This is a genomic window from Kocuria gwangalliensis, from assembly GCF_039544365.1.
In the GTDB taxonomy this organism is placed as follows: domain Bacteria; phylum Actinomycetota; class Actinomycetes; order Actinomycetales; family Micrococcaceae; genus Kocuria; species Kocuria gwangalliensis.
The window spans coordinates 172,101-286,575 of sequence record NZ_BAABLN010000034.1; the positions used below are offsets into that span (position 1 = coordinate 172,101).

Annotated in this window: 100 protein-coding genes, 1 tRNA gene and 1 pseudogene (2 of these 102 only partly in view); 38 read left to right on the forward strand and 64 right to left on the reverse strand. The window is 65.6% G+C overall.

The annotated features are described in order from the left end of the window. On the reverse strand, positions 1 to 85 hold the 5' portion of the coding sequence (locus ABEA06_RS11945; protein ID WP_303383535.1) for a sugar porter family MFS transporter. Its footprint begins 1,343 nt before the window's first position; only the first 85 of its 1,428 coding nucleotides appear in the window; its start codon is at positions 83 to 85; its stop codon lies beyond the left edge, outside the window. 62 nt (positions 86 to 147) lie between these two features. After that, a complete protein-coding gene (locus tag ABEA06_RS11950; RefSeq protein ID WP_303383536.1) occupies positions 148 to 768 on the reverse strand; it encodes a nucleoside/nucleotide kinase family protein in 621 nt (206 codons plus the stop codon). Positions 769 to 1,006: 238 nt separating this feature from the next. On the opposite strand from ABEA06_RS11950, the gene ABEA06_RS11955 reads away from it, so the two are divergent. Next, entirely contained in the window at positions 1,007 to 1,735 is a 729-nt protein-coding gene (locus ABEA06_RS11955) for an SDR family oxidoreductase (RefSeq protein ID WP_345311615.1), read from the forward strand. A 38-nt stretch (positions 1,736 to 1,773) separates the two neighbouring features. Here ABEA06_RS11955 and smpB read toward each other — a convergent pair whose 3' ends face one another. Next, positions 1,774 to 2,265, reverse strand: a complete 492-nt coding sequence (gene smpB / locus ABEA06_RS11960; protein ID WP_345311616.1) for an SsrA-binding protein SmpB — start codon at positions 2,263 to 2,265, stop codon at positions 1,774 to 1,776. Between the two features lie 116 nt (positions 2,266 to 2,381). Further along, positions 2,382 to 3,500: a peptide chain release factor 2 gene (gene prfB, locus ABEA06_RS11965; protein ID WP_312396680.1), complete on the reverse strand. Its 1,119-nt coding sequence runs from the start codon at positions 3,498 to 3,500 to the stop codon at positions 2,382 to 2,384. A gap of 82 nt (positions 3,501 to 3,582) precedes the next feature. On the opposite strand from prfB, the gene ABEA06_RS11970 reads away from it, so the two are divergent. Continuing rightward, positions 3,583 to 4,755, forward strand: coding sequence for a glucose-1-phosphate adenylyltransferase family protein (locus ABEA06_RS11970; protein ID WP_345311617.1), 1,173 nt, complete (start codon positions 3,583 to 3,585; stop codon positions 4,753 to 4,755). 542 nt (positions 4,756 to 5,297) lie between these two features. Further along, positions 5,298 to 6,122, forward strand: coding sequence for a DUF4352 domain-containing protein (locus tag ABEA06_RS11975; RefSeq protein WP_345311618.1), 825 nt, complete (start codon positions 5,298 to 5,300; stop codon positions 6,120 to 6,122). A gap of 275 nt (positions 6,123 to 6,397) precedes the next feature. Here ABEA06_RS11975 and ABEA06_RS11980 read toward each other — a convergent pair whose 3' ends face one another. From ABEA06_RS11980 to ABEA06_RS12025, 10 genes are all read right to left on the reverse strand, one after another. After that, complete coding sequence (locus ABEA06_RS11980) at positions 6,398 to 6,607, reverse strand: hypothetical protein (protein WP_345311619.1); 210 nt, start codon at positions 6,605 to 6,607, stop codon at positions 6,398 to 6,400. A 20-nt stretch (positions 6,608 to 6,627) separates the two neighbouring features. Then, on the reverse strand, positions 6,628 to 7,143 hold the full coding sequence (locus ABEA06_RS11985) for a pilus assembly protein TadG-related protein (RefSeq protein ID WP_345311620.1): 516 nt from the start codon (positions 7,141 to 7,143) through the stop codon (positions 6,628 to 6,630). After that, positions 7,140 to 7,616 carry a hypothetical protein gene (locus ABEA06_RS11990; protein WP_345311621.1) on the reverse strand — a complete coding sequence of 159 codons (477 nt, stop codon included), beginning with the start codon at positions 7,614 to 7,616 and terminating at the stop codon, positions 7,140 to 7,142. The genes ABEA06_RS11985 and ABEA06_RS11990 overlap by 4 nt, the downstream gene beginning before the upstream one ends. After that, on the reverse strand, positions 7,597 to 7,998 hold the full coding sequence (locus ABEA06_RS11995; RefSeq protein WP_345311622.1) for a TadE family protein: 402 nt from the start codon (positions 7,996 to 7,998) through the stop codon (positions 7,597 to 7,599). Before ABEA06_RS11995 ends, ABEA06_RS11990 begins: the two co-directional genes overlap by 20 nt. Continuing rightward, positions 7,970 to 8,194 carry a hypothetical protein gene (locus tag ABEA06_RS12000; protein ID WP_345311623.1) on the reverse strand — a complete coding sequence of 75 codons (225 nt, stop codon included), beginning with the start codon at positions 8,192 to 8,194 and terminating at the stop codon, positions 7,970 to 7,972. The genes ABEA06_RS11995 and ABEA06_RS12000 overlap by 29 nt, the downstream gene beginning before the upstream one ends. A gap of 49 nt (positions 8,195 to 8,243) precedes the next feature. Further along, positions 8,244 to 9,191, reverse strand: coding sequence for a type II secretion system F family protein (locus ABEA06_RS12005; protein ID WP_303383430.1), 948 nt, complete (start codon positions 9,189 to 9,191; stop codon positions 8,244 to 8,246). After that, a complete protein-coding gene (locus tag ABEA06_RS12010) occupies positions 9,188 to 10,045 on the reverse strand; it encodes a type II secretion system F family protein (RefSeq protein ID WP_303383429.1) in 858 nt (285 codons plus the stop codon). The genes ABEA06_RS12005 and ABEA06_RS12010 overlap by 4 nt, the downstream gene beginning before the upstream one ends. Beyond that, positions 10,042 to 11,346 carry a CpaF family protein gene (locus ABEA06_RS12015; protein ID WP_345311624.1) on the reverse strand — a complete coding sequence of 435 codons (1,305 nt, stop codon included), beginning with the start codon at positions 11,344 to 11,346 and terminating at the stop codon, positions 10,042 to 10,044. The genes ABEA06_RS12010 and ABEA06_RS12015 overlap by 4 nt, the downstream gene beginning before the upstream one ends. Positions 11,347 to 11,747: 401 nt before the next feature. After that, complete coding sequence (locus tag ABEA06_RS12020; protein ID WP_345311625.1) at positions 11,748 to 12,194, reverse strand: DUF2304 domain-containing protein; 447 nt, start codon at positions 12,192 to 12,194, stop codon at positions 11,748 to 11,750. A gap of 16 nt (positions 12,195 to 12,210) precedes the next feature. Further along, positions 12,211 to 12,876, reverse strand: coding sequence for a glycosyltransferase family 2 protein (locus ABEA06_RS12025; protein ID WP_303383371.1), 666 nt, complete (start codon positions 12,874 to 12,876; stop codon positions 12,211 to 12,213). A gap of 227 nt (positions 12,877 to 13,103) precedes the next feature. Between ABEA06_RS12025 and ABEA06_RS12030 the strand changes: the two genes are divergently transcribed. Next, positions 13,104 to 15,155, forward strand: coding sequence for a DUF6541 family protein (locus ABEA06_RS12030; RefSeq protein ID WP_345311626.1), 2,052 nt, complete (start codon positions 13,104 to 13,106; stop codon positions 15,153 to 15,155). Positions 15,156 to 15,411: 256 nt separating this feature from the next. On the opposite strand, the pseudogene ABEA06_RS12035 reads toward ABEA06_RS12030, so the two are convergent. The 5 genes and pseudogenes from ABEA06_RS12035 to ABEA06_RS12055 all read right to left on the reverse strand — a co-directional run. Next, positions 15,412 to 16,104: pseudogene (locus ABEA06_RS12035) on the reverse strand (ABC transporter ATP-binding protein); the annotation flags it as partial. A 75-nt stretch (positions 16,105 to 16,179) separates the two neighbouring features. Then, the gene (locus ABEA06_RS12040; RefSeq protein WP_345311627.1) at positions 16,180 to 17,046 is read right to left on the reverse strand and encodes an ABC transporter permease; all 867 of its coding nucleotides are present in this window, start codon (positions 17,044 to 17,046) and stop codon (positions 16,180 to 16,182) included. 105 nt (positions 17,047 to 17,151) lie between these two features. After that, positions 17,152 to 19,185 carry a glycosyltransferase gene (locus ABEA06_RS12045; protein WP_345311628.1) on the reverse strand — a complete coding sequence of 678 codons (2,034 nt, stop codon included), beginning with the start codon at positions 19,183 to 19,185 and terminating at the stop codon, positions 17,152 to 17,154. Beyond that, positions 19,182 to 20,369: a UDP-galactopyranose mutase gene (gene glf, locus ABEA06_RS12050; protein ID WP_345311629.1), complete on the reverse strand. Its 1,188-nt coding sequence runs from the start codon at positions 20,367 to 20,369 to the stop codon at positions 19,182 to 19,184. The genes ABEA06_RS12045 and glf overlap by 4 nt, the downstream gene beginning before the upstream one ends. Positions 20,370 to 20,472: 103 nt before the next feature. Continuing rightward, positions 20,473 to 21,660 carry a glycosyltransferase family 4 protein gene (locus tag ABEA06_RS12055; protein WP_345311630.1) on the reverse strand — a complete coding sequence of 396 codons (1,188 nt, stop codon included), beginning with the start codon at positions 21,658 to 21,660 and terminating at the stop codon, positions 20,473 to 20,475. 194 nt (positions 21,661 to 21,854) lie between these two features. Here ABEA06_RS12055 and ABEA06_RS12060 point away from each other — a divergent pair, with 194 nt between their 5' ends. Further along, a complete protein-coding gene (locus ABEA06_RS12060) occupies positions 21,855 to 25,955 on the forward strand; it encodes an FtsK/SpoIIIE domain-containing protein (protein WP_345311631.1) in 4,101 nt (1,366 codons plus the stop codon). Here ABEA06_RS12060 and ABEA06_RS12065 read toward each other — a convergent pair. Further along, positions 25,940 to 26,359, reverse strand: coding sequence for a hypothetical protein (locus ABEA06_RS12065; RefSeq protein WP_312396044.1), 420 nt, complete (start codon positions 26,357 to 26,359; stop codon positions 25,940 to 25,942). The two genes, ABEA06_RS12060 and ABEA06_RS12065, sit on opposite strands and share 16 nt — an antisense overlap. Positions 26,360 to 26,656: 297 nt before the next feature. Between ABEA06_RS12065 and ABEA06_RS12070 the strand changes: the two genes are divergently transcribed. Next, positions 26,657 to 26,905, forward strand: coding sequence for a WhiB family transcriptional regulator (locus tag ABEA06_RS12070; protein WP_019309413.1), 249 nt, complete (start codon positions 26,657 to 26,659; stop codon positions 26,903 to 26,905). A gap of 144 nt (positions 26,906 to 27,049) precedes the next feature. On the opposite strand, the gene ABEA06_RS12075 is transcribed toward ABEA06_RS12070, so the two are convergent. Genes ABEA06_RS12075 through ABEA06_RS12085 form a run of 3 tightly spaced genes read right to left on the reverse strand, consistent with a single transcriptional unit; the run spans position 27,050 to position 30,676 of the window. Then, positions 27,050 to 28,615 (reverse strand): sensor histidine kinase, encoded by a 1,566-nt coding sequence (locus tag ABEA06_RS12075; protein ID WP_345311632.1) that lies wholly within the window; start codon positions 28,613 to 28,615, stop codon positions 27,050 to 27,052. A 28-nt stretch (positions 28,616 to 28,643) separates the two neighbouring features. Next, a complete protein-coding gene (locus ABEA06_RS12080) occupies positions 28,644 to 30,023 on the reverse strand; it encodes an AAA family ATPase (RefSeq protein WP_303381720.1) in 1,380 nt (459 codons plus the stop codon). Then, a complete protein-coding gene (locus ABEA06_RS12085; protein WP_345311633.1) occupies positions 30,020 to 30,676 on the reverse strand; it encodes an SAF domain-containing protein in 657 nt (218 codons plus the stop codon). The genes ABEA06_RS12080 and ABEA06_RS12085 overlap by 4 nt, the downstream gene beginning before the upstream one ends. Positions 30,677 to 30,904: 228 nt before the next feature. On the opposite strand from ABEA06_RS12085, the gene ABEA06_RS12090 reads away from it, so the two are divergent. Beyond that, positions 30,905 to 31,120: a helix-turn-helix domain-containing protein gene (locus ABEA06_RS12090; RefSeq protein WP_303381718.1), complete on the forward strand. Its 216-nt coding sequence runs from the start codon at positions 30,905 to 30,907 to the stop codon at positions 31,118 to 31,120. Between the two features lie 12 nt (positions 31,121 to 31,132). On the opposite strand, the gene ABEA06_RS12095 is transcribed toward ABEA06_RS12090, so the two are convergent. Then, positions 31,133 to 31,699, reverse strand: coding sequence for a hypothetical protein (locus tag ABEA06_RS12095; protein ID WP_345311634.1), 567 nt, complete (start codon positions 31,697 to 31,699; stop codon positions 31,133 to 31,135). Positions 31,700 to 31,896: 197 nt separating this feature from the next. Here ABEA06_RS12095 and ABEA06_RS12100 point away from each other — a divergent pair, with 197 nt between their 5' ends. Together ABEA06_RS12100 and ABEA06_RS12105 are read left to right on the forward strand one after the other, a co-directional pair. Then, positions 31,897 to 32,781, forward strand: coding sequence for a hypothetical protein (locus ABEA06_RS12100; protein WP_303381716.1), 885 nt, complete (start codon positions 31,897 to 31,899; stop codon positions 32,779 to 32,781). After that, on the forward strand, positions 32,778 to 33,227 hold the full coding sequence (locus tag ABEA06_RS12105; RefSeq protein WP_303381715.1) for an Rv3235 family protein: 450 nt from the start codon (positions 32,778 to 32,780) through the stop codon (positions 33,225 to 33,227). The genes ABEA06_RS12100 and ABEA06_RS12105 overlap by 4 nt, the downstream gene beginning before the upstream one ends. Positions 33,228 to 33,297: 70 nt before the next feature. Here ABEA06_RS12105 and secA read toward each other — a convergent pair whose 3' ends face one another. The 10 genes from secA to ABEA06_RS12155 form a co-directional block, all read right to left on the reverse strand. After that, positions 33,298 to 36,048: a preprotein translocase subunit SecA gene (gene secA, locus ABEA06_RS12110; RefSeq protein WP_345311635.1), complete on the reverse strand. Its 2,751-nt coding sequence runs from the start codon at positions 36,046 to 36,048 to the stop codon at positions 33,298 to 33,300. A gap of 159 nt (positions 36,049 to 36,207) precedes the next feature. Continuing rightward, positions 36,208 to 36,900, reverse strand: coding sequence for a ribosome hibernation-promoting factor, HPF/YfiA family (hpf, locus tag ABEA06_RS12115; RefSeq protein WP_303381713.1), 693 nt, complete (start codon positions 36,898 to 36,900; stop codon positions 36,208 to 36,210). Between the two features lie 82 nt (positions 36,901 to 36,982). Continuing rightward, positions 36,983 to 37,774: a ComF family protein gene (locus tag ABEA06_RS12120; RefSeq protein WP_345311636.1), complete on the reverse strand. Its 792-nt coding sequence runs from the start codon at positions 37,772 to 37,774 to the stop codon at positions 36,983 to 36,985. 179 nt (positions 37,775 to 37,953) lie between these two features. Next, positions 37,954 to 39,669, reverse strand: coding sequence for an LpqB family beta-propeller domain-containing protein (locus ABEA06_RS12125; protein WP_345311637.1), 1,716 nt, complete (start codon positions 39,667 to 39,669; stop codon positions 37,954 to 37,956). Next, on the reverse strand, positions 39,666 to 41,489 hold the full coding sequence (mtrB, locus tag ABEA06_RS12130) for an MtrAB system histidine kinase MtrB (protein ID WP_345311638.1): 1,824 nt from the start codon (positions 41,487 to 41,489) through the stop codon (positions 39,666 to 39,668). The genes ABEA06_RS12125 and mtrB overlap by 4 nt, the downstream gene beginning before the upstream one ends. Next, positions 41,486 to 42,172: an MtrAB system response regulator MtrA gene (gene mtrA / locus ABEA06_RS12135; RefSeq protein ID WP_303381709.1), complete on the reverse strand. Its 687-nt coding sequence runs from the start codon at positions 42,170 to 42,172 to the stop codon at positions 41,486 to 41,488. The genes mtrB and mtrA overlap by 4 nt, the downstream gene beginning before the upstream one ends. A gap of 88 nt (positions 42,173 to 42,260) precedes the next feature. Next, on the reverse strand, positions 42,261 to 43,310 hold the full coding sequence (locus tag ABEA06_RS12140; protein ID WP_345311639.1) for a hypothetical protein: 1,050 nt from the start codon (positions 43,308 to 43,310) through the stop codon (positions 42,261 to 42,263). Next, positions 43,307 to 43,702 (reverse strand): chorismate mutase, encoded by a 396-nt coding sequence (locus ABEA06_RS12145; protein ID WP_129699921.1) that lies wholly within the window; start codon positions 43,700 to 43,702, stop codon positions 43,307 to 43,309. The genes ABEA06_RS12140 and ABEA06_RS12145 overlap by 4 nt, the downstream gene beginning before the upstream one ends. A 9-nt stretch (positions 43,703 to 43,711) precedes the next feature. Further along, a complete protein-coding gene (gene mnmA, locus ABEA06_RS12150) occupies positions 43,712 to 44,869 on the reverse strand; it encodes a tRNA 2-thiouridine(34) synthase MnmA (RefSeq protein ID WP_345311640.1) in 1,158 nt (385 codons plus the stop codon). Positions 44,870 to 45,012: 143 nt separating this feature from the next. Continuing rightward, positions 45,013 to 46,242, reverse strand: a complete 1,230-nt coding sequence (locus ABEA06_RS12155) for a cysteine desulfurase family protein (protein WP_193554297.1) — start codon at positions 46,240 to 46,242, stop codon at positions 45,013 to 45,015. A 117-nt stretch (positions 46,243 to 46,359) separates the two neighbouring features. Between ABEA06_RS12155 and ABEA06_RS12160 the strand changes: the two genes are divergently transcribed. Next, complete coding sequence (locus ABEA06_RS12160) at positions 46,360 to 46,824, forward strand: tRNA (cytidine(34)-2'-O)-methyltransferase (RefSeq protein ID WP_129699927.1); 465 nt, start codon at positions 46,360 to 46,362, stop codon at positions 46,822 to 46,824. A 1-nt stretch (position 46,825) separates the two neighbouring features. On the opposite strand, the gene ABEA06_RS12165 is transcribed toward ABEA06_RS12160, so the two are convergent. Next, the gene (locus ABEA06_RS12165) at positions 46,826 to 48,250 is read right to left on the reverse strand and encodes a S1C family serine protease (protein WP_129699928.1); all 1,425 of its coding nucleotides are present in this window, start codon (positions 48,248 to 48,250) and stop codon (positions 46,826 to 46,828) included. A gap of 246 nt (positions 48,251 to 48,496) precedes the next feature. Here ABEA06_RS12165 and ABEA06_RS12170 point away from each other — a divergent pair, with 246 nt between their 5' ends. Both ABEA06_RS12170 and ABEA06_RS12175 read left to right on the forward strand, forming a co-directional pair. Continuing rightward, positions 48,497 to 50,515 carry a TPM domain-containing protein gene (locus ABEA06_RS12170; protein ID WP_345311641.1) on the forward strand — a complete coding sequence of 673 codons (2,019 nt, stop codon included), beginning with the start codon at positions 48,497 to 48,499 and terminating at the stop codon, positions 50,513 to 50,515. Positions 50,516 to 50,635: 120 nt separating this feature from the next. Then, positions 50,636 to 51,391 carry a PspA/IM30 family protein gene (locus ABEA06_RS12175; RefSeq protein ID WP_303381705.1) on the forward strand — a complete coding sequence of 252 codons (756 nt, stop codon included), beginning with the start codon at positions 50,636 to 50,638 and terminating at the stop codon, positions 51,389 to 51,391. A 133-nt stretch (positions 51,392 to 51,524) separates the two neighbouring features. Here ABEA06_RS12175 and ABEA06_RS12180 read toward each other — a convergent pair whose 3' ends face one another. From ABEA06_RS12180 to ABEA06_RS12200, 5 genes are all read right to left on the reverse strand, one after another. Continuing rightward, entirely contained in the window at positions 51,525 to 51,896 is a 372-nt protein-coding gene (locus ABEA06_RS12180; RefSeq protein ID WP_345311642.1) for a hypothetical protein, read from the reverse strand. A gap of 276 nt (positions 51,897 to 52,172) precedes the next feature. Continuing rightward, positions 52,173 to 52,246: transfer RNA gene (locus ABEA06_RS12185), tRNA-Met, on the reverse strand. 92 nt (positions 52,247 to 52,338) lie between these two features. Then, positions 52,339 to 53,097 carry an AI-2E family transporter gene (locus ABEA06_RS12190; protein ID WP_345311643.1) on the reverse strand — a complete coding sequence of 253 codons (759 nt, stop codon included), beginning with the start codon at positions 53,095 to 53,097 and terminating at the stop codon, positions 52,339 to 52,341. A 204-nt stretch (positions 53,098 to 53,301) separates the two neighbouring features. Next, complete coding sequence (locus ABEA06_RS12195; protein WP_345311644.1) at positions 53,302 to 56,295, reverse strand: UPF0182 family membrane protein; 2,994 nt, start codon at positions 56,293 to 56,295, stop codon at positions 53,302 to 53,304. Between the two features lie 109 nt (positions 56,296 to 56,404). Then, complete coding sequence (locus tag ABEA06_RS12200) at positions 56,405 to 57,490, reverse strand: YlbL family protein (protein WP_303381701.1); 1,086 nt, start codon at positions 57,488 to 57,490, stop codon at positions 56,405 to 56,407. Between the two features lie 280 nt (positions 57,491 to 57,770). Here ABEA06_RS12200 and ABEA06_RS12205 point away from each other — a divergent pair, with 280 nt between their 5' ends. Further along, complete coding sequence (locus ABEA06_RS12205) at positions 57,771 to 59,261, forward strand: zinc-dependent metalloprotease (protein ID WP_345311645.1); 1,491 nt, start codon at positions 57,771 to 57,773, stop codon at positions 59,259 to 59,261. Here the strand turns inward: ABEA06_RS12205 and ABEA06_RS12210 are convergent. After that, the gene (locus tag ABEA06_RS12210; RefSeq protein ID WP_345311646.1) at positions 59,258 to 59,863 is read right to left on the reverse strand and encodes a M48 metallopeptidase family protein; all 606 of its coding nucleotides are present in this window, start codon (positions 59,861 to 59,863) and stop codon (positions 59,258 to 59,260) included. The genes ABEA06_RS12205 and ABEA06_RS12210 overlap by 4 nt on opposite strands. Positions 59,864 to 60,073: 210 nt before the next feature. Between ABEA06_RS12210 and ABEA06_RS12215 the strand changes: the two genes are divergently transcribed. After that, entirely contained in the window at positions 60,074 to 60,862 is a 789-nt protein-coding gene (locus ABEA06_RS12215; RefSeq protein ID WP_345311647.1) for a hypothetical protein, read from the forward strand. 10 nt (positions 60,863 to 60,872) lie between these two features. Here ABEA06_RS12215 and ABEA06_RS12220 read toward each other — a convergent pair whose 3' ends face one another. Continuing rightward, on the reverse strand, positions 60,873 to 61,880 hold the full coding sequence (locus tag ABEA06_RS12220) for a LacI family DNA-binding transcriptional regulator (protein ID WP_303381697.1): 1,008 nt from the start codon (positions 61,878 to 61,880) through the stop codon (positions 60,873 to 60,875). Between the two features lie 210 nt (positions 61,881 to 62,090). Here ABEA06_RS12220 and ABEA06_RS12225 point away from each other — a divergent pair, with 210 nt between their 5' ends. Together ABEA06_RS12225 and ABEA06_RS12230 are read left to right on the forward strand one after the other, a co-directional pair. Further along, positions 62,091 to 63,569, forward strand: a complete 1,479-nt coding sequence (locus ABEA06_RS12225) for a flavin-containing monooxygenase (RefSeq protein ID WP_303381696.1) — start codon at positions 62,091 to 62,093, stop codon at positions 63,567 to 63,569. After that, complete coding sequence (locus ABEA06_RS12230) at positions 63,566 to 65,257, forward strand: SDR family NAD(P)-dependent oxidoreductase (RefSeq protein ID WP_345311648.1); 1,692 nt, start codon at positions 63,566 to 63,568, stop codon at positions 65,255 to 65,257. Before ABEA06_RS12225 ends, ABEA06_RS12230 begins: the two co-directional genes overlap by 4 nt. A 47-nt stretch (positions 65,258 to 65,304) precedes the next feature. Here the strand turns inward: ABEA06_RS12230 and ABEA06_RS12235 are convergent, their stop codons facing one another. Together ABEA06_RS12235 and nudC are read right to left on the reverse strand one after the other, a co-directional pair. Then, entirely contained in the window at positions 65,305 to 67,101 is a 1,797-nt protein-coding gene (locus tag ABEA06_RS12235; protein ID WP_345311649.1) for an ATP-dependent helicase, read from the reverse strand. A 4-nt stretch (positions 67,102 to 67,105) separates the two neighbouring features. After that, complete coding sequence (nudC, locus tag ABEA06_RS12240; protein WP_303382216.1) at positions 67,106 to 68,089, reverse strand: NAD(+) diphosphatase; 984 nt, start codon at positions 68,087 to 68,089, stop codon at positions 67,106 to 67,108. A gap of 94 nt (positions 68,090 to 68,183) precedes the next feature. Between nudC and ABEA06_RS12245 the strand changes: the two genes are divergently transcribed. Next, positions 68,184 to 69,284, forward strand: coding sequence for a macrolide 2'-phosphotransferase (locus ABEA06_RS12245; RefSeq protein ID WP_345311650.1), 1,101 nt, complete (start codon positions 68,184 to 68,186; stop codon positions 69,282 to 69,284). Between the two features lie 55 nt (positions 69,285 to 69,339). Here the strand turns inward: ABEA06_RS12245 and ABEA06_RS12250 are convergent, their stop codons facing one another. Beyond that, a complete protein-coding gene (locus ABEA06_RS12250; RefSeq protein WP_345311651.1) occupies positions 69,340 to 72,816 on the reverse strand; it encodes an ATP-dependent helicase in 3,477 nt (1,158 codons plus the stop codon). Further along, positions 72,813 to 76,208: a PD-(D/E)XK nuclease family protein gene (locus ABEA06_RS12255; protein ID WP_345311652.1), complete on the reverse strand. Its 3,396-nt coding sequence runs from the start codon at positions 76,206 to 76,208 to the stop codon at positions 72,813 to 72,815. The genes ABEA06_RS12250 and ABEA06_RS12255 overlap by 4 nt, the downstream gene beginning before the upstream one ends. A 70-nt stretch (positions 76,209 to 76,278) precedes the next feature. On the opposite strand from ABEA06_RS12255, the gene ABEA06_RS12260 reads away from it, so the two are divergent. Continuing rightward, entirely contained in the window at positions 76,279 to 77,100 is an 822-nt protein-coding gene (locus tag ABEA06_RS12260) for a 3'-5' exonuclease (protein ID WP_312395560.1), read from the forward strand. A 130-nt stretch (positions 77,101 to 77,230) separates the two neighbouring features. On the opposite strand, the gene hemL is transcribed toward ABEA06_RS12260, so the two are convergent. The 8 genes from hemL to hemE form a co-directional block, all read right to left on the reverse strand. After that, positions 77,231 to 78,550 carry a glutamate-1-semialdehyde 2,1-aminomutase gene (gene hemL / locus ABEA06_RS12265; RefSeq protein WP_345311653.1) on the reverse strand — a complete coding sequence of 440 codons (1,320 nt, stop codon included), beginning with the start codon at positions 78,548 to 78,550 and terminating at the stop codon, positions 77,231 to 77,233. 83 nt (positions 78,551 to 78,633) lie between these two features. After that, positions 78,634 to 79,641, reverse strand: a complete 1,008-nt coding sequence (hemB, locus tag ABEA06_RS12270; protein WP_303382210.1) for a porphobilinogen synthase — start codon at positions 79,639 to 79,641, stop codon at positions 78,634 to 78,636. Then, positions 79,638 to 80,504 (reverse strand): uroporphyrinogen-III synthase, encoded by an 867-nt coding sequence (locus ABEA06_RS12275; protein WP_345311654.1) that lies wholly within the window; start codon positions 80,502 to 80,504, stop codon positions 79,638 to 79,640. The genes hemB and ABEA06_RS12275 overlap by 4 nt, the downstream gene beginning before the upstream one ends. Beyond that, a complete protein-coding gene (gene hemC / locus ABEA06_RS12280) occupies positions 80,504 to 81,439 on the reverse strand; it encodes a hydroxymethylbilane synthase (RefSeq protein ID WP_303382208.1) in 936 nt (311 codons plus the stop codon). The genes ABEA06_RS12275 and hemC overlap by 1 nt, the downstream gene beginning before the upstream one ends. Beyond that, positions 81,436 to 82,650: a ferrochelatase gene (locus ABEA06_RS12285; protein ID WP_345311655.1), complete on the reverse strand. Its 1,215-nt coding sequence runs from the start codon at positions 82,648 to 82,650 to the stop codon at positions 81,436 to 81,438. Before ABEA06_RS12285 ends, hemC begins: the two co-directional genes overlap by 4 nt. A gap of 2 nt (positions 82,651 to 82,652) precedes the next feature. Next, a complete protein-coding gene (hemQ, locus tag ABEA06_RS12290; protein ID WP_345311656.1) occupies positions 82,653 to 83,378 on the reverse strand; it encodes a hydrogen peroxide-dependent heme synthase in 726 nt (241 codons plus the stop codon). 39 nt (positions 83,379 to 83,417) lie between these two features. Beyond that, positions 83,418 to 84,911 (reverse strand): protoporphyrinogen oxidase, encoded by a 1,494-nt coding sequence (gene hemG, locus ABEA06_RS12295; RefSeq protein ID WP_345311657.1) that lies wholly within the window; start codon positions 84,909 to 84,911, stop codon positions 83,418 to 83,420. After that, positions 84,908 to 86,059, reverse strand: a complete 1,152-nt coding sequence (hemE, locus tag ABEA06_RS12300; protein WP_303382204.1) for a uroporphyrinogen decarboxylase — start codon at positions 86,057 to 86,059, stop codon at positions 84,908 to 84,910. The genes hemG and hemE overlap by 4 nt, the downstream gene beginning before the upstream one ends. A 124-nt stretch (positions 86,060 to 86,183) precedes the next feature. On the opposite strand from hemE, the gene ABEA06_RS12305 reads away from it, so the two are divergent. The 5 genes from ABEA06_RS12305 to ABEA06_RS12325 all read left to right on the forward strand — a co-directional run bounded on the left by ABEA06_RS12305 (position 86,184) and on the right by ABEA06_RS12325 (position 91,411). Then, on the forward strand, positions 86,184 to 87,512 hold the full coding sequence (locus ABEA06_RS12305; RefSeq protein ID WP_345311658.1) for a glutamyl-tRNA reductase: 1,329 nt from the start codon (positions 86,184 to 86,186) through the stop codon (positions 87,510 to 87,512). A 37-nt stretch (positions 87,513 to 87,549) separates the two neighbouring features. Then, positions 87,550 to 88,206, forward strand: a complete 657-nt coding sequence (locus ABEA06_RS12310) for a TetR/AcrR family transcriptional regulator (protein WP_303382202.1) — start codon at positions 87,550 to 87,552, stop codon at positions 88,204 to 88,206. 85 nt (positions 88,207 to 88,291) lie between these two features. Then, positions 88,292 to 88,525 (forward strand): DUF3107 domain-containing protein, encoded by a 234-nt coding sequence (locus ABEA06_RS12315; RefSeq protein ID WP_303382201.1) that lies wholly within the window; start codon positions 88,292 to 88,294, stop codon positions 88,523 to 88,525. Between the two features lie 309 nt (positions 88,526 to 88,834). Beyond that, positions 88,835 to 90,535, forward strand: a complete 1,701-nt coding sequence (locus ABEA06_RS12320) for a DEAD/DEAH box helicase (RefSeq protein WP_396415716.1) — start codon at positions 88,835 to 88,837, stop codon at positions 90,533 to 90,535. Positions 90,536 to 90,541: 6 nt separating this feature from the next. Continuing rightward, positions 90,542 to 91,411 carry a DNA-methyltransferase gene (locus ABEA06_RS12325; protein WP_425559532.1) on the forward strand — a complete coding sequence of 290 codons (870 nt, stop codon included), beginning with the start codon at positions 90,542 to 90,544 and terminating at the stop codon, positions 91,409 to 91,411. Positions 91,412 to 91,503: 92 nt separating this feature from the next. On the opposite strand, the gene ABEA06_RS12330 is transcribed toward ABEA06_RS12325, so the two are convergent. After that, complete coding sequence (locus tag ABEA06_RS12330) at positions 91,504 to 92,355, reverse strand: PHP domain-containing protein (protein ID WP_312396768.1); 852 nt, start codon at positions 92,353 to 92,355, stop codon at positions 91,504 to 91,506. 97 nt (positions 92,356 to 92,452) lie between these two features. Between ABEA06_RS12330 and ABEA06_RS12335 the strand changes: the two genes are divergently transcribed. Continuing rightward, on the forward strand, positions 92,453 to 94,036 hold the full coding sequence (locus ABEA06_RS12335; protein ID WP_345311697.1) for an aminopeptidase P family protein: 1,584 nt from the start codon (positions 92,453 to 92,455) through the stop codon (positions 94,034 to 94,036). Between the two features lie 99 nt (positions 94,037 to 94,135). Here ABEA06_RS12335 and ABEA06_RS12340 read toward each other — a convergent pair whose 3' ends face one another. Next, positions 94,136 to 95,104, reverse strand: a complete 969-nt coding sequence (locus tag ABEA06_RS12340; RefSeq protein WP_345311659.1) for a YflT domain-containing protein — start codon at positions 95,102 to 95,104, stop codon at positions 94,136 to 94,138. A gap of 165 nt (positions 95,105 to 95,269) precedes the next feature. Here ABEA06_RS12340 and ABEA06_RS12345 point away from each other — a divergent pair, with 165 nt between their 5' ends. Genes ABEA06_RS12345 through ABEA06_RS12355 form a run of 3 tightly spaced genes read left to right on the forward strand, consistent with a single transcriptional unit; the run spans position 95,270 to position 98,401 of the window. Beyond that, on the forward strand, positions 95,270 to 96,568 hold the full coding sequence (locus tag ABEA06_RS12345) for a magnesium transporter MgtE N-terminal domain-containing protein (protein ID WP_303382740.1): 1,299 nt from the start codon (positions 95,270 to 95,272) through the stop codon (positions 96,566 to 96,568). Next, positions 96,561 to 97,211: a DUF1003 domain-containing protein gene (locus ABEA06_RS12350; RefSeq protein WP_303382739.1), complete on the forward strand. Its 651-nt coding sequence runs from the start codon at positions 96,561 to 96,563 to the stop codon at positions 97,209 to 97,211. Before ABEA06_RS12345 ends, ABEA06_RS12350 begins: the two co-directional genes overlap by 8 nt. Next, entirely contained in the window at positions 97,208 to 98,401 is a 1,194-nt protein-coding gene (locus ABEA06_RS12355) for an Mrp/NBP35 family ATP-binding protein (protein WP_345311660.1), read from the forward strand. The genes ABEA06_RS12350 and ABEA06_RS12355 overlap by 4 nt, the downstream gene beginning before the upstream one ends. An 88-nt stretch (positions 98,402 to 98,489) precedes the next feature. On the opposite strand, the gene ABEA06_RS12360 is transcribed toward ABEA06_RS12355, so the two are convergent. Together ABEA06_RS12360 and ABEA06_RS12365 are read right to left on the reverse strand one after the other, a co-directional pair. After that, on the reverse strand, positions 98,490 to 98,846 hold the full coding sequence (locus ABEA06_RS12360) for a twin-arginine translocase TatA/TatE family subunit (RefSeq protein WP_303382737.1): 357 nt from the start codon (positions 98,844 to 98,846) through the stop codon (positions 98,490 to 98,492). Between the two features lie 46 nt (positions 98,847 to 98,892). After that, positions 98,893 to 99,519 (reverse strand): hypothetical protein, encoded by a 627-nt coding sequence (locus ABEA06_RS12365; RefSeq protein ID WP_345311661.1) that lies wholly within the window; start codon positions 99,517 to 99,519, stop codon positions 98,893 to 98,895. A 288-nt stretch (positions 99,520 to 99,807) separates the two neighbouring features. Between ABEA06_RS12365 and ABEA06_RS12370 the strand changes: the two genes are divergently transcribed. Genes ABEA06_RS12370 through crcB (ABEA06_RS12380) form a run of 3 tightly spaced genes read left to right on the forward strand, consistent with a single transcriptional unit; the run spans position 99,808 to position 101,239 of the window. Then, the gene (locus ABEA06_RS12370) at positions 99,808 to 100,440 is read left to right on the forward strand and encodes an O-methyltransferase (protein ID WP_303382735.1); all 633 of its coding nucleotides are present in this window, start codon (positions 99,808 to 99,810) and stop codon (positions 100,438 to 100,440) included. Continuing rightward, positions 100,437 to 100,862 carry a fluoride efflux transporter CrcB gene (gene crcB / locus ABEA06_RS12375; RefSeq protein ID WP_345311662.1) on the forward strand — a complete coding sequence of 142 codons (426 nt, stop codon included), beginning with the start codon at positions 100,437 to 100,439 and terminating at the stop codon, positions 100,860 to 100,862. The genes ABEA06_RS12370 and crcB (ABEA06_RS12375) overlap by 4 nt, the downstream gene beginning before the upstream one ends. 2 nt (positions 100,863 to 100,864) lie before the next feature. Next, positions 100,865 to 101,239: a fluoride efflux transporter CrcB gene (gene crcB / locus ABEA06_RS12380; protein WP_345311663.1), complete on the forward strand. Its 375-nt coding sequence runs from the start codon at positions 100,865 to 100,867 to the stop codon at positions 101,237 to 101,239. 138 nt (positions 101,240 to 101,377) lie between these two features. On the opposite strand, the gene ABEA06_RS12385 is transcribed toward crcB (ABEA06_RS12380), so the two are convergent. From ABEA06_RS12385 to ABEA06_RS12395, 3 genes are all read right to left on the reverse strand, one after another. Beyond that, entirely contained in the window at positions 101,378 to 101,545 is a 168-nt protein-coding gene (locus ABEA06_RS12385) for a DUF3117 domain-containing protein (protein WP_303382732.1), read from the reverse strand. Positions 101,546 to 101,644: 99 nt separating this feature from the next. Next, a complete protein-coding gene (locus ABEA06_RS12390; protein ID WP_345311664.1) occupies positions 101,645 to 102,898 on the reverse strand; it encodes a hypothetical protein in 1,254 nt (417 codons plus the stop codon). Beyond that, complete coding sequence (locus tag ABEA06_RS12395) at positions 102,895 to 103,677, reverse strand: LOG family protein (RefSeq protein WP_345311665.1); 783 nt, start codon at positions 103,675 to 103,677, stop codon at positions 102,895 to 102,897. Before ABEA06_RS12395 ends, ABEA06_RS12390 begins: the two co-directional genes overlap by 4 nt. A gap of 130 nt (positions 103,678 to 103,807) precedes the next feature. Here ABEA06_RS12395 and ABEA06_RS12400 point away from each other — a divergent pair, with 130 nt between their 5' ends. From ABEA06_RS12400 to ABEA06_RS12415, 4 genes are all read left to right on the forward strand, one after another. Then, the gene (locus ABEA06_RS12400) at positions 103,808 to 104,617 is read left to right on the forward strand and encodes an amino acid ABC transporter ATP-binding protein (RefSeq protein WP_303382493.1); all 810 of its coding nucleotides are present in this window, start codon (positions 103,808 to 103,810) and stop codon (positions 104,615 to 104,617) included. A 74-nt stretch (positions 104,618 to 104,691) separates the two neighbouring features. Next, positions 104,692 to 105,522, forward strand: coding sequence for a glutamate ABC transporter substrate-binding protein (locus tag ABEA06_RS12405; protein ID WP_303382495.1), 831 nt, complete (start codon positions 104,692 to 104,694; stop codon positions 105,520 to 105,522). 66 nt (positions 105,523 to 105,588) lie between these two features. Next, positions 105,589 to 106,275 (forward strand): amino acid ABC transporter permease, encoded by a 687-nt coding sequence (locus tag ABEA06_RS12410; RefSeq protein WP_303382492.1) that lies wholly within the window; start codon positions 105,589 to 105,591, stop codon positions 106,273 to 106,275. Beyond that, positions 106,272 to 107,135, forward strand: coding sequence for an amino acid ABC transporter permease (locus tag ABEA06_RS12415; protein WP_345311666.1), 864 nt, complete (start codon positions 106,272 to 106,274; stop codon positions 107,133 to 107,135). Before ABEA06_RS12410 ends, ABEA06_RS12415 begins: the two co-directional genes overlap by 4 nt. Before the next feature lie 103 nt (positions 107,136 to 107,238). Here ABEA06_RS12415 and dapE read toward each other — a convergent pair whose 3' ends face one another. After that, positions 107,239 to 108,345 carry a succinyl-diaminopimelate desuccinylase gene (dapE, locus tag ABEA06_RS12420; RefSeq protein ID WP_345311667.1) on the reverse strand — a complete coding sequence of 369 codons (1,107 nt, stop codon included), beginning with the start codon at positions 108,343 to 108,345 and terminating at the stop codon, positions 107,239 to 107,241. 58 nt (positions 108,346 to 108,403) lie between these two features. On the opposite strand from dapE, the gene dapD reads away from it, so the two are divergent. The 4 genes from dapD to ABEA06_RS12440 all read left to right on the forward strand — a co-directional run bounded on the left by dapD (position 108,404) and on the right by ABEA06_RS12440 (position 112,066). Next, positions 108,404 to 109,375: a 2,3,4,5-tetrahydropyridine-2,6-dicarboxylate N-succinyltransferase gene (gene dapD / locus ABEA06_RS12425; protein WP_345311668.1), complete on the forward strand. Its 972-nt coding sequence runs from the start codon at positions 108,404 to 108,406 to the stop codon at positions 109,373 to 109,375. Positions 109,376 to 109,471: 96 nt separating this feature from the next. Next, positions 109,472 to 110,434, forward strand: coding sequence for a hypothetical protein (locus tag ABEA06_RS12430; RefSeq protein ID WP_345311669.1), 963 nt, complete (start codon positions 109,472 to 109,474; stop codon positions 110,432 to 110,434). 20 nt (positions 110,435 to 110,454) lie between these two features. Further along, a complete protein-coding gene (gene galE / locus ABEA06_RS12435) occupies positions 110,455 to 111,471 on the forward strand; it encodes a UDP-glucose 4-epimerase GalE (RefSeq protein ID WP_345311670.1) in 1,017 nt (338 codons plus the stop codon). 37 nt (positions 111,472 to 111,508) lie between these two features. Continuing rightward, positions 111,509 to 112,066, forward strand: coding sequence for a dihydrofolate reductase family protein (locus tag ABEA06_RS12440; protein WP_345311671.1), 558 nt, complete (start codon positions 111,509 to 111,511; stop codon positions 112,064 to 112,066). Positions 112,067 to 112,309: 243 nt separating this feature from the next. Here the strand turns inward: ABEA06_RS12440 and ABEA06_RS12445 are convergent, their stop codons facing one another. Both ABEA06_RS12445 and dapC read right to left on the reverse strand, forming a co-directional pair. After that, entirely contained in the window at positions 112,310 to 113,611 is a 1,302-nt protein-coding gene (locus tag ABEA06_RS12445; RefSeq protein WP_303382485.1) for a citrate synthase, read from the reverse strand. A gap of 176 nt (positions 113,612 to 113,787) precedes the next feature. Beyond that, positions 113,788 to 114,475, reverse strand: the 3' portion of a protein-coding gene (dapC, locus tag ABEA06_RS12450; RefSeq protein WP_345311672.1) for a succinyldiaminopimelate transaminase. The gene runs 458 nt beyond the window's last position; only the last 688 of its 1,146 coding nucleotides appear in the window; its start codon lies beyond the right edge, outside the window — the gene reads right to left on this strand; it ends in the stop codon at positions 113,788 to 113,790.

The window sequence follows — 114,475 nt, forward strand, 5'->3', positions numbered from 1 at the left end:
CCGCGCTACGCAGGACCAGACCATTGAGGCGGTTCTCAGCGGGCGCGGGGCTCGGTGTTGTCGGTGAATTCGTTCCTGAAGACATCAGTGTCCCCTGTCAGTAACGGTTTGGCAATGGGTTCTGGTGCACTCATCGGCCCGGGTGCTTCATGGTAGGACTCGGAACCGTCGATTGGCACGATCTCGGGTGCGCGACACGATTCGTGCATTAACGCCGTCCACTTCTCGGACCCATGTGCGCGAATGTTGCAGGGAATCTCCGTGGGATACGCGTCGGTCGATGAGCCGAGTTTCCCGCAGGTCATCGTCCACTTCCAGATACCAACACTCGTCCAGGAGCCTTCCGATGCGCTCCCAACCGTGGGAATCGTGCAAGAGGTAATTTCCCTCCGTGATGACGAGTGGAGCCTCCGGCGGAACGGGCACGGCGCTACCAATTGGTTCTTCCATGTCTCGATCGAATCGTGGTGCGTAGACCAACTGGTCCTGACCGAACCTGATGCGCTCCAGCAGCGAGGCGTAGCCGGCAACGTCGAAAGTATCCGGCGCACCCTTCCGCTCAGACCGGCCGAGCCTGCGCAATTCTTCTCCGGCGAGATGGAACCCGTCCATTTGCACCAGAGCCGCCCGGCTCCCCAACGCAGCCACGAGACCTTCACTGACCGTGGTCTTCCCTGCTCCCGGAGATCCGGTGACACCTAGGACACGCCGTCGCCCATCGGACACCAAGTCCGCGGCCAATTCGACCAGGCGGTCCAGATCAGCCATGCACCCACCATCATCCGAGAATCGCGATGATCCCCCGGGAACCGACGGACCTGGCATCATGTCTGTTCCTCCGAGGATGACTGGCTGACGTGATACGGAACACTAATGAGGGCCTGACGTGGATGTCAACGGACATGGAGGGGCATGACACCCGTGACATCGTGTGTTTCACTGACCACGTCATCATGTGCGGCCGGCCACAGCCGGAGTCGCGCTCGGGCTTGCGATGGGAGACACCATGGACGACTTCAAGGCGCGGACGATCCTCGTGACGGGGGCAAGTGGCGGGATTGGAGGGGCCACGGTGCGCATGCTCCGTGACAGGGGCGCCACAGTCCTGGCTGCCGGTCGCAACGTCGAAGCTCTTGAGCGGCTCTCCGGCGAGACCGGCGCAACCGCCCTCCCCTTCGAACTCACCGACGAGGACAGCGTCAAGGCAGCTCTCGAGGGCAAGGACCTCTACGGCGTGGTGAACTGCGGTGGGTGGGGTGGTGCCATCGAAACCCCGCAAGACGCGGATGTGGAGGTCTTCGACCAGGTCATGGCGATCAATGCACGGAGCACCCTGCTGGTCACCAAATACGCCTCCCGGGAAATGATTCGGGTGGGCAAAGGAGGCGCCATTGTCAACGTGTCCAGTCAGGCCAGCCTGGTGGGGCTCAAGGGACACATTGCCTACGGGTCTTCCAAGGCCGCCATGGACAACATCACTCGCGTGAGCTCGCTGGAGCTCGGTCAGTACGGGATCCGGGCCAACAGCGTGAACCCCACGGTGGTGATGACCCCCATGTCAGCGTGGTATTGGGGACGGCCAGATGTCGAGGGGCCCTACCTCGAACAGATGCCCCTGGGTCGCTGGGCCACCGTTGAGGACATCGCGGCACCCATCGTCTTTCTACTCAGCGATGAAGCCGCCATGATCAGCGGCGTGTCCCTGCCCATCGATGGCGGATACACGAACCGCTAGGAGAAGAACCGTCCGGCTGAGTCGGCCGGACGAGTCGTTCACACCCCCATGTTGCGGTAGCGCATGGCGCGCTGGGCCTCACGGTTGTCCTGCTTTTCGCGCAGGGTCTGGCGCTTGTCGTACTCTCGCTTACCGCGGGCCACGGCGATCTCCACCTTCACGCGCTTGTTGTCCACGAAATATAGGGACAACGGGATGATGGTGTAGCCGGCCTCGCGGGTCTTGCCCGCGATCTTGTCCAGCTCGGTGCGGTGCAGGAGTAGTTTGCGGCGCCGCCGTGCCGAGTGGTTGGTCCACGAGCCCTGCAGGTACTCCGGGATGTGCGCGTGTTCCAACCACAGTTCACCGCTGCGGTCGAACTGGCAGAACGCATCCACCAGGGACGCGCGCCCCATGCGCAGCGACTTCACCTCGGTGCCCATGAGCGCCAGGCCGGCCTCGTAGGTGTCGTAGATGTTGTAGTCGTGCCGGGCTTTCTTGTTGTTGGCCACGATCTGGCGGCCGTCGTCGTTCTTCTTCTTCTTGGCCATGGGCCGTTACTTCCTTCAGCGGGTCTCTCCCCCGGACGACGCCGCTGCACTCCCCGGGTGCCCGAGGGCACCTGCCGGGCGGGGCGGCGTCGTCGTCGTCGTGAGAAAAGAGCTCCTTAGTCTTCGTCGTGGTTGCGCGCGCCCGCGCGCCAACGGATGCCTTCGTCGATGAACTTGTCGATGCCACCGTCGAACACGTTGGAGGGATTGCCCTCTTCATAGTTGGTGCGCAGGTCCTTGACCATCTGGTACGGGTTGAGCACGTAGGAGCGCATTTGATCGCCCCAGGATGCCTTGACGTCCCCGGCCATTTCCTTCTTCTTGGCGTCCGCTTCTTCCTGGCGCTGCAACAGCAGTCGGGACTGCAGCACACGCAGCGCAGCGGCACGGTTCTGGATCTGCGACTTCTCGTTCTGCATGGACACCACGATGCCCGTGGGAATGTGGGTCATGCGCACCGCGGAGTCCGTGGTGTTCACGGACTGACCACCGGGGCCCGAGGAGCGGAACACATCCACCTTGAGCTCGGCCTCAGGAATTTCCACGGTGTCATCGGATTCAATCAGCGGAATCACCTCCACCGCGGCAAACGAGGTCTGGCGGCGACCCTGGTTGTCGAAGGGCGAAATGCGCACCAGGCGGTGCGTGCCGGCCTCGACCGAGAGCGTACCGAACGCGTACGGGGCCTTGACCTCGAACGTGGCGGACTTCAAGCCCGCCTCTTCCGCGTAGGAGGTGTCGAGCACCGTGGTGGGGTAACCGTGACGCTCCGCCCACCGCAGGTACATGCGCATGAGGATTTCCGCGAAGTCGGCGGCATCCACACCGCCGGCGCCGGAGCGGATGGTGACCACGGCCTCGCGCTCATCGTATTCGCCCGCCAGCAGGGTCTGGATCTCGAGTTGGCCCAGAGCCTTGCGGATGGATTCGAGCTCGTCCACCGTGCTGTCACGGGTGTCCTGGTCGTCTTCTTCCTCGGCCAACTCCACCATGACCTCCAGGTCATCGATGCGCTCGTTGAGCTTCTTGAGTCGGTCCATCTTGGACTGCTTGTGGGACAGCCGCGACGTGACCTTTTGCGCGCGGTCCTGGTCGTTCCAGAGATCCGGGGCCGTGGCCTCCTGCGAGAGCTCGGCGATTTCCCGTTCGAGCGCCGCAACGTCTGTGACGGCCTCCACGGACGCATAGGTGGAGCGCAGATCGCGAATTTCAGCTGCAAAATCAATAGAGGCCATGGGACACCACTTTACGGCATCCGTTCGGGTCCTTCAGTGCCGCTATTCTGGTGGTCAGCCACAATCGATCAGGAGGGTGACTATGGAGCGTCCCACGGTTCTCGCACTTATTCTTGCCGGCGGTAAAGGATCGCGGCTGGGGGCGCTCACCGATCACGTGGTCAAACCCGCCCTGCCCGTGGGCGGCACCTATCGATTGATCGACATCTCCCTGTCCAACCTGGCGCACTCTCATATTTCCGACGTGTGGATGGTGCAGCAGTACCTCCCCTACAGCCTGAACAAGTACCTCGCCAACGGCCGCCCATGGGATCTGGACCGCTCGCACGGCGGGCTGCAGATCCTGCCGCCGTACGAGGGCTCCCACGGTGAGGGCTTCGCCTCCGGCAATTCGGATTCGATCTATCGTCAGGCCGAGCTGATCCGTGAGGCAGATCCGGATCTGGTGCTCGTGCTCTCGGCCGACCATCTGTATACCGTCGATTTCCGCGACGTGATCAACACCCATCTGACCAAACGCGCGGATCTGACGATGGTCACCACCCACGTACACGAGGACACCTCCCGGTACAGCGTGGTCACCCCGGAAGAGTCCGGTGCGGTGACCTCGTTCGCGTATAAGCCCGAGGACCCGTCCAGCCAGATCGTTGCCGGTGAGATGTTTCTCTTCAATACCGACAAGTTGCTCGCCGCCCTGCACACTCTGCAGGACGAACTCGGTCAGCTCGCCGACTACGGCGAGGACCTGATCCCGTACTTCATGGACCACCACGCGGTGTTCGAACACCGCCACCTGGGCTACTGGATGGACCTGGGCACGATCCAGTCCTACTGGACCGCACAGATGCAGCTGATCGACGGCAACGGCGCCACCCTTGATGATCCGAACTGGCCCATTTGGACCGGCCAGGTTCCGCTCCTGCCCGGTTTCGTCAACGACGGCGCCGCGGTCACCAACTCCTACGTCGCTCCCGGCGCACGCGTGGCCGGCACGGTGGAGCACTCGGTGATCGGCCAGAACTGTGTGATCGAGGCCGGTGCGGTGGTCCGCAACAGCGTGCTGTTGGACAACGTGCACGTGGGCTCCACGGTGGAGCTGATCAACGTGGTGGCAGATTCCGGGGCGGAGATCACCGGTGGCACTCGGCGCGGGTCGTCCCAGGCGATCACACTGATCGACCGTGGGGGCACGGTCAGCCAGCGGGACGAGTTCGACCACTCGGCGGAGTTACCTCGGGACCCGGAGAACTACTGAGGTTCGACTATGAGGTTCCGGATTTAACGGACTGCAAACACGGCCACGATGACGGATCCAAGAATGAACGCCACCGCCACCAACAACCTGCCGCCAAGGCGACAAACACGAATACAAGACGCAGACAATCGAGCATATGTAAGTGACACATGGCGCCCTTGAGGAAGCGACATGAGTTTCTAATGAGCCCGCGAATTGCCCCAGGCCGATCCAAAAGACCAGCGATCTGCTCTAAGATTCTTCCAAGATGGCACTGATAGTAGCCAGGGCCTAAACAGCGAGGTTGTTAGTTAAAAAAAGGCAGCTTTGACGAAAGCTGCCCTTTGCGAGCCACCGCGCAGACCGTTCCATCTTCATCTGCATCAGGAAATAAAGTGCATTCCAGTCACCTGGATCGAGTCTGTGGGAGAGAATCCGACTACTACCCCCAGCGTTGTGAACGTGACAATCCCGAGTGCACTGGAGCATTCGGATGCGGTCCTTCCGAGGTCCGCCGCGATTTACACCGACTACTGACTCATCCTTGAAAAGGGCTCGATCCCATGTCACAAAATTTCTCAATTGGACCACCGTGGAAAGTTTTGGCCCAGGCAGGCGCGGCGCTGCTTTGTCTGTCATTGGCAACCGGGTGTAGCACTCCGGGCACCGGTGACTCTGGCCAATCGACAGATGGTCAAGCAACTTCTTCTAGCTCCCAGCCCTCAGCCGCAACGACACCGGAGGCTGATTCAGATGCCGAGATGCATCAAGTCGGCGACACGGTCACGATGGGCGATCTAGAACATACGGTGCATGCTGTTCGATACTCCGCGGGCGACGAAATAACGTCTCCCGAGTCCGGGACAGAATGGCTCGTATTAGACGTTGAAGTCACCAATAATTCGTCTAATTCTCAAGCCATCTCTTCACTCATGATGTGGGCCCTGAATGATCCAGAGAACCGTAGTGCCGACGTGGCCATGACGGGTGACGAGCGCGGCAATCTGGACGGAGAGCTTGGACCAGGTCGTTCTATGCGAGGTGAAATCGCCTACACGGTGAATCCAGATCATAAGCTGTGGGAGCTCATCTTCTCGCCCGAAGTCTTGGGATTGGGACAGGCGATCTATGAAATTCCCGCTCCCGCTGCAGCCCCAAAGACACCCGGTTCAGCCCAGCAAACCCCGGGTGTACCTTCCGTCTCTGGCGGGAGTGGAGGCGACAAATTCACCTACGATGAGGCCTACGCTGCGTGGGAAAACGGCATGCCGTACTTCGAAGCTTTCTGCGAGAACTACATCCCCACGACGGACGGTGGCGTATCTCAATGCGAGGGCATTCAGACAGGCACTGTTGACGCAGTGACAGGAGAGTATCTCGGCGGGTAATTTACTGCCACGTGGTGGAGGGGCGGAGTCGATTTGGATCATCTCCGTCCCTTCAGCCCTGACCGACGACTTCATGAGTCCAACATCGACTGGCTGATCCCGGTCGAGATTGAACTTGCTTGGGTCGGTCACCTGGAACGCTCGATTGTGACTGGTGTTAATTAGAGCAATCAGCTTCCCAAATCCGTCGCTGGCGTCCACCGACACCGTGCCTCCGGAGTCAGTATCCGAGGAGTGGCGAATGCTCAGTCGGTAGTTACCTAGTTGATGAGCCGTCACAGGGAAGATGAACCATTCGGCGTCGTGGAGGTACTGCGGACCGCACGGGCACCGCACTCGTTGCGCTGATTCGCATCGATGTACAGAGCGGGATCGTCAATGCCATCCTCGGCCTGAACACGAATAGATGAAGGTTTGGCGCCATGTTTCGTGTCATCACAACCCTTGCGCCAAGCATTCACGGCACGAACGATATCGGTCTGCAACGTGTCCCCTCCACTTCTTACTAGCGCCCCATCACAGCTCGAGCGTCACCGGTGGCAGTGATCGGGACGCCCGCAGGGATGATGAAGTTCACCACCGGAGGGTGGACCACGGCCTCCAGAGTGACTTGGGCCGTGAGCCCGTCGGGGGTTCCCGTGGGTGCGCCGAGCGACAGCTGCTCGACCTCGTCGAAGGCCCCCACGGTTCCCAGGTAGCTCGATGCCGCGCCCGCCACGCCGTCGTGCGTCAGGATCGGCGACGGCGCCGCGCCCTCCGATCGATCCAGGTCGGTGAACGTGTCCGCCGCGGCGCTGGACGCCCGATCGGCCAGGGACTGAAGTTTGCGCTCCCCTATGTAAACGCTCGTGATGGCCATGACGGTGATCGTGAGCAGCAGCGTGACCAGGGTGAAACCCAACAGGACAATGGTGGTTTGCCCGTCGTCTCGTTCTCCAGGGTCCCCGTGAAACCGGCCCCAGAGCCCCGCCACGATGCCTGTGCCGCGCGACGAACGTTCGATTCCGCGCAGAGTCCTCACGAGTATCTCCCGGACACGACCGTGACGTCCGAAGTGAGGGTGGCCACGTTGGCCGTCACGAAGCCGGGAACAGCCGGGAGGCTCACGTTGAGCTGGGCATGAACCGTCGCGACGGCACCGGGTGAGGTGCACGAGCCGTCCGAGCAACTCACCTCGAGGGCGAGGTCCTGCGCATCGAAACCGTGATCCAGCGCAGCCACCGCCGCGATGTCATGGATGGCAGCCTGATTGAAGCTACCCGCTTCCATGACCGAAATGGCCTGACCGGCCTGCTCCGACGCGGCCACCACGGCGAACGAGCCGGCTTGAACCCGGGACACCGTCACGACCAGGTAGATCACCGGAATGAGCAGCAACAAACCCAACGCGACGAATTCGACGATGGCACTGCCCCGATCCGCATGGTCAGGGTCACCAACCGGTGACGCCGCCTTCCGCCCCAGTGCAGCGCGTCTAGTCCATGACCACTGCATGACCGCTCACATTCGATGCTTCCGGGGGCCCGAACATTGCCACGACGGGCAGCGGCGCGACCACGGTCACCTCCACGGCTGGCAATGATCCCACCTGAGTTCGCGAGATGCTGACGTTGTGGGCGTAGCTCTCACCCACCGAATTAGCGATGATGCCGCGAGCGCGAGCCACGCCGTCGTCGTCGGTGCGGTCCGCCAGACTGGCGTACCGCGCGCCGGCCGCGGCGGCGTCGATCAGGGTGTTGCGCACGTGTAAAGCAAAACCCAACTGCAGGATCCCCGCGAAAATAATCACCGCGAGCGCCAGGACCATGACGTATTCGGCAACGGCGCTACCCGCGTCCTTGAGGTCTTCAGAAACCGGAGACTCGGTTGATCGCATCCTGGAACAAGCCTTCGAGTGCGGGGCGGGCGATGAGCAGCAATCCGGCGACGAGTACTGCCGACATCAGTGTGAGCATGACCCAGCCGGGCACGTCTCCCCGATCGCGGTCATCGTCCGTCAATCGCGAGCGCAGTGCATTGATCGAGGTCAGCACGGCGAGCATCGGTGCGGTAAAGAATAGGTATCTTTTCATGTCAATCTCCTTCGATATTCACTAACTCTTTTTCAGTGCGGCGAAATTCTCAGAACCCCATGTCCAGCACGGCCAGGCCGGGGAAAACGGCAAAGACAACGCTGAGTGGGAGGACGAAAAATACAACCGGAATCAACATGGCAATTTCTTTCTTGCCCGCGATTTCCATCAGGACTCGCTTGTCGTGATCACGGACGTCCTGCGCCTGAGCGCGCAGCACCTCGGCCAGTGGAGTTCCTCGTTCGATGGCCACGATGATTCCGTCCACGAACCGGCCTAGGGGGATCACATCCGTCCGCGAGGAAAAATCCTGGAGGGCCGTCACCAGTCCGGAACCGGCGCGGGTCTGGGCCAGCACCTGCCGAAATTCGTCGACGAGCTCGCCTTCCGCAACGCGGCACACTCGTTCCAGGGCGCCGACGGCGCTTTCTCCCGCGCCGACGGACAAGGCCATGAGCTCGGCCACCGCGGGAAACTCAGCGAGCATGAGCTTTTCTCGCTTGGCAATGCGTTGTTTTAGGAGGAGATCCCTGAACCACACTCCGCAAAATGCGCCCAGGACCGCTCCGACCATGACGATCGCGACACTGACGTTTCCTTGCAGAATAAGGCCAATGCTGAACACGCTGCCGAGCAGAACGCCGAGCACCGCGAAGACAACTTGTTCGGCGCGATAGTCGACCACCGGTTTGTCGAGACCAGCGCGGATGAGTCGACGTTCCAGGACGGAAGCACTGCCGGCGAAGGGCACAATCTTGTCCGTGGCCCAGGCCAGTGCCTGTTGAAGTAGGGGCCCAATGGGATCGTTGCCGCCGGATCTACTGGCTCTCACTTGCCCACGTCGGTTCAGTGCCGAACTGACGTGCACCATACGTAGCTGCGGAGCAATCCGATCGGCGAAACTGGGTGCTCCCACGGCTCGAGCCGCGCTGAGCATCAACCACATTCCTCCGGCCAGTACCAGGGCAATGAGAATTCCCGTGGTCCACGTGTTCATCGCAGGACCCTCCGCTCGGTGGGCAGCGCTCCGAGCCGCAACATCAACCGGTACGCGGCTACGGAGATCGCCAGCCCACCCAGCAATACGAACGCCCCGGTGGCGGTGTTGTAGGCCTCAATGGCCGCGGGCTGGGTGGACATCAACGCCAGGACGAGCCACGGTGCCGCAACGGAGAGGCGGGCCGCGTTCACCGTCCAGGACTGCCGTGCTTCCAACTCACTGCGAGTCCGCTCGTTCTCACGCAGGAACGACGACAACGTGCCGAGGAGTTTGCCCAGATCCGTGCCACCCACCTCTCGGGTCACCCGGAGGGCCTCCACGATATTGTCCGCGACCGGGTCCGCCAACCGATTCTTGAGCAGAGTCAGCGACCCGTGTAACTGACCACTGGCCCGATAATCCGCGGCGAACTGACCGAAGGCCGGACGCAGAATTTCGGGGCCGCGGTACTGCAACTGCATGAGCGCTTCCGGCAATCCCATGCCGGCACGAATGGCGGAACGCAAATGGTCAACTACATCGGGCCACACCTCACGTAATACCGCCGAGCGCTTGCCACCACGCCGTTTGACGAACCACCACGGAATGTAGCCGGCCACCAACAGCGCACACAGACCAAAAGACGGCGCGGCTGTCAATGCAGTCACGGACAAGCCCGTGACCAGGGCACACGTGATGCATGCCGCGATCAACGCCGAGGGCGCAACGTGGGGCAGATCCGCACGCAGCAACAGTGTCTTCACGCGACCGGTCCGCGAGTGCCGAGTCCTCTTGTGGGTCGGCTGGTTCCAGAAGGACCACCACACAAGAAAGACTCCGGTCCCCATGAGGATGCCAACCAGTGCGCTCATGGGGTTTTCGCCCGAGACTTTTTCGGTTGCGCCTGATCCGATGCCCCGGTCTTGGCGGCGGGCGCCACGTCGAGAAGTGCCGAGGGCCGGTACCCGGACCTCAGGAACTTGTCCGGGGAGGGCACTTCGGCAGCGACCGGAACCAGTTCGCCGTCGATGTGGCGGAACAGCGGGTACGTCTCGATGATGCCGTTCTCCACGCGATTACCCACGGCCAGGATCTCACTCACAAATCGATGCCCGTTGTTGTTGCGATGGCAATGAACCACCATGTCGAAGCAGGAAGCCACCGTGGGAACCACGAATGCCGTACTGATGTTTTCCCCGGCCAACAGCGGCAGGGTGCAGATCTTGGTGACCGCATCGCGCGCGGAGTTGGCGTGCAGGGAACACATCCCTGGTAACCCGGAGTTCAGCGCTATCAACATGTCGAGGCTCTCGGCCTCACGGACCTCACCGACGATCAGGCGGTCCGGGCGCATTCGCAGCGCCTCTTTCACGAGCCGCCTCAGCGGGATCTCGCCGGCACCCTCCAGATTGGCCTGCCGACACTGCATGGCGACGACGTCGCGCAACGCCACCTTGAGCTCGAAGATCTCTTCCACCGTGACCACCCGCTCCCGCGGGCCGATCGACGCACACAGACAATTGAGCAGGGTGGTCTTGCCCGCCTGAGTGGCCCCGGACACCAGAATGTTGAGCCCGCTGGCAACCGAGGCCTCCAGGAACTTTGCGGCGGACGTACTCAGAGAACCCAACGCCACCAGATCCTGTACACGGCGGGCGCGCGCCACGAACTTCCGAATGTTCACGGCCCAGTGTTTACGGGTGACGTCCGGAATCACGACATGGAGCCGCGAACCATCCGGAAGGGCGGCGTCGACAAAGGGTGAACTGAGATCCAGCCTGCGCCCGGATGATTTCAGCATCCGCTCCACCAGGGTGCGCACGTGTGCCTCGCTCAACACCAAGCTGGTGAGCTCGGATTCTCCCGCGCGGGCCACGTAGATTTCGGCGGGCCCGTTGATCCAGATTTCTTCGATGTCCGGGTCATCGAGGTAGGGCTGAAGCGGCCCATAACCCGCCACCAGGTCCAGGACACTTTTGCGCACGGAGGCAAGGTCAGCAACGCGCGGCAGTCCGGCGCGGGCGGAGCGCAGGTCATAATCGTCGACGGCCGCATCGACGATTCGGCGCGTGGATTCGACCTCGTGCAGCGGGTCCAGCCCGCTCCTGCGGATCTGCTCCCTCACCTCCGCTTCGATCAGCCCAATAGCGTCTTCGGCTACCACTGTGGCCATAATTCCCCCTGGGGTTCCCCCGAACCCAACTGAGTGGCTAGTTCGTAATTGAACCTAGGGGAAAACTCCGCGGGCTGTTATTCCGCGCCAATCAAGTTGTTGATAACTAACCCATTACGGGTTTGACCAGGCTTTCGGCCGTGTCATGTACTGACCAAAAATGTAAACGCATACAGCCATGTTTTATCAGTGGTTCGCCAAGCGCTCCGTCCAAAGCCTGAGGGGAGGCAAATGCATCCCCGAATTCTGAGGTGAGGAAGCTGCAGAAAAACTGCTTCAGAACTGCCGTTGCCTCCCACCAGACTGCGCGACCGCCGATCAGGCCGGCTTCCATGCTGCCCGCCCCACGGGGTGACTGCCTGACGACCGCGCAGGGAAAAGAGCCGGCCCGGAACCCAGGCTCAGACGGCCGTGGAACCGGTGCGAGCGGCGTCGGCGGGGGGCGGGCCCAACGGTGAAGTGTGCTTGAAGGCGCGCACCGAGCGGCGGTCGGAATGATTGCTGGTCGGTTGCCAGGGCTTCTCGGCCTCGGAAATGGCGATGTGGCGGGCCAGGCGGGTGGTGTTGGTTTCCTGGATGCGGCGCTGATGGGCGCTGGTGAACTGGGTGATCATGAACAACACGATCAACCCGTAGAGCACCAGGTCGGTACCGCGACCAATCCCCAGGAAGCGCGCCAGGTGAGTGACCAGGTCCGGCACAAAGATGGAGAGCGCTGCGAACACGAAGAACGCGAGACCCACCAGCCGGCGGATGGCCTGATGCTTGGCGTTGACTCCCCCGCGCACCAGCGTGAGCGCACCGTAGGCCACGCCGAGGACCAGAACTAACTGAACAATGATCGTCACTGTGAATAGCTCCCGATTACTTCACGAACAGTTCGGTCAGAATGTTCACGCCGTTTAGCAGGGACTGGCCCTTGCCCTTGGAGTAGTCCGTGTAAATGATCTCCACGGGATGCTCCACCCAGTGCGGCTTGATGACCGCGAACTGGTTCACGATCTCCGAGGCGTGCGCCATCCGGTTCTGCTTCAGGTCGATCTGTGACAGCGTCTCGCGGTTGATTGCACGCAACCCGTTGTGGGCATCCGAGAGGTCCATGCCGCTCGTGAACTTGGACACGAACGCCGCGGTGCGCAGCACCAGTCGCTTCAGTGTGGAGACCTGCGTGCGGTTGTCCAGGAAGCGGGATCCGAGCACCACGTCCGCCTCGCCGGAGCGGATGCGACCCACCATGTCGTAGGCGTCCACCACGCGGTGCTGACCGTCCGAGTCGAAGGTCACCACGCAGTCCATGTCCGGATCCTGCAGCGCGTATTCGAAACCGGTCTGCAGCGCGGCGCCCTGCCCCAGGTTAATGGGGTGACTGACGACCACGGCCCCGGCCTCGCGGCAAATGCGGGCGGAATCATCGGAGGAACCGTCGTCAATGCAGACCACGTGGGGAAAAGTCTTCCGGAGGTTCTCCAGGACTTCACCCACCACTTGGCCTTCGTTGAACACAGGCATCACGATCCACGCACGACTCACGCGAAGTATTCTCCCACAAGCAACCGACCGAACCCTGTAGACCGTTGTGTGCCGATTAGCACGTATGTGCCGCGTACCGCGCTTGGTCGGAGGTGATCGGCAGTACCGGCCATGCCACCGGCCAAATCCTGGCTTTGACGTTGCTCAACTATAGTTGTCCCGAATCTTCCCCCAACCTTCGAGGACCGAACCGTGCCCCAGGCCAATTCCCGAATCGCAGGACCCACGTGCTGACGGAGTGGTGGCAGTACCTGCCCGCGTTCCTTGTCGTTCTGGCATTCCTATGGTTACCGGGGATGGCCCTGCAGTGGGCCTTCGGTCAGCGCACCGGGCGGATAATCTTGGCGGCTCCGGCGTTCAGCGTAGCCGTAGTGGGGCTCACCGGTGTGCTCCTGGATCTGGTGAGCATCCGTTACAACTCCCTGACCCAGACCATAGCTGCCGTGGTTTTGACGGTCTTGGCGTGGTTGGTGGGCCGTCTCGTTCCCCGCGGTGGGTACCGCGCCGGATCGAGCGCTGTGGGTGCTTTCGAGGATCTTGAGCACCATTTTCTGGACCGATACCGCTGGTTGTTCCCCGTGGGTGCCGCCTTGGGATTGGCAATCGGCGCGGTTCTGATGGTGCGCCGCTTGATCCTGGTGATCGGTCATCCCGACGCTCTCGCGCAGCGTTATGACAACATCTTCCATCTCAACGCCATCCGCTACATCGTGGACACCGGCAACGGGTCCACGCTCACGCTCAATCAGATGACCAACCCGGACAGCACCATTGCTCTGTACCCGGCCGCGTGGCATCAGTTCGCCTCACTCATGGTTCCGTTGACCGGCGATAACGTTATGGTGGCACACAACATAATGCTGCTGGCGACGACCGGTTTCGTTTGGACCGCATCGTGTATCTACCTGGCGCGCTGCATCCTAGGGCCCTCCCCGGTTGTCAGCGTGGTTGCCGGTACGGCCGCGGCCGGTTTCGGCATCTTCCCTCTTGGCCTGATCGCATGGGGACCGTTATTCGCCAACATTCTGTCTTTGTCGCTGGTACCCGTGGCCCTTGGTCTGCTCGTACGCCTGCTCGGACCACGCCTGACCATTGATCCCACCGCGCGCACGCCCGACACCGCCAGTCGGATTCGCTTGGCCGCGTGCATGGTGGTGGTGCTGGGCGGCTTGTGCCTATCCCAGCCCAATGCGCTCCTGGCCCTGCTGGCGGTGGCGGTACCCCTCGGCGCCACGGCTTGGTGGCTTGCTCTGCAGGCAGCTGCCGTGGCCCGGAGAGGACGGAAAGCACTGATTCTGGTCGTCCTGGGAGCGGTTGCCGTGGCGGCGTGGTCAGTGCTGTGGAGCGCGTTGAGCACCGATTACGTCTGGGATCGTTTCACTTCCACGGCGCGAGCCGTGGGCGAGGCGTTACTCTACAGCACCAATGATCGCAACGAGGTCCCGTGGATCCTCGTGATTCTGACGGCCACCGGAATCTACGCGGCCATTTCCCGCCGCCAGTTACGCTGGCTCGTTGTGGCCCACCTCTTACTGGTGTACCTCTACGCACTGGCCGCCGCCGGGGAAAACGGACCCACCCGCCAGTGGCTTGTGGGCGGCTGGTACACAGACTCCTACCGCCTCGCCGCAACGTTGCCCCTTACCGCAGTGCCATTGATCGCGATGGGTGCCCACCACATGGTGAAAGCTATTGCCGCGGGGCTCAATGGCTTGCTCAACCTGGGCAAGCCATTGGGCCCCGGCGCGAGCCGGACCGTAGTCTACCCGCTCGTGGCGGTGGCCGTGCTTGCAACCGTTGTTCCCCTCTCTCAAGTGGATTCGCTCACTCAGTCCACCCGGTGGGGCAAGCAGGCATACACCTGGGAGAGCTGGGACAACATTCTCAGCTTCGAAGAATATGAGCTGCTCGAGAACATTGACGAATACGTGAAACCGGATGAGGGTATTGCCATCAACCCGTGGAACGGCGGTGCCTTAGCCTACGCGGTGGCTGATCGCCACGTGACCCAGTACCACGTGGGCGACCCCGACCCCCTGTTGCAACCGCTCGTCCAGAACATTGACGACGCCGCACCTGGCAGTCCCGCTTGTGCGGCAGCCGAAGAACTCGATGTCGAGTGGGTACTGGACTTTGGCACGCAGTTTCTGCCCGGCGGCGGCGACGCTGCCCACCTGTACGACGGCGTTACGGCCGTGGATCGGGCGACAGACCAGAACCTACAACTCGTTGAACACAACGGTTCAGCCAAGCTCTACGAGATCGTCGGCTGCGACTGATCCCACCAAGCGCACCAACGCCGACGGCGCCGCGAGACCAGGTCTCGCGGCGCCGTCGTACTTTCTCAGGCCGTCAGGCGGAGGTGGCGTCCTCTTCCGACAGTGGCCCGTCCAGATCGGGATCGTACTGGGGTGTGAACTCTTCGCCGCGCTCGAGGGCCTCGACCCGCTCACGTTCGCGGTGGCGCTTCTTGTCCTCGATGGCGCGCGCCAGGTTCTCCCGGTGTTCGCGCTCCACGTCCTGCGGATCCTGGTGGCGCATGTGGGCCACCGCGCCGAACACGGAACCGTCGTAGACCTTGTTGCCGTGGTCCATCACGATGCCGCGTTCGCAGATGTCCATGACCAGGCCCAGGTCGTGGCTGACGACCACCAAGGTCTTGCCGCGGCGCACCAGGTCCTTGATGCGACCAATGCATTTCTTCTGGAACGGCTCGTCACCCACGGAGAGGATCTCGTCCACCAGGAAGACCTCGGGATCCGTGTGAACCGCCACGGAGAAGGCCAGGCGCAGGTACATGCCCGAGCTGTAGAACTTCACCTCGGTGTCGATGAACTCGGCGATTTCGGAGAAGGCCACGATGTCATCGAACTTCTCGTCGATCTCCGCCTTGGTCATGCCCAGGATCGCGCCGTTGAGGTACACGTTGTCCCGGCCGGTGAGGTCCGGGTGGAAACCGGCGCCCACCTCGATCAGGCCGGCAACCTTCTCGCGCGTGAGCACGGTGCCGGAGTCCGGGTTCATCACGCCGGAAATCATTTTCAGGGATGTCGACTTACCGGAGCCGTTGAACCCCAACAGGGCCACGGTCTCGCCGTCGTAAATGTCGAAGGAGACGTCATTGAGGGCCTTGAACTTGGCGGTGAGATCGCCCTTGCGGCCCTTGACCAACCACACGAAGGCTTCCTTCATGGAGCGGGTGTGGCGCAGCACGAACTCTTTGCTCATGTTCTGCACGCGGATCGCGAGATCCGCCTCGGTGCGTTCCTGGGTGGTGTTGCTAGCAGTACTGGACACGATGATTTACAGCTCCTGCGCGAAGTTGCCCTCTTGGGCACGGAACAAACGGTCACCAATGAAGAAAATGAGCCCGCTCACCACAATGGTCAGCGGCGTCCACCACGTCAGCAGGTGTGGCGGTACGTGCCAGATCTGCGGGTTATCGGTGGTGGGGAACCAGAACCCGTAATGGAACAGTTCCACCGCCACGGTCAGTGGGTTGAGCATGTACACGAAGTACACCCATTCCCAGAGCTTGTCACGGACCATGATCCACATGTAGAGCACGGGTGAGGCCCACGTGGCCACCATGACGATCAGGTCCACGATGTTCTCGGCATCGCGGAAGAACACGTTGAACGTCGCAAACATCATGCCCAGGCCCAGCGAGAACACGGCCACGATCAGGGTGCCCACGATGACCGCGAGCAACTGTTTGAGGTCCGGCCGCCAGCCCGTGATGAAACATGCAACCAGCAGAATCGCCAGCTGCGGCACGAAGTGCACGAACGCCACCAACAGGTTGGAGACCGGGAAGAGCTGTCTGGGGAGGTAGATCTTCTTGAGCAACCCGCCGTTGGCCACAATCGAGCGGGACGCGTTACCGAACACCTCCCCGAACAGGTTCATGACCACGATTCCTGAGAACAGGTACACGGCGAAGTTCTCGATGCCGCGGTTGAGTTCCAGGAACACGCCCATGGCGATGTAGAACACCAGGAACTGCACACCGGGCTTCAGATAGGACCACAGCAGCCCGAGCACCGTGCCGCGGTACCGGATCTGAATTTCCTTGTCGACGATCAGTCTCAACAGAAACCGATTCTCCACGACGTCCCGCAGCCCGCGATCCTGTCCCGGGGGCTTCAAATGCGAAGCGGGAGCTTTCATACGGTGGTGCCATCCTTTCCTCGTGACGCGCCCTTGGCGGCGTCACCGGATACAAGACGACGCCGCACGCGAACGAACACGTGCGGCGTCGCGCATGGAGCAAAGCTACTTCTTGGGACCGTTCTCGGCAAAAGTCTGAGCCCAGGCCTCGGGAGAGGTGAACTCCGGCAGTGCCGCGCGGTACTGCTCGGCCAGCTTGTCCCAGTCGCGGTACAGCCGCTGATGCAGCGCCAGGCTGCGCTGCATCATGCGCTTGAACGTGGCGTCGTCGCGCTTGTACCAGGAGGCACCCGAACCGTCGGCGCTGGAGACCAGAGCGGAATCCAGGGTGGCCATGCGCCACCACTGCAGGTTCATGGCGGGCACGCGGGACTCGGGGTGATCCGACTCGTCCGCCTTGACCGGCAGCACTTGGTGCACGGCACCGGAGAGCAGCTTGGCGGCGCGCCCCAATCGGGTCTTGGGCGGGTGCGGTTCCTCCCCGTGCGGCAGCGGCTTGCTGCGGCGCACGCTCGGGAACGCGGACAGGTCCTTCTTCACCTGCGCGTCGGAGAACGACCCGCGGATGGAGCGCACCTCGGCCAGCTTGGTACCAATGGTCCGGTGCAAATGCTCGGGACCCTCGAGCAGGTCCTCGAGCGCCATGGCGCGCAGCTCGGCGGCGGAGTACTGCATGGAGACCAAGTGGCGCACGTCGGTCAACAGCGACTCCTTGGGCAGCCGACCGCCCTTGGAGTACGGGCTGTAGAGCATCGCGGCCAACCAGCGGTTGCGGGCGTGGTAGTACGCCTGCCAGTCAATGGTGTCGTCCTTCTCGGTCCACGGCATGTGCCATACGGCCACGCCGGGCAGGGACACGGTGCCGTAGCCGGCCCTTTGGGCGCGCAGGCCGAATTCGGCGTCATCCCACTTGATGAACACGGGAAGTGCCAGGCCGATCTCCCGAATGATGTCCGTGGGGATCAGGCACATCCACCACCCGTTGTAGTCCACATCGATGCGGCGGTGCATCCACGGGGTCACGCGAAGGTTGGACGCGGCGAAGTCATGAGCTTCACGCACGCCTTCCGAGGAGCCCCACATGAAGCGGTACTCGTTGACGCGCTCACCAAAGCTGTGGATCACGGACTTCTCGTACAGGTTGAACATGTGTCCGCCCACAATGGTCTTGTGGCGGGTGAAGTCCGCGAAGCGAGCGGCACGGCGGATGCTCTCGGGGTGGACGTCCACGTCGTCGTCGAGGAGCATCACGTAGCGGCTAGTGCCGTCCGCGGTGGCCTCGTACATGCCGCGGGCAAAGCCGCCGGAACCACCCAGGTTGCCCTGTTCGATGTGAACCAGCTTGTCTCCGAGAATGTCCACAACCTCGTCGTAACCGGGCTCGTCACGAACCTTCTCGGTGCCCTGATCCGTCATGATGAAGCGGTCCACCACGTCCGCCAACGCATCGGCTTCGCCGAGGGTCTTGAGGTTGCGCACGCAGAAATCCGGGCGGTTGAACGTGGTGATGGCCACGCTCACGGTGCCGGGGGTGAAGCCCTCGGGCTCGGGGACGGACCATTCGGCGTAGGCGAGCTCAACCGCGGCGGTGGAGGTGACCACGTCGATCCAGTACCAACCGCCGTCGCCAAAGCTCGTCAGCGGCAGGTCGGTGTACTGCTCGGTGCCGTCCATGTTCAGGGTAATCACACGGTTGGAGGTGCCACGTGCGGTGGAGCGGTAGACCAGGATCTTGGCCGGGCCGGTGGTGCGAGCGCTCAGGCGGACGGTGTCCACGGAGGTGTTCGCACGCCAGTAGGAGGCCGGGAACGCGTTGAAGTACGTGCCCAACGAGATGCGGGTGTGCGCCGGGATGTGGATACTGCGATCGCTGGAGAGGTATTCCGAGTGGATCTGGGTCGCCTGAGCGGAGGCGGTGGCATCTGCCTGCTCCGCTGCCGCGGACTGCTCCTCGCCGGCCTCGGACGGACGCAGTGACTTCACAGCGGTGTGACGCTGGGCGTTGAAGTCCACGAACAGCGGCAGCGTGTCCGTATCCGCGTCGGTCGGGAAAATGATGTGTGCGACCGTCTGCCAGGTCCGGGAGTCCGCGGGCTGGTCCGCGGTGGCTGCGGTCGCCTCGTTCTTCACAGTGCTCATTCGTCAACGCCTCCGCTGTTCAGCTGTGCACCGGACGTGAAGTGCGGTGCAATCTTGTTGTCCACCATGGACAGTGCGGCACCAATGGCCATGTGCATGTCCAGGTACTTGTAGGTGCCCAGTCGTCCGCCGAACAGCACGGACTGCTCGCCCTTGGCGAGATCGCGGTAGGCCAGCAGTTTCTCGCGGTCCGCTGCGGTGTTCACCGGGTAGTAGGGTTCATCGCCCTTGTCCGCGAAACGCGAGAACTCGCGCATGATCACGGTGGCGTCCTTGGTGTAGTCACGTTCCGGGTGGAAATGACGGAATTCATGGATCCGGGTGTAGGCAACGTCCTGATCCGGGTAGTTCATGACCGAGGTGCCCTGGAAATCCTCGATGTCCAGGACTTCCTCCTCCAGGTCAATGGTGCGCCAGGAGAGATCGCCCTCGGTGTAGTCGAAGTAGCGGTCCACGGGGCCCGTGTAAATGACCGGGACCTGACCCACCACGTTGGATTTGGAGAACTCCTGGGAGTCGTCGAAGAAGTCGGTGTCCAGGCGAACATCGATGTTCGGGTGGTCCGCCATGCGCTCGAGCCACGCGGTGTAGCCGTCCACCGGCAGGCCCTCGTAGGTGTCGTTGAAGTAACGGTTGTCGTAGGTGTAACGCACCGGCAACCGAGAAATGATGGACGCGGGCAGGTCCTTGGGATCCGTCTGCCACTGCTTACCGGTGTAGTGCTTGATGAACGCCTCGTACAACGGGCGGCCGATCAACTGGATGCCCTTGTCGTTGAGGTTCTGCGGGTCGGTGCCCGCCAACTCGCCGGCCTGCTCACGAATCAGGTCCCGTGCCTCACCCGGCGAGTACGCCGAGCGGAAGAACTGGTTGATGGTGCCCAGGTTGATGGGCATGGGGAACACTTCGCCGTTGTGACGGGTGTACACCCGGTGCACGTAGTTGGTGAACGCGGTGAAGCGGTTCACGTACTCCCACACGCGCTCATTGGACGTGTGGAACAAGTGCGCGCCGTAGCGGTGCACCTCGATCCCGGTGCGTTCCTCGTTCTCGCTGTACGCGTTTCCGCCCAGGTGGGACCGACGGTCAATCATGGTGACCCGCAATCCCAATTCCCTGGCGGCTCGTTCTGCCACGGTCAAACCGAACAGACCCGAACCGACGACCACCAAATCAGTGTTCACGTATTTACTCCCTACCATCTTCACGACCCGTGAGGGTCAAGACATCTTGCCCTAAGTTACCGGACTCCGCCGGTTCGGCACTTTCTTGACGCTGTGGGGGCCGTCACCGCGACCGGTTCCGGACGAACCCGCTGAGCACCCATGCGGCCGCGGCGCGGCCCGAGGCGCCCAAGGAGGCATGCGCGCGGGCCCAGTCCGAGCGGCGTCGTACGCCCGCGTCCCGATCGTGCAGGCCGGACGGTTCCAGGGCGGTGCGCATCGCGGCGGCAACCTCGGCGGCGTTGTGGCCCACGGCCTGACCCAGATCGTTGTCCGTGACCAACTGCGCGGCCACCCCGCGGGCACCCGCGTAAATCACCGGCGTCCCGCACGCGGCGGCGGCATAGAGTTTGGTGGGTTTGGAGAAGTCGTAGCCCCGGCCGGGAACGATCGAGGCGAGCGCGGCCACGGCACCGCGAGTGAAGGCCGCGGTGCGCTCGGGCGGTTGCATGCCGTCGAACACCACGTTGTCCGGGGCCACTTCGCGCGCCACACGCTCCATCCGTTCCACGTCCGAGCCGCGGCCCAAGAAATGGATCTTGACGTCCGGGTGCTCGGGCACGATCCGGGCGAGAGCGTCAATGAATACGTCCGCTCCCTGCCACTCCGACATCGAACCGGCGTACACGAAATAGGGTTCCGTGAGTTCCTCGGTCGGGCCGTCCGGGGTGAAGATGTCGGTGTCGATCCCGTTCTCGGCCACGAACATTTTGTCGCGTTTCACACCCGTGACCTCTGCAAGCTCCGCGCCCATGGCCTCGGAGACGGTGATCACGCCGCCCGCGCGGCGGGCGGACACGGTCTCAGCCAGGCGCATCAGCTCGGTGACGATCCGCGGCACATCCATGGTGAGGGTCGCGGAGGTCCAGACATCCGGGTTGTACCAGATGTACGGGCGACGCCGCAGCGCACTCGAGGCCCACACGGCCAGTCCCGTGGTGGGCGGCGGCTCGCTGATCACGATGTCCGCGTCCATGACCAGCAGCCGGGCGAACGCTTGGATATCGAAACTCAAGTACTGGGGAATCCCGCGCACGTAGTCATACGCGTCGCGCAGCACCGGCACGCGAATCTCCGAGTACGATTCCGCCGCGGTCGTGTCGCTCATCCCGCGCGGCGGCCGCGTGGTGAGCACCGTGACCTCTGCGCCTTCAGCGGCAAACCCCCTGGCCAGGGCGCGCAATCTGAACGAGGCAGCGGCCGGCTCCGGTGTGAAGATCCGAGTGACAATGACAACCTTCCGGGGTTTCATGATTTCCACTGTCTCACGTGCGGGTACCCGTTGCCGGGCCCGTCCACCGCTGGCCTCCGGTAATTTCCCGAGATTTTCCCGGTGCACGGTCTGCGCGCTGCACAACGACGACGCCGCCCGGGGCCTGCCGCCCGCTTCCACACCGGGACGTTCCCACCCCGGCCCATCGTGCGAGCGATGCTGTGCTGGGACCCATGGAAATCATGGTCGATCTGCGCTGGGCCGGCGGATCGGAGGAACAGAAGCACAGCGTGGCCATCGAGGCCGCACCGGGAGCCCCCGGGGTCAGCGTGGCTCTGGCGGTATGCACATTTCTGGGAGTCCACGCCGCGGCAACGATCGGCGGCACGAACGTGAACGCCGCACGCTTCGGCGAACCCCCGCTGGTGGACGGGGCAACCATCACGCTCAGCGAACACACCCCCTCTGTGGCCGACCCGGTGGGGTCCGGCACCCGAGTGCGCGCTGCTTTTTCCGGTGGGGAGGATCATCACGCGCGGAACCTAACACGGGGACATGACATGCCCCGGTTGACCGTGGTCTCCGGTGCTGCCTCCGGTACCGAGCTGGCTGTGGCCAGGGGTTCCCAGTGGCTGAGCAGCACCAACGGGGTCCCCATCCTGGCGGCGCGGGGAGCCGGAAGCGCTGCCACGGAAATCGTGATGGATCACTCCGGTATCCGGATCATGCCCGGTTCCATCCCGCTGCGGGAGGGTGACCGTTTGCGCTGCGGTGAGTCCTGGCTCGAGGTGAGCACGCCCACCGGGGACTCACCCGAGCACCGCCGCGTCCAGTGGGGTGCCGGGGAGGGCGGGGAGCGCAGCCCGTCGGAGATCATCACGGTCCACCGCGGCTCAGGGCACGGCGCCCGGATGGGCCTGGTCATGGGGCTGCTCCCCCTGGTTCTGGGAGTGGTCATCACCATCGTCACGGGCATGTGGTTCTTCATGGTCTTCAGCGCTCTGGGCGCCGTCGTCGCCGTGGTCAGCTGGGCCGTGGGTCGAGCGGCCGTGCTTTGGGAACGGACCCGCGTGGCCGCCGCACTGGAACGGGACCTGACACGCTGTGATCAGGCGGCGCCGTCGGCGGCGGAAGTGGTGCACCGACTGCGGCTGCTGGATTCGGGGGCGTCACTGGCTCTTCCCGCGCTCGGCACCGCAGCGGTCCAACACGAGCGGTGGGTACGACTGGGCGAGGCTCCGCGGGCCGCCGCCGTGACCGTGGGTGACGGCCCGTCGGCCGTACCCGCGCAGCACCGCCTCGCACCCGTGCTCATCGACATGTCACGCGTGCCCCACCTGGACGTGCGGCTACCCTCCCGGCACCGCGGGAACGTGGTCAACGCCGTGGCCATGCAGTTGCTGACCGGCCCCGGAGCATTCCAGAACCTGATTGTCGATCCCACCGTGGAATGGCGCCCGCCGGCTCTTCCCACGTTGCACGTGACGGACGCGCAACGGCACGGCTCGGTCATCGGCCCGGCACTGGAAATCTATTCCGCGCGGACGGCCGCACTGATCCCGGTGACCCAGGAGCGCGTGCGACTCGTGGTGTCCGTCCCCGGTGACCGCGCCGATGCCGCCGCCGGTGGTGCCGTCCTCGCGTGGGACGGCACTGCGGTCATTGCATGCGATGTACCCGGCGCGGTCCCCGGACTGGACGCGAGCGCCGGCCGGGATCGGATGAACCTGTGCGCCGACGGCGTGACGGCCTGCGTCTTCGCGCACGCCATGCAGCAGTGGTCGAGGGTTCAAACGAGCGTTCCCTCGTTGCGCGACGTCTCGGGACTGCCGCGGACCGTGGGTTCTCATCTGATTCTTCCCGAACCCGACCGGATTCCCGATGTGTGGGCCGAGACTGCTCGCGTCCCCTTCCTGAGTGCCGCGATCGGGCTGTCGCGTCGCGGGGCGGAAGAGCTTTCCCTCGGTGATGAGCACCCGCATGTGCTGATCGCCGGCACCACGGGATGCGGCAAGTCCGAGGTGCTGAGGACGTTCGTGGCCTCACTTGCGTGCCGGTTCGCGCCGGAACGCTTGGAGTTCCTGTTCGTGGATTTCAAGGGCGGAGCCGCGTTGGCACCGCTCAGCGGACTCCCCCACCGGTGCACTCTGCTGACCGATTTGGCCCCGGAGGACGTGCGGCGCGCCCTGGAGTTCTTGCGCGCCGAACTCCGACGCCGCGAGCGCATCCTGTCCGAGCACGGCCTGTCGGACTTTCGACGGCTACTACACCTGGCGCGTGCCACGGAGCCCCTGGTGTTCCGGGAGCTCGTGATAGTGGTCGACGAGGTCAAGATGCTCGTGGACGCGTTCCCCGCAGCCGGTGACGAGCTCGCGAAGATCGCAACCGTGGGCCGGTCCCTGGGGATCCACCTGGTGATGGCGACTCAACGCCCCCAGGGGGCGGTGCCTTCTGATGTGCGTGCCAATGTCACTCAGGCAGTATGTCTGCGGGTCCGGACGGATCAGGATTCCGCGGACATCATTGGGAGCCCCGTTGCCGCCGCCATTGCTGCCGAGACTCCGGGCCGGGCCTTCATCGACTCCGGCCACGGTTCTCCCGTGGAAGTGCAGACGGCCATTCTCACGAGTTGCGCCGCACCCCCTGTGACCGGTGTCCATATTCGCCTCGTGGGAAGGAACACACCTTTCCAATCCACCCGAGCAACGGAGACCCCTGATGCCGCAGCAAACGGGGTGCAGCGCGTGGTGGCGGACATTGTGAAGGCCCACCGGGTTCACGAGCCGATCGCGGAGTGTTCTCCTGACCCGGACGGGGCGTGTTCACCGGCGGATTTCTCGGTGAGCCCCGTGCCCGCTCCCCTCCCGGAACGCTCCGTTGCGGTTCCGACCGCCCCGGGCCACGTGGACCTGGGACCCGCGGAGAACTCCACCGACCACTGGACCGGCCGGGCATCCTGGCGCCTCCTGGCGGACGGCACACTGTTTCTCATCGGCCGCCCCGAACAGACCTCGGCGGCGTTGTTGTCCGTTCTGGAGCAGGTGGTGCGCTCGCGGTCAGCGGGCCCGGGCCGCGAGGCCCCCGCCGTTTATGTCATCTCGACAACCTCCACGGTCAGAAGCGCCGCCCTCGCGAGGTCGCGGCAGGGTCTGCTGCACGGGACAGCGGATGCTGCGGATATCGCAAGTCTCCAAGGACTTCTCGGTCGGCTCTCGGCGGGGTCGGAGCGGTTCCTGTCGGGTTCGGGCGGCGCAGCGGCCACGGCACCGCCGGCGGTGCTCCTGGTGGAGGATTGGGATCGATGTTGCGCACTCATTCGTTCGAGCCCGTGGGCCCACCTCGAAGACGAACTGCTGGCAGTTGCGGCTTCCGGCTCCCAGGCCGGGATAGCGGCGGTGTTTTCCGGTGACCGGTCGCTGTCGGCAGGGCGGGTCTCGTCCGCGGCGCGAACGCGCGTGTATTTTCCCTCGGATCAGACGGCCGAGGCCCTGTTGCAATGGCCCACACTCCCGGCGGTGAAAGCGCTGCCGTTGCGTGGTGTCCTGCAGGGAGCGGCCGCTGCCAGGTGCGCGCCCGCGGCAGCCTCCCGCGGGCAGGGTGTTCACACGGTGGTCCAGCTTCCAGCGGGGTCGTGCGCCGTCTCCGGCGGGTCAGGGCGTGACCCGGAGCGCCCAACGAAAATCGCCCCTCCGGAACCGGACACCCGTGTCTGGGCCCGCTATCAACCGCTGCCCGATCAGTGGAGCGGGCCGCAACAACCCGTCCGGGGTCTTCTCATGGGTTTGGGAACGGACCATGTTCCGGCCGTGCATGACTGGAATCCCGGTTCCACCCTGCTGGTGGTGGGCCCTTCTCGCTCGGGCCGCAGCTCATTCCTGAACTCGGTGGCCGGTCAACTCCACGACACGCCACCCCTGCGTTGTCGCTCGACCACCGCCGGAGAACTGGACGCCCTCTTTACCGAGGCGGAACCGGGGACCACCGTGCTGATTGACGATGCGGACTCGTTGCCCGCACCCGTTATCCAGCGCCTGGGGGCCCTGTGGCAACCGGGGACCGGGACGAGCGGCGTCGGGAGCGCCGGCGTCGTCGGGAAGGAGCTGCGGCTGATCGTGACGGCGCGGCTGAGTGACGGCCTGCCATCGCTGTTTCCGCCGCTCATGTCATGGCGTCATACGGCCGACACGCTGTTGCTCAGGCCCAGGAAAGCCTTTGACGGAGATCTGTTCGGAGCGTCGCTGTCCGGTATGCCGCTGGGCGGGTCACCCGGGCGCGGTTACTGGATCCACCGCGGGATGGCCGAACTTGTCCAAACCCCTCAGTGGGACGGATAGCGCGTGGACTCCCCCATCCAGACCACGGTGGACCGGTTGAACAACGCAATGAGCGTAATGATCGCGGCGGCCACGCAAGCAACACCGATGGCCCGGGCACCCACCTGGGTCAAGGAGATCCCCACGATCACCAAGAAGGCCTGCGACACCAGGATTGCAGCCCGGGGCCACCGCAAACCCTTGACCGTGCCCCACGCCGCGGACCCCAACCACACGGCGGCACCCAGCATCACCACTGCGCCGAAAATGATGCCCGCCATGGGTATGGCGTGTTCGGAAAATAGGGAAATGACAAATCGCGCACCCACATAGGCCAGTGCCCCGGCTTCTAGCCCGACGATCACACCGATCAACCACACCGGCCACGGGCGATTGAGAGACTGCTGCTGAGACGCGGGGACCATGGACAATGCCTTTCTGGAGGGCGAGCGGGCACCCCAATTCTAATGACGATCACGCGCGGTCATGATCGGTAAACTGATCAGGGAAAACTTTCAATGTGATATACCGCTCAGACCCTTGTTCACGAGTTGTTCACGTGAGAAAGTAATGGACAGATCATCTTTCGAGGCCCGGCCGTCACGGGCCTTTTCTGTGTGTACGCCCCCTGAACACTGTCCTGCCGCGCTCAGCCCGCGTTTGACGGTGCTGCCGTGTTTGCGTACACACCCAACGTTGTGAAAGGAGCGTCACCGCAGATCATGGATTGGCGTAGTCGCGCAGCATGTCTTGAGAAAGACCCCGAACTATTTTTCCCCGTGGGTAACACCGGCCCCGCTCTGTTGCAGATCGAAGAGGCCAAAGCCGTGTGCCGCACGTGCGAGGTCATGGACACCTGCCTGCAGTGGGCTCTGGAATCCGGCCAGGACGCCGGGGTGTGGGGCGGTATGAGCGAAGACGAGCGCCGCGCCCTCAAGCGCCGTGCAGCACGCGCTCGTCGCGCGTCCTGAGTCTCGGGAAACCCTGAGGCCTCCGGCCCGGAAGTTTTGACGAAGCCCTCGTGACCCTCGACGGTCACGGGGGCTCCGCTCTATCCCGGTCAGCGCTGACCCCTTGGAACATGGGCGCAACGGGTCACCGCCGCACGGCACGGGTCACACGGCGAACTGGGCCTGGATCACCACGCTGGTTCCCCCGCCCTCACGCGGTTGCCAACGGATCTTGCCCTTGAGTTCACTGGCCACGAGGGTCCGGACGATTTGCATGCCCAATCCCTCACCCTCACCGGCCTGACGGAAAGCACTCGCACCCGATTCCTCGATGACGGTGTCCCCCATGCCCCATCCGTCATCGCTCACGGTCACCTCGATGACCCGGTGAACTTCCCCGGCATCGGTGACGACGTCGGGCAGCCAATCGACCACCAAAGAGACCGTTCCGTCCCGATCCTTGAGCCCGTGCTGTACGGCGTTGGCCGCGACCTCGTTGATGACCAGCGCCATGGACGTCGCGCTTTTGGACGGTAGGAGGCCGAACTCGCCGCGCACCTCGGTGCCCACCGTCTGCGTGGACGAGGCCATTTCCACCGCCAGTTTCACCTGGTGCCGAATCAGTTCGTCGAAATCCACGTCATCCGAGATGTCGTAGGACAGCGATTCATGAACGCGGGCAATGGAACTCACGCGGCGCATCGCTTGTTGCAGTCCGTGTTTCGCCTCGTCCGAGGTCATTCGGCGTGACTGCAGTCGCAGGAGCGCGGACACCGTCTGGAGATTATTCTTCACCCGGTGATGGATCTCGCGAATGGTGGCGTCCTTGGACACCAGTTGCAAGTCCCTGCGCCGTAATTCGGTCACATCCCGGCACAACAGCAGGGCCCCGGTCCGCGACGGCCCCTGTCGCAAGGGAATGGCCCGCAGGGTCACGGACACGTTTCCGGCCTCCAGCTCACCGCGCCACGGCATGGTTCCCGCGAGCACCGGGGCAATCGTCTCATCCACCCCGTTGCCGCGGACGTCGAGTTTGCGCGCAATCGCGACAAGATTTTCGCCGGTCACGTCTCCCTCGTGGCCCAGCCGGCGGAACGTGGACAGCCCGTTGGGTGAGCAGAACGCCACCCGGCCGTGCTCGTCAAGGCGCATCATTCCGTCACCCACGCGAGGCGCGCCCCTGCGGGAATCGCTACGCACCGCGAAATCGGGCCATGTGCCTTCGTTGGCCATGCGCAACAGGTCCCGGGCAGTTTCCCGGTACACGGTTTCCATTTGGGACACCGGGTGCCCGAAATGCGGGTCGAGGGGCATACTGACCACCGCAATGGTGCGCTGATTACGGACCAGCGGAACCACGAGAATCGATTCCGCGGGCTGAGTGTCCGTGGCGTTGAGCTTGAAGCGCTCCATGCGCTGGTCCACCCACGCGGAACGCAAGGGGGCGGAGTCGCGTGGGGAAATGGTCTCCCCCACCATGTCCTTGTGGAACGCGGTGGGGCCCGTGGTGGGGCGTGCGTGCGCCAGCACCGTGAAATCGCTGCTCGGAGCAGGGATGGCGGCCCCCGTGGGACTGTCCTGCGCGGAGATGACCCGGTTGGGGAAACTCAGCAGCAGGTCCGCAAAGCCAAGATCCGCCACGAGCTGCCAGTCCCCCACCAACAAGTGCAACCATTCCGCATCACCGGCGTCGAAGTCCTCGATGGAACGGAGGGGGTCCGTAAATGCCACGACGGGTCACTCGCTTTCAGGGGGGACATCAACGGCGCAACCACGCGCCCATTCGTTGTCCCAGCCTAGTCCCCGGCGCCCGCCCGGGCGACGATTCCTCCGCGCCCGAATCACCCTCGGGGTGGAGCGCGCGAGCCGCCAAATTCGTGATCTGTTGCCGCAAACCGCTCTTGGCGGCCGACTCGGCCAACACCGCACCGGCCAGTAACGCCTCGTCACACGCGGTGGGATCCCAGTCCAGGGTCGCGTCGATGCCGTGCCCGGGCGAGAACCGCGCCCACGCTTCGGCCACGGAGTCCGCACCGGAGCGTCCCACCGATGTTTTTCTCAGTTTATTGATCACCAGAAGCAATCGCGCCGAGGGCGCCGCGTCCGTGAGATCGGGCAGTGTCTTGACCAACCGTGGAATACCCAGGGCGTCTGCCGAACCCAGGGCGATCACCGTGTCGGCCATGGCGCACGCGCTGAGCGTGGCCGCATTACGCCGAGGCGCCACCGTGTCCAGACTGATCTCCTCATCCGATTCCAGGCCGAAAGACGTATCGACCACCACCGCGTGATAGGCCTCGCTCGCGTGGAGCAGCACGGTTTCGAGAGCGGCCGCGCGGACCTCCGGCCATCGGTCGTGGCGGGTGAGCCCGGTGAGCACGTCCATCGTGGCCCCGGCCACCGACACTCGTGTGGCACAGCGCTGCAACCCGTCGCCATCCAGACGCCCCTGGTCAGCCAACCGGCACGCCTGAGCCAAACCCGCGGCTTCCTCGAGCATGCCCAAGCTCGCCGCGACCGACGCCGCATAGGTGTCGGCATCAACCAGAAGTACCGTGGATCCCGTCAACGCCAGCTCAGCGGCAACGTTCAGCGCCGTGACCGTCCGCCCCGGGGCACCCATTGGGCCCCACACGGTGATAATGCGGCCGGTGCCACCCTGCGGGAACGGGCCCGGGTCAGCGCTCGCCGCGGTGGTCTCATGTGTTTCCGACGTATCAGCCTGATGGGTCTCGGGCACCGTGGTGGCCCGGGGATGATCGTCCGTGTGGGAATGGCCACGATAGGACGGCACGGGATCCGGTGAGTCCGCCACCTGCTCGATGAGGCCGGTGACGTCATCACCCGAGACCCCCTCGGGAACAATGGTGACACCCAATGCTGCCAAGCGGATTTCATCGTGACCGGCGAGCACCAGAACCCGAACCGAGCTGAGCGACAGTTGTTCCAACAGGCTCGCGGTCAGTTCTTCCGCACCCTCGGCGAGGAGGGCCACCCGGGCCATGCCCGTGTGGGCACAGGCCAACAGTTCTGAGAGGTCCAGGCACCGGCGCACCACGGTGACGGAACCGTGCTGTCGTTCGATCTGGTCGACCAGCGGCCATGTTCCCGTCCCCAGCGTCACCACAGAGATGCTCACGAGTCACCACCCGTGGGGTTGAGGACCAGTGTGACCTTGGCGCTGTTGCCCAAGGCGTCCACCAGCGGTTCGACCTGGGCCGGCGTGGCGAGGACATGCACCGTGGTGCCGGTCGAGTTCCCCAGCGCCGAGTTATTGGATTCGATGGTGGAGATCTCGGCACCGGGAACCAATTTGCGGGGACTCTCGTACCCACGGCCGGACGCCTTCTGGTCCGCGACCCACACGTCCACGCGCGAGCCGGCCGTCGCTTCTGCGGGTAAGGGAGTCTCCAGAGCGATACCCACGGGGCTGCGATCGAGTTCATCAGCGGTGCCCACGGCACTCGTGGGCACCAGCTGACCCCTGGGAACCCGTTGCACCAGGACATCGTTGTCTTTCAGACCACTCTCCGTGGACAGGTACTGCTGAGAAGCGTCCTGGAGCCTGACATCAACCGGTACGAGGTCTTCCTCTGTGACTTGCTGCCCCACCGAGAGATCGCGCGCGGCCACGTAATAGGGCTCCGTGCGGTTCAGTGCCGAAATGAGCAGCACCACCGCCGCAATGGATATGAGCACCAGCAAGAGTCCGACCACTAGCCGGGGGTCGCGCCATGTCGGTTTCTTGAATCTTTGGGCCGTTGCTGTGTCGCCGCGCGCATCGCTGGACATGTACTTTTCCCTTCCCCCGAGGTGGATCCGGCCCCCACCGAATCTGTCATGAGTGTGCACCGTGAACCGCCCCGGAGGAAATCAGGGCTCGCAACATGTGGACATCTGGCCCCTCTCGTTCCGCACGCGCTGCAAAATTCTGTGCATAACCCGACACCGGGCGGTCATCCGTGGGACACTGGAAGCCACCAAACTGCATCAAAAGACCCGAGATGAGGCGAACCACCCATGGCAGAGCAGCGATTTCTCACGCTGTCGGATGTCTCCGAGATCCTGTCGATCTCGGTGGCTCAGGCTCGTGCCATGGTGCGTTCGGGAGAGCTACCCGCCATTCAGGTGGGTGGCCGAGGACAGTGGCGAGTGGAAACTCGGAAACTGGAGGAGTACATCCAGAAGGGGTACGAACGCACCGAGCAGGCGGTACGCGAAGGATCCATCGGCTGAACCGGGCGCGGATTAGGCGGTATCCGGTGAGGAGACCAGCGCCACCGACCCGAAAGGTACCGTGCGCACGGCCTTGACCGCGTGGCGGCGTCGGAATTGATCGTCCGGGTGGAGCGCAACGTCGAAAAAATCGTGGCCCACCGCATCTAGCGTGCCGTCGATGTCCCCGCGGGACGACGGGTCCAGGAGCAAGACCCGGACATGGGTTCTCGATGCTGCCAGGGCCCGGAGCACATGCCCCATCCCTAACTTCCGCAGGACAGCGCGTTCGGTGACGATCTCGAAGCGGCGGTGGAGCCCCTCCCACCACACCACGGAATGCAAGGGCACGAGGTGCTGAAAATAGCGTTCCCGGATCACCGCCCACCCCGCGCCGATGTCCGTCAACTCTCCCTCGAGCACGTCACCATGGGCCGGCAACAACCGCACGGTGTGATTCCGGTGAGCCGACAGGCGCTCCGCCAGCGTGAGTCGGGACAGCTCCGCCCTGGCTGTTTCCGCGGCTTCACGTTCCACACTGCGTTGTTCCGCCTGCGCCAGCTGCGCTTCCATGTCTGCGAAAAGTTCATCCCAGCGCACGCCGTCCCCCTGTGCCTCCCGTTGCGACAGTCACCGGAAGCGGCCACTGCGTGGCATCAGTACATCACGACCGGGGCCGAGAAATATGACGCTCGGGGTCTTGTGCATTTACATCCATGCTTGACGCCCGGCACCTCAGCCTGAATGATCTAAACATTACCAAACAGCATCAAACAACATTACTAGGGTCAAAAACAATGAAACGTGATCAAGCCTCCAGGAATGGAACCGTGGCGCACGGCATCGAGTTCGCGCTCACCACGTGGGTCATCCCGTTGCTATCGGCCCTGCTCATCGCTCTGGGGTGGGCTCTCCTGGGCCGGTCCGAGCTGGGCGTGGCACCCTTGAACGCGGATCTCGCGGTCGCGCTCACCGCCGCCCTGGCCGGCGTGGTGTTGGCCACCTGGTGGTTCACCGGTCTTCTCATGATGGCGTGCACTGCCGTGGCCCGTGCGCTCCGGTGGCATCGCGTGGAACGGTGCGCCACTCGCCTGACACCCAAGCTGATGGCCCGCACGGTGGGCGCGGTGCTCGGAATCCAGCTGGTCGCCGTCTCGACGGCCCACGCGGACGAACCGATCGATCCCTTTTGGCCACGTTCCGACTCCGGCATCAGTCAGGCGGAGCCGCAGCAACCGAATGCCCACGGTGCTCCCGAGGCGCATTCCGCCACCCCGCCGCCGGAAACCGGCGCTCCTGACCGGACGGATCCCGCGTTGGAGCCTGCACCCGCCGAGATTCAACCTTCACCGGCGGCGCCGGCATTGCCCGATGTCGCGCCGGGCCAATCCTCCGCCGCGGTGGCCTCCCCGAAAGTATGCGAACAGCCACCCGCCCCCACCCGAGTGGTTGAGTCGACCGTGACCGTCATCCACGGAGACACCCTGTGGGACCTCACCGCGCAGTTCTTGGAGCCGCACGCAACTGCCGCGCAGATCGCGGCGCAGACTGCCACGTGGCTCGAACACAACGACCTGCAGAACGGCGGAAATCTGATCCGCCCCGGGGACCGGTTGCGGGTCCCACCCCAGCTACTCCACACACCACCCGGCGCAGTACCCACCGAAGGAGCCACGTCATGAGCACCACCACATCAGTTTCTGCTCCCCAGCCTCCCTCGGGCGGTTATTCCTGGCGAGCGGACCGGACCCGGGCCGGGCTGACCCACAAGAACGAGCTGGAACGCGTGACGGCCATGGCTCGTAGCATCGGCCAGGCCGCCGTGGAAATCCTGGGCGGCACCCGTCCCGCTACACAGTTGGCCCGCTGGACCACCCCGGACGTCGTGGAACGTTTCGAGGAGCGCGCCGCCATGCTCCGTCTGGTGCAGGAGCAGTATCGCGATCGCGCCTCGCTCTTCGAGATCCACCGCGCGCCGCGAGTACGCAGGGTCAGGATCTGTTCCCCGGCCCCCGAATGCTACGAAGCCTCCCTCGTCATCGAGGAATCGGTGCGGGCCCGAGCCGTGGCCCTGCGAATTGAGCGCATCAACCGTCAGTGGCGCGTGGTGCACCTGGAGGTCGGATGAGTCTCACGCATGGGAACGGGCGGTACACGTGGTGTGTACCGCCCGTTCTCGTTACTCCATCTGGATCTACTTACTTGCGTGAGCCCTTCTTGGCGCTGCCGCCCTTGCGTTTGCGCCGCTGTGCACGGTTGTCGGTGGCTTCGGCCGACTCGTCCTCCGCCTCCGTCTCATCCGCGGCACGCGCCCCCTCACCCACGGGCGACTGGTGGTTGTCCTTGGATTCGAGGCGGGCCATCGGCTCGCCGTCCTCGTTGGGGGCCGAGTACTGCAAGAACGCGGGCCGTTGCGGCTTGGCCAGCTCCACGGCACCGCCGTCGAGACCGGTACGTTGGCGGCGGACTTCCAAGTGGTACATGGTGACCACGGTTTCCTCGCGGATCGTGTCCATCAAGCCCTTGAACATCGCGTGGCCCTCGCGCTGGTACTCGACCAGCGGATCACGCTGGGCCATGGCTCGCAGGCCGATGCCCTCTTTCAGGTAGTCCATCTCGTACAGGTGCTCGGGCCACCGGCGACCGATCACCGACAGCAGCACGCGACGTTCCAGGTTGCGCATGGCTTCCGAGCCGAGTTCGTCCTCACGTTCCTGGTACACCAGTTTCGCGTCGGAGAGGATTTGCTCGGTGAGGAAGTCCGCGCTCAGCCGCGGCCGCCCGCCGGCCTCGTCAACGATTTCTTGCTGAGTCAGCGTTATGGGGTAAATCTCGCGCAATGCGTCCCACAAGCCATCCAGGTCCCAGTCCTCGGAGTGTCCCTCGCGGGTTCGATCCTCGATCGCTGTGGTGATGACTTCCGCGATGAACTGCTGGATCTGTTCGGCGATGTCATCACCCATGAGGATTCGACGGCGGTCGCGGTAGACCACTTCACGCTGGCGGTTGAGCACGTCGTCGTACTTGAGCACGTTCTTGCGCTGCTCGGCGTTGCGACCCTCCACCTGGTTCTGCGCGTTGGCGATACCCGAGGTGATCATGCGGCCCGTGACGGGAACGTCATCCGGTGCAACCGCCATGAGGCGCTGGGCAACGGCCGGGTTGAACAGGCGCATGAGATCGTCCGCCAACGACAAGTAGAAGCGGGATTCACCCGGGTCGCCCTGGCGTCCGGAGCGGCCCCGCAGCTGATCGTCGATCCGGCGGGACTCATGTCGCTCGGTACCCAGCACGTACAGGCCGCCCAGCTCGATGACCTCTTCGTGTTCGGCCTTGGTGGCCACCTCGTAGTGCTCGAGGACGGCGGGCCACTCGGCCTCGTACTTCTCGGCATCACGCTCCGGGTCCAGGCCCTTCTGCTCCATGGCCTCCACGGCATCGAATTCGGCGTTGCCGCCCAGCATGATGTCGGTGCCGCGTCCGGCCATATTGGTGGCCACGGTCACCGAGGCCTTACGTCCTGCCTGGGCAACGATGGCGGCCTCACGGGCGTGGTTCTTGGCGTTGAGCACCTCGTGGCGTACACCGCGCTTGGCCAGCAGCTTGGACAGGTACTCGGATTTCTCCACGGAGGCCGTACCCACGAGCACGGGCTGACCCGAGGCATGCCGCTCCTCGATGTCCCGCACCACCGCCGCATACTTGGTGGCCTCGTTCTTGTACACCAGGTCGCGCTGGTCGATGCGGGCCATTGCCTTGTTGGGCGGGATGGGCACCACACCGATCTCGTAGGTGTTCATGAACTCGGCCGCCTCGGTCTGGGCAGTGCCGGTCATCCCGGACAGTTTGTCGTAGAGCCGGAAGTAATTCTGCAGGGTGATGGTGGCCATGGTCTGGTTCTCGGCCTTGATCTCCACGCCCTCTTTGGCCTCGATGGCCTGGTGGATGCCCTCGTTGTAGCGGCGCCCGGCCAGCACACGGCCGGTGTGCTCGTCCACGATGCGCACCTCGCCCTGGGTCACAATGTAGTCCTTGTTCGCGTGGAACAATTCCTTGGCCTTGATCGCATTGTTGAGGAAACCGATCAGCGGGGTGTTCTGGGATTCGTAGAGGTTGTCGATCCCCAGGTAATCCTCGACCTTCTCGATCCCGGGTTCGAGGACCCCCACGGTCCGTTTCTTCTCGTCAACCTCGTAGTCGGTGTCCGCCTTGAGATTGGTGACCACCTTGGCGAATTCTTTGTACCACCGGTTGGCTTCACCGGAGGCCGGCCCGGAGATGATGAGCGGAGTACGGGCCTCGTCGATGAGGATCGAGTCCACCTCATCCACGATGGTGTAGTTGTGCCCGCGCTGGACCAGCTCGTCCGCACTCCACGCCATGTTGTCGCGCAGATAGTCGAAACCGAATTCGTTGTTGGTGCCGTAGGTGATGTCCGCCGCGTACTGCTCGCGCCGGGTGGCAGGGTCCTGCCCGGCGAGGATCACGCCGGTTTCCAGTCCCAGGAAGCGATACACACGGCCCATGAGGTTCGCCTGGTACTCGGCCAGGTAATCATTGACCGTCACCACGTGCACGCCCTTGCCGCTCAGGGCATTCAGGTAGGCGGGAGCCGTGGCGACGAGGGTCTTGCCCTCACCCGTCTTCATTTCGGCAATGTTGCCCAGGTGCAGTGCCGCACCGCCCATGAGCTGAACGTCGTAGTGCCGTTGCCCCAGGGTTCGCGACGCCGCTTCACGTACCGCCGCGAAGGCTTCCGGAAGCAAACGGTCCAAGGATTCCCCGTCATCGATGCGCGCCCTGAACGAGTCGGTTTCGGCGCGCAGTTCCGCGTCGCTGAGCGCCTTGAAGCTTTCTTCGAGGCTGTTCACGGCGTCCGTGTAGGACCTCAGTCGCTTCAGGACCTGCTTATCCCCGGTCCGAAGGACTTTTTCCAGGAATGACGCCACGTGTGTTCGCTCCTCAATTGTGGACGGTGGTGCACCGCCGATCAGTGTACGTGAGTCCGCCTGAGTGAGTTCGGGGTGGTGCGGCACAATACCGGGCCCCGCGCTTGAAGCCGCGGGGCCCGGTGGGTGCGAAGAATCCGCCCGATCCTACTGAACTTCTCAGGCGCTGGCCTGGGGCTGGTAGGCGCGGGATTGTTCTTCCGCGGCCGTACCGTCCTTGCTGAGGCTGATCACGCCGTACTCCCAGCCCTTGCGGCGGTACACCGCCGAGGGTTCCTGGGTCTCTTTGTCCACGAACAGGAAGAAGTCGTGTCCGACCAGTTCCATCTGGTCCACGGCCTCGTCCACGCTGAGCTCGTCAGCGGGGAAACGCTTGCGGCGAATTTCTACCGGGGTAGGGGTGTCGCTCAACGCGTATTCCCCACTGAAGGCCTCGTCCTCCGCGGCGGAGAGCTCTTCCTCGCTGGCCGGGGCGGGGATTCCCTCGCTCGGAAGTACCGGCAGGGAACCGGTCGCTTCGTGCACGGCAGTGGGGCGTTGATGTCCCCCGCGGTGAATTTTGCGACGGTCACGGGCCCTGCGCAGCTGTTCGATCAGCTTGGCGTAGGCCTCGTCGAAAGCGGCGAACTTGTCGTCGCTGCGAGATTCGGCGCGCACCACGGGGCCCCGGCCGATGACCGTGATCTCCACGCGAATACCTTGATGCCCCGATACTCCGTTGTCCTTGGTGACCTTGACCTCAATGGTCTGCACTTTGTCACCGAGCTGCGTAAAACGCTCGCTCTTCTTCTCCGCGTATTCTTTGAATCGCTCCGGCACCGCAACGTTTCGTCCTTGGACGTTCAGTTCCATGAGACCCTCCAAGTCTTGAGGATGACGCGGGATAGTGCTGCTCCCACACGGGATACATGTATTCCGTTCCCGTAACCCAACGTTAGTTCAAACTGTGGGGAAATTCACTGACATGTGACCCAGCCGTGGTGGAATCAGCCCCGGGTGAACACCCGGCCCTGACGGTTGCCAGAACCGCGATTCCGGGCACGCGGGCACCCGCTTGTCGAAGCACCGAGACGGCCTCCGCCGCAGTAGCTCCGGAGGTCATGACGTCATCCACCACCACACACGTGGCACCTTGAACACCGGATGCGCGCATGCTGCCCTTGATGGCGCGCGCCCGGTGAGCAACGTCCAGAGTTTTCTGGGGAGTCGCCCCGAGCCGCGACCTGTGGCGGTGTTCCAGTCCCCTGTGGATCCAAGTCGCGGGCGGGAGCGAGGTGCGGGCCAGGATCTCCTGGACCGGGTCGAACCAACGTTTCCATCTCGCTCGTGTCGAGGTGGGGACCGGCACCCACAGCACTGGCTCCCCGGTCGGTGCGACGTGCTGTGCGGCACGGAGCAGGACCCCGGTCAGGACGGTACCGAGAACCGGTGCGAGGTCGGTGCGCCCGCCGTTCTTGAACGACAGCACACACGAGGCCAGTTCGTGCTCATAGGGACCGGCCGCCCACACGCGGGCGTCGACGGCGGCCAACCCGCGCGGGGCGAGGAGTTCTCCCGGATGCACCGTGGATCGGCGCAGCATCAGATGACACCCGCGGCACAGCACGGCGCCCGGTTCCTCGCACACGGCACAGCTCACGGGCAGCAGCACTTCCGACGCCGCCGCGGCCCACGTCCAGACGGCCGCCCCGGCTCGGTCCATGGCTCGGGCTGACATTTTCGACATGCCCCCAGCCAACCGCGGTTACTGTCGTGGCCGCGGGGCGGACGCACACTGTGCAGCGAGCGTGCCGACCGGGCCCGGGCGGCCGCGGGCTGTGCAGTGCACTCGCCGTGCGCCCGCCACGCATCACCGCGCGGCCACCCCTATCGAGGCCGATCACCGTCGGGCCGGTGCAGTAGCTCTCACCCGGCGAAGGCCGTGTCCGTGACGTTGTCGCTCTGCTGGGACCAGGAACTTCCCGTGAGCAAGTAGAGGTTGCCTTCCGCGGCCCCGTAGATCGCGGTGGAGCCGTTGCCCCCGGCCAGGGACGTGACACCCACCAGGGACGGGAGTGCCTCGTTGGAGCCGGACACACTGTACTGACGGGGTTGTGAGTTGCCGTTCTCCCCGAGCGCCGTGGTGACGAATTCGGTACCGCTGATCCACTGCACCGTGTCCACGTCCACATCAGCCGCGACCAGATTGCCCTGTTTCAGCTCCGTGGGGCGGCCCGACTCGTCGCGCACGATGCCACTCAGCCACACGTTGGAACGATCTTGGCCCTCGTTGGTGGTGACGATGAGTGCCCGGTTCCCCTCGCGGGAGATTCGTAGACCGGCGACCCGATCATCGGCCAGCCAGTCCGCCGCCACCGTGATGGCGTCGTCGTCCGCGTCCGTACGGGCGGCATGAACCACCCCGTCCGCACCGGAGCCCCACACCCAGCCCTGGATGTCGAAGCTGGGTCGCGTCAGGTCCTCACCGGACCACCGCTGCACCGGTGATTCCCCTTGCGCCGCGGTGAACACGGCGCCGCCGGCGCCACCGACCCACCCGAAATTCTCCATCGCCTGGTCCATCCCGGGGCGCACGATCTGCGCATCCCCGGAAAGTGGTACGTCATTGATGAGTTCGGTCTGTCCGCCCTGGTAGAAGGCCAGCTGATTGTGCGACACCCCGATTTGCCGATTGGGCACGGTGACCTCACGCACCGGTTCGTCCCGGTCGCTACCGGAGGTCTCCACCGGGGCGTCATTGATGCTGAGTTCCACGGTGTCCACGGCGGGTACGCCCTGCAGGGACGCCTCGAGCTGCTGCTCCATGCGCTTGCCCCGCTCCACGTCCGCGGGGTCGAACTGAGCCAGATTGAGATCCACGGAAGCGGTTCCGTCGGACACGGGCACCGCCGAGCGCGCCAGGGTGGCGCCCCCGGGAAGCGCCGAGGTCACCGCCCCGTCCAGGTGGGCCGCCGGGCCCGCCAGCAATTCGCGCACCATGGCGGTGGGGACCGTGGATCGTTCCGCGAACCAGCGGGGATCCGGAACCAAACGGCCGTAGTCGTCATCGAAGAAGTACAGCGTGTAGGCCTTGAAGATCTCGGGGAAGTCATCGAAGGGTACGATCACGCCGTCCGGGGCCTCCGAGATACGCCATTGCCCGTCCACGGAGGTGAGCGTGAAATCCAGAACGCGGGTCGTGCCTTCGGGCTGCTGCTCCAACACACCGTTGGCGGAACGCTCGGCGCCGACTTCCAGGCTGGTTCGGTACTGACCGTCGCTGAGGCGCGGCACCGTGCTGGGTTCACCCTTGTAGACCAGCACCCGGGTGTCGGGCTTCCAGGTGTTGGCCAGCTGGGGTGTCAGGTACTGGCGCGCCACGGCGTAGTCGTCCTGGGCGCCCACCCCGGCGGTGAGGAAGCCCTCCACGATCTCCTGCGCGCTCGCGCCCGTCTGGGGCGTGGCCGGTGTATACCGTGCGGGTTGTTCTTGGGCCTCGGTCGTGGGTTCCACCACCTTGTGCACGGGGCCCGATCGGGGCATGGCCCCGCAGCCGGTCATGGCCAGCGTCGCTGCCAGTGCGCAGGCCGCCGCCCACTGCCGACGTCGCCGCGGTCGATGGTTGCTGGGCTCACGTGTCATGGGGCCTCCGTTCCCGGCTGATCGCTCGCTGCGGCGGAGCCCGCCGCGGTTTCCAAGGCTCCGGGCGTCGCGGTGATGGACGACTCGCCGAGCTGGACGGCGTGAGAACCGGTGCCGGTCGCGAACGGGTCCACCTGCGCGGTGAGGGCCAAGGAGCCCGTGTCGGTCACGTGGGCCGTGGAGTCGGCCAGCACGGGCGCGGGCGGCATCGGCAGCGGATTCGGCACGTCCGGGTCCAGCGCTTGCGTGCGGACCAACGGCAGGGTCAACCGGAAACAGGCGCCCTCGCCCGGGCGGGCCCACACGTCCAACTGGCCGCGGTGCAGGCGCGTGTCTTCCAGCGCGATCGACAGCCCCAGACCGGTACCCCCCACGGTGCGCGCGCGGGCGGGGTCCGCACGCCAGAACCGGTTGAAGACCTTGGTCATTTGTTCTTCCCGCATACCGATTCCGTAATCGCGCACGGCCACGGCCACGGCGTTCTCGTTCGAGGCCACGTAGATCTCCACGGGTTTACCCTCGCCGTGTTCCAGCGCATTGGACACCAGGTTGCGAATGATCCGGTCAATGCGCCGCTGATCCATTTGGGCCACGCAGCGAGTCAGCTGGGAACGCACGGTGAGCGTGGAACCACACTTGAGCACCAGGGGTCCGGCGGCCTCCACCACGTCGTAGATCACGGAGAAAATATCCGTGGAGGCGATGTCCAAGGTGGCGGCCCCGGCATCGAAACGCGAGATCTCCAACAGGTCCGAGAGCATGGAGTCGAAGCGATCCACCTGATGGTGCAACAGTTCCGCGGACCGGCGATTGACAGGGTCGAACTCCTCCCGCGCGTTGTAGAGCACTTCGGCCGCCATCTTCACGGTGGTCAGCGGGGTACGCAGTTCGTGGGAGACGTCGGAGACAAAGGTCTGCTGCATCGTGGACAGCTGTTCGAGCTGGGTGATCTGTTCCTGCAAGTTGTCCGCCATGCGGTTGAAGGAGCGGCTCAACCGGGCCACTTCGTTGGAACCGCGCACCTCCATGCGCACATCCAGATCGCCCTCCAACAATTGTTCGGAGACCCTTGCCGTGCTGGAAACCGGGCGCACCACTTCACGCGTCACGTACCAGACAATGGTTCCCACCAGCAGTAACAACGCCACCATGGACAGCAGCAGGACCGCGTGGATGGAATTGAGAGTGATTTGGGGGTCCGCGAAATCGTAGACGAAGAACAGGCCGTAGCGGGCGTTCTGATTGAGCTGGACCACGTCACCGATCACGATGACGGGTTGTTCGGCGCCGCCTTCCTCCATGCGCACCGAGGCGGGTTGCCAATACGTGCCGTCCCCTTCGGCCACGCGCTGCTGGAGCTGTTGCGGCACGGACGCGGAAGTCATCCAGGGGCTCTGGGTCTGCACTCCCACGAAGGACTGTCCGGCACCGCGATCGAGGGGAATCAGGATCCAATGCCGACCGGCCTCTTCCGAGTCCATGCTGAGGGCGCCCATGGTGGAGTCGATGAGGGCTTGGACCTCGGTGCGGTCCGACGCGTCCGAGGCGTCAAAACTTGCCTGTACGTCCGCGATGTCGGTGCGCGCTTCGGCCAGCACCTGATTGAGCCGGTCGGAGAACAACCGGTCCGCGATTTGATGGGACATGAAGCTGCCCGTGGCGAAGAACGCGCACAGGGTCAGCGTGAGCGCCACCAGGATGGCCCGGAACTGCAGGGACTGATGCCACCGCCGGGACAGGATTCTGCGTCCCAGGCGAAGTCTACGGATCCACCTTGGCTTGAATCGGGTCGCATTCCGCTCGCGGCTGTCGACCGTCATCGATGTGAATGGCCCCCGGCCTTGTAGCCGATGCCGCGGACGGTCAGAACAAGTTCGGGGTTCTCCGGGTCCCGTTCGACCTTGGAGCGCAACCGCTGCACATGCACGTTGACCAGGCGGTTGTCCGCGGCGTGCGGGTAGCCCCAGACATCACGCAAAAGTTCGTCGCGGCTGAACACCTGGTTGGGCGATTTCGCCAGGGTGGTCAGCAGGTCGAACTCCAGAGGGGTCAGGGAAATCTGTTCGCCCTCCCGGGTCACCGAGTGACCGGTCACGTCGATGACCACATCGCCCAGGGTGATCTCCTGGGTCGCGCCGCGTTCAATGGGGCGCAACCGGGCCTTGACCCGGGCCACCAGTTCAGCGGGTTTGAAGGGCTTGGGGACGTAGTCGTCAGCGCCGGCTTCCAGGCCCCGCACCACGTCGGCGGTGTCCGACTTGGCCGTGAGCATCACAATGGGAATGTCCGAGGTCTGTCGAATGGTCTGGCACACCTGGATGCCGTCCATTCCGGGCAGCATGAGGTCCAACAGCACGAGGTCCGGGGCAACGGACCTGAACGTTTCTTCCGCGGCGGAGCCGTCGTAGCAGAAGACGGGCTCGAAACCTTCCGAGGACAACACAATGCCGATCATCTCGGCCAACGCGGCGTCGTCGTCGACTACCAAAATCCGTGCCTTCATGTGCTGTGTGAGCCCTCAACTTTCTACCGTGGCCGCGCTGGGTGGCCAGTGACCTTCTCTGCCGAGAAGTCTACGGCCTAGGTGCCACTCAACCGTCGTTGCCGGCTTCCGTCAGCGCGCCCGCCACATCCGTGCACCGGCGTAACGCCCCCGGAAGGTGCGGCGGAGTCAGCCCTTCCAGCTCCGCGACGGGCAGTACGCGCGAGCCCAACAGCGCTTCCGGGGCCATCCCCAATTCACGCCACGGCCGCGTGACGACGTTCGCGATCTCACCGATAGTGGCTCGCCCGGTCACGGGCACCACGGGGAACCACAGTTTCAGTCCCGTCTCCACGAGGGCCGCCAACGGCTCCCACGCGTGGACCGAACTCGACGGCGGAACGGCCACGGCGGCGTCGGCGCCGATGTCACGCGCCCAGCGAGCCTCGGCGCGGCCGGGGCTGATCGCGACCTCGACCGCACCGGCCCCACGGCACGCCGCTACGGCGTCGGTCAGTGCATGACGCACCTCGTGCGAACCAATTGCGCGCAGCGTGCGGTAGCCGCTCGCGGTGGGGATCGTACCCTCCAGCACACGCTGCAGCTCGCTTTCGTCCACGTGCACGACGACGCCGCGGCCTTCCGTGTTACGTGCCATGTCACCGATGAACGCGGCCACACCCGCACACCAGGACTGAAGCAGCTCGCGTCGCGCGCCGTGATCGGACTGCAATTTCTCGCCGTTGTGCACGTGCACACCGGCGGCCAGGCTGACCGGACCGACGATCGAGATGAGCACGGGACCGTGATCGCTGTCGGATTCGTGACCGATCACATCCGCCATGATGTTGAGATCACTGTGCAGCACGTGGTGGGCCGCTCGGGAGTCCTTGCCCGGTACCGACGTGATGCGCCAACCGTGCGGCTGCCGGTCCGCGTACAGGGAGTCCAACATGGCCGCCGTCCGGGCCAGGGGCTCCGCATGGGGTCCGCGCTCACCCAGGACGGGCAGCACGGACAGGTGCGGTGCCCCCAGCTCACCGCGAATCACGGTGAAGGTTTCCACCATGTCCGACCCGCGCAGTGGACAGGTCAATGTGGCGGTCACGGCCGCGGCAGCGGGGCCGCCGGCCGTGGCAGAAGTGTCCGGGGCGCTCACGATGCGTCGGCGCGCTGGTGGTCTTCGGAGATCGCTTCGTGGTGGCGGATGACCTCGCTGATGATGAAGGTGAGGAACTTCTCCGCGAACTCTGGGTCCAGCTGAGCGGCTTCGGCGAGCGCGCGTAACCGCTGGATCTGGGCCTTTTCCCGTTCGGGGTCCGCCGGCGGAAAGTCGTTCTTGGCCTTGAGGACACCCACGCGCTGGGTGGCCTTGAAGCGTTCGGCCAGCAGGTGCACCAGTGCGGCGTCGATGTTGTCGATCGTCCCGCGCATGCTCCGCAACTCGCTCAGCGCGTCCTGGGACGCCTGATCACTCACGCACGAGGCATGGGGGTCCATGATCGAGTGGTCGGCGACGGGCGGGTTGGCGTGATCAGAAGCACTGGTCATGCTGCCACTTTAGTGGGCACCGGCCACCGCGGCCGCACGATCCGCGTACGCGGCGTCAATGGTTGCCTGCCCGAGCACCCGGGTGCCCTGGTACACGACCATGGTCTGTCCCGGAGCCACACCGCGCTGGGCCTGACGCAACCGGACGTTGAGTCGTTCCTCGCCGTCGGTGCGAGTCAACCAGGCCACGGCGTCCGCGGGATCGCCGTGGGCTCGCACCTGGACCTGCACGTCAAAGGTGTCGCTGGTTTCCTGGCCCTCGGACAGGTTCTGCACCTCGACCGGCGGGAGACCGGCCCATGAGGGGCGGATGCCCTCCATGACGTCGATCGACAACATCGCCTCGGGTCCCACGACCACTTCATTGGTCTTGGGCCGGATCTCGAGCACGAAACGGGGCTTGCCGTCGGGGGCGGGAGTGCCGATCCGCAGACCCTTGCGCTGGCCCACGGTGTAGGCCTGTGCGCCGCGGTGTTCGCCGAGTTCACCGCCCTCGGAATCCACGATGCGACCGGGGGCGAGTTCCATGTGGTCCTCGAGCCAGCCGCGGGTGTCGCCGTCGGGAATGAAGCAGATGTCGTGGGAATCGGGCTTGTTCGCCACGGTGAGCCCGCGCGCCTCGGCCTCCGCCCGAACCTCTGCCTTGGACGGCGTCTCGGCCAGGGGGAAGATCGCATGATCCAGTTGCTCGGCGGTCAGCACGCCCAGCACGTAGGACTGGTCCTTGGCCCAGTCGGCCGCACGGTGAAGTTCCTTGTGACCGTGTTCGTCCGCCACGACCTTGGCGTAGTGACCGGTGCACACGGCGTCGAAACCCAGTGCGAGCGCTTTCTTGAGGAGGGCTGCGAACTTGATCTTCTCGTTGCAGCGCATGCACGGGTTGGGGGTGCGCCCGGCGGCGTATTCGGAGATGAAGTCCTCCACGACGTCCGCCTGGAAACGTTCGGAGAAGTCCCACACGTAGTACGGGATGCCCAGTTTCTCCGCGGCGCGCCACGCGTCCCGGGAATCCTCGATCGTGCAGCAACCGCGAGCGCCCGTGCGCAGGGTTCCCGGGGTGCGGGACAGGGCCAGGTGCACACCGGTGACCTGGTGCCCCGCGTCCACGGCGCGCGCTGCGGCCACGGCGGAGTCCACTCCACCACTCATCGCTGCCAAAACCCGCACGGAACTGCCTCCAGTAAATTGATGATCAATGCTTGCAGAAATCGTTTAATCAACGGTGGGTGACACGTTTCTATTCCCGAGCCCCCGCGCCGTGCTCGGCAGCGGCCCGGGCTCCTGCCGCATTGCGGTCACCACCAATGGGCTCAGCGCGAGCCGGTGGTGGGCACATGGCCGGACAGTCCCGCCGCCCGGGCGCGGGAGTAGACGTCTGCCATGGCCGCGATCACCGCGTCCACGTCTTCCGGCGTGGTCCCGTGACCCAGGGAGAACCGTTGGGCCCCGCGGGCCGTGTCCTCATCGACCCCCATGGCCAACAACACGTGGGAGGGTCGGGGAACCCCCGCATTGCACGCGGAACCCGTGGATGTGGCCACGCCCGCGGCGTCGAGGAGGAACAGGATGGAGTCGCCCTCGCACCCGGGGAACGTGAAGTGGGCGTTGCCCGGCAACCGGACGGGATGCTCGGCCTCGCGCTCGGGCGCCTCGGGCTCGACACCGCGCAGCACGGCGTCGGGAACTTCCCGGCGGATCCCCTCGACGAGCCGATCGCGCAAGCGGGCCAGCCGCACGATCTCGGCGGGTTGATTGGTCAGTACTGTTTCCACCGCGGCGCCGAACGCGGCCGCTCCGGCGGCGTTGACCGTTCCCGAGCGCACGTCGCGTTCCTGTCCCCCGCCGTAGCTGGAAGGTTCGAGTTTCACGGTGCGCGGGGCGTAGAGGGCGCCCACGCCCACCGGGCCACCGAGTTTGTGCGCCGAGACCGCGAGCGTGCTGATTCCGCTCAGATGGGCGTTCACGGGGATGGACCCGAAGGCTTGGACCGCGTCCACGTGCAACGGTACATCGAAGGACGCGCAGATCTCACCGAGTTCGGCGATCGGTTGCACGGTGCCCACCTCGTTGTTGGCCCACATGACGCTCACCAGCGCCACCCGGTCCGCACTGCGTTGCAGAATGTCCCGCAACGATCCGGGCAGCACACGACCGGTCTCGTCCACGGGCAGCCACTCGAGCTGGGCGCCCTCGTGTTTCGCAAGCCATTGCGCCGTTTCCGTGACGGCGTGGTGTTCCACGGTGCTCAACACCACCACGGTGCGCGTCGGGTCGGCGGCACGGCGCGTGCGGTAAAGACCCAGGATGCCCATGTTGTCCGCCTCGGTCCCACCGGAAGTCAGAATGAGCTCCACGGGTTCCGCGCCCATCGCCAGGGCAACCTGCTCACGCCCGATCTCCAACGCCATGCGAGCGGATCGCCCGCCCGAATGCAGGGACGCAGGATTACCACCGCGGCGCACCTGTTCCGTGAACGCCTCGAGGGCCTCGGGCAGCATGTCGGTGGTGGCGGCATGATCCATGTAGACGTGTTCGGACATGCGCGTCATTCTAGATCCGATCCGAATTCTTGGCTGTGACGCTCACCTCCCCGAGCCACGCGGCCCGTGGAGAACGGCTACCCGGGTGTTCATCCGCGCGCACCTAGAATCGCCCCTATGCTGCACATCCTTTTTCACACTCCGGAAATCCCCGGCAACACGGGCAACGCCATTCGACTGGCCGCCTGCACCGGCGCCCGGTTGCACCTGGTCGAACCGTTGGGGTTCAACTTCAGCGACGCCCACCTACGCCGGGCGGGCCTGGACTACCACGACCTCGCGGTCATGGACGTCCATCCCTCCATGGCGGACGCGTGGCAGAAACTCGGTGCTGCCAGGGTCTTCGCTTTCACGTCCCATTCGAAGGTGCGGCACACGGACGTGAGCTACCGGGATGGGGATGTGCTGTTGTTCGGTCGGGAATCCACCGGGTTGCCGGAGGACGTGCTCCACGACCCGCACGTCACCGAACGTGTGCGAATTCCCATGCTCCCGGGCAGGCGTTCGCTCAACCTGGCCAATTCGGCATCGATCGCCATGTACGAGGCCTGGCGGCAGCTGGGGTTCCCCGAGGGCGTGTGACTCAGCCCTGCTGGGCGGCGTCCGACACGGTGACCTTGGTCGTTTCCTCGTTACCGTTGCGAATGTAGGTCATCTCGGCCTCGGTCCCGGCGGCGAGCTCGCGCACGGTGGCGGTCAGTGCGTCCGCGTCTTCGATGCGCTTACCGTTGAACTGCGTCACCACATCGTCCGCGCGCAAGCCGGCCTCGTCTGCGGGTGAGCCCGATTCCACACTGCGCACGAGTGCACCGCTGGAGAACTGCCCGGACCCGTCCGAGGACTCCGTGTTGGCGGAGACAGAAGCGCCCAGGTATCCGTGGCTGGCCGTACCGTTGTCAATAATTTCCTGGGCAACCCGCTTGGCGGTGTTGGACGGGATGGAGAAACCCACGCCGATGCTGCCGGCCGCGGTGTCCGAGGATCCCGCGGCGGAGGCGATGGCCACGTTGATACCGATGACCTTGCCCTCGGAATCAATGAGCGGGCCACCCGAGTTACCCGGGTTGATGGCGGCATCGGTTTGAATCACATTGAGGTACACCGAGGACTGAGCCTGCTGAGAACCGGATTCGCCGTTGTCCGGGAAGTTGAAGAAGAAGTCCTGTGAACCGCCGGGGCTCTCCTCTGACTCGACCGGGGTGTCGGGTGCGGCGGATGAGGCCACGGAAATGGTGCGGTTCAGGGTGGAGACGATGCCGTCCGTCACGGTTCCGGACAACCCCAGCGGTGCGCCAATGGCAATCGCGGTGTCTCCCACGTTGAGCTGATCCGAATCGGCGAATTCGGCGGGTGTCAGACCCTCCGGATCAACCTTCAACACGGCGAGGTCGGATTGCGGGTCCGTGCCGACGATCTCCGCCGAACGCACCGAACCGTCCGAGGTCTGCACCTCAATGGTCGCGTTGGACGCCGTACCGTCCAGGGTGACCACGTGCGTGTTGGTCACAATATGGCCCTGATCGTCGATGACCACGCCGGAACCGGTGCCCTGCTCGTTGTTGCCGGTGGCGGAAATGGTGACCACGGACGGTGACGCCTTCTGGGTCGCCGCGGTGGTGGAGTTGACCGAATCGGTGTCGTTCACGATGACCGGGGAGGTGTTGCCGGTGCTGCCCACGCCCGAGCCGTTGTCGTTGAGGGCGTCCGTCCCCACGGCCGCTCCGGCGCCGATCAACCCGGCCAACAACATGCCCGCGATCACGGCCCCGCCGGAGAACTTCTTGTGCCGGTCAGGTGCCTGCGTCGCGGTCGCTCCCTGCGACTCGTAGTGACCCTGGGTTGGTTCTCCCGCACGAGGAAGCGGCTCGGTGTACTGGTTCTCCCACCCGCCGGCTTGGTGCTTTTGATAGCCGTTCGGGGTCCGCTCGGCTCCCCCCGTGTACTCGCCGTACTGGGGTACGGAACGCTGGGGGTCGTTCCCCGGGCGCGGCTCGTGCGGGTCGTTCATGTGTGCTCCTCACAGTGTGTACCAATGGCGGCACAGGCGGTCTCTGAGCCCCAGTATGGTGCCCTGCACTGAGTCGTGGCTGAATGGGCTGGGGTCTCTGTGATGGTTCCCTGAATGTCATCCCCATGATCTCTGATCACGTGACGCACACACGGGCGCGGCGTAGGCTTTCAGCGAAGTAGCCGCCAGGTTGCCCAGTATTCTGCGTACTCTTGCCCGTGGTAGTCGCTCGAGGAAATGAGGATCATGAGCCGTGCAAGCTCAATTCGTCGGACCATAGCGACCGCGGGCGCGTGCATTGCGTTGGCGGTCTCGGCCCAGCCGGCATTCGCCGAGCCCCCGGCCACCGTGGATCCCGGAACGCGCATCGTGGACTCGGCCAATGCGCTGAGTAACGAGTCCCAGGTGCAGGAGGGCATCGACCAGGTGGCCAGCGAGCACAACGTGACCCTCTACGTGGTCATGGTGGATCAGTTCACGGATCCCTCGAACCCCTCCGACTGGATCCAAGAATTTGCGGAGGCCAACGGTTTCGGCAGCAACGATGCGGTGCTGGCCGTGGCCACCGATTCTCGACAGGCCCGCATGTACGCGGGTAACTCCGGGCCCTTGAGCCAGTCTCAGGTCCAGGACATCTATACCAACAACGTGGTTCCCGCCCTGCGCAACAGCGATTGGGACGGCGCCGCCATGGGCGCCGTGGAAGGCATCAACAGCGAGCTGGGCGGCGTCAGCATCGACGGTGCGGGCGGGGTGGTCGGCAGCGTCGTCGTTCTGGGCGGAATCGCCGCCGCCGGCGTGGGCGCGGTAGCGCTGATGGGCAAGCGGCGTCGCGGTCGGAACCAATCCCGGCAGGGCAACGTACCGGCGGGGCGGCGCAACGCTCCCCCGCAGCGGTCCCTGGTCCCGCTCCCGGAACTGCACAAGCGCGCCGGTGCGAGCCTGGTCGAGGCGGACAACGCCATTCAACATTCCGAACAGGAACTGCAGTTCGCGCAGTTGCAGTACGGCACGGAGCAGACCAAACCGTTCGAAACAGCCCTCGCGCAGGCCAAGGAGCACATGCGTGCCTCCTTCGAGCTGCAGAAGAAACTTGAGGACCACATCCCGGACACCGAGGCGGACCAGCGCGCCTGGCTGGGCGAGATCATCGACCGCACCCAGAAGGCCCGCGCGCCCCTGGCCGAGCAGGAACGCAGCTTCGCGGATCTGCGCCAGCTGGAAACACGCGCCCCGGAGGCTTTGCAATCGGTGGAGACCGAACTACGGAACACGCAACCTCGCCTCAGCGAGGCCGAGAACCTTCTCGTGTCATTGGCCGCCCACTACGACGACGCCGCCCTGGCACCCGTGCGCGACAACGGGGAGCAGGCGCGCGACCGCCTCGAATTCGCCGGCACGGCGATCGCGGAGGCTCATACCGCGCTGGAGGCCAACAACCTGTCCGAGGCCGTACTGGGCATCCGCGCCGCCGAGGAGGCCGTGGGTCAGGCCCAGGGTCTCGTGACATCGGTGGAGCACGCGCAACGGGACCTGAACCGGGCGGAGGAGTCCCTCAAGGACGCGGTCAGCATTGCCCAGCGTGATGTGGCAGAGGCCGAGGGGCTCGTGGAACAGGGTTCCCGCCCCGAGCTGGCGGGTGCCGCCGCGGGCGTGCGCTCCGTACTTCGCACCGTCACCCAGAACATGGCGTCCGGCCGCTACGATCCCGTGGGCTCGACCCGCCGACTTGCCGAGGCCAAGGACGAACTCGACAAGGGACTGGCCGCGGTGCGCAGCCAGAACGACCAGGCCCGCTCCGCCCGGGAAACCCTGGCGCACACCCTGGTCAGCGCGCAAGCCAGCCTCTCCACCGCGGGCGAGTACATCTGGGCCCGCCGCGGTGGTGTGGGGTCCGAGGCTCGCACGCAGCTCTCGGAAGCCGAACGGCACTTCGATGTGGCTCAGCAACTGCAGAACTCCGATCCCGTCCGCGCCCTGAACGAGGCCAATCAGGCCATCCGCCTGGCCGATGGGGCGCAGCGTGCGGCCCAGAGCGACGTCGACCAGTTCAGCTATCCGGGAGGGTACGGCGGTTACGGCGGAATGGGTCGACGCAGTAACGGAATGGGCGGCGCCATGCTCGGTGGCATCCTGCTGGGCGGCATCCTCGGCGGAGGCGGAGGCGGCGGCGGATTCGGTGGCGGCGGCATGGGCGGCGGCGGTTTCGGAGGTGGCTTCGGCGGAGGCGGCGGAGGCGGTTTCGACATCGGCGGTAATTTCTGACCGGTACTGTCAGCTGTCCGAGGATTCCTCCCGGCAGCTGTTCCGCAGATCACCCACCGTGCTGCACGCTGAACCAGAACGTCCAGATCAGACATAGTTCCAACAACAAGGGAGAACACCATGATGAAGCAGTCCATCTTCGGGCGCATTGCCCAGTTGGCCAAGGCCAACATCAATTCCTTGATCGATTCCGCCGAGGATCCGCAAAAGATGTTGGATCAAATGGTGCGCGATTACACCGAGAACATCCGCGAGGCCGAAGCGGCCGTGGCCCAGACCATTGGTAACCTGCGCTTGCTGGAAAAGGATCACGCCGAGGACCTGCAGGAGGCCCAGCAGTGGGGTTCCAAGGCCCTGGCCGCTTCCAACAAGGCCGAGGAATTCCGCGGGGCAGGTAAGTCCGGCGAGGCCGTGAAGTTCGACAACCTGGCCAAGGTTGCCCTCCAGCGTCAGATCCAGTCCGAGACCGAGGCCAAGGCGGCCGAGCCGCAGATCGCCTCCCAGACCGAAGTGGTCGACAAGCTCAAGGGCGGACTCAACACCATGCGCGGAAAGCTGCAGGAGCTCTCCGCCAAGCGCGACGAGCTCAACGCCCGTCAGAAGACCGTGCAGGCTCAAGCCCAGGTGCAGGACTCCCTGAAGTCCTTCGACATCATGGATCCCACGAGCGAGGTCTCTCGTTTCGAGGACAAGATCCGCCGCGAGGAGGCCCGCGTGGCCGGTCAGCAGGAACTGGCCGACTCCTCCCTGGACCGTCAGTTCGAAGCGCTCGAAGACATGGGTCAGCAGACCGAGATCGAGGCACGACTGGCAGCACTCAAGGCCGGCCAGGGCAGCAAGGACGGCGAAAAGATCGTCTCCGCCGAGGAAATCTAAGGGGCGGGCAAGCTCTCCCCGGTGTAATTCTGAGGCACCACATCACCCGTTCCAGCCTCGGTACGTTCCGACAGTGACGTCGCCGGTGTTGTGGAACGAAGGGCGGTCCCGCGCATTGCTGCGGGGCCGCCCTTCACACGTTCGCCCGTGCCCACGATGCCGCGGCCTCGGTGTCAATGTCGGTGTTGGGGCCGGTGGCTGGTCGGGCCAGATCCTTGCGGTGCCCCACGAGGCGAGCCGGGTTACCGGCCCAAATCTCATTCTCACCGGTCGAGTTCATGAGCACGGCATTGGCACCCACCAGTGTGCCGCGGCCAATGGTGGTCACGCCGGCGCCGCCCAGCACCTTGCAGCCGGGGAACAGCACGACGTCGTCCCCGATGGTCAGCCACTCGAACCGGGACTGTGCACGGGGCAGGTGGGCATCTTTTCGGCCCACGGTGACCTGCTGATAAATCCGCACGCGATCACCGATGGTCACCTCCGGATAAATCACCGTGCCCATTCCGTAGTGAAGGAGCCTGAATTCGCTTCCGATCTCCACCTCAGCCGGAATAGACAGGTTGAGGGGTAAGAGGGCCAGCCGCGCCCAGCGGTGCTTCCTCAGCGATACCAACGTCTCCGGAACTCCCATAGCGCCAAACTAGCCGAGTCCACCGGCCCCGAGGAGGGGCCACGGTCCGCTGTGGCCCAAAGGAACCACACGGACCCATGGCTTGTCCCCCACCTGGACATGAAGAATCCCCGGCCAGCTGTGCTGACCGGGGATTCTTTAATCGAGTTGCGGGGGCAAGATTTGAACTTGCGACCTCTGGGTTATGAGCCCAGCGAGCTACCGAACTGCTCCACCCCGCGGCGATGAACAAAACTATACGTCCCCCAGCCACACCGTGCAAATCGACTAGGCGACTCAGAGAAAGTCCCCGCGTAGCTGGGGGCCGGGGCGGTCAGGTGCCGGGGGCGCCGTCGTGCTCGGCCGGGGCGACGGCGCGGGGCGGCCGGGCCCGAGTGCTGCCGCGGAACCAGCGCAGCACGAAGGCCCACAGACGCGGGCCGTCCTTGAGGAAGAAGAACAGCACGATCACCATCAGCACGGTCCCCGTGAGCACCTCCGCGGCCACCGATAGCCCGGTGATCGCGCTGTTGCGGGCCGTGGCGCTCTTGAGGTAGTCACCGACCTGGGAGAGGGCGTCGTTGACCGTGCCTGCATCGAGCGGAACCGGGAGCGGGCCGCCGTGCACGAGGTCCTGTAGTTGGCGCCACCCGGAGGCCGCGGCGGTCGTGAGATCGGGCAACGACCCACGGATGCCGAGCGCGACCCCGGTGACCACCCCGCCGAGCAGCAGCAGCAGCGACAGAAACACCACGGCGGCGGCCGGGGCACTGTGCCAGCCGTGGCGCTCCAGGGCGGAGACGAGGGGGCGCACCGCCGAGGCCAGGATGAGGGCGACCAGCACCGCGAGCACCACGACCTTCACCGCCAGGAGGACGTAGAACACCACCGCTGCCACGGCAATGAGCACGAGCAACTGCACACCGCGGATCGCGGCCCGCCCCAGCGCGTCCGTCCACAGTTTCATGAAGGACGACTTGGCCGGGGCGGCGGGCCGGGACAGCTGGCGGTGCGGGGAGACCTCGTGGGAGCGGGACGCGATGCTGTGCCGCCCGATCTGCTGGGAGGTAGTCGATCCGGGAGGAACGCGCATGATGACCACTTCCTGTGAGCGCAAGCCGCTCCGGTGCAATTCGCTCCGGTGTCACGATGAACCTCCCGCTGACCTGGGTAAGCGCCTCCCCGTCACGTCAGAAACCCGGTGCCAGTCCCACTGCCCGCGCCACGGCATGCGACGGGGCGCCCATCCGGTGGGATGAGCGCCCCGTCGCGGGACCCGGCCAGGCCCGGTGGTGTCTTACCCGGTCGCGCCGTCCTGCTCCAGTGCCTCGTCAATGGCCTGCTGCAGACGCTCCTGGGCCTCACCGTACTCGGCCCAGTTGCCGTCGCGGCGGGCCTGATCGGCTTCCTGCATGGCCGTGTTCGCGTTGTCGAGGGCCTCCTGCAGGGACGACGAACGGGGCGCCGGAGCCGATCCCGAAGGCGACGGTGACGGGCTCGCGGAGGCACCGTCCTGCTCGTTACCGCTCGCACCGCCTTCCGCACTGTCGCCCTGCGCCTCACGCGCCTCGGCCTCGCTGACACCCGCGCCGTTCGCGGTGGTGGCGCCGGAGTCGCCGCCGAAGACCTCGTCAAGAGCTTCTTCCAGCGTCGGGGCGAAGCCCACGTTCTCACCGAAGCCCACGAGCACACGCCGAAGCGTGGGGTACGCGGCGTCGCCGGAGGACTGCACGTAGACCGGCTGCACGTAGAGCATGCCGCCACCGGCCGGCAGGGTCAGCAGGTTGCCGTTAATGACCTCGGAGGCGCCCTGTCGCAGCAAGTTCAGTTCCGTGGACACATCGGTGTCGGAGTTGAACACGTTCTGCGCCTGACCCGGTCCCGGCACCACGGACGAACGCGGCAGTTCGAGTAACCGCAACTTGCCGTAGTCCTCGGATTTCACGCCGTTCTCACCCGTTCCGGCGTCCGCGTTGGCGGAGAGGTAGCCGTACATCACGTTGCGGGTGTTGCCCGTTTCGTTCTGCTGCGGAATGAAGGACGTGGTCAGGGAGAAGTTGGCCTTGTCCTCACCCGGCATGCGCATAGACAGGTAGTACGGAGGCTGCGCCACGTCGCGGTCCTGCTGGGTGGGGTCGTTGGGAACGGACCACACGTCGTCGTTGGCGTAGAAGCTGTTCGCATTGGTCACGTGGTAGCGGTTGAGTAGCTCACGCTGCACCTTGAACATGTCCTCGGGGTAGCGCACGTGGGCCATGAGGTCCGCGGACATCTCCGAGTACGGCTTGATGGTCTCGGGGAACACCTTCTGCCAGGACTTCAGGATCGGGTCCTGGTCATCCCAGGCGTACAGGTCCACGGAACCGTCATAGGCGTTCACGGTGGCCTTGACCGAGTTGCGAATGTAGTTCACGCGCTCCGGGGGCAGCGTGGCCGCGGCGCCCTGGGCCGTCTGGGTGTCCTGCGTGGCATCCTGCAGCACGGACGGCGTGGAATACGGATAGGAAGTAGCCGTGGTGTATGCATCCACGATCCACACGACCTTGTCATCCACGATGGCCGGGTACGGGTTGCCGTCCACCGTCAGGTACGGAGCTACCTTTTCCACCCGCTCCCGCGGGTTGCGGTCGTACAGGATCTGCGACTCGTCCCGCACGGCATCCGAAAGCAGCATGTCCGTGGACTGGAACTTGATCGAGTAAGCCAGACGGTTGAACCAGTTACCCACGCCGGGCCCACCGTTACCGGCGAACGTGGTCTTGGCGTCGCCGGCGTCGTCGTCGTTGGTCTGGGGACGGTCGAGTTCGAGCGGCACGTCGTCCTCGGAACCGCCCACGATGGAGTACTGCGGCGAGTCTTCACCGAAGTAGATCCGCGGTTCGTAGCTGTCCGAGATCTCGCCGGTGGAGGGGATGCCGGACTGCATGAACTCGGGCTTACCGTCCGCCTGGACCTGGGAACCGTACGCTGCCACCACACCGTAACCGTGGGTGTAAACCACAGCCTGGTTGTACCAGCCGTCGATCTGGTCCGGGTTGAGCTCGCGGGTGGATATCACGGTGTCCTGCACTTCACCGTCGATCTCGTAGCGGTCCACGTTCAACATGTCCGGGAACTGGTAGTACGGGCGGAACTGCTGGAGCTGCGCGAACGCGGAGGACACCACGTTGGGATCCAGCAAACGAATGTTCGAGGTGGTCTCGGTGTCCTCGCGCAACGCACCCTGCTCGGTCTGGGTCGTGGCGTCGTAGGGGGTGACCTCGGTGTTGTCCAGGCCGTAGGCCTGCCGGGTCATGTTGATGTTGCGCTGGATGTATTCGTTTTCCAGCGCCTGCTCGGTGGGGGTCACCTGGAAACGTTGGACGGCCCACGGGTACAGGCCACCGGCCACCACGGCCACCACCACCAGCATGGCCGCACCGATCAGCGGGAGCCGCCAGCGGCCGATGAAACCGGCCACGACAAAGAGAATGGCCACCAACAACGCTGCGATGGCCAAAATGCCTTTGGTGGGGATGACGGCTTCCACGTCCGTGTAGAGCGCGCCGGTCCACTTACCCGAGTTCGAGGTCAGGGTGGAGTAGCGATCCAGCCAGAAGTTCACGGCCTGCAGTGCGAGGAACGCCGCCGCGATCGAACCCAACTGGACCCGAGCGGCTCGCGTGGAGTCGATGCCGCGCTCGTGCAGGCGAATACCGCCATAGACGTAATGCATGAGTAAACCGGCCACACCGGCCAACAACAGCGCGGTGACCAAAAAGCCCAGAAGCAGTCGCAGGAACGGCAGGGTGAACACGTAGAAGCTCAGGTCCAGGTTGAACTGCGGATCGGTCTGACCGAACGGTTCCTGGTTGAAGAACAAAGCAACGGTCTGCCACTGGGTGGCAATGGTGGATGCGGCGAACAGGCCGAAGATCACCGGGACGGCGATCATGACGATCCTGCGCACGGGGTCCAGCGCTTGCTGGTACTTGCGCATGGTGTCCGTGGTCTGGGCGGCGTTCTGTTTGGGCCGGGACCTGTAGGCGAGCCACAGGCTCAGGAACATCAGTCCGGCCACGACCAGCGCCGAGACGATGAACAGGCTGATCACCGCGATGTTCTGTGTGACGAACACGCGCAGGTATCCGAGCTGGTCGTACCAGAGGATGTTGGTGTAAACCTGCGTGAAGCCCACGAAGGCGGCGATCAGAACGACCACCGCAATCACCGTGGGGATCAGTGCTCCGCGTTTTTGGCGGCCTCCCGAGGAGGTTCTGGATGGACGGGGGGCAGCAGATCCGGCGGTCACTGATTACCTCTGAGCTTCCTGCGCTGATGAACATGATCTGTTATTAGGTCAAGGTCAAGACTATTCTGCGGGGTGGTCAGTGCACGTGCAATGACACTCCCCGGGGGTGTCATCTGGTACCGCAACTGGGGAGGGCGGAGATATTGCCCGCGGCCGCTTGTTCCACGGCATTGACGGCTTCGCCGAGGTTCTCCACCTCGATCACGTCCAGGCCGTCCGGGACGTGATCGGTGACCTCGTTGCAGTTTCCGCTCGGCGCCAGGAAATAGCGGGCACCGGCGTCCGCGGCGCCCTGAAGTTTTTGCCTGATCCCTCCGATGGGACCGACCTCGCCCTGCGGGGTAATGGTTCCGGTGCCGGCCACGTGTTCGGAGCCCACCATGGATCCGGGGGTCAGCTCCTCGATCACACCGAGCGCGAACATCATGCCCGCACTCGGCCCACCGACCTGGTCAAGTTCGAAATCGACCGTGAGCGGGAACTCGTACTCGGGAATCAAATACACGCCCAGTTGCCACCTGCCCGTGTCCTGGCTGCGCGTGAGGTCCACGTGACGGGTCACGGTCTCATCGCCCCGCTTGACGGTCAGGTCCACGCCTTGGTCCCCCGCCTCGTCCAGACCGTCACGCAGCTGGTCCAGTTCCGTGATGTCTTCGGCGTTCATGGCGACGAGGGTGTCCCCCGGTTCCAGGACACCGTCAGCGGGTGTGTCGGGAATACTCGCGTGCACCTGCAGGGTGGTCTTGAACGGCTTGTCCAGGTAGTCCAGGGCCGCGGCGACCGAATCCTCCTGGGAGGTCTGCATGGCAGCAGCATTGGAGTCGTCCACCTCTTGTCCCGTAAGAGTGGGGTCGTACACGGTGTCCTGGGGCAGCACGGTGTCCGAGGGGTTCAACCAACCCATGAGCACGTTGACCGCGTTGACGTGCCCGGACGGCCCGCCCTTGACGTACACCGTGGTCAAGTCCAGGTTGCCCTCGCTCGGGTACGTCTGCGCACCGTCGATACGCACCAGTTCCCGGTCCTCGAACTGTCCCACCGTATTGAAGGTGGGACCGGAGGATTCAATGACGAAGGGCGCGGGGATCACCACACCGGCGATCAACAGGGCCGCGGTGCCCATGAGGCTCACCGATTCCAGGGATCGCTTCTTGCGCGATCGCGACCACCGCGTGGTGCCATCAGTGCTGCGCACGCGCGCTCCTCTCACCGTTGTCAGGACCGTCATAGCGTACGTGCCTCCCCTGGGAACCGGCCCCGCCGCTCCCCGGCCGGCACGCGACGGCGACGACGACGCTCGGCCGGGTGCGCGGCGTCGGCGGCGTCGTCGGCGTCGGCGTCGGCGGGGCACCCAGCGGGGGTGAGCGGCCGTTCCGTGAGCTGGCAGCGAATTGTGGGGCCGCCCCGGTGGTACTCCCAGGGCCCTGCCGATAGGCTTAATCGAATCCTTTTTCCCCACCCGATTGGCGGTACCCATGAGTTCGAACCCTCCTCGTGACGAGAACGGCGACAACCCGAAGGATCCGTTCCAGGAGATGTTCGAACGTCTGCTCGGATCCCAGGGAATGTCGGGCGAGAACATGCCCGGTGGTATGCCCGTGAACCCGCAGGCGATGTCCATGATGTTCCAACAGATCCAGTCCATGATGAGCTCCGGTGGAACCGATGAGCCCGTGAACTGGGAGCTGGCGCGCAACCACGCCCGTCAGGTCGCCTCGCAAAAGGGCGATCCGTCGGTGACCGGTAAGCAGAAGGGCGCCGTGGACGACGCCATGAAACTTGCCGAACTGTGGCTCACGCCCAACACGGCCTTCGCCGAACCCAGCACCCTGCCCGCGGCCTGGTCACGGGCGGAGTGGATCGAGGCCACCGCGCAAACGTGGAAGGAAATGACCACGCCGGTGGCGGCGTCAGTGTCCAACGCGATGACCGAGGCCATGACCAAGCAGCTGCCTCCCGAGCTCTCCCAGGCCATGGGCGGCGCGGACCTGTCGGGGATGCTGTCCGGCGCGGGTTCCATGTTGTTCGGCATGCAGCTGGGTCAGGCAGTGGGCGCGTTGTCCTGCGAGGTCGTGTCCTCCACGGACGTGGGCCTACCGCTGGCCAAGGACCGCTCGGCACTGGTTCCCTCCAACATTGCCGAATTCAGCGAGGGCCTGGAGCTGCCCGCAACCGATGTGATGCTGTACCTGGGCATCCGCGAGGCCGCTCACGTGCGGTTGTTCCACGGTGCTCCGTGGCTGCGCGATCACGTATTGGGCCTGATCACCTCGTTCGCCGCGGGCATTCACATCGACATGGACCGCATTGAGACCATTGCGCAGGACCTGGATCCCATGGACCCGTCCGGCATCCAGGACGCCCTGTCGTCCGGGGTGTTCAGCCCGCAGATGACCCCCGAGCAGGAAGACACCCTGGCACGCCTGGAAACCGTCCTGGCGCTGATCGAGGGTTGGGTCACGCGCGTCACCGTGGCCTCGACCGGCAACATCCCTTCCGCCGCGGCGCTGACCGAGATGATGTCCCGACGCCGCGCCGAGGGCGGCCCCGCCGAACGCACCTTCGGCTCGCTCGTCGGTCTGGAATTACGCCCGCGCCGGATGCGCGAGGCCGCCGCGTTCTGGGAGCACGTGGAGGGCAAGCGCGGCATCCAGGAACGAGACGGGCTCTGGGAATCTGCGGAACTGCTGCCCAGCAACGAAGACCTCGATGATCCCGAGGGTTTCGAACAGCGCCGTGGCCTGTTGACCGCCAGCGATGACGAAATGGACGCCGCGCTGGCCAAGTTGCTCTCCGGTGGTTACGAGGACTCCGAGGGCGGTCCCGCGGCCGGGGCCGAGGGCGCCGAGTCCGATGCTCCCGCCGGTTCCGACTCCTCCGATCCGAACGGGCCGGGTGGTTCCGAGGGTTCCGCTGACTCCGATGAAGACTCGCCGGAGGAGCCCGGAGACACCCCCAAGGCCTAATCAGTGGCTGCCGACCCCTCCCGCGGGTTGGTATCCGCCCACGCGACGCCGTCCAGGAACTGGGCGGCGTCGCGTGCTTTGGGGTGCCTGCGGGCCAGCGACCAGAATCGGTCGTTGTGCTGGGCCTCCAGCAAGTGCACCAATTCGTGGAGCACCACGGTTTCCAACACCCAGTCCGGCACGACGGCCAGTCGAGTGGAAATCCTGATCACACCGGTGCTGGGAGTTGCCGACCCCCAGCGGGTGTTCTGCCGCGCGGACCATTTCACCTGGGTGGGCTGTGCCTGGCCGTTCAGGTACGTGGCCGATAATTCCTGGGCCATGTGCCACAGGGCCTCATCCGTTCCGCGCCGCCGTGCGTTCTGCCGGGCCCGATCCCGTTTGGCCACGATCTTGGGCACCAGGGTGGTTTTCCACTGTTCCACCTCGCGGCGGGTGGCCGATTGCGGGACGGCCAGGATCACCGTGTCTCCGCTGAAGTGGGCGCTGACCGTTTTTTTCCGGCGAGCGCTGCGTTGCACGAGCACCTCGGGCGAGTCGGAGGGCGGCTGCGGCTCGGGGTGTCGTGGCTGCGCGCTGCGGGGCGGCTGGAACGGGGACATGGTCCGTAGTTCACCACCTGAGGGGTGGTGCTGACCAATCACGGCAGACCCGCTCGAGGTCGCATTTCTCGCCCGGGTGTGCCGTGCTCACGCGAATCCGCGGGCCGTCAGGGTGCACTCGAACTGTGGATGACGGATTTTGTGCTGCGCCTTCCTCGGCTTCTTGACAGCCTGGGACAACCAACCGATCCTCGACCAGCGGAGCAACTCATGGCGCCCACACCCGACACGTCAACGTCTTTTTCGGTGGATCAGCGGCCCTCCGCGTCCGCCTCCCGGCCTGATGAGGTGCATGTGCTGTTCGCGGGTTTGGATCCCGTTGCCGCAACCACCGCCCTGCTCATGGCGGATGCCGGAGTGTGCCTGCTCAATGTCACGGATCCAACTCTCGTGACGGTCCACGATGCAGCGGTGGGGCCCTATCCCTCCGCGCTCGCGGGTTCACCGCGGGAATACGCGCTGCGCAAGCTGCTTCGCGCTCGGTGGCCGCGCTGCGTTCCCTTGAGCGCGCCCGAGCTGTTTTGCTCATCGGTCATCCCCACGGCCGTCATGCTGCGCAGTGCGTGTGTGGCGGGGCCGCTCCCCCAGGACCTTTCCGTACCGGTCTTGGCAACGACACCGGACGCTCACCTGCCCACGATCACGGTCGTCACGGACGGGTCCGTGTCCCTGACCTGGCCCCTGACCCCCTGGTACCGCCGACCATGTCGGGAATGTCTGGAGGTGGCCGTCCGTGACGCCCGCAGGCTGCTGCGCAATCAGCCACTCCGAGATCATGAAGCGGTAGCCACCCCGCACTCCCCCGCCATCACCACGTTGACACGCGTCATTACCGCGTCCCACCTCGCGGCCGAACTGTTGGGCCGGGCCTTGGAATCCGAGGTCACCCCCCGAGACGATGTGGCCGTGGAAGCTCCGGGACGGCTCACGGTCCGCCACGGACTCCACCGGACCGTCTTGACACCCCGCGGGGACTGCCTGTGCACCCTGGACGGTTGACGCAGGTGGATCACACGGAACTGCGGTCCACGATCGACGCCCCACTCCTGCGGGGGATGGGCGGCGCGGGTGCACCACGCACGAGGGACGTTATGACATCCACGATGTAGCGGGCGGTGATGTCCGTGTCCAGCGCCACCATGGTCAGGGGCGGCTGGGCAAGCGCTGCGGCCGGGGAATCGCCGACGCCCACAACGGCCAGGTCACTCGGCGCAGTCAACCCCAGCACTCGCATGCCCGACAGTACCGCCAGCGCTGCGGTGGAATCGTGGGCGCACACACCTGACGCCGCTGGATTCCGCCCCCGCCATGCTTGCAAGGACTCGGCGGCCCCGTGGGGATCAGCGGGAACGTGGAGCACGGCCGGCTCGGGCAGCTGCAGTGACGCGCACTCGCGCCGCAGAACCTCGTATCGCCACTGGGCGGCACCATGCATGTGATCCCCGCCGGTGACCGCGTACACCAGGTGCCGGTGGCCTGCTCGCGTGAGCCGTTCGACCTGCAGTCGAACAATCTCCTCCTCGCGAGGGCCCGTGATCCACCGACCCATGGCATCAGAGCCTGTCCAGGAGACCACGCCGAGCACGCCGTTGCGACGCATGAGCTCGGCGTCGTCATCCCGCAGGTCCCACGCCAGGACTGCGGCGGGCGTCACCGAGGACCATACCTGGGCCGCGGGTCTCCGCGTCCACGCGTGGATCACCATGGACAGACCGACGTGGGCGAACAAGACCGAGAGTCGCTCAATCATGTCCCCGATGTCCTCCGACAGAGCACGCGCCGGGGGAAGATACAGCAGCACCGAACTGGAATGCCCGCGGCTCAGGGACCGCGCCTCCGCCGACGGCGCGTACGACAATTGCTGTGCGGCGTCCAGGACCCTGCGGCGAGTGAGGGGCGAGATGGACTGGTGCGGGGTGTCATTGAGCACAAAGCTGACGGTGGTTCGAGACACCCCGGCCAACCGCGCGACGTCGGCACTCGTGGCTCGACGCGGTGGGTCGTTGCGTCCGTGCATGCCGCGGTATCCCCTTTCAATTCGATCTCCACATGCTAATCAACGCTCGGCGCCGCCAGGCCCGTCGCCCCGTAAATGTGACCTGTTACACTGTGACATCGATCTACTAACACGTGTTAGTAACCACCTTCTCCCCCCACCGAACGCGGCGAATCCGAACGATCAGGCCCCGCGTGGAGCGGTGACACCACCAGAGCGTCGAAAGGCACCATGGAAACGCACACTGTTGATGTGATTATTATCGGCGCCGGTATTTCGGGAATCGGGGCCGCACGGGAACTCGCGGGCACCGCCCACACGGTGGCCATTCTCGAGGCACGGGATGCTTTGGGTGGAACATGGGACCTGTTCCGCTACCCCGGAATCCGGTCGGATTCGGACATGGCTACTTTCGGGTACCGCAGCCGTCCGTGGACGGAGGATCGGAGTTTGGCCACCGGCGAGACCATTTTGACCTACGTCCGCACGGCCGCCGATGAGGCCGGGGTGACGCAGAACATCCGCTTCGGTCAACGGGCGCAACGCGCCGAGTGGTCCTCCGACGCATGCACGTGGACCGTCACCTACCAGAACGAGCACACGGGCGAGGTGTCCCAGATGACCGGGCGGTGGCTCTTCATGGCCACCGGGTACTACCGCTACGACCAGGGCTTCACCCCGGACTGGCCCAGCCTCGGAGACTTCCAGGGCCGGGTGGTTCACCCGCAGCTCTGGCCGGACAACCTAGAAGTGGCGGATCGGCGGGTGGTTGTGATCGGCAGCGGAGCCACGGCCGTGACGCTCGTGCCCGCCCTGGCGGAGCTGGGCGCCCGCGTGAGCATGGTGCAACGATCCCCCTCGTACGTGGCCTCCGTGCCCGGCCGGGACGAGACCGGTATGACAGTGCGCAAGTGGCTGCCCCCTCGTGTGGCCGGGGAAGTCAACCGGTGGCGCAACATCATGCGGGGCATGATGATCTATGAATACAGCCGACGCCGCCCCCGGGCCATGAGGGAATTGCTGCACAAGGGTGTCGCCAGACATTTGGGCCCTACCTTCCCCGTGGCCGAACATTTCACCCCCGATTACGATCCCTGGGACCAGCGCTTGTGTGCGGCACCGGACGGAGACTTCTTCGAGGCCATCCGCTGCGGGCAGGCCGAGGTTGTAACCGACACCATCGAGCGGTTCACCCCCGACGGCATCATGTTGGGCACGGGGCGCCATCTGCCGGCGGACGTGATCGTGACGGCCACGGGACTGAATGTGCAGTTCTTCGGCACCATGGACCTCGTGGTGGACGGTGAAACGATAGATCCCGCTACCCGCGTGAGCTACCGAGGCATGATGCTCGACGGTGTACCCAACCTGGCCTTCTCCATCGGGTACACGAACTCGTCCTGGACCCTGCGCGTGGACCTGGTGACGAGGTACTTCCGCCGTGTCCTGGACCGTGCGAAGCGGCAGGGCGCTCGGATGGTCACACCTCGTTATTCCGGCTCCAGGTCTGAGCTGCGTCCCCTCCTTGACCTCGCTTCGGGCTACGTTCGACGCGGCGCCCATTTGATGCCCCGCCAAGGCCGCCGCGGCGCGTGGCTCGTCCGACAGAATTATCTCCGGGACTGTGTGTTGTTCCGCCCGGGCACCGAACTGGACAGCCAGCTCGACTACGCGATGACATCCGATGCCGCAGCGGAGGTGAACTCATGACCACCGATACGTGGAACGGTCTCCGGTACCGCGTCACCGGTCGGGGCAGACCAGTGCTCCTTATCCACGGCATTGGTCGTAGCCTCTCGGACTGGGACGACCAGCATGAGCGGCTGAGTGATTTTTATCAGGTGTGGAGCGTGGATCTCCCCGGATTCGGGGCTTCCCAACCACCACCCCACGGGATGCGGCTAGAGCATCTGGCCCACCTGATGGCAGATTTCATTCGCGGCATGGACATCGGCCCCGTCCATCTGGGTGGAAACAGTCTTGGGGGCGCAGTGGCAATGCAGTTGACGGCGGACCATCCCGGGCTCGTGTCCAGTCTGTTGCTGGCGAATTCGGCGGGCTTCGGCCGGGGGGTGAGCCCCGTTCTCCGGTTGGCAAGTATCCCCGGAGTGGGCGAACGACTACTGCGGCCCAGCCGCAAGGGGTCTCAACGGTCCGAACACGCCATGTATCACGACCCGCGTTTCGCCACGCCCGCCCGCGTGCAGCGTGGTTTCGACCTGGCACAGCGTCCGGGAGGCACAGAAGCCTTTCTCGACATGCTGCGTTCGCTCGGCTCCGTCGCCGGGGTCAAGAGTGGGTGGCGGCGAGCGCTCACGCCCCGTGTCCGTGCCACCGGTATCCCCACGTTCATCGTGTGGGGCGACAAAGACGCCGTCCTGCCCTTCCGGCATCTCAAGCGCGGGGCCCGGATGCTGCGCGCAGCCACTCACCGGTTCCCGAACACGGGTCACGGTCCGCAGATCGAACAAGCCGATGAATTCGCTCGCCTGGCCCGGAAGTTCTGGGACGGCGTCGATCAAGGAGACAGCATGTCCTTCAGCCCCGAGAGCAAGAAACCCCGGGGTCTCCAGCCCTTCCAGTTCGGTGTTGGAAGCGCGGTCATCACGGGCGCGGCCAGTGGCATTGGACGCGCAACCGCCATGAACCTTGCCGAGCGCGGCAATGATCTTGCGCTCGTGGACCGGGACAAGACCGGTCTCGATGCCGTCAAGGCGGAACTCACCCGCCAACACCCGGGCTTGGTCATCACTACCCACGAGGTGGACCTGGCGCAGCCCGTTGACTTCGATGGTCTGGCGGCGGCCGTGGCCGCGGAGCACCATCGGTTGAGTCTGCTGATCAATAACGCGGGCGTGGCCCTGAACGGAACAGTGGATGAGATCTCGATGGCGGACCTCGACTGGGTGCTTGCCATCAATCTGCGGGCACCCATAGCCATGACCAAGTCGTTCCTGCCCTACCTGCAACGGGAACACGGCGCACACATCGTCAACGTCTCCAGCTTGTACGGTCTGGTGGCACCGGCGGGGCAGAGCGCATACGCGGCCAGTAAGTTCGGCATCCGTGGCTTCACCCTGGCCCTGCAGTCCGAACTGATTCCTCGGGGCATCGGCGTGAGCGTGGTGCACCCCGGTGGGATCGCCACGAACATCGCCCGCAACTCGCGCACCGGCTCCCTCCTGGGCAACGAGGAAGCGCAACGTCGGCGTGCTCAGTTTGCGCGTTTCCTCACCATGCCCCCGGAGCGTGCCGCAGCGCAGATTGTGGACGCTGTGGCGCAACGGAGGGAACGTGTGCTCATCACACGGAAGGCGGTTCTGGTGGACGTGATCTCACGAGTGATGCCCGTCAATCATCGGCATTATCTGGCGCGTCAACTCCACAAGACCCGGTAATCGATCGCGGCCCCGGAGCTCGGCTGATCACGCCCCGGTCTTCGCGCTCATCCGACGCGGCGAGCCCTACGCTGGGCGGCGTTCGAGGACCCCGCGGGCAAGATCGCGTCCAGGAACCGCGAGCGTGATCGGGTCGGCCGGCCCCCCGGTGTCCGAGACAGGGACCATGACAGCACGAGGTGCTCGCGGGCGCGGGTGATGCCCACGTAGAACAGCCGGCGTTCTTCGTCCACGCCGTCCGCCGTCTCCGCGAAGGAGATGGGCATGAGCCCCTCGGACAGCCCCGCGAGAAACACCGCATCCCACTCCAGGCCCTTGGCGGAGTGCATCGAGGCCAGTGTCACGCCGTCCATCACCGGTGCCTCCTGAGCCTTGGCCCGCCGTTCCAACTCGTCCGAGAACTGCTGAAGGGTGAACTCCTCGTCCTCGTCCGAGGCACGATGGGCCATGGAGTCCGCCAGGGACACCAACGCGGACAGCGACTCCCACCGGGCACGAGTCGCACTGTCCGAGCGGGGCGCGCGGGCCGAATAACCCAGGGAACTGAGCATGTCCCTGACCTGCTGCGGGACCTGGACGGGAGCATCCCCCAGTGTTTTGGCCGCGGACCGGATCTGCACGAGTGACTGCCGGATCTCGGGGCGGTTGAAGAACCGTTCGGTGCCGCGCAGTTGAAAGCCGATGTTCACATCGGCGAGCGCGGCCTCGAAGGCCTGGGATTGCCCGTTGGTGCGGAACAGGACGGCGATCTCCCGGGCGGGAACGCCGTCGTCAATGAGGTCCTGGATGCGCGTGGCGACCCCGGCGGCCTCGGCCTCGTCGTCCGGGTATTCGTTCCAGGACGGCTCGGGACCGGCCGGGCGCTGGGAGATCAGCTGGAGCGGCGTGGCCCAGGTTCCGGGGGTGGACCCGGCAGCGGGTCGGCGCGCGGCGAGCAACTGGTTGGCCGTGTTGACCACCTGGGGAGTCGAGCGGTAGTCGCGGATCAATTCCACCACGCGCGCATTCGGATGACGGGACGGGAATTCGAGTAAGTGCCGGGAGGTCGCGCCGGTGAACGAGTAAATCGTCTGCGAGGCATCCCCCACCACGCAGAGGTCGTCCCGCTGCCCGAGCCACGCATCGAGCAACCGTTGCTGCAGCGGCGAAACATCCTGGTACTCATCCACCACGAACTGACGGTACTGGGAGTGGACGGCGGCGGCGATCCGCTCGTCCTCCTCCAGGATGCCCACGGTGATGAGCAACACGTCCTCGAAGTCGATCAGGTGGCGATCCGCCTTGAGATCCTCGTAGGACTGGTAGAGCCGCTGCATGGTGCGTACGTCGTAACCCATGGGCATGCTGCGCTTCTCGGCCGCGGCGGCGTAGGTGTCCGGGGTGAGCATGGAGACCTTGGCCCACTCCACCTCTCCCGCAACGTCGCGCACGGTGGCCCGGTCGGTGGTCAGGCGCATGGCCTGGGCCGCTTCGGTCAACAACCGGGCCTTGTGATTGACCAGACCGGGCGGGGGCCCGCCCACGGCCTGCGGCCAGAAATACTGCAATTGCCGCAGCGCGGCGGAGTGGAACGTGCGCGCCTGCACACCGGGGGCCCCCAGCTGACGCAGGCGCTGCCGCATTTCATTGGCAGCCCGCGCGGTGAACGTGAGCGCCAGGGTTTTCTGGGGTGTGTAAACACCGGTGGCGATTCCCCAGGCAATGCGGTGGGTGATGGCGCGGGTTTTGCCCGTGCCCGCCCCGGCTCGCACGCACACGGGTCCCTGCAGGGTGGTGGCCACCACGCGTTGTTCGGGATCCAGGCCGCCCAGGATACGTTCTTCGGCGGATGCGTCACTCCCCATGTGTTCAGGCTCCTTCCGGTATCGGTTCGCCCAGCCAGCTCGCGATCAGGGCGTGAGCGATCGAGATACGGCCGGGGAGCACAATGGCCCGTTCCCCCGCCGCGGCCTTCAGTTCCGCCCGGGTGAACCATCTCAAGTCGAGGATTTCCTGACCGTCCGGCGTGAAGTCGACGGTGTGTGCGACGGCTCGGAATCCGAGCATGAGCGAACGTGGGAACGGCCACGGCTGGGAGCCCTGGTAATGCACCGATCCCACCACGATGCCCGCTTCTTCGAAGATTTCGCGCACCACCGCTTGCTCCGCGGATTCGCCCGGCTCCACGAATCCGGCCAGCGTGGAGTAGCGGTTGCTCGCCCACAGCGACGACCGGCCCAGCAGAATGCGTTCGCGCTCCGGGTCCTCATGGCCGTCGGTGATGGCAACGATGACCGCGGGATCGGTGCGGGGAAAATGCAGCGTCTGGTCCTCGGGACATTCCCGGGCCCAGCCGGAGCGAATCACCTCGGTCACCGTGCCGCACCGCGGGCATCGCGGGTGGTCACGGTGCCACAGGCCCACCGACTGCGCGGTGACCAGCAGGGACGTTTCCTCCGGTTCGAGTTCGGTGCCCAACGTTCGTAAACCCGCCCGCACGACGTCGTTCTGGCCGGGGACCTCCGCGCCCGCCGGAAAACTGCGCAGCAGCACCGGTGCGTCGTCCCCGCGCAGCCTGCCCAGGTAGACGTCCGGGTGGGCGGGGTCCCCGCTCGCGGCAGGGGCGGCGGCGTACTCCTCGAGCACCAGGTGCCCGTCGCGCACGGGCGCGTCACCACCCACCATGACGAGCACCCGTGCCGACGGATCGGTACCTGCCTCGGCTCGCAGGTCCCGGTGTTCGCGGTCCACGGCGTCGCGGTCGAAGGCCGACGCCGCAAACGGCAGGTCCCCGGGATCCAGGCCGGGCACGGTGCGGTCGGGTGTCCAGGTGTTGGGTTCGGAAGGAGTCACCCGTCCACTGTAGTCGGCGTGTCCCGGTAGCTCCCCGGCGGCTGTGGGTAACCGTGGTGCCCGTGCTCAGGGCGCGGCCGGTAGTGTGGACGAGGTGAGAACGACCCCCGAATTGCTCGCAGCCATTGCCGCCGCAGCCGTGCCCGGTATCGCCCCGGTAGCGACCGGTCCTTCTCCCGACGACAATTCGGACTTCCGGTCGTGCGTGGTCAAAGACACACAGAATAAGCGGTGGCGTGTTCGCAGCCCCCTCCATGCCGAGGCCAGCATCAGGTTGGAGACCGAGCACCTGGTCCTCGGGGCCTTCACACCATCGGTTCGCGCGCACCTCCCCTTCCATCTGCCCAGCGTGGTCGGTTCGGTTGAGCAATCCGGGCTGCGCACATTCGTGTACTCCCATCTGCCCGGCACCACGCTCACCCTGGTGGAGATGTCCCGGCAGAACGAGAACCCCGTGGCGCCTTCCCGTGCGCCCGCGCCCAGCGCAGAACCTCGCGCTGCCCTGGCCGTCCAGGTCGGCCGGGCACTCGCGGCCGTCCATTCACTTCCCCGCGCCCTGGTCATGGACGCCGATCTGCCCGCCTACAGCGCCGAGCAGTGCCGCAGCCGCATGCTCCACGATCTGGACCGGGCCGCCGCAACCGGTCGGATCCCCGGCCAGCTGTTGCGCCGCTGGGAGCAAGCGCTCGAGGACACCACCCTGTGGCGGTTTTCGACCCGCGTGGTGCACGGTGATCTGCACGAGGACAACGTGATCGTGCACGAGGGCGCGCTGGGTGCCTTGACCGGGTGGAGCGATCTGCACGTGGGTGACCCCGCCGTGGATTTTGCGTGGCTCGTGGGCATGGCGAACTCCCAGTTCGCGGACACCGTGCTGGAGACGTACTCGGTGGCCGCAGTTCAACCGCCCGACCGGCATCTCCTACGCCGAGCGCACCTGGCCGCGGAATTCGCCTTGGCCGAGTGGCTGGTGCGCGGGGTGGACCGCGGCGTCGAATCCATGGTCAAGGACGCCGAGGGGATGCTCAACACCCTGACCCTGGACGTGGAACGTACCGGCTCTCCCGCGCCCGGGGTGATCCCGGAGCCGCCCGCTGCGGAGCCCGAGGAGCAGGATGAGCAGTCGGGTCCGGAAATGTCCACGCCGGTGCCGTCCGGGTCCGCCCAACCCTCCGCTGCGCGCCCCGCGGAATGACTCCTGGGCGGCACGCAGTGTCGAGCGCAGAGCGCACCCGGTGGGGCGGGCCCGCTCAGCCGTGCATCGAGTACATCGACTCGACAATGGCCTCCAATTCCTTGTCGGTCGCGAGATCATGCGGGCGAACTTCCTTGTCCTCGCTCACGTAGTAGAACGCGGCGGAGACATCCGCCAGGTCCAGGCCGTGCAACCGCGCGAAGGCCAGACGGTAGAGCGCCAGCTGCCCTGACTTGCGGCGCAGGTCCTTCCCCCGGGGCACGCGCCCGGTTTTCCAGTCGATGAGTTCCCAGCCACCCGAGTCCGTGCGGAAGACGGCGTCAATGCGACCGCGGACGGTCACCGAACCCACTGGTGTCTCCACGGGTAACTCGATGGCATACGGCTGACGGCTTGCCCACTGACTGTTCTTGAACGTTTCGGCCAGCCCGGGAAGGTCAAGTTCTTCATCCACATAGTCATCCGCGCCGGGTAACTCGTCCATGTCGAAGATCGCCGAATCCCCGAAGAAGTTCTCGACCCACGTGTGGAACGTGGTGCCGGCACGAGCGGCAGAACCGGGGCGGGCGGGCATGGGACGGCGCAGTCCCATGATGAACGCCTCAGGGTTGGTGTCCATGGCCACCAGCGCAGACGCGGACACGTGTGACGGCATGTGCACGGTGTTGCGCTGCTCCACCGCATCGCGCTTGGCCAGAAGAAGTTCCGCCTCTCGCCGCCATCGGGTGACCATTGCGCCGTGTTCCCCCTCTTCGAGGTGTTGCGCGGTGAGCTCCCGGGTAGTATCGAAGCCACCGGCCTGCACCGCGTGTGCCGCGCGGTCCATGCGTGCACGCCGCCCGCTGTGCACCGGTGTCGAGACCGTGACCTTTTCCCGACCGTCCACGGAGCGCTCCTTCCGGACGATCTCCGGGCCTTCCAGGGGATCGTACGGCCACAAAGCGCTCACCACGGTGTCCGCCTGCGGATTCTCGGTGCCCGGTTCCACCTCCGCCCACTCCCCCAGTTCCACTCCCGGGTGGGACTCCTCCGTCATGGCTCGCACGGCGTCCAGGAAGACCGACGGCTCATGTGCCGTCTTGGCCGTCCCACGGAACACCGAGCACGAGAGCTCGAGCAGTGTCTTGGCTCGTGTGCACGCCACGTATGCCAGACGACGTTCTTCGGCCTCGTCGTGCGCGCCCGCGTCTTCCAGGAAGAGTTCGAAGGATTCTTTGAACGTTTCCACGTCCGTGGGATCGGCATTCCATTGCGGTAACTGCTGAGCATCACCGCGCAGCGGCCAGGGCAGTTTGGCGGCGTCTCCGGTCCACGCGGACTTTCTCTTGGACGGGAAGTCCCCCTGATTCATGCCCGGCACATACACGTGATCCCATTCCAGGCCCTTGGCCGCGTGCACGGTGAGCAGCTGTACGGCGTCGTGTCGGGTGTCCTCGGGGGGCAGCTCCAGCCCGTTCTCCTCGTGCGCGGCAGCCTCGAGCCAGGAAAGGAACGTTGCGACGTCGTGCGTGCGAGTGGTCGCGCTGAACTGGACGGCCTGGTCGTAAAAGCTGTCGATGTTCTTGCGCGCCTGAGCGGGCGTCATTCCGGGGTTCGCTGCCAACTCCACGTCCAGACCGAGGGTCGTTTCCACCTCGTGGATCACGGAGGTGAGTTCATCCCCGAGCGCCGACCGCAAGTGACTGAGCTCGGAACCCAACCGCCGCATCCGGCCCAGAGCTGGGGCGCTGATCGAACGGCCACGATGGGACACCCAGGTGTCCGACGGCAGCGTTTCAATGGCCTCGATCAGACTGGCCCGGTCCACGATGTCCCCCTCGGCCACCGTCTCCGTAGGGTCCTGCGCGGGTAGTTGGGCGAGCTCTTCCGCGGAGAGCTCGGTCCCCCGGGCAGCGGCGGCACGGGAGCGGGATGTTTCGAGATGGCCCGCCCAGTCTCCCAGTGCCGCGAGGTCCTTGGGGCCGATCCGCCAGCGAGCACCCGCCAACAACCGGGCCAGGGCGTCGGAACGGCCCGGATCGGTCAGGACGTAGAGCGTGGCCACGATGTCAGCGACCTCGGGGGTGCTGAGCAACCCGCCCAGCCCGACCACCTCGTAGGGCACGTCCAACGCTTCGAGTTCCAACCGGATCGGTTCGAACTGGGCTCGCTTTCTGCACAGGACCGCCATGGTGGGCATCTCCTCCAGCGGCTGGCCCTCGTGCGCTCCCCGCTGTTGGGCTATGGCCCGCGCCGTGGCCTGGGCTTCGTGCGAGTCCGTGACGTACCGGCTGACCCGCACGGACCCCACCGAGGCGTGGGGTGAGGCATCGAGCGGGGGAACCTGTACGGTACTCGCGGAGCGGTTCCACTCCGGGGGCGTTCGCAGGGGCGCGGCAATCCGGTTGGCGACCTCCAGGACCGACTGACAGTTGCGCCACGCGACGGTGAGGAAACTCGAATCCGCAAATGCTGCCGGCTCGGCGGACTGGCCGTTACTGCGCGGGAAGTTCTCGACAAAGCTGAACAGTTGTCCCGCCGATGCCCCGCGGAACCCGTAAATGGACTGCTGCGGATCGCCCACGGCCATGACGCAGTGACCCTCACCGAACAGCCCGGAGAACAACTTGAGCTGGGCGTGGGAGGTGTCCTGGAATTCGTCCAGCAGGACCACCTTGAACCGGTCGCGCTCGGTGGCACACGCTCGAGGATCGACGTTGACGATCTCTGCCGCGAGTGCCAACAGGTCGCCGTAGTCCAGGGCGGACTCGTAGGCCTTGGCCCGTTGGAACCGCTCGACCAGCTGCGCGAGAAGTTCCGTGGTTTCCAGACGGTTGAGGGCGTCCTGGGCCGGCTTACCAATGCTCTTCTTCCGCCCCACGGGTGGGACGTCCGCGCAGCTCATCCGGAACTGGTGGGCCCATTGACCGACACGGGCCGGAGCTACCAGGTGCTCGGAGGACTCCGACGCCAGACTCATCAAACCGGCGGTGAGCGTGGAGACGGCGGCCATGCTTTCCGGCAGCGGCCCGTCCCAGCTCTCCACCAGACGGTGCGCCAATTGCCACGCTTGCGCCTGTCCCAGCAGAACGGTGTCCGCTTCGACGCCGAGTCGCAGTCCGTAGCTGCGCACCAGAGAGTTCGCGTAGGAGTGGTAGGTGCTCACGGTGGGTTCCTGCGGCACCGCGGGATCCTCCGTGGCACCGGGCTCGGGCGCGAAGGGTGACTGATGGGGGGCCGTGGCCAGCTGCGCGTCCGGACCCAGCAGTCCCGAGCGGCGCAGCCCGCGTAGTTTGCCTTGGATCCGCTCCGCCAATTCACCGGCGGCCTTGCGGGTGAAGGTCACGCCCAGGATCTGTTCCGGTTCCACGAGTTTGTTGGCCACCAACCACGCCACGCGGTCGGACATGGTGGTCGTCTTTCCGGAGCCCGCTCCGGCCACCACGAGCCGCGGCGTCAGCGGAGCGGCAATGACCTGGGCCTGCTGCTGGGTGGGCGGGAAATCCCCCAGGGCCTCGGCAATGTCGAAGGGAGAGTACTGGGGGGTGGTCATTGTTCGCTCACCTGTCGACCTTCTGCGCACAACGGACACACCCAGGGCAGAGTGCACCGTAAACCAAAACTGGATCCGTGTTCCGAATCATGCCGTGCTTCGAACCGCGTTCCCGCAACCAGCTCGGCGGCACGCGTAATGAGATCCCTGGCCCAAACATGGTCCGGGTCCAGGGGCGGCTGGTGTTGGGTTCCCACCTTTTTGGCGCTCGTTCCCAGTTGCACCAGCAGTGCCCCGCCCGGTTGGGCAATGACAGTTCCCTGGGGCAGCTCAATGGGCTCGGAGGCCGCGTGCCGTACCGCTGCCTCCGGGTCTTCACCGACGGCTGCAGCCTTTTCTCTGAGCTCGACCTCGCGCCGCATCTGCTCGCCCGCCCCGGCTTGCAGTGCGACCTGGTAGGCGCCCAGCTGCGGGTGATTCTCGATCTTCTTGCCCACCGGTTGGGACTTCCCTGTCTTGAGATCGACCACCACATGATGGCCGTGGGAATCAACCTCGAGCCGGTCCACCCGACCGCGCAACAGAGCATCCCGGGCGGCGCCCCGCACCAGCACGTGGAAGCTCCCCTCGACACCGACCAACTCTCGACCGTCGTCCTTACGCGCATTGATCACGTACTCCGCGAACTTGCCCAACATGGCCTCCGCACGCTCCAATTCGGCATCGGTGACCCACCCCGGTGGCATGCCCAGGCTCGGCCACCGGCGGCGCAGCTCGGCAATCAGCTCCGTGCTCGGAGAGTCCGGCATGGTTTCGGCAATATCGTGCACGAGCGTTCCCAGGCTGCGGCTGAAGTCGGTGACCTCCTCGGCCTTGGCCTCGCTCACGAACCAGTCCAGGGGCGAGCGGTGAATGGTTTCGATCTTGGAGGGTGACACCGGAATGGGCTCGTGCGGGGCGAACAAGGGCCCGTCACTGCTGAGCGGTGCCCACCCCCACCATTCGTTCGGATCCGCCCCGCGCACGGGTTCCGAAAGCGATGTGAACTCATGCAGCAGCCGTGCCGCCGCTTCCCCCAATTCGGGGGCCTCATCCGCAGCGAAAACCGTGCGTCGTAGCGAACCTGTCAGTTGGCGCAGGGTCAGTGGCACGGGAGCAGCCAGGTGTTCGAGCTCGATACCCGAGTCCTCACCGTCCCATCCGGAGGCCACCAGGTCCAACAGCTCGGACGGCTGCTCGTCCTGATTGGAGACCGCCGAGACGACGAGCGAGGAGCTCGCGCGTGACACCGCCGTGGCGAACTGACGCAGTTCATCGAAGCGCACTTGTCGCAGCCGGTCCAGTGGTCCGATCCGCGCGGCTTGCTCCACCCCGAAGTCCAAGGCATCGGTGAGGACGTCCGTTCCGAGCAACTGGCCACGCAGGGTCGTGTTGGGCCACACACCCTGCTGCACCCCGGCCACGACCACGTGTTCCCATTCCCGGCCCGCGGATCCCGCCGGAGTCAGGATCGACACGTTGTCCTCGGCCGGGGCGCGAGCGGCCAGGGTGTCCATGGGCAGTTCTTGGTGCTCCATGTAGTCCATGAAGGCCTGAGCGGTGGCTCCGGGAACCTGGTCCACAAAACGTTCGGCGGACTCGAAGAGGCCCACTACGGCGTCCAGATCGCGATCGGCTCGCACCGAATCCGCGCCACCCGAAATAGCCCGCCGCCGCCACGGCTCGGCCACCCCGGACGCATCCCAGAGCGCCCACAACACCGATTCGGCGGTGGCACCGGGTACGGCCAACGCCTCTTGGCCCGCCTGCAACATGTCCGCGATCCGATGGGCCGGGCCCGATCGCACTCCGGCGGCCTCGAGCAGCACACCGTGGGTCAGGGCCTCGACCAGCAGGGTGTCACTGGTGCGGCCACCGCCGCTGCTCAGCTCATGGACCCGCAGCCGCTGCCGGATACGACGCACATCCATGGGTGACGCGCCCCCCAGCCGTGATGTCAGCAATGACACGGCTGCTTCTGCGGTGAGCAACCGTGGCCGCTCATCACCGGCCGCGGTGCCCTGGGGCTCATCCGTATCGACTTCAACGCCTGCCTGCTCGGCATCCAGCAACAGCCGCAGCGCATTGAGCAGGGGTATCACGGCCGGTTCCTCGCGCAACGGGGTTTCCGCCGCGGAGGATGTGGTGGGGACACCCAGGGACGCCAACTGCCGCGTCAGTTCGGACAGCTGGGCGCCGCTGCGTACAATCACCGCCATCTCCCGGTAGGGCACGCCTCCCAATACATGCAGCCGCAGGAAATGGTCCGCGCACCATCGGGCCTGAGCAGTGGGCGAGTCGAAGACCACCGCGCGCACCGAACCAGGGTCCTCCCCCGGCGATTCCGGTGCTCGGTTGGTCCGGGCCCCTGCCACCACCGAAATGGCCCGGGAGACCCGCTGCCACGATTGATTGATCTTCGCGGGGAGCCTGTGCGTGAGCTCCAGTGACCTCCGCTGCAGTGGGTACCGATCCGTCCCGACTCGGTCCCCAAGAGTCCGCAGCAGGTCCGGTCGGGCACCTCGGAATCCTTGCACGGTGGTATCCGGGTTGGCGGTGTAGATGGCATCCGCTCCGCGCGTCAGTACACCGATCATGCGGTGGACGGATGGCGTGGCCTCCTGAAGGTCGTCCACCAGGACCACGGCCAATCGCGCACGTTCCTCCTCGAGGAACTCGGGGTTCTCCTCGAGCACCCTGGCGGCCCGGTCCACGAGCGCGGACGGGTCGAAGGCGTTGGGCATCCGCAGCGCACGCACTTGCTGGTACTCCGCACGAAAGGCCGCAGCCGTGCGCCATTCCGGGTGCCCCAGAGGTTCCGCCCACCGGGCCAGTTGTTCCGGGGGCATACGATATTCGTTCATCCGGTCGAACAGTTCGCGCAGTTGTCCCCTGAATCCGCGGGTTTGCAAGGCACGATCCAGATCGGGAGGCCACACCATTCCCGTCCCGTGTCCCGCGGTGTGCCCGCGCATCATGTCAGCAATGAATGCATCCTGTTCGGGCCCCGACAGCAGCACGGGTGCCTCGACGACACCGGGTAGCAACCCCTTCCCATGAGCTCGACGCAGCAGGTCGAACGCATACGCCTGCCAGGCCCTGACCAGTGGCGTGCTGATGGTCGCTGCCGCCCGTTCACTGATGGCATCGCGCAGTTCCGCGGCCTGGGTTCGAGACGGCGCCAACACCAACAGTGACTGCGGATCCGCACCCGCCGCCAGACGATGCACCACGAATTCCACGACCGTGCTCGATCGCCCGGTTCCCGGAGCACCCAGCACCAGCACCGGCCCGTGCCCCGGTTCCAGCTCGATCACGGCCCGCTGGTGCGCGTCCGGAATGAACTCCCGGCCCCTCCCCGTCACGGTGCGCGGCGGAAGAATCCGCCATGGGGTCTCGTGCTGCATCTGCATGTTCCCATCACATCACGCCCGGCGGACACGCATAACAACACTCACGGGCCGAGCCGGTAGCGTGATGGCCATGCCTTCCCCGCAGCACCACTCTTCGCAAGAACAGCCGGCTCTCTTCGACGTACCCGAAACCGTCCGAGCTCCGGAGGGCACAACAACCGCGGAGAATCCCGTGCAGGACACGCTGTTCGACATCGACCCCGCAACGCCCTGGACCGAACTCCCCAGGGCGTGTTTCGATCTGGAAACCACCGGGCGCGATCCGCAGACCGCCCGCATCGTCACGGCATCGGTGGTGCTCGTTGCCCCGGACGGTACGGTGCTCGAGGAGTGGGAGTGGCTCGCCGATCCCGGCGTGGAGATCCCGGAGGCCGCGGCCGCGGTCCACGGCATCAGCACCGAGAAGGCGCGGACCGAGGGTCAGTCCGCGAGCGACGTCGTCGCCGAATTGACCACCGTGCTGAGCGAACTGTGGACGGACGGTACGCCCGTGCTCGCGTTCAACGCCGCCTACGATCTGACCGTGCTGGCCAGGGAGTGCGAGCGTCACGAGGTCCCCGGGGCCCAGCCGTTCCCGGTGCTCGACCCGTTCATCCTCAACAAGCAGGTCCACCGGTTCCGCAAGGGCAAACGCACGCTGGGTGCGCTGTGCGAGGAGTACGGCGTGGTCCTGGACGCCGCCCACACCTCGGCGGCGGACGCCCTGGCCACCGAGCGGCTGGCCGCCGCCATGGCGCAGAAGTTCGGCGAGTTACAGACCTCGGCGAGCGAACTCCACCACGCGCAGATCGGCTGGGCCGCCGAACAGGCGGCCTCCCTGCAAGAATATTTCCGACGCCGCGATCCGGACGCCGTGGTGGACGGCACCTGGCCGGTCCACCCGCGGGGCTGACCAACCGTCAGCGCCAAGCCGCGGGAGCCCTTGAAAACGAGTCACCAGCCAATGAGGCCTTACTGCACGGTAGACCGCTCTACCGTGCAGTAAGGCCTCATCACATGGCGTGCCACCCGCGGACCGAGAATCAGCGCTGCTCGGGCTGCGCCTCCGCGGCGGCCTGAGCCGCGGTCGGCAGGGCAGAAATGATCCGGTCCATGGCCGAGTCGTCGTGGGCCGCGGACAGGAACCACGCCTCGAAGACCGACGGGGGCAGGTACACGCCGGCCTCCAGCATTGCGTGGAAGAACGGGGTGTAGCGGAAGGCCTCCTGCGCCTTGGCATCCGCGTAATTGTGCACACCGGTGTCGCGAGTACCGAACGCGATCGAGAAGAGGTTGCCCGCTTCCTGAATCGAGTAGTCCACCCCCGCGGCGTCCATCGCCGAACCCAGGGCGTCCCGTAGTTGCTCGGAACGACGATCGATCGTCTGGTAGGCAATGCGATCGGCGCACTTGAGCGTGGCCAGCCCGGCCGCCATGGCGATCGGGTTACCGGACAGCGTGCCCGCCTGGTAGACCGGACCGATGGGCGCCAAGTAATTCATGACGTCCGCGCGACCACCCAGTGCCGCGGTGGGCAGGCCGCCGCCGATCACCTTGCCGAACGTGAACAGGTCCGGGGCCCAGCCGCCCTCGGCCTCGTTGCTCAGGCCCCAGTAGCCGGCCTCGTGCACGCGGAAACCGGTGAGCACCTCGTCAAAGATCATGAGCGCACCGTTGTCGCGGGTCACGCGGCGGATCTCGGCGTTGAAGTTGTTCTCCGGGGTCACCACGCCCATGTTGCAGGGGGCGGCCTCCGTGATCACCGCGGCGATCTCACCCGGGTGATCCGCGAACGCCCGTTCCAGGGCAGCCACGTCGTTGTACGGCAGCACCAGCGTCTGGGACGACGTCGCTTCGGTCACGCCCGCCGAGCCGGGCAGCGCCAACGTGGCCACGCCCGAACCGGCCTCGGCCAAGAGCGAGTCCACGTGACCGTGGTAGCAACCGGCGAACTTGATGACCAGGTCACGGTCGGTGAACCCGCGGGCCAGGCGCAGCGCGGTCATGGTGGCCTCGGTGCCGGTGGAGACCATGCGGATCTCCTCCACGGGTCCCACACGATCCACGAGCAGCTCGGCCAGCTCGGTCTCTCCGCGCGTGGTCGCGCCGAAGGACAGCCCGCGCTCCACGGCTTCGTGCACCGATTCGAGCACCACGGGGTGGGAGTGGCCCAGCAGCGCCGGACCCCACGAACCCACCAGGTCCACGTACTCGCGGCCGTCCACGTCGGTCAGGTACGGGCCCTTGGCCGCGGAAATGAACGGCGGGGTTCCGCCCACGGAGTTGAAGGCGCGCACCGGGGAGTTCACCCCACCGGGCATCACGCGTTGGGCACGGTCGAACAGTTCTTGGGAGACACTCATGAGATTACTTGGTTCCTTCCACCGGGCATCACCCCGATCACGTGCGCCGCGGCCGGTCTGGGCCCGCGCGGCGGTAGTCTGACTTAGTTCCCGTTGTCCTGGCGGTACCAGCGCGCCAGTTCGGCGGCGTAGTACGTCAAAATCGAATTGGCTCCCGCGCGCTTGATGGACAGCACGGATTCCTTGACCGCCGCGTCGCGGTCAATCCAGCCGTTGCCCGCTGCGGCCTCGATCATCGCGTACTCACCCGAGATCTGGTAGGCGGAGACGGGCACCGGGGACACCTCGGCCACGTCGCGCAGGATGTCCAGGTAGCTCATGGCCGGCTTGACCATGACCATGTCCGCGCCCTCGTTCAGGTCCAGTTGCAGCTCGTGCAGGGCCTCGCGGCGGTTGGCCGGGTCCATTTGATAGGTCTTGCGGTCCCCGGTCAGCGCCGAATCCACGGCCTCGCGGAACGGCCCGTAGAACGCCGAGGTGTACTTGGCGGAGTACGCCAACACGGAGACGTCATGGTGGCCGGCGGAATCCAGTGCGGCCCGGATCACGCCCACCTGACCGTCCATCATGCCGGAAGGACCCACCATGTGCGCGCCGGCCTGAGCCTGGGCCACGCCCATCTCGGCGTAAATGCGCAGGGTCTCGTCGTTGTCGACCACGCCGTTGTCATCGAGCACGCCGCAGTGGCCGTGGTCGGTGAATTCGTCCAAGCACAGGTCGGACATGACCACGATGTCATCGCCCACCTCCGCCCGCACCTGAGCAATGGCGTGGTTCAGGATCCCGTCCTCGTCGAGGGAGGCCGAACCCACGGCGTCACGGGTCTCCGGGATGCCGAACAACATGATGCCGCCCAATCCCAGCTCCACGGCCTCCGCTGCGGCCCGCTTGAGCGAGTCCACGGTGTGCTGAACCACTCCGGGCATGGACTGGATCTCCACGGGCTTGGAGATGCCTTCCTTGACGAACGCCGGCAGGATCAATTCCGCCGGGTGCACACGGTTCTCCGCGGCAAAGCGGCGCATGGCCGGGTTGGTGCGGAGCCTGCGCGGGCGTGACACCAGGTCGTACAGCGGTGCGTGTGAGCTCACGATGTTTTCTCCTCGGTCGAACTAGTGATCTTGAGTACATCTTCCATGGCGCGATCCACGGCCGCCACCAGGGCTGCCGGACTCGGATCGTCGGCGACAACGGGTGCAAGACCGCGGAGGCGCAGCGCGGCGGCGGTGGGCTCGCCAATGGCCACCCACTTCGTCTCATCGGGCGGTCGCGGTTGGTCGTCCAGCAGGGCAGCAACGCGCGACGGCGCCGTGGCCACCACCGCGCCGAACTCGCCGCGCGCGCACTGGTCGCGAGCGGCGTCGGCAGCCAGAACGGGTGGGTCCTGCGCGGAGCCGACGTCCGGGTGCAGGGGTGTGGCCGCAGGTGCGGGGACCATCCGGTACGCGACGGCGGTCGAGACCTCGTAGCCGCGCTCGGTCAGCCCATCGGCCAGGGTCGGCGAGGCGAGCTCCGACGCGGGCACCAACGCTGCCTCCCCGGTGGATGCGGACGCGTCGGGCCATTCGGCCAGCATTCCGGCGGCGCTCTGTTCGCGCTGCGGGGTGAAGTCCACGCCGATCCCTGCCTTGCGCAAGGCCGACGCCGTGGCGCGACCGACCGCTGCGACGGACAGTCTGGGTGTGCTCGCCCGCGCTCGTTCCAGGGCACCACCCCACCCCGGATCGGAAGCCACCGCAGCCAGTGCCAACACCGTGTTCGCGGACGTGACGGTGAGCCACGTGGGAACCTGAGGGCGAGCGGCCCGCTCGAGCACGCACCGCAGGGCAGTGGTGTCCTCCGGCAGCTGTGCCTCGAGCAGCGGGGCCACGCGCACGTTGTACCCGCGGTCCCGCAGCAGCCCCGTGAGTTCACGGGACGAAGCAGGATCGCGGGTGACCAACACGCGGGACATCACAGGGTCAACCGCGCCAATCGATCGGCGCCGGCGGCCAAGAGTTCATCCGCGATCCGCACTCCCAGGGCGGCCGCTGCGTCCACGGACAGTTCGTCCGTGGCTTCCGATCGGCGCATGACCTCGGTGCCGTCCGGATTGGCGACCACCACGTCCAGGTGGAGATCACCGCCGACCACGCGGGCGTAGGTTCCCACCGGGGCCGCGCAACCGGCCTCCAGGCGCGCCAGCACAGCACGTTCGGCCGTGACGGCCAGTCGGGTGGGCAGGTCGTCCACGGCGGCCAGTCCGCGGGCCAGGGGCGAGTCCTCGGCGAGTTCGCTCGAGACCTCGAGGGCCAAGGCACCCTGTCCCGGTGCGGGCAGCATTCGTTGCGGATCCAGGTATTCGGTGATCCGGCCCTCCAGACCCAACCGTTTCAACCCCGACGCCGCCAGCACCACCGCGTCCAGGTCGCCCGGGGCCACTCGGTTGAGACGCGTGCCCACGTTGCCGCGGATATCGACAATTTTCAGATCGGGACGCAGCGCCCGCAACTGGGCCACTCGGCGCGGCGATCCCGTGCCCACCGACGCACCCTGCGGAAGCTCGTCCAGGGCGAGACCGTCGCGGGCGCACAGGGCATCGCGCGGGTCCTCCCGCTCGGGAAGCGCCGCGATGACCAGGCCCTGAACCGGCGCGGTGGGCAGGTCCTTGAGGGAGTGCACCGCCAAATCCACATCGCGATCCAACAGTCGAGCGCGCAACGCGGTCGCGAAGACTCCGGTGCCGCCCATTTGCGACAAGGGCCCGGTCAGCACATCACCCTCGGTGCGCACGGTGATCAGTTGGGGGCTCAGACCCGCAGCCGCTCCCACGGCGTCTGCCGCGTAACCGGTCTGCGTCATGGCCAGTTGGGAACCACGCGTTCCGACCCTGAAGGTGCTCTCGGTCACCGGTACATCACCTCGCCCTGATCGTCCATGCCCACGGCTATGGGTTGATCCAGCGGGGTCTGTGCCACGGTGGGCCGCGGTGCCGACTGGCCGCGCAGGATCTTCTTGCAGCAGTCCGCGGGACAGTTGTCGAACCAGGTTCCCTCCCCGCACGCCGAGACGCGCGGCGGTGCCGTCTCGGTACCGAGCCGCTGTTCGATGGCGTCCGCGAGCGCTCCCACGAACGCGGGGTGCGTTCCCGCGGTGGCCACTCGTTCGAAGGCGATACCGGCCTCGGCCGCGGCGTCCTTGGCCTCGGTGTCGAGGTCCCACATGACCTCCATGTGATCGGACACGAAGCCCACCGGCACCACGGCCACACCCCGGACCCCGGACTCGGGAAGCGTCTCGATCACGTCACAGATGTCCGGTTCGAGCCACGGGATCTGCGGCGGGCCGGAGCGGGACTGGTAGACGAGCTGCCAGTTCACGTTGTCCATGGCGTCGCCGAGTTGCGCCACGATCCAGCGTGACGCGGCCAGGTGCTGGGCCACGTACGCGGAGTTCTCCTCGAACTCGATGCGTTCAGAACCGGAAGCGTGGGCATCGGTGTCCGGGACGGAATGGGTCGTGAAGAGCACCTCCAGGGCGCCCTCCCCCACGCGTTCACGCAGCGCCGCCAAGGCATCCCGCAGACCCTGGACCGAGGGGGTCAGGAACCCGATCTCGTCGAAATACGGGCGGACCTTTTCCACGTGCAGGGTGTCCGCCAGGCCGAGTTCCTCCAGCCCCATTCCGTAGTCCTCGCGGTACTGGCGGCAGCTGGAATACCCGGAGAACGCGCTGGTGGCCAGGATCAACAGGTCCTTGTAGCCGCGGTCGTTGCACTCCGTGAGCACATCGGCCACGTACGGGGCCCAGTTGCGGTTGGCCCACAACAGGGGAACTTCCACCCCGCGGCGGCGAAGCTCCGCTTCCAGCGCGTCACGCAGCGCACGGTTCTGGGCGTTGATGGGGCTCACGCCTCCGTTGGCGCGGTAATGAGTAGCCACTTCTTCGAGGCGCTCGTCCGGGATGCCGCGACCACGGGTGACGTTGCGCAGGAACGGGATCACGTCTTCCTGGCCCTCGGGGCCACCGAAGGACGAGAGGATCACGGCGTCGAAGGGACGAGGCTCAGCGGCCCGAGCGGCGCTCAGGGCATTGGTGGTTTGCTGGTCGGTGGGTGTCATGCTCAGCGCAGCACCTCGGCGATCTCGGCCGTCCCGATCCGGCGCCCCGTGTAGAACGGGGTCTCCTCGCGCACGTGCAACCGAGCCTCGGTGTTGCGGAACTCGCGCATCAGGTCCACCAGGTCCACGAGCTCGGGGGCCTCCAGGGCCAGCAGCCACTCGAAGTCGTTGAGCCCGAAGCACGCAATGGTGTTGGCCAGCACCTGCGGGTAGTCGCGGGCCTTCATGCCGTGGTTCTTGAGCATTTCGGAACGGCGTTCGGAGTTCATGTAGTACCACTCGTAGGAGCGCACGAACGGGTAGACGCACACCCACTTCTCGGGGGCGATACCGCGCGCGTACGACGGCGCGTGGTTGCGGGTGAATTCTGCGTCGCGGTGCACGCCCATGGCGTTCCACACCTGCCGGGTACCACCCAGCAGCGGCTGGCGCCGGATCTTGCGCACAGCTTCCTGCAACACGTCCGCCTCGTCACCGGTCAACCACACCATGAGGTCCGCGTTGTCGCGCATCCCCGATACGTCGTACACGCCGCGCACCGTCACGTTGTCCCCGGACAGTTCCTGGACCAGGCGATCGAACTCGGCCTGGTTGGCCTCGGAATCGGCGTCCGGGGTGCGGTCTCCGGTGCGCTCCAGCACGGTGTAGACGGCCCAGTACAGCTTCTCCTCGTTCTTTGCCTCCGTGTCGACGGCGGACTGCTGTGCCGCGTGTACGTGCTCACTCATCGTGTGTGTCCTTTCGATGCTCGAATCATGGCTGAAGTCTTAATCACGCTTTGCGGGGTGGTCGTACCCGTGGTTGCGTAGCAGTTTCGCGACCTGCTGCCGCGTATCGGTCACGACGGCGGCCAGTCCGGTCCCGGACAGCCACGCGCCCACGGCGATCACGTTGGGGATGTCCCTGATCGCCCCGCGGAACTCGGCCACGCGCGTGCTGTGCCCCACGTCCGTGCGCGGCAGGGCGGCGTGCCATCGCACCACGTCCGCGCCAATCAGTTGCTCGGGGCCGATGTGCACGCCCATCAGGGTGCGCGCATCGCTGAGCGCGAGAGAAATGAGGTGGCCGTCCGGCAGCGCAACCTCTGGCGGTACCGAGTCGTGGTCGGAGTCGGCGCGGCCGTAGGACAACCGCAGCACGTGGCGGTGTTCGCCGGCCTCGCGCTGGACCCACGCCCATTTGGCGCTCGAGTGTGTCAGGGCCTTGGCGCGGACCTCTTCCACATCGGAACTGACCAGCAGGCCGGTCCCGCGCGGGGCGCCGTCGAGCTCCGGGCAGTCGAGCACCAGGGTGGCCAGGGCCACCCGGGGCCCCGTCTTCGGGGAGTACCGCTGCGAATCGGGTAAGTGCCCGCCCATCAACCGCACCGTGGTGGGGCCGTCCGCGGCCATGACCAACAGTTCACCGCGGGCCACCGCGGTCTTGTCCCCGTTTGCGGGTTGCCGCTGGATGACCATCCACCCCGGACGGCGGGGATCGCGGTCCAACGCAATCACGTCGTAATCGGTCACGATCTTGACCCCGCGTGCTTCCACGTCGCGCACCAAACGCTCGCTGAGCTGATTCATGCCGCCGTCCAGGCTCGCCACGTTGGCACCGGCGGGACTTTTCGCGCGTAGCGCGCCGGCGGCCGCGCACAGGCTTCCGTGTTCGCGGAGGCCATTGCGCAGCCCGGGGGCCACTGTGTCCACGTCCAGGTCATTGGGGTGGGTCGAGTACACGCCGGAGACGAAGGGCGTCACGAGCCGGTCGAGCACACGCTGGCCCATCCGGGCACGGACCAGCGCACCCAGCGACCGCTCTCCCGCGCCCACGGAGGCGGGCAGCACCCTGTCCATGCGCGCCCGGGCCATTCCGGAACGACCCAGTGCGCACCGCAAGGACGGCGCCGCGGGATCGGCGGGGATTCCCAGCACCCCGCTGTTGGGTGCCGGCATGGCCCCCTCGGGCAGGTACAACCATGAGCCGGAGGGATTCGGGGTGACCACCCGGTCGCTGAGGTTCAGGTCCTCGAGTAGTTGGGGAACGGCGTCGGAGCGAGTGGCGAAGGACTCCGCCCCGGAGTCGAGGACCAGACCGGCTACTTCGTGGGCGCCCACCGCGCCACCGAAGTGATCGGCGGCTTCTACCAGCGTCACGCGCAATCCGGCGACCGCAAGATCCCGCGCCGCGGTCAAACCGGCAACGCCACCACCCACGACCAAGGCCGTGCGGGCCTTGCGTTGAGTGCCGGTCTGCGTTGCACCGGGCGAAGAAGTCACTGCGTCTCCTCATGAATGAAGGCCACCAGCTTGGTCAATACCTCCGGGTCGGTTTCCGGAGGAACACCGTGACCGAGATTCACCACGTGTGCGAGCGCGCTCTGGCCGCGGCGCAGAACGTCGCGAGCGTGGTCGCGCAACACCGGCCAAGGGGCAGCCAGTAACGCGGGGTCGATGTTGCCTTGTACCACCGTACGCTTTCCGACCCGCTCCACGGCAGTGTCCAGGGGGATGCGGTAATCGACGCCCACGGCGTCCGCGCCGGCATCCCGCATGGCGGCCAGCAGCTCCCCGGTGCCGGTGCCGAAGTGAATGCGCGGCACACCGAGATCCGCGACCGCGGCCAGGGCGTCCGCGGAGTGCCGCTGGACGTGTTCCAGGTAGTCAGCCAGCGACAATGATCCGGCCCACGAGTCGAAGAGCTGCACCGCGGACGCACCGGCCTCGACCTGAGCGCGCAGGAACGCACCGGAGGTTCGAGCGGCCCACTGTGCCAGGGCGTCCCAGGCCTGGGGGTCCGCGTGCATCATGGTGCGCGGACGCAAGTGATCCCGGGACGGTCCCCCCTCGACCGCGTACGCCGCGATCGTGAACGGGGCGCCGGCGAAACCGATCAAGGGAGTGCCACCCAGGAGTTCGACGGTCCGGGAGACGGCCTCTCGAATGGGATCGAGGGCGGCATCGGGAAGCTCTGGCAACGCGGCGACGTCGGCGGCGGTGCGGACGGGCTCGTCCAGGACGGGCCCGCGGCCGGCCACGATGTCCACGCCCACACCGGCGAGCTTCATGGGGACCACGATGTCCGAGAAGAAGATGCCGGCGTCCACCTTGTGACGGCGCACCGGCTGCACGGTGATCTCGGCGGCGAGCTCGGGGGTGAGGCAGGCCTCCAACATGCCGGTCCCCACGCGTGCTTCGCGGTACTCGGGAAGCGACCGCCCCGCCTGTCGCATGAACCACACCGGAGTATGGGGAGCGTCCAACCCGCGCAGCGCACGGATCAGCGCGGAGTTGGCAATCTCGTCACGCTTGAGCGGGTGGTCCGAGCTCAATGCTGCAATGCGTTGATCCCACGACTGCTGCTCGGTGGGCTCAGTTCGGTGTGCGGGGTCGCTGGGCGCGGCGGCGCGGAAATCCTGGGAAGTCATAGTGCTTCCCATTGTGCCAAGGAAAGATGGGAGTTTTATTGACGAACTGTCCGCGTCCGAGCAACCTGCGTGCGGCATGGTTATGCTGAGTACACCAGAAGTGTTCGTCTAGAATGGCTGGATTGTGGTCCTTTTCTGTCTTGTCGCCTCGCACCGCTCCGTCGACCTCAACACCGTGGCACGGCTCAGTACCGGTGCCCTTGGTGTGGCTGAAGAAGCGGTCTCGGAAGGTGCCCTCAATGGCGCGGTGACCCTCTCCACGTGCAACCGGCTGGAGCTCTACGGCGAGCTGAAGACCGACCAGTACGGAGATCCCACGGGACAGGTGACCCGTGCCCAACAGGAAATCGTGGAGCGTATCGCGCAGCGGGCGGGACTGGACGAACGGTTCGTGCTGGAAACCATGGACGCCTACACCGGCGTGGAAGTCCCCCAGCACCTGTTCACCGTGGTGTCCGGGCTGGAATCCGCCGTGGTGGGCGAACGTGAAATCACCGGTCAGGTCCGCCGCGCCCTGAATCAGGCGCAGCAATCCGGCACGGTCTCCAGTCATCTGGTTCAACTCTTCGAATCCGCCGCCCGCACCGCTCGCGAAGTGGGTTCCCGCACCGAACTCGGTGAACGCGGCCGGTCGATCGTTTCCGTGGCACTGGACCTCGCAGACGACATCACTGCGCGGTCATGGCCGCAGCGCCGCGCACTGGTCTTCGGAACCGGCGCGTACGCCGGGGCCACCATGGCCGCTCTGCGCGATCGGGGCTGTGCGGATATCGAGGTGTACTCGGGATCGGGGCGCGCCGAGCAGTTCACCGATCAGCGCGGGGGCAGTCCCGTCTCCGACGCCGATCTACCCGCCGCGCTGCGCCGCGCGGACGTCATCATCGGGTGCTCCGGCGGTTCCTCCCCCATGTCGGCGTCGGCCTTCCCCGAGGGCCCGCGCACCGTGGTGGACCTGGCGCTGACCCGCGACTTCGACCCTGCCATTGCGGACCTGCCGGACGTGGAACTGATCAGTTTGGAATCCGTGCGCGTGGCCGCGCCGGAGGAAACCGGGGAATCCGTGGCCGCAGCCAGTGACATCGTCCTACAGGCCGCCCAGAAGTTCGAAGCCGCCCAGAACGCCCGCGCCATGGACGACGCGATCGTCGCTCTGCGCAAACACACCATGGCCGTCCTTGACGCCGAAATGGAAAAGGTTCGCTCGCACCACGGCTGCACGGGTGCCGAGGATCAAATCGAAATGGCCATGCGACGCATGGTCCGTTCGTTGCTGCACACCCCCACGGTGCGAGCACGGCAGTTGGCCTCCCAGGGCCGAGCAGACGAATACATCACCGGATTGGAAGCGCTGTACGGCATCGAGGTGGCCACCCCGGTACACCGAGAATCCATGCAGAATCCCCCCGCGGAGCAATCCCCCTCGACTACTGCGCGAGATCGCGCGGTCGGCTAACCATATGGCGGACACCCCCGCCACGAGGAGGACCACAATGAATCTGCAACCGAACAGTCGACCGGAGCAAACGCTCACCGGTACCTCCACGTACGGGCGGGCACCGCGCATGGCCAAAGAAGACCGCCGGGATCAGCTGCTGACTACGGCACTGAACGCTTTTGCGGACGGCGGATACCACACCACCTCGATGGACGACATCGCCGCCGCCGCCGGTGTGTCCAAACCCGTGCTGTACCAGCACTTCCCGGGTAAACGAGAGCTGTACTTGGCCCTCGTGGAGCACACGCTGGTGGATCTGTCGGCCAAACTGGACCATTCCTTGGCGTCAAGCGACGTGAACCGCACACGCGTGGAATCCATGATCAACACCCACTTCGAGTTCGTGGAACACCAACCCCAGGCCCACCGCTTGGTCTTCAGCGCGGATCTGTTGGCCTTCCCGGAGGTCGCGGACAAACTCAATGACTTCTATGACGGCATTGCCGGCATCATTGCGTCCGTACTCGGACCGAACGTGGGACTGCCCCACAACCAGGCCGCCATGCTGGGGCGAAGCCTGGTGCAGATGGTGCAGACCGCTGCCGTGTACTGGGCGCAGCACCCGGGCAGTGTCAACCGGCAGCAAGCGCAGCAGCAGGTGTTCCGTTTAGCCTGGGGCGGAATCAGCATCCTGGATGAAGACTGGCAGTGAGGGACTCCTAGACTGAGTTCCAGTACCGGGTGTGAGGCTCGCTCGTCGAGCCGGGCCCCTCAAACCAAGTAGGAGGTAAACCGACGTGGAGATCAAGATCGGTATCCAGAACGTGGGTCGCGAGTTGTCGGTCAACGCGGATCTGACGGCCGAAGAGGTCGAGGCCGAGGTGGCACGGGCGCTGAGCTCCGGGACTCCCCTGGTCCTCAAGGACTCCAAGGGAACCACCACCGTGGTTCCTTCGGCCAGCATCGGCTACGTGGAGACCGGCACCGAAACCAAGCGCCACGTGGGTTTCACTCCGCTGCCGCAGAATTGATGCGGGCCGGCCGCGAGGCCGGCGACCGCGCCCGGTAAAGCACCGTCTCACGCTCGTGAGGCGGTGCTTTGCGCTGTGGGCGGTTACACTGGGAACCGTTGACAGGATGACCGGTCGTCGGATGAGACCGTAACGTTCACTTTTCGCTGGTCCGAGTTGGCCCGGAAGGGTTGCAAACGCAACACTCCGTGAGCCCCGGATCCGCATGTGTTTCACGATCGGCTTCCACTTCGCCGCGCGGCGGCCCCCGGCGTCTCGCCCCATCCCCTCACCGGGACGGTGACGAGTGCGCTGTAGTCGGGCCCCGCGATGTACCCGAAACTAAGGACCATCGTGACCGAAATTACCTTGACCACCGAGCCCAACGGCCCGGACACCGACGAGGCCGGAACCCAGGCCATCGAAACAGCAGAACCCGAAGTAACGCACACGTTCGCGGAGTTCGGCGTACGCCAGGACATCGTGGATGCACTGGCCGACCACGGCATCACCTCCCCCTTCCCCATCCAGTCCATGACCCTGCCCGTGGCGCTGTCCGGCCAGGACATCATCGGTCAGGCCAAGACCGGCACCGGTAAGACCCTGGGCTTCGGCATTCCCGCGTTGCAGCGTGTGATCGGCCGGGACGACGCCGGTTGGGACAAGCTTGCGTTCCCCGGGGCCCCGCAGGCCTTGATCGTGGTCCCCACCCGCGAGCTCGCCGTTCAGGTCGGCAACGACCTCGCCGTGGCCGCCAAGACCCGCAACGCCCGTGTGGCCACCATTTACGGTGGCCGCGCCTACGAGTCCCAGATCGAGGAGCTCAAGCGCGGCGTGGAGGTTGTCGTGGGCACCCCCGGACGCTTGATCGACCTCAACCGCCAGCGTTACCTGGACCTGAGCCACGTGGGCATGGTCGTGTTGGACGAGGCGGACGAGATGCTGGACCTCGGGTTCCTCCCGGACGTCGAGAAGCTGCTCAGCGCGGTTCCCGAGGTGCGCCAGACCATGCTGTTCTCGGCCACCATGCCGGGTCCCGTGGTGGCCATGGCCCGCCGCTACATGACCCGCCCCATGCACATCCGTGCCGCCGCTCCGGACGAGGGCAGCACCAAGAAGGACATCCGCCAGGTCATCTACCGCGCCCACCACCTGGACAAGGACGAGGTGGTCGCCCGCATCCTGCAGGCCGAGGGCCGCGGTCGTTCCATCATCTTCACCCGCACCAAGCGCGCCGCCGCCAAACTGGCCGACGAGCTGATCCACCGCGGTTTCGCCGCCGCCCCGCTGCATGGAGACCTGGGTCAGGGTGCCCGTGAGCAGGCGCTGCGCGCGTTCCGCAACAACAAGGTGGACGTGCTGGTCGCCACGGACGTGGCCGCCCGCGGCATTGACGTGGAAGACGTCACCCACGTGATCAATTTCCAGTGCCCCGAGGACGAGAAGACCTACCTGCACCGCACCGGCCGCACCGGCCGCGCGGGCAACAAGGGTACGGCCGTCACGTTCGTGGACTGGGACGACGTCCCCCGTTGGCGCTTGATCGACAAGGCCCTCGAGCTCGGCATCCCCGAGCCCGAGGAGACCTACTCGTCCTCCGAGCACCTGTACACCGATCTGAGCATCCCCCGGGGCACCAAGGGCCGGCTTCCCAAGGCCCGCCGTACCCACGAGGGCCTGGACGCCGAGACCCTCGAGGACCTGGGTGAGCCCGGCAAGAAGGCTCGAAGCCCCCGTGAGGGTTCGGGTTCACGACGCCGCGGCACCGACTCCCGCTCGTCCGGCGCCCGCCAGGGTGGCCGGGGCCGCGGTGGCCGTGATCGCGATGAGAACTCATCCGACTCACCCCGTCAGGCAGAGGACGACCAGCCCCGCGCGGAGCGTCAGAAGTCCGAACGAGAAAAGACCGTGGAGTCCACGGACGGGGGCCGCACGCGCCGTCGTCGTCGCCGTCGTCCGTCGTCTCAGAACCAGGGCCAAGGAAACGGCCGGCAGGGCGGCGCCCAGCAGGCGAGCCCCGCCGCCGAGTAGCGCGGTGTGTCGGTGAAGGACTCGTTCCGGTTCGATCCCCTCGGGGACAGCTGCATCATTGAGGGTGAGAACCTGGAGGTGCTCCGCGCTCTTCCGGACGAGGCCTTCACCGTGATCTACCTGGATCCACCCTTCAACACGGGGCGGGCCCAGGTGCGCCGGACCACCACCTCGATTCCCGTACCGGACGGGCAGGGTGATCGCGTGGGGTTCTCCGGCCGCTCGTACGAGACCGTCATGGGCCAGTTGCGCCGCTACGACGATTCGTTCGCGGATTATCTGGCGTTCCTGGAACCACGGTTGCTGGAGGCCCGAAGGCTGCTCACCCGTGACGGCACCCTGTACCTGCACCTGGATTACCGGGAAGTGCATTACGCCAAGATCATGCTGGACGCATTGTTCGGGCGCGCCAGTTTTCTCAACGAGATCATCTGGGCCTATGACTTCGGCGGTAAATCCACCCGGAAGTGGCCCTCCAAGCACGACACGATCCTGGTGTACGTCAAGGATCCCAAGAACTACCACTTCGATTCCGCCGAGGTGGACCGGGAGCCCTACATGGCGCCGGGGCTGGTCGGACCCGAGAAGGCCGCACGCGGCAAACTGCCCACGGATGTCTGGTGGCACACCATTGTCTCCCCCACCGGCAAGGAAAAAACCGGCTACCCCACTCAGAAACCCTTGGGCATTGTGCGGCGCATGATTGCGGCGTCCTCACGCCGCGGGGACTGGGTGCTGGATTTCTTCGCCGGTTCCGGAACCACGGGGGCCGCGGCCACGTTGCTCGGCCGCAAGTTCGTGTGCGTGGACGTGAACCCGGAGGCCGTGGAGGTCATGACGCAACGATTCCCGGGGACTGCGGTCCACACGCTTTGACGCGGCGGTCGCGCTCGCATCCGGTGTTCCCACGCCCGGTGTTCCCCCGGTCAGCACGGTCACCCGGCGCGGACCCGATCCGCGCGGACAACCTACGGCCAGCGCACCTTGATATCCGAGGTGGCTTGCTCGCTAATGCGGGTCAGCGATTGCACCGAGGTCGAATTCTCACCCAGAAGATTGGGTTTGCCCTTGCCGTGGTAGTCGCTGGAGCCGGTCACGATCAGGTCGTGATCGGCGGCCATCTGCATCAGGATGGCCCTCGTCTCGTCCGGGTTGTCCCGGTGGGCGACCTCCAGCCCGGCCAGCCCGGCGTCGATCATCGCGTGGAAATCTGCCTCGGTGGGAATCCGGCCGCGCGTGGGTGCCATGGGGTGGGCGCACACCGGAACACCCCCGGCGGCGCGGACGAGCTTGATGGCTTCCACCGGATCCATGGTCGTGTGCCGCACGTAGTACGGCGAGCGTCCGGAGAGAATGTCGAAAAACGCGGCGGAGCGGTTGGACACGATCCCCAGTTCCACCAGGGCGTCCGCGATGTGGGGGCGACCCACCGTGGCGTCCGCACCCATGTGGCGCTCAACGTCTCCCCACGTGATGTCGTAGTCCGCCGAGAGCAACTCGACCATGCGCCGAGCGCGGGTAAGGCGCCCGGTACGCGAGGACTCCAATGCCGTCAGCAGTGGCTCGTGGGTGGGATCGTGGAGGTAACTGAGCATGTGCACCGAGACCCCGTTGGACGTGGTGCACGTGATTTCCATCCCCGGGACAAAGGCCAGCCCCAGCGTCACGGCGGTGTCACCGGCTTCTTGCCACCCCGCAGTGGTGTCGTGGTCGGTCAACGCGAAAACGTCCAGACCGGCTGCCTTGGCCGAACGAGCGACGTCTGCGGGGGTCTCGGTTCCGTCCGAGGCAATGGAATGGGTGTGAAGGTCGATGCGCATCACTGGCAACGATACCCGCAGGCCCGCATTTGACCCGCGTGGCACCATGGAAGCAACGATTGCAGCGATTCAGCGCACCAAGGAGATGAACACGTTCATGAGCGCAAGCTCCCAACACGTAACCCCGTCCGCCGCGTCCCAGGACTCCGAGGAACAGCCCCTCGAACAGCGCGTGGACAACCGTTCGCAACGCCCGGACACCGAGGCCTTCCGTGCATTCATGGCCTCCGGCTGGGCCGCCCCGGAAACCACGAGCACCCCTCGTTCCGAGGTGGCCGAGTACGCCGCGGCCCGCCGGGCCAAGCTGTCCCGGTTGTTCCCGGGCGAGCGCCTGGTGATTCCCGCCGGCGCCCCCAAGGTGCGTTCCAATGACACCGACTACCGCTTCCGCCCGCACTCCGCGTTCGCCCACGTGACCGGCATGGGTGTGGACCACGAGCCCGAGGCCGTACTGGTCATGGAGCCCACCGAGGACGGCCGGGGAGACAACGGCAGTGGCCACGTGGCCACCCTGTATTTCCACCCGATGGCCGGCCGTGATTCGGACGAGTTCTACGCGGACGCCAAGAACGGTGAGTTCTGGGTGGGTCCGCGACCGACCCTGCGCCAGCTCTCCGAGGAGTTCGATCTGCCGGCCGAGGATCTCTCCGGCCTCGAGGATGCCGTCACGGTCAACGCCGGCAACGCCGCCCTGGGGGGTATGAGCATCCGCCTGGTGCGCGATGTGGACCTGAACATGGATGCCCTGGTGGACACCTCACGCCTGAATACCGGTGTGGACCTGGAACAGTCCGACGCCAAGGACGCCAAACTCACGGAGGCCCTGAGCGAACTGCGTCTCATCAAGGACGACTACGAGATCGGCCAGTTGCGCCGGGCCGTGGACGCCACCATTCGTGGTTTCGAGGACATTGTCGCGGTGCTTCCCCGAGCCATGGCTGGCGAGCGCGGCGAGCGCGTGGTCGAGGGAGCGTTCTTTTCCCGCGCCCGGTTGGAAGGCAACGATCTGGGCTACGACACCATTGCGGCGTCGGGCAACAACGCCACGGTGCTGCATTGGATCCGCAACAACGGGTCGATCAAGCCCGGCGAGATGATCCTGGTGGACGCGGGTGTGGAGGCCGAGTCGCTCTACACTGCGGACCTCACGCGCACCCTCCCGGTGGACGGCAGCTACACGGAGATCCAGCGCACGGTCTACCAGGCCGTCCTCGACGCCGCCAACGCCGCCTTCGAGACCGCCGTACCCGGCAACAAGTTTCGCGACGTCCACGCGGCCGCCATGAGGGTGCTCGCCCTGCGGCTCGAGGAATGGGGGCTGCTGCCGGTCTCGGCGGACGTGTCCCTGTCCGAGGCAGGCCAGCACCACCGCCGTTGGATGCCCCACGGCACCAGCCACCACCTGGGACTGGACGTTCACGACTGCGCACAGGCCAAGCGCGAGCTCTACCTGGATGCGGTGATCGAACCCGGCATGGTGTTCACGATCGAGCCCGGACTGTACTTCAAGGCCGAGGACCTCTCCATCCCCGAGCAATACAGGGGCATGGGCGTGCGCATCGAGGACGACGTGCTGATCACCGAGAACGGCAACGAAAACCTTTCCGAGGCCCTGCCCCGCTCCCCCGAGGACGTGGAGATCTGGATCCAGGGGATCTGGAGCCGCTCGGCCACCGCGTGAGCGACACGACAACGGCGGTGGGGCACTCTCGAAAGAGTGCCCCACCGCCGTTGTCATCCCCTGGCGCGAAGCGTCCGGCCACGAGTGCTGTGCGAGTTGTTACCGATCGGATGTTCGTTCAGCATCGGGAGAGTCCTGAGATGCGGGACGGTCCGTGGACCACGGTGCGTTGACCGCGGACGACCCCTGCTGCGGTTGCGGCTGGGCGGGTGCTTCCGGTTCGAGGCGGATGCCGTACTGCGGGCGGCCGTCCGGCAGGTCCGGGAACTTGGCGGAGCGGTTGGCGTCCTGGTGCTGCGGCGCTCCGCCGGCGGGCTGGCCCTGCTGCGCGGGTCCGTTCGGCCGGCTCTGTTGCTGCGGCGCTCCGCCCTGCGGCCCCGCAGGCCAGCCCTGCTGACCCTGCTGGGATCCCGGTTGCCCGCCGTGTGCTCCGGGGTATCCCCTGGGCGCGTTGGGATTTTGCGGCCCGGGTCGGCCCTGCTGTCCGTATTGGCCCTGCGGACCCCACTGCCCCTGGGGCGGTCCCCACTGGCCTCCTTGACCGTTGGGTCCCTGCTGCGGCTGGTTCCACCCGCCTTGCTGCGGGCGCGGTCCGGGGGCTTGAGCAAGGGGGAGCCCACCCAGCACGTTGCGGGCCTCACCGGCGACTTCCGGGGCGGCAATGACCTCGTAGCTGCCGGCCACGATGCGGTTGGTCGAGGTGAAGTCCCGCTTTCCGCGCTGCATTGCGTACGTGATGGTGGCCAGAAGCATCCAGAAAGCACCACCCATGATGATGGGCAACAGCAATGCCTGGGCCAGATCCATGCCGCCCAACAGCGACATCAACAAGCCGAAGAACGCACCGAACACCACGCCGTTGAGGGCGCCCTGCAGCGCCACCTTGGGATAGGACAGCCGACCGGTCACCTGCTCCACCGACTTGAGGTCACTGCCGATGATGGAGACCTTGGCGACCTCGAACTGTTGGTCCGCCAGGTAATCCACGGCCTTCTGCGCATCCGCGTAGCTCGTGTACCGGGCGATGGCTTCACCGCGGGGAATCTCGGCGGTGGCGGATAATGTCATGGGGCCTCTGGACGAATAGCTCATGCATTGTATTCTCGCGTAGTTTCCCAGGAGGCCGCAGGGAAACAGCTGAAACATCGCGACCGGTGAACATCCGGGGGCATGTCATGGGAATCTCAACGGCGCGAATGCTGCTCAACTGTCCCCGTTCATTAGGCTGGGACAGTGAGCACAAACCTCTCCAAAATTTTCGTGGCCCGGTTGATCGGCCTGGACGTCTTCGACCCGCTCGGTGACCGACTGGGTCGATTGCGTGACCTCGTGGTGCTCCTACGCACCGGGGGCCGCGGTCAAACCATGGCGCGCCCCATCGTGGTGGGCCTGGTGGTGGAGGTACTCGGAAAGAAACGCGTGTTCGTCCCCATGACGCGTGTGACCAGCATTGACGCGGACCAGGTCATTTGTACCGGCCTGGTGAACCTGCGCCGGTTCGAGCAGCGTGGCGCGGAGACCCTGGCGGTCGGCGAGCTCTTCGATCGCACCGTGGTGCTGCTGGACGGCTCCGGCACCGCGACCATCGAGGACATGGCCATGCAGCAGGTGGGCAACCGCGGTGACTGGCAGATCAGCCAGCTGTTCGTGCGCCGCTCCGTCACCACGGGAGGTTTGATCCGGCGCCGCGGAGAAACGATGATCGTGGACTGGGAGGACACGGATGATCCCTCGAACGCCGGTCACCAGCCGGCCACGCAGTGGATCTCCCAGCACGACGAGGACCAAGCCGCAGACATCGCGGACGAGCTGCGCGGGATGCCCGAGAAGCGCATGCTGGAGATCGCCGCGGAGCTGCAGGACGAGCGCCTCGCAGACGTGCTGGAAGAATTACCCGAGGAGCATCAGGTCTTCATCCTCACCAACCTGGGTAATGACCGCGCCGTCGCGCTGCTCGAGGAAATGGACCCCGACGACGCCGCCGATCTGCTCAACGAGCTGCCGCCCGAAGAAGCAGAGAAGTTCATCACCATGATGGAACCGGAGGACGCCGAGGACGTGCGTCGGCTGCGTACCTACGAGGAAGGCACCGCCGGCTCACTCATGACCCCGGTGCCCATTGTACTCTCGCCGGAAGCCACCGTGGCCGAGGCCCTGGCGCATATCCGTCAGGAGGAGATCATTCCCGCGGCCGCCTCCGCCGTACTGGTGTGCCGGCCCCCGTTGGAAACCCCCACCGGAAAGTACCTGGGACTGGTGCACACCCAACGACTGTTGCGCTATCCCCCGCCCGAGGCGATCGGTAACCTGATCGACCGATCGATCGAACCGGTCTCCGATCAGGCCTCACTCGAAGACGTGGCCCGGGAACTGGCCTCCTACGACCTCACCATCCTGCCGGTCGTCAATGACGCGAACCGGTTGGTGGGGGCAGTGACCATTGATGACGTGTTGGACGCGTTGCTGCCGGATGACTGGCGCACCTATGACGACGGCACCCCGATCCGGAAGGTGGGTAAGCGGTATGAGTGAACCCAAGCGCAATTTCTCGTCGCAATACTCCCCCGTGCCGTTGGACCAACCGCGGGAGCACCGCCGGAACTTCTTCCAGCGCGTCCGCCCCAATCCGGATTCTTTCGGGCAGTTGACCGAAACCTTTGCCCGCTGGATGGGCACCCCGCAGTTCCTCATGTGGATGTCGATCTTCGTGTTCGTGTGGCTGGGCTGGAACACGCTGGCACCCGAAAGCATGCAGTTCGACCCGCGCGCGCTCAACTACACCCTGCTGACGCTGATGTTGTCCCTGCAGGCCTCGTACGCCGCGCCCCTGCTGCTCCTGGCGCAGAACCGCCAGGACGACCGCGACCGGGTGGTGGCGGAGGAGGACCGCAAACGCGGGCAACAGAACCTCGCGGACACCGAGTACCTGACCCGGGAGATCGCCGCCCTGCGTATTGCGCTGCGCGAAGTGGCCACCCGGGACTACGTGCGCTCCGAACTGCGCTCCCTGCTCGAGGAGATCCTGGAGGCGCAGGAGAACACCAAGACCGAATCCGGCGAGTCCGACAAGGGCCCCAAGAAGGAGCCCGGTCAGGGCAAGAAGAAGTCCAAGAACCAGCCGCCCACCACGGCCGTACCCGTGGTCGCGCGGGCAACGGAGGGAAAGGATTCATGAGCGACTCCCCCATTGATCCCCGACTGCGCGGCGCCCTCGACAAGGTCATCGACCCGGAACTTCGCCGGCCGATCACCGAGCTGGGCATGGTCCAGTCCGCCCGCGTGGACGGTACCACGGCGCACGTCACCATTCTGCTGACCGTCTCCGGGTGCCCCATGCGCGGCACCATTGAAACGGACGTCACCGAGGCGCTGGGCGCCGTCGGCGGCGTCACGGACGTGTCCGTGGACGTGGGTGTCATGACCCCGGCCCAGCGTGAGGAACTGCAGGAGACGCTGGGCCACCGCAAGGCCAACCCGTTCGCCGATCCCCACAACCTCACCCGCGTGCACGCCGTGACCAGCGGCAAGGGCGGTGTGGGCAAATCGAGCGTGACCGTGAACATTGCGGCCGCGCTCGCCGCCATGGGCCGTACCGTGGGCATCGTGGACGCGGACATCCACGGGTTCTCGGTCCCGGGACTGCTCGGCATCACCCAGCCGCCCACGCGCGTGGGCGACATGATCCTGCCGCCGGTGGTCGAGGTCCCCGTCGATCTCACCACGCCCGCTGACGACGCCGCCCCCGGTGCCTCCCGGCGCCGGGCCGAGCGCGGGGTGATCAAGGTGATTTCCATCGGCATGTTCGTGGACCCTTCCCAGCCTGTCGCGTGGCGCGGGCCCATGCTGCACCGCGCCGTGGAGCAGTTCCTCACGGACGTCCACTTCGGCGATCTCGATCATTTGTTGCTGGACCTACCCCCCGGCACCGGCGACATTGCCATTTCGGTGGGCCAGTTGCTGCCCAACTCGGGAGTCCTGGTGGTCTCCACACCGCAGCACGCGGCCGTGACCGTGGCCGAACGCTCGGGCGCGCTGGCGCAGCAGACCGATCAGAAGGTCACGGGCGTGGTGGAGAACATGTCCGCCATGGTGCTCCCGGACGGAACCCGCATGGAAGTCTTCGGCTCGGGCGGCGGCGCAACCATTGCGGCGTCGTTGACCGAACGTTTGGGCTACGACGTGCCCCTGCTGGGCGAAATCCCGCTGGACGTCACCGTGCGCGAAGCCGCTGATCGCGGCGAACCCGCCGTGTGGGCCAACCCCGAGTCCCCGGCCGCCCGGCACCTGTGGGAGGTGGCCAGGGCCCTGGACGAGCTGGGCCGTGACCTGGCCGGTCGTAGCCTGGGCATCACCGTGCGGGGTTGACTCCGCTTACCGAGCCGAAGGACCCGGGCTCCGGCTGCTGTGCCGGAGCCCGGGTCCTTTCCCGTGGCCACTCACGTCCGCGAGCGGCTCAGGTGGCTTCCGTGTCGTACGGGGCGCGCTCCCCCGGCTCGAGGCGACGGGCCACCGGCACCGCGGGCGACGCCGCTTGGTACTCGGGTGTCTGCGGTTCGTCCTCTTCCATGAGCGCCTCGCGCACGATCACGCGAGGGTCGTACTGGCGCGGGTCGAGTTTGCGCCAGTCCACGTCCGTGAATTCGGGGCCCAGGGTTTCCCTGAGATCGTCTTTGGCGCCGGTCGCGTAACGTCTCAGGGACTTGATCATGTCCTTGAGTTTCTCGGCGTACTCGGGCAGCCGTTCGGGACCGATGACCACCAGGGCCACCACCAGGATGAGGATGGCTTCTCCGCCAGAAATGCCGAACACTAACTGAACCTACCAACGCCATCTGACGCGAACATGAACGCCGCGTTCATCCAATAATTTCCCGCAGCCCGTCAAGCACCGTGGTGCCGAATCCATCCTGTTCGGAACCCACCATCGTGACGCGGCCTCGTTCTTCCGCGGCTACAAGGGTAAGGGTACGCGACAGTGTGGACGGGGATGCGTCAGTCGTGACCGTGTACACGACGTCATCTCGAGCCATGACCGCCCGCCAGGGTTCCGAGCGGACAACCCACAACTGCGTGCCTTCCACGGCGGACTCATGCAGGCCCTCCGCACTCACCGGCAGACCCGTGGCACCGTCCACGGGGTTATTCGGATTCACCTCACCGCGTTGCTCGATGATCTCCACACTGTGCTGGTCGTTCACCAGCGTGATCACCACCATGGGCTGACCCGCGATCTCACCCTGGACCATGGATTCCACCTGGTAGCCCTCGGAGGCGAGGGACGGTAAGGTCCAGCCTTCGGCACGCAGGGACTGCGCATCCGTTTCCGTGGCGGTCTTGATCATCCCGTGGCTCCCGTTCCAGGCAGCGGCCGCCGGTGGTGTATTCACACCACCGGATGAGTTCAACTTGTTACCCACCGACCACCCGACCCCCACGAGCAGTGCGGTGGTGACGCACAGTGCCACGGTGGTCGCAAAAATCACCGTGCGACGATGCGGTGCCCGACGAGCCCGGGCGACGTTTCGATACAGCGAGCTCAGCGTGGTCTCCCCCTCCCGCAACATGTTGGTGGATCGTTGTAATGAGTCATTGGCTCGACGTTGTCATTCTGAGCGCTCAAGCTGACAGGGTTCTGGACGGTCGCGGGAAACTCTCCGGCCCCGGGTCCGGTCGAGCCGGCGCCCGCGATAAGCTGAACCAGCAATACCGCACCGGCACACCTACCGCGGGTCAGGACCACCAGGGAAGCAGCGAAGGGCACACTAACGTCCATGAGTACGGATAAGACCACCAGCTGGGCCTACTGCGAGGCTTATGCCACGGATGACGAAACCGCGTACCGTGCCCGGGAGCGCTCCCTCGCCCTCCGCCTGGACCCGGTCACCCCCGCCACGTCGGCGCTGCTGACGGTGTTGACGGCATCGGCGCGGCCGGCCACGGTGGTCGAAGTGGGTACCGGCGCGGGGGTTTCCGGGCTGTCCCTGCTGCGGGGAATGCCGGCCAACTCGGTGCTCACCACCATCGACACGGACATCCGCGCCTTGCGGGCGGCGCGTGACACGTTTCGCGAGGCCGGCTTCGAGACCAAACGGACCCGCACCATCTCCGGCGCTGCATCACTGGTCCTGCCTCGGTTGACCGAGAACTCTTACGACATGGTGTTCCTGGACGCAGACCGTGCCAACACCGCCGAATACGTGATCGAGGGTGCGCGTCTGCTGCGCCGCGGCGGCATGTTGGTCGTCAATGACGCCCTCCATCAGGACCGCGTGTCCCAGCCGGCCCACCGGGACGAAGAGACCGTGATCATGCGCGATGTAGTGCGCACCCTGCGTGGTGAGGACCGCTTGGCAAGCACTTTGCTGCCCACGGGCACCGGAGTGCTGTTGGCCGTACGGCGATGAACTGGCTGCCGGCGGCGCTTCGCCCGAAGCCCCTCGCGTTGGTGGGTCTCGGCGGCGCTACCGGGACATTGCTGCGCTGGGGCGTGGGCCACGCACTGCCCGGCCAACACGGGCTGCCCTGGGCCACTGTTCTGGTCAACCTGGCGGGCTCATTCGCGTTGGGTTTCCTCCTGGAAGTCCTGCTGCGGCGCAGCCCGGAGTCCGTTGCCGCCCGCGATCTCCGTCTGCTGTTGGGCACGGGTTTCCTGGGCGGGTTCACGACCTTCTCGACCTTCGCCATGGATCTCACGGGGCTGCTCACCGACGGGCGGGTGGATACCGCCTTGCTGTACGCCGGGTTGTCTCTGGTCGGTGGGACACTGGCTGCGGGTCTGGGCGTCCTGTTGGCGGCGCGGGGCCTCGTGGGTAGAAGAGCTTCTTGATGATGGCTCTGGTGCTGATGGCCTTGGGTGGCGCGGTCGGAGCCATGCTTCGCTTCGTGGTGGACGCCATGATCCGTCAGCTGTGGTCGGCTCGGTTTCCGGTCGCCACCCTGATCATCAACACCACCGGTTCTTTGGCCCTGGGTCTGATCACAGCCGGTGCCACCCCGGGGGGTGTGGACCCGGTGTGGTGTGCTGCGTTGGGCGTGGGACTGTGCGGTGGATTCACCACGTTCTCGACCGCCATGGTGGAAACCGTGCGGCTACTGGGTGAGCGTCGGGGGTTGGCCGGGCTCACGTACTTGCTGGGCAGCGCCGTCGTCTGTGTCATTGCCGCGGGTCTGGGGTCATGGCTCGGTACCGTGTGGTGGTCCTGACCCACCCGGGAAACCATCTGAGATGATGAGCGGCCCGCGGTTCATGGCGTCAAGGGACCCCATTCAGCAACGAAAAATCTCGAGGGGCCACGCCGCGGTGTGGCCCCTCGAGATTTCTTGACGGTACGGAACCGACCGTTACCCGGTCACCTTGGCAAGGCATTCGCGGAGCTCGGTGGCCTCGTCAGCCTTGAGTTCCACCACCAGGCGCCCGCCACCTTCCAGGGGGACCCGCATGATGAGGCTGCGCCCCTCCTTGGTGACTTCCATTGGTCCGTCACCGGTTCTAGGCTTCATGGCCGCCATGTATGAACTCCTCTTCGTGTGTACCTACGGCCTCCATCTTATCGAACACTGGCCGGCAACCGTGACCAACCCCACCCTCGACCGGCACCGCCTGTGTCGTTAGGGAGGATAGTCACCGCCGCCGGGCAGTTCTTTCCAGTGCCACAACCAGCCCACCCACACGAGCTGGAGAACGGCGCCGGTCACGACGAGTAGTGTCCGGTAGGCCTTGGACTCCGACACGTGGACCAGCGGCCCGGCCAACAAGGCCCACGGCAGCAGGAGTCGGAAAGTCGACGTCTGCGGGTGCAGCACCAGCAACAGGTACACCCCGTAGGCCGCGATCCACACTCTCGCGAAGAACGGCAGGGCCTCTTTCACCACCCTTGTTCGCAGCATGAGCACCACCGCGGCAACGAGGAGCACGGGTGCGACAACCCCCATGATCGGCCCGAAGAGGTTCACTCCCCGGTCCACCCACGGCAGGATCGGGATCACGCGGTTGTCCCCGCGCCAGGCCGTTTCGGTGTCGGTGTAGGCGGTGAACTCTCCTGTGACGGCCCAGGCAATGGCGGGCCAACTCAGCGCAGCCGCGCATGCGATCAGCGCCACCACGAGCCAACGGTCCGCACATTGGTACCACCTACGCTCCCGACGCCGCACACTCACCACACTGCGCCACAGCCACCACACGCCCAGGGCCGCGGCAAAGGCAACCCCGGTGGGACGGGTGAGCGCCATGAGCACGGTGAAAATCACTACCGGCAACGCCCTGCCCCGCAGCACCGCCAGGACGGCCAGGCTCAGAAACAGCAGATGCAGCCCTTCCGCGTACGGCGTCTGCAGCACCGGCGCCACCGGGTTGACGGCGAAAACCGCTACGGCCCACAGCGGTGCCTTGCCCACATTGTTCACCCAGCGCGGCTCGCGCAGGGCGGGAACGCCGTCGAAAATCTTGTAGAGCACGAGGGCCGCGCCGAAACCCGCGAGCAGCGAGACCGTGGCGGCCGTGAGCGCCCACCCGGTTCCCGTCAGAGCATCGATGCCGCGCACCAGCAGGGGGTGCACGGGGTAGAAGGCCCATTGATTTTGTTCCGCGTGCCCCAGGACATCGCGCGGGAGCTGAGCGGGGTACCCCTCCGTGAAGATCCGCCGGTACCAGTCGGAATCCCAGATGTCCACGAATTGCAGGTACCCCATCGCACCGTCTCCCCACGGACCGGGCCCCTGCTGACGGCCCACCACGGTGAACACGATCCAGCCCCACACGCGGGACAGCCCGTAGACCAGCGCCACGGCAAGCCACCACGGGGTGATGTCCCAGGCGCGCCGCAGGGAGGCCGTGCGGACGGTGGAAACGGAGGTGCTGCTCATGCGCCGGAGCTGTTCGATGCGGCGTGCGCCTCGACCAGAATGCTCACCGCCTGCTCCACGCTGTCCGTGACGTGGAACAGCTCAAGATCATCGGGAGCAATCTTCACGTCCGAGGCCACCGTCCGCTCGAGCCATGCAATCAACGGGGACCAAAAGGCCGTGCCCACGAGGATCACCGGGAAACGGGTGACCTTGCCCGTCTGCACCAGGGTGAGCGCCTCGAAGAGTTCGTCCAGTGTGCCGAAACCGCCGGGAAGCACCACGAACCCCTGCGTGTACTTCACGAACATGGTCTTGCGAGCAAAGAAGTACCGGAAGTTGATGCCCAGATCCACCCAGTCGTTGAGCCGCTGCTCGTGGGGCAGTTCGATTCCGATACCCACCGATGGGGCACCCACATCCACCGCGCCGCGGTTGGCGGCCTCCATGACACCGGGACCTCCCCCGGTCACCACGGCGTAACCGGCCCGGCCCAGAGCCCTGCCGATCTCCCGAGCCGTCCGGTACTCTGGATGCTCCGGCGGGGTGCGGGCCGAACCGAAGACGGAAATCGCGGGCCCCAGGGTGGCCAGTGCGTCGAAACCCTCCACGAACTCCGCCTGGATCCGCAGCACACGCCATGGATCCGTACGCGTGAAATCACCGGGTGCTTCCGGTCGCTGGTCCAATAACCGCTGGTCAGAGGTGCGCCGTGACATTTCCGAACGGCGAAGCACCACGGGGCCCTTGAACCGTTCGGGGGGAAGCTGGTCTGAGAAAGAATCCGGCGGAGTGGTCATGGTCCCAGGCTACGGGTTGAGTAGGACACGCACGGGCGCGCAGCACGGGGGGCTGATCGAAACCCAATTTTAACATTTGGTCTTGTGTTGAGGACCACATTTGGTCAATCCGTGCATTACTTTTACTTCCATGTCACACTCATCCGCTTCCACCGACACGGAGCCAGGCACCGGAGTCGGCGCCGCTACCGGAACCCGCGCCGGAGAGCCCTTGGTCCGCTTGTCACACGTGGACAAGCACTTCGGCGATCTCCACGTGCTCAAGGACATCAACCTGGAGGTCTCCGCCGGCGAGGTGGTCATGGTCATCGGGCCGTCCGGTTCCGGCAAGTCCACCCTGTGCCGTGCCATCAACCGACTGGAAACCATCGACAGCGGTGAAATCACCGTGGACGGTAAGGTCCTCCCGAAAGAGGGCCGCGCGCTCGCGAAACTTCGCGCGGACGTGGGCATGGTGTTCCAGTCCTTCAACTTGTTCGCGCATAAATCCGTGCTGCAGAACGTCACGCTCGGTCCCATGCGTGTTCGCGGGGCCAGCAAGAAAAAGGCCGAGGAACGGGCCTTGGAGCTCTTGAACCGGGTGGGTGTGGGCAACCAGGCGCATAAACTCCCCGCACAGCTATCCGGTGGTCAACAACAACGCGTGGCCATTGCCCGCGCACTGGCCATGGACCCCAAGGTCATGTTGTTCGACGAACCGACCTCCGCCCTGGACCCCGAGATGATCAACGAGGTCCTGGACACCATGGTCTCCCTCGCCAAGGCCGGCATGACCATGGTCGTGGTCACCCACGAAATGGGCTTTGCCCGCCGTGCGGCGGACCGCGTCGTGTTCATGGCGGACGGCGCGATCGTCGAAGAAAACACCCCGGAAGAATTTTTCACCCATCCGCGCAGCGACCGTGCCAAGGACTTCCTCGGCAAGGTTCTGGGCCACTGAGGTCCCAGCACCATTGATCACCGCGCAAGTCTCACTCATCATCTAAGGAGCACCCCGTGAAGTACGGAAAACCCATGACCCTCGCGGCCCTGGCCGCAGCCACCGCCCTGACCCTGACCGCGTGCGGCGGCAGTGACGACGGCGGCGGAGAATCCTCCGGCGGGGACGGCGGAGATTCGGTGCGCATCGGCATCAAATACGACCAGCCCGGCCTGGGCTTCAAGGACGGCGAGGAATACACCGGTTTCGACGTGGACGTAGCCAAGTACGTCGCCAAGGAACTGGGTTACTCCGAGGACCAGATCGAATGGGTCGAGTCCCCGTCCGCGAACCGCGAGAACATGCTCTCCAACGGCCAGGTCGACATGATCTTTGCGACCTACTCCATCACCGATAAGCGCAAGGAATCCGTGGGCTTCGCGGGACCGTACTTCGTGGCCGGTCAGGACCTGCTGGTCAGCCAGGACAACTCGGACATCCAGGGCCCGGAGGATCTCGAGGGAAAGAACCTCTGCTCGGTCACCGGTTCCACCTCCGCCCAGAAGATCAAGGACGAGTACGCGGGCACCGTGAACCTCGTGGAACAGGGTGGCTACGCGGACTGTGTCACCATGTTGGGCTCGGGCGGTGTTGACGCGGTGACCACCGATGACATCATCCTGGCCGGCTTGGCCGCCACGGACGCCAATTCCGGCAAGTTCAAGGTGGTCGGCAACCCGTTCACCGAGGAGAAGTACGGCGTGGGTATTTCCAAGGATTCGGACAAGTGCCAGGCCATCAACGATGCCATCACCAAGATGGTCGACGACGGCGCTTGGGAAGACGCCGTCACCAAGAACACGGAGGGCGCGGACTACAAGTACAACGAGGACTTGAACCCGCCCACTCCCGATGCCTGCGCCTGATTGATCAACTGACCCGCACCCGGTGGGATTCACCGCGAATCCCACCGGGTACACCGGGAGGAAAATGTGTCCGATTACCTCAGTGACTTCGCTTCACTGTTATCCCAGTACGACGTCCTGGGTGCTTTCTGGGTCAATATCCAACTGACCTTCTGGGCCGCGATCGGCTCCATGGTGCTGGGCAGCGTCCTGGCGCTCATGCGCATCAGCCCGGCGGCCTCCATGCGCGCCGTGGGTGCCGGCTATGTGACCCTGGTCCGCAACACTCCGCTGACCATCATCCTGGTGTTCCTGGTCCTGGGTGTGTGGTCGCAGTTGACCATCAGCTTCAGCGACGACTTCAACCGCAACTTCTTCATTTACGCGGTGATCGGTCTGAGCATCTACCACGCAGCGTTCGTGTGCGAGGCCATCCGATCCGGTGTGAACACCGTTCCCGCGGGCCAAGCGGAAGCGGCACGGGCCATTGGCCTGAGCTTCCTCCCGGCGGCTCGCCTGATCATTTTTCCGCAGGCCCTGCGCGGGGCCATCACGCCGTTGGGTAATACGTTGATCGCGTTGACCAAGAACACCACGGTGGCCGCGGCGGCATCCGTCACGGAAATCTCGGCCTTGATGAAGACCATGATCGAGTTCCGCCCGGACGTCATCATTGCGGTGTTCCTGACCGTGGCGCTGGGCTTTGTGATCATCGTGATTCCCGTGGGTCTGTTGACCACGTGGCTGTCCCAGAAGTTGGCGGTGAAGCGATGAGCACCTCGGTACTCTTTGACGTTCAGGGCCCCCGGGCCAAACGGATCACCATGATCCTCAATGTGGTGGCCGTGCTCGTGGTGGCTGCCCTGGTCTGGGTGGTGCTGCAGAAGCTGGGCGAGCAGGGCCAGTTGGAGCCGGCCAAGTGGACCGCATTGTTCACGGAACGCACGTGGAGCAACTTCCTGATCCCTGGCCTGGTGAGCACGCTCAAGGCAGCCGCCGTGGCCGTGGTGGGTTCCGTGATCTTCGGTCTCATCTTCGGTCTGGGGCGGCTGTCCAGCCTGTGGATCCTGCGCGCGGTTTCCACCGTGGTGGTGGAATTCTTCCGCGCGGTGCCCGTCCTGGTCATGATGATTTTCTTCTACCTGGGTCTGGCACGCACGGGTCTGGTCCAGCCCTCGGACACGCCGTTCTGGGCGGTGATCATCGGCCTGATCCTCTACAACGGTTCGGTCATTGCTGAGCTCGTCCGTTCCGGTGTGTACCAGCTTCCCAAGGGCCAGCGGGAAGCGGGCCTGGCCGTGGGACTCACCCCGTCCCAGGTGCTGCGCAACATTTTGCTGCCTCAGGCGCTGACGGCCATGCTGCCCTCTCTCGTGTCCCAGTTCGTGGTGATCCTCAAGGACACGGCGCTCGGGTACATCATCACCTACCCCGAGCTGCTCGCCTCGGCGCGCCGCTTGGGTTCCGGTGACGGCAACATCCTGCAGACCCTGTTGCTGGCGGCCGTGGTGTTCATGATCATCAACTCGGTGCTCACGTTCAGCGCGGGCAGACTCTCGCGGCTGCTCAGCTACCGCACCTCCGGCAAGACCAAACCCCTTCACGAGGCCGCGGAGGGTGGCACGACCGGCTGAGCCCACCAGGCGGCGTCGTCGTCGCGTCAAGCGATGACACCACGAAACGGTCCCGGAAGTCGTGTGCTCCCGGACCGTTTCGTTCGTCAAGGGCGGGAAGTAGCTAGGCCAGCCACTGCGCGAGCGCGCGGTAGCACTCGCGGACGGCGTCATCGAAGACATGCTCGTCGTCGGTGTGCGCGAGCAGGGCGTCGCCGGGACCGAAATTCACGGCGGGCACGCCGGCTTCGGAGAAGCGGGCCACGTCCGTCCAGCCGTACTTGGGCATTGGTTCCTGGCCCACGGCGGCCACGAACTGCGCCGCCGCGGGCCGGTCCAGGCCGGGCCGCGCGGCCGGAGACAAATCCTGGAAGTCCAGCTCGTAACCGTTGAAGACTTCCCGCACGTGCTCCTGCGCTTGCTGCAACGTCTTGTCCGGGGCAAAGCGGTAGTTGATGTCCACCCACGCGTTGTCCGGGATCACGTTGCCGGCAACTCCCCCGCCGATCCGGATCGCGTTGAGGCCCTCACGGTAGTCCAACCCCTCCACGGTGATGGTTCGGGGCTCGTACGCCGAAAGTCGCGCGAGGACATCGGCTTGCTTGTGGACGGCGTTCTCACCGATCCACGCGCGGCCCGAGTGCGCGGCCTTACCGGTCGTGGTGATGCGGAAACGCATGGTGCCGTTGCAGCCGCCCTCCACCGTGCCGTTGGTCGGTTCCAGCAGCACCGCGAAGTCCGCTTCGAGCAGCTCGGGGTTGTTGCGCATCAGGCGCCCCAGCCCGCTGACGTCGGAGGCGACTTCCTCGTGGTCGTAAAAGACAAAGGTGATGTCCCGGTTGGGTTCGGTCAACGCGTGGGCCAGGGCCAGCTGCACGGCCACCCCGCCCTTCATGTCGGTGGTGCCGCGGCCGTAGATGACAGCACGCCCGGATTCCCGACGCCGCACGGACGGTACCGTACCCAGCGAACCTTCCACGGTGGGCAGGGGCACGGTGTCCAGGTGCCCGGCCAGCACAACACGCTCGTCACGATCGAGGTTCGTGCGGGCCACGATGGAATCCCCGTCGCGGTGCACGTCCAGGTGCGGCAGTAAACGCAGAGCGGTTTCCACGGCGTCCGCGAGGGGGCCCTCGTGATCGGACACCGATTCCACGTCCACGAGGGCCGCGGTGAGATCCGCCGGGTCCAGGGAGAGGTCGAGTTCAACGGGTGCAGTGGTGGAGTCCATGCGGGCCAGCCTAGTCACCTTCACGTCACACGGTGACGGACATCCTAGGATGGTGCTCATGACTTCACCGAGCGAGAGCACCGCATCATCCCGCACAGCCTCCGGCGTAGGCCTGGCCACCGTGGTCGATTCCGGCCCCAAGGCCGGCACCGTCCTGGACGTCTTCTACCCGGCTCCCGCGCTGAGCCCCAACGCCGACACCTCCTTCGAGGCGGACCTGCGCGTGGCCGCGACCACCGATCCCGATCGCAACGTGCGTTCCGAGATCGTCACCACCGTGATCGATCTCGACGCCGCCCCGGCAGACACCGCCGATGCTTACCTTCGCCTGCACGTCCTGTCCCACCGTTTGGCCGAGCCCAACACCATTAACGTGGACGGCGTGTTCGGTCAGCTGGCCAACGTGGCCTGGACCAACCGGGGCCCGGTGCTGGCCGAGGAGCTGACCACCGCCCTGGTGCGCCTGCGCGCCGGCGGGCATGTGACCGTGTTCGGCGTGGACAAGTTCCCCCGCATGGTGGACTACGTGGTCCCCTCCGGTGTGCGCATCGGCGACGCGGACCGCGTGCGCCTGGGCGCTTACCTGGGCGAGGGCACCACGGTGATGCACGAGGGGTTCGTGAACTTCAACGCGGGCACGCTGGGCTCCGCAATGGTCGAGGGCCGGATTTCCGCCGGTGTCGTGGTCCACGACCACACCGATATCGGTGGCGGCGCTTCCATCATGGGTACCCTCTCCGGCGGCGGTAAGCAGCGCATCACTCTGGGGCAGCGCTGCCTCCTGGGTGCCAACGCCGGTGTGGGCATTTCCCTGGGCGACGATTGCGTGGTCGAGGCCGGCCTGTACGTCACGGCCGGCACGCGCGTGACCCTGTTGGAGGCCCGAGCCGAGTCCCGCGTGGTCAAGGCCTCGGAGCTGTCGGGAATCTCCAACCTGCTCTTCCGCCGGAACTCGACCAACGGTGCGGTTGAAGCACTGCCCCGTGAGGGCGGGGCCATCGAGCTCAACCCCGCACTGCACACCAACTAGGAATACCGCCTGAAGTCGCTGAGCCCGCGCACCTCCGATTAAGGTGCGCGGGCTCAGCGCTAGACTCGACACTTCAGCCGCCTACTCCGGGGAATCATGTCTTCCACGTCATCCGGTCGTCGCCGCCACGCCGCGCTTCACCTGTTTCTAATCATCCTGTTGATCTGCGCTGCGATTGCGGCTGCGTTGTACGTGGGTTTCAGCCTGGTCGCCGGTAAACCCACGGTCGGTGATCCGCGTTGCACCGTGGTTTCCGCCGAGGGTGCCAAATACACGTTCACCCCGGAGCAGACCCGCAACGCCTCGATTGTCTCCGCGGAGGCGCTGGCGCGCGACCTGGATCATCGAGCCTCCGTGATTGCCCTGGCCACCGCCCAGCAGGAATCGGAACTGGTCAACATCAACTACGGTGACCGGGACTCCGTGGGGCTCTTCCAGCAGCGGCCCTCGCAGGGGTGGGGCACCGTGGAAGAAATCATGGACCCCCACTACGCCACGGTGGCCTTCTACAACCATTTGGAGCACGTGGAGTACCACTCGATGTCCGTGACACAGGCAGCGCAGGCCGTGCAGCAGTCCGGTGTTCCGGACGGTTACGCCAAGCACGAGGCCAGCTCCGCGGCGTTGACGGACGCCTTCCACGGGACCCGACCGGCGCTGCTCAACTGCGTGCTGGACCCGGTGGACACATCGCCCTCGACTGCGGATGGCCCCGCTTCCCCCGCTGCGCGGGCAGACGAGGCCGTGGTCGGTTTGACACGGGACTACGGCGACACGCTGGGTGCCGTGCGAACGGACGGTGAGAGCGCCGTGGTCGAACCCGATGATTCCCCGGCCGGCTGGGCCGCCGCCCACTGGGCCGTGGCCAATGCCGAACGCCTGGGGATCACGCTCGTGAGCTACGACGGGCGGACCTGGGACCGTGACCGCCAGACATCCACGCGGTTCTCCGCCGTACCCGGGTGGGAATCCACGGCGGAGCTGACAGCGCAGGACCGGGCGGCACCGCCGTCCCCACAAGTGGTGATCAGCACCGCCACAAGCCAGGATCCAGTGTGAACCTGATTAGGCTGGTGCCCATGAAGATTCTTGTGACCGGTGGAACCGGCTATATCGGCTCGCACACTGTTCTGGCTCTGCTCGAGGCGGGCCACGGCGTGGTGGTGCTGGACAACCTTTCCAACTCGTCCAAGACCTCTCTGGAACGGGTTCAGGAGTTGGCCGGTCGCGAGATCACCGCGTTCGAAGAAGTCGATTTGCTGGACCGCTCGGGGCTCGACGACGTGTTCTCACGTCACCGCCCAGACGCCGTCATCCACTTTGCCGGCCTCAAGGCCGTGGGAGAGTCCAGTGAGAAGCCCCTGTGGTACTACACGAACAACGTCTCCGGCACCGTGAACCTGCTGTGGGCCATGGAGGAGAACGACTGCCGCACCATCGTGTTCTCGTCCTCGGCCACCGTGTACGGCGCACCCGAAACCATGCCGTTGACCGAGAAACAGACCATGGACGCGCAGAACCCGTACGGGCGCACCAAGGAACACATCGAGGACATGCTCGCGGACCTCGCCGCCTCCGATGACCGGTGGGCCGTAGCGTTGCTGCGATACTTCAACCCGGTGGGCGCCCACGAATCCGGCCGGATCGGCGAGGATCCCTCCGGCATCCCCAATAACCTGATGCCGTTCGTGGCGCAGGTTGCCGTGGGTCGCCGCGAGAAGCTCATGGTCTTCGGTGACGACTACCCCACCCCGGACGGCACCGGCGTGCGCGACTACATTCATGTGGTGGACCTGGCCGACGGTCACCTCAAGGCCCTGGACCGGATCAGCGAGGACCCCGGCGTTCACGTGTGGAACCTGGGTACCGGCCGCGGTTACTCCGTGCTCGAGGTCCGGGACGCGTTCCACAAGGCATCGGGCCGCGAGATCCCGTACGAGATCGCCCCTCGCCGCGCCGGCGACGCCGCCGTGTCCTACGCCGATCCCTCCGCCGCTCTCGCCGAGCTGGGCTGGTCCGGGGACCGCGACATGGACACCATGTGCCGCGATCACTGGAACTGGCAGAAAAACAATCCCCACGGGTACGACGGCTGATCTTTCCGCTTGCCCGCCCCGGGCGTAGCCTGGGGCCATGAGACCGCTCAGGTACTCCATCAACGTCACCCTTGATGGCTGCGTCGATCACCGTGAGGGGATAGCGGACGAGGAACTCCGCCGGCGCGCCGCCCAGAGCATTGCGCGCGCCGATGCCCTGATCTTCGGCAGGGTGACCTACCGCATGATGGAGGAGGCCTGGCGCCGGGATCCGACAACGGGCACCTGGCCCGAATGGCTGGAGCCGTGGATGGAACCGTTCGCGCAGACCATGGACTCGGCCAAGAAGTACGTGGTCTCGAGCACCCTGCAGAGCCTCGACTGGAATGCCGAGTTTCTGCGCGGTGATCCGGGTGAGGCCGTCCGAGCTCTCAAGGAAGAACCCGGCGAGGGACTGTACGTGGGCGGTGTGACGTTACCGCTTTACCTGGCCGATCGTGGATTGATCGACGAATACGAGTTCGTGGTGCACCCTCGCGTGGCCGGCCACGGACCCACGCTGTTCGCGGGATTGTCCAAACCCTTGGATCTCCGACTCATTGACCGCGTGGAATACGGTTCCGGTGCGGTCGCGCTGCGCTACGTGCCCCGGTAGAACCTTCGCGTGCGCCTCATGCGCCACGAGAACCCTTTTCCATCCCGCCAAGGGTCCTTACGACACCTCGGGTGTAGCCCACGGTCCCGGCGTCCCCTCACGCGCGGGCCGCCGCTCAAGGTGATACGGGCCGCCGTCGTGGCCCGGGCGCCGTCGTACCCCGCGCCGTAAGGCACGGTGCACAGCAGAACACCCCGCCACCGACCGAAGTCGGGGGCGGGGTGCTGTGCCGAGGCGTGAGGCTTACTGGGCGGTCGGGTAGTGACGCTCGCCCTCGCCCACGTAGAGCTGACGCGGGCGGCCGATCTTGGTCTCCGGGTCCTCGATCATCTCCCGCCACTGGGCGATCCAACCCGGCAGGCGGCCGATGGCGAAGAGCACGGTGAACATTTTCTCGGGGAAGCCCATGGCCTTGTAGATCAGCCCGGTGTAGAAGTCCACGTTCGGATAGAGCTTGCGCTCCACGAAGTAGTCGTCCGCGAGCGCCTTCTCCTCCATGCTCATCGCGAGGTCCAGCATCTCGTTGTTGCCGCCCAGCTTGGCCAGGACGTCATGGGCGTAGCCCTTGATGATCTTGGCGCGCGGGTCGTAGTTCTTGTAGACGCGGTGCCCGAAGCCCATGAGGCGCACGCCGTCTTCCTTGTTCTTGACCTTTTCCATGAACTCGTCCGCGGACAGGCCGCGGTTCTGGATCTGATCGAGCATGTGCAGCACGGACTCGTTGGCGCCACCGTGCAGCGGGCCGTAGAGCGCGTTGATGCCGGCGGAGACGGAAGCGAACATGTTGGCGTGGGAGGAGCCCACCAGGCGCACGGTGGAGGTGGAGCAATTCTGCTCGTGGTCCGCGTGCAACATGAGCAGGATGTCCAGGGTCTTGGCGACCACCGGGTCCACCTCGTACTCCTCGGCGGGCACCCCGAAGCACATGCGCAGGAAGTTCTCCGCGTAGTTCAGCTTGTTCTGGGGGTAGAGCTGTGGCTCGCCCACGGACTTCTTGAACGCGTACGCGGCCAGGGTGGGGACCTTGGCGAGCAGGCGGATGGTGGAGATCTCCACCTGTTCCTTGTCGAACGGGTCCAGGGAGTCCGAGTAGAACGTGGACAGCGCGGACACGGCCGAGGACAGCACGGGCATGGGGTGCGCGGAGCGTGGGAAGCCGTTGAAGAACATCTTGATGTCTTCGTGCACCATGGTGTGCGTGGTGATGCGGTGCGCGAAGTCCTCGTACTGCTCACGCGTGGGCAGCTCACCGTAGATCAGCAGGTAGGTGGTCTCCACAAAGTTGGAGTGCTCAGCCAGTTCCTCGATGGGGTAGCCGCGGTAACGGAGAATGCCGTTGTCACCGTCGATGTAGGTCACGTGGGACTTGGTGTTGGCCGTATTCATGAATCCGGGATCGTAGGTCACGTTGCCGGTTTCCTTGAGCAACGATCCCAGGCCGTAGCCCTGGTTGCCTTCGGTGACCTTCAGGACGGGCAGCTCCATAGCCTTGCCGTCCCGATAGTTCAGTTCAACCTTCTGGGCGTTCTTCTTGGCCTCTGCCATGGTGTTGTCCTCCACGGTTTGCTTGGGGTGCCCCGCCAGCGGTTCGCGGTCCCGTTCACGGCAACAACTGCGTTGCCATGACTGTCACGCGCATACTTGGGACACAGTTTGATCATCATCTAACATACCCCGTGGTGTGGCGTAGGTTCCACTCATTTGTATCGCGGTACGTGTGGTTACACGGCCTCGCGCAGGCGCGCAACGGCAGCGTCGATTCGCTCGTCACTGGCGGTTGTGGACAGCCGAACGTAACCGTTCCCCGCGTCCCCGTAGAACGTCCCGGGGCCCACCACGATGCCCAGTTCGGCAAAGCGACCCACCGTGTCCCAGGTATCCTCGCCGGCGGTTGCCCACAGGTACAGGCCGGCCTCGGAGTGCTCGATCCGCAGCCCGAAAGCTTCCACGGCGGGCAGCAGCGTGGCGCGGCGTTCCCGGTAGAGCGCCTTCTGAGCGGCCACGTGAGCGTCGTCGGCGAGGGCCACGCGCATGGCTTCCTGCACGGGGTAGGGCACGATCATGCCCGCGTGTTTGCGCGAGTTGATCAGCGACGGCATCAGTTCGGGGTCACCGGCCAGGAAAGCGGCGCGGTAACCGGCGAGGTTGGACTGCTTGGACATTGAGTACGCGCTCAGCACGAGTGAGAGGTCTCCCCCGGTCACCCACTCGTCCAGCACGGACGGCACGGGCTCACCGCCCTCGGCCACGTCCCAGTCGCCCCAGCCCAGTTCCGCGTAGCACTCGTCGGAGACGACCACCGCACCCTGCGCGCGCGCCTGGTCCACGATCTTCTTGAGGCCGGCGGCATCGCGCACGATACCCGTGGGGTTGCCCGGCGAGTTGACCCACACCATCCGCACGCGCGAG

Excerpts from the sequence above, each read along its gene's own strand:
- ABEA06_RS11950 (WP_303383536.1), bottom strand. The coding sequence starts at position 768 with ATGGCTGATCTGGACCGCCTGGTCGAATTGGCCGCGGACTTGGTGTCC.
- ABEA06_RS11955 (WP_345311615.1), top strand. The coding sequence starts at position 1,007 with ATGGACGACTTCAAGGCGCGGACGATCCTCGTGACGGGGGCAAGTGGC.
- smpB (WP_345311616.1), bottom strand. The coding sequence starts at position 2,265 with ATGGCCAAGAAGAAGAAGAACGACGACGGCCGCCAGATCGTGGCCAAC.
- prfB (WP_312396680.1), bottom strand. The coding sequence starts at position 3,500 with ATGGCCTCTATTGATTTTGCAGCTGAAATTCGCGATCTGCGCTCCACC.
- ABEA06_RS11970 (WP_345311617.1), top strand. The coding sequence starts at position 3,583 with ATGGAGCGTCCCACGGTTCTCGCACTTATTCTTGCCGGCGGTAAAGGA.
- ABEA06_RS11975 (WP_345311618.1), top strand. The coding sequence starts at position 5,298 with ATGTCACAAAATTTCTCAATTGGACCACCGTGGAAAGTTTTGGCCCAG.
- ABEA06_RS11990 (WP_345311621.1), bottom strand. The coding sequence starts at position 7,616 with ATGCAGTGGTCATGGACTAGACGCGCTGCACTGGGGCGGAAGGCGGCG.
- ABEA06_RS11995 (WP_345311622.1), bottom strand. The coding sequence starts at position 7,998 with ATGCGATCAACCGAGTCTCCGGTTTCTGAAGACCTCAAGGACGCGGGT.
- ABEA06_RS12000 (WP_345311623.1), bottom strand. The coding sequence starts at position 8,194 with ATGAAAAGATACCTATTCTTTACCGCACCGATGCTCGCCGTGCTGACC.
- ABEA06_RS12005 (WP_303383430.1), bottom strand. The coding sequence starts at position 9,191 with ATGAACACGTGGACCACGGGAATTCTCATTGCCCTGGTACTGGCCGGA.
- ABEA06_RS12010 (WP_303383429.1), bottom strand. The coding sequence starts at position 10,045 with ATGAGCGCACTGGTTGGCATCCTCATGGGGACCGGAGTCTTTCTTGTG.
- ABEA06_RS12015 (WP_345311624.1), bottom strand. The coding sequence starts at position 11,346 with ATGGCCACAGTGGTAGCCGAAGACGCTATTGGGCTGATCGAAGCGGAG.
- ABEA06_RS12040 (WP_345311627.1), bottom strand. The coding sequence starts at position 17,046 with ATGAAAGCTCCCGCTTCGCATTTGAAGCCCCCGGGACAGGATCGCGGG.
- ABEA06_RS12045 (WP_345311628.1), bottom strand. The coding sequence starts at position 19,185 with ATGAGCACTGTGAAGAACGAGGCGACCGCAGCCACCGCGGACCAGCCC.
- ABEA06_RS12055 (WP_345311630.1), bottom strand. The coding sequence starts at position 21,660 with ATGAAACCCCGGAAGGTTGTCATTGTCACTCGGATCTTCACACCGGAG.
- ABEA06_RS12060 (WP_345311631.1), top strand. The coding sequence starts at position 21,855 with ATGGAAATCATGGTCGATCTGCGCTGGGCCGGCGGATCGGAGGAACAG.
- ABEA06_RS12065 (WP_312396044.1), bottom strand. The coding sequence starts at position 26,359 with ATGGTCCCCGCGTCTCAGCAGCAGTCTCTCAATCGCCCGTGGCCGGTG.
- ABEA06_RS12070 (WP_019309413.1), top strand. The coding sequence starts at position 26,657 with ATGGATTGGCGTAGTCGCGCAGCATGTCTTGAGAAAGACCCCGAACTA.
- ABEA06_RS12085 (WP_345311633.1), bottom strand. The coding sequence starts at position 30,676 with ATGTCCAGCGATGCGCGCGGCGACACAGCAACGGCCCAAAGATTCAAG.
- ABEA06_RS12090 (WP_303381718.1), top strand. The coding sequence starts at position 30,905 with ATGGCAGAGCAGCGATTTCTCACGCTGTCGGATGTCTCCGAGATCCTG.
- ABEA06_RS12100 (WP_303381716.1), top strand. The coding sequence starts at position 31,897 with ATGAAACGTGATCAAGCCTCCAGGAATGGAACCGTGGCGCACGGCATC.
- ABEA06_RS12105 (WP_303381715.1), top strand. The coding sequence starts at position 32,778 with ATGAGCACCACCACATCAGTTTCTGCTCCCCAGCCTCCCTCGGGCGGT.
- hpf (WP_303381713.1), bottom strand. The coding sequence starts at position 36,900 with ATGGAACTGAACGTCCAAGGACGAAACGTTGCGGTGCCGGAGCGATTC.
- ABEA06_RS12120 (WP_345311636.1), bottom strand. The coding sequence starts at position 37,774 with ATGTCGAAAATGTCAGCCCGAGCCATGGACCGAGCCGGGGCGGCCGTC.
- ABEA06_RS12125 (WP_345311637.1), bottom strand. The coding sequence starts at position 39,669 with ATGACACGTGAGCCCAGCAACCATCGACCGCGGCGACGTCGGCAGTGG.
- mtrB (WP_345311638.1), bottom strand. The coding sequence starts at position 41,489 with ATGACGGTCGACAGCCGCGAGCGGAATGCGACCCGATTCAAGCCAAGG.
- mtrA (WP_303381709.1), bottom strand. The coding sequence starts at position 42,172 with ATGAAGGCACGGATTTTGGTAGTCGACGACGACGCCGCGTTGGCCGAG.
- ABEA06_RS12145 (WP_129699921.1), bottom strand. The coding sequence starts at position 43,702 with ATGACCAGTGCTTCTGATCACGCCAACCCGCCCGTCGCCGACCACTCG.
- ABEA06_RS12155 (WP_193554297.1), bottom strand. The coding sequence starts at position 46,242 with ATGTCCGAACACGTCTACATGGATCATGCCGCCACCACCGACATGCTG.
- ABEA06_RS12160 (WP_129699927.1), top strand. The coding sequence starts at position 46,360 with ATGCTGCACATCCTTTTTCACACTCCGGAAATCCCCGGCAACACGGGC.
- ABEA06_RS12165 (WP_129699928.1), bottom strand. The coding sequence starts at position 48,250 with ATGAACGACCCGCACGAGCCGCGCCCGGGGAACGACCCCCAGCGTTCC.
- ABEA06_RS12170 (WP_345311641.1), top strand. The coding sequence starts at position 48,497 with ATGAGCCGTGCAAGCTCAATTCGTCGGACCATAGCGACCGCGGGCGCG.
- ABEA06_RS12175 (WP_303381705.1), top strand. The coding sequence starts at position 50,636 with ATGATGAAGCAGTCCATCTTCGGGCGCATTGCCCAGTTGGCCAAGGCC.
- ABEA06_RS12180 (WP_345311642.1), bottom strand. The coding sequence starts at position 51,896 with ATGGGCACGGTGATTTATCCGGAGGTGACCATCGGTGATCGCGTGCGG.
- ABEA06_RS12190 (WP_345311643.1), bottom strand. The coding sequence starts at position 53,097 with ATGCGCGTTCCTCCCGGATCGACTACCTCCCAGCAGATCGGGCGGCAC.
- ABEA06_RS12205 (WP_345311645.1), top strand. The coding sequence starts at position 57,771 with ATGAGTTCGAACCCTCCTCGTGACGAGAACGGCGACAACCCGAAGGAT.
- ABEA06_RS12210 (WP_345311646.1), bottom strand. The coding sequence starts at position 59,863 with ATGTCCCCGTTCCAGCCGCCCCGCAGCGCGCAGCCACGACACCCCGAG.
- ABEA06_RS12215 (WP_345311647.1), top strand. The coding sequence starts at position 60,074 with ATGGCGCCCACACCCGACACGTCAACGTCTTTTTCGGTGGATCAGCGG.
- ABEA06_RS12220 (WP_303381697.1), bottom strand. The coding sequence starts at position 61,880 with ATGCACGGACGCAACGACCCACCGCGTCGAGCCACGAGTGCCGACGTC.
- ABEA06_RS12225 (WP_303381696.1), top strand. The coding sequence starts at position 62,091 with ATGGAAACGCACACTGTTGATGTGATTATTATCGGCGCCGGTATTTCG.
- ABEA06_RS12230 (WP_345311648.1), top strand. The coding sequence starts at position 63,566 with ATGACCACCGATACGTGGAACGGTCTCCGGTACCGCGTCACCGGTCGG.
- ABEA06_RS12235 (WP_345311649.1), bottom strand. The coding sequence starts at position 67,101 with ATGGGGAGTGACGCATCCGCCGAAGAACGTATCCTGGGCGGCCTGGAT.
- ABEA06_RS12250 (WP_345311651.1), bottom strand. The coding sequence starts at position 72,816 with ATGACCACCCCCCAGTACTCTCCCTTCGACATTGCCGAGGCCCTGGGG.
- ABEA06_RS12255 (WP_345311652.1), bottom strand. The coding sequence starts at position 76,208 with ATGCAGATGCAGCACGAGACCCCATGGCGGATTCTTCCGCCGCGCACC.
- ABEA06_RS12260 (WP_312395560.1), top strand. The coding sequence starts at position 76,279 with ATGCCTTCCCCGCAGCACCACTCTTCGCAAGAACAGCCGGCTCTCTTC.
- hemL (WP_345311653.1), bottom strand. The coding sequence starts at position 78,550 with ATGAGTGTCTCCCAAGAACTGTTCGACCGTGCCCAACGCGTGATGCCC.
- ABEA06_RS12275 (WP_345311654.1), bottom strand. The coding sequence starts at position 80,504 with ATGTCCCGCGTGTTGGTCACCCGCGATCCTGCTTCGTCCCGTGAACTC.
- ABEA06_RS12285 (WP_345311655.1), bottom strand. The coding sequence starts at position 82,650 with ATGACACCCACCGACCAGCAAACCACCAATGCCCTGAGCGCCGCTCGG.
- hemQ (WP_345311656.1), bottom strand. The coding sequence starts at position 83,378 with ATGAGTGAGCACGTACACGCGGCACAGCAGTCCGCCGTCGACACGGAG.
- hemE (WP_303382204.1), bottom strand. The coding sequence starts at position 86,059 with ATGACTTCCCAGGATTTCCGCGCCGCCGCGCCCAGCGACCCCGCACAC.
- ABEA06_RS12310 (WP_303382202.1), top strand. The coding sequence starts at position 87,550 with ATGAATCTGCAACCGAACAGTCGACCGGAGCAAACGCTCACCGGTACC.
- ABEA06_RS12320 (WP_396415716.1), top strand. The coding sequence starts at position 88,835 with ATGTACCCGAAACTAAGGACCATCGTGACCGAAATTACCTTGACCACC.
- ABEA06_RS12330 (WP_312396768.1), bottom strand. The coding sequence starts at position 92,355 with ATGCGCATCGACCTTCACACCCATTCCATTGCCTCGGACGGAACCGAG.
- ABEA06_RS12335 (WP_345311697.1), top strand. The coding sequence starts at position 92,453 with ATGAGCGCAAGCTCCCAACACGTAACCCCGTCCGCCGCGTCCCAGGAC.
- ABEA06_RS12340 (WP_345311659.1), bottom strand. The coding sequence starts at position 95,104 with ATGACATTATCCGCCACCGCCGAGATTCCCCGCGGTGAAGCCATCGCC.
- ABEA06_RS12350 (WP_303382739.1), top strand. The coding sequence starts at position 96,561 with ATGAGTGAACCCAAGCGCAATTTCTCGTCGCAATACTCCCCCGTGCCG.
- ABEA06_RS12355 (WP_345311660.1), top strand. The coding sequence starts at position 97,208 with ATGAGCGACTCCCCCATTGATCCCCGACTGCGCGGCGCCCTCGACAAG.
- ABEA06_RS12370 (WP_303382735.1), top strand. The coding sequence starts at position 99,808 with ATGAGTACGGATAAGACCACCAGCTGGGCCTACTGCGAGGCTTATGCC.
- crcB (WP_345311662.1), top strand. The coding sequence starts at position 100,437 with ATGAACTGGCTGCCGGCGGCGCTTCGCCCGAAGCCCCTCGCGTTGGTG.
- crcB (WP_345311663.1), top strand. The coding sequence starts at position 100,865 with ATGGCTCTGGTGCTGATGGCCTTGGGTGGCGCGGTCGGAGCCATGCTT.
- ABEA06_RS12385 (WP_303382732.1), bottom strand. The coding sequence starts at position 101,545 with ATGGCGGCCATGAAGCCTAGAACCGGTGACGGACCAATGGAAGTCACC.
- ABEA06_RS12390 (WP_345311664.1), bottom strand. The coding sequence starts at position 102,898 with ATGAGCAGCACCTCCGTTTCCACCGTCCGCACGGCCTCCCTGCGGCGC.
- ABEA06_RS12395 (WP_345311665.1), bottom strand. The coding sequence starts at position 103,677 with ATGACCACTCCGCCGGATTCTTTCTCAGACCAGCTTCCCCCCGAACGG.
- ABEA06_RS12400 (WP_303382493.1), top strand. The coding sequence starts at position 103,808 with ATGTCACACTCATCCGCTTCCACCGACACGGAGCCAGGCACCGGAGTC.
- ABEA06_RS12405 (WP_303382495.1), top strand. The coding sequence starts at position 104,692 with ATGACCCTCGCGGCCCTGGCCGCAGCCACCGCCCTGACCCTGACCGCG.
- ABEA06_RS12415 (WP_345311666.1), top strand. The coding sequence starts at position 106,272 with ATGAGCACCTCGGTACTCTTTGACGTTCAGGGCCCCCGGGCCAAACGG.
- dapE (WP_345311667.1), bottom strand. The coding sequence starts at position 108,345 with ATGGACTCCACCACTGCACCCGTTGAACTCGACCTCTCCCTGGACCCG.
- dapD (WP_345311668.1), top strand. The coding sequence starts at position 108,404 with ATGACTTCACCGAGCGAGAGCACCGCATCATCCCGCACAGCCTCCGGC.
- ABEA06_RS12430 (WP_345311669.1), top strand. The coding sequence starts at position 109,472 with ATGTCTTCCACGTCATCCGGTCGTCGCCGCCACGCCGCGCTTCACCTG.
- galE (WP_345311670.1), top strand. The coding sequence starts at position 110,455 with ATGAAGATTCTTGTGACCGGTGGAACCGGCTATATCGGCTCGCACACT.
- ABEA06_RS12440 (WP_345311671.1), top strand. The coding sequence starts at position 111,509 with ATGAGACCGCTCAGGTACTCCATCAACGTCACCCTTGATGGCTGCGTC.
- ABEA06_RS12445 (WP_303382485.1), bottom strand. The coding sequence starts at position 113,611 with ATGGCAGAGGCCAAGAAGAACGCCCAGAAGGTTGAACTGAACTATCGG.